The organism is Clostridium thermobutyricum DSM 4928 (assembly GCF_002050515.1).
Classification (GTDB): Bacteria; Bacillota; Clostridia; order Clostridiales; family Clostridiaceae; genus Clostridium; species Clostridium thermobutyricum.
Genome location: NZ_LTAY01000048.1, coordinates 57672 through 173014, shown reverse-complemented (window position 1 = coordinate 173014; position 115343 = coordinate 57672). Strand labels below are relative to the sequence as shown.

Below are 115343 nucleotides of genomic sequence, written 5' to 3'. Positions count from 1 at the left end.
GCTCTTTAAAAGTACGTGAATCATTTTTCATATAAAGCTTTATTTTATATTTATTATCTTTTTTCAATTCATCATATATAAACTTTAAATTTCCTTGTAATTCTTCACCTTTATTACTAGCAAGTATTACTAAATTTTCATTCATTGATAACATTTTTCCAAAATTAAATGATATCTTAGCACTTCTTCTAAAAATATTTTTTACTTTTCCAAGAACTCTTCCTACTTTTCTTCTTACTAAATATTTAAATATACTTAAAGAGCTTCTGCTTTTACTTACGTTCTCTAAACACTTATATAATTGAATATTTTCTCTTTCCAAAATCTCTCTACTATTAGAATTAAATTTGTTATAAAAATCAGCCAAAATTTCTACATATACTTTTTTAGTATTTTTAGTTAAAAATAAATATTTATTTATTATCCCTTGTCCCATTATCCATCTTAATTTTCTAGAATTATTTATTATTACAGGATCTATTTCATTTAAAATTTCATTCATATTTTTTAATGCATTTATTTTTACATTCTCTTCTCCTCTAATAACTGCATTTTTTAAAGGTGGCCAAATGTCATAATCTAATAATCTTTCAAAATACTGTTCTTTTAATTTATCTCGAATTATTTTATTCTCAAATCTATTTTCTAATTCTAAATTTATCTTTTTCCAAGCTTTATTTACTTGAAATAAAACTTTATCTGAATTAGTATCTATTTGACTTGTTAAAGATAAATTATTAGATCTTATTCTTTGTTTATAAACTACTTTATTACTTGCATATATACTATTTGCTCTCATATATGAAGTCATTATAAATACTTGATCTTCAGCATATTTTATATCTTCTGGAAACCTTAAATCCTTTATTATTGATGATTTAAAAATTTTATTCCATGGTCCTAACGTTAAAATTAAATCATAATCACTATCCAACTCTTTATATCCTTCACTTAAGAAATGTGTTTTCATTGGCCATTCTTTTTCCTCATCAAATCTATGACTTGCAAAAATACCAATATCTAAATCTAATTTCTTTGCCAAATTATATCTGTAACTTAAAGAATCAAATGGTAGTATATCATCAGAATCCATAAAAATTATATATTCTCCTTTTGCTAGAGATAGTCCCTTATTTCTTGCTTTACTAGGACCACTATTATTTTGTTTATAAACTTTTATATATTCATACTTATTACTATATTCTTTTAGAATATCAAAGCTTCTATCAGTTGATCCGTCATCTATTAATATAACCTCAAAATCTTTCATATCTTGATTAATTAAAGATTCAAATGTTTCTTTTAAATATTCCTCTACATTATAAACTGGTATTATAATACTTATCTTGCACATATATCTCTCCCATTTTCCTAAAAAATTTCTCATCCCTTGTAAAAGTTTTTATTAAAAAAGTTTAATACTGTATAAAATTATATCATATTTTGAACTATTATTCATTATTTATTAATTAAATTGTAATAATATTAAATTTTAAGAAAAACCTTTTAACTATATTTATATGATTACTAAAGAATTAAATTTATATAAAACAAAACTTCTTATAATTATTAAAATCATAAGAAGTTTTTTTATTTTAAATATTTATATTATTTTTATGTGTTCTCTTATATGTTTTATAGTTCTCAAAAATTTTTTTATTAAAGTATAAATTACAGGATATATAAATTTATTTTTCTCTATTCCTTTTATCTAAATTTTTAATCCTTTAATATTAGTATTTTCATAAGTAATCTTTAATATTTCTAAATATCTTTTTTTACTTTCTCTCGTTAATTTCTTATAGTTTCTTATAAATCCTTCAGTTAAAATCCATAAAAGATTATCACAAGAATTTATAGTAGATAAACTTAAAGTACTTATTAATTTCTCTAACTTATCTAACCCTTCTAATTGTATGCTTTCATCTTCACTTATTATAATATGCCTCAATGGTGGCCAAATATCAATTTTTATAAGTCTAGAAAAATAGTTAGTCTTTAGAATATTTTTCTTTTTTTCATCTATACAATATTTATTTATATTTTCTAATGTGCTTGTCCAAGATTTATAAACTTGATCTAACACATTAAGAGATTTATCTTTTATTTGAGAAGTAAGAGATCCTTCTTTATCTGCTGGCCTTATTCTATAATAATAACCAACTTTTTGAGTTGCAACAATTTTTTTTGCCCTTAAATATGATTCTAATACTAAAACCTGATCTTCTGCATATTTTATATCCTCTGGGAATTTACTTTCCTTTATAAAATCACTTTTAAATAATTTATTACAAGGTCCTAATGTCCATAATAAATCTTCATCTTTAATAACATCTTTTTCTCCCTCTTTTAAAAAGTGTTTTATCATTGGCCATTTTCTCTCTTCATCAAATTTATAAGTACCACATATTATTACTTCTGCTTCATTTTCTTTAGCTAAATTATATCTTAACTCTAATGAATCCTTTGGAAGCTTATCATCAGAATCCATAAAAGCAATATATTCTCCTTCAGCTAATTCAATCCCTCTATTTCTTGCAACACTTGGTCCCATATTCTCTTGACAAATAAGTCTCATATTTTCATTTTTATCTATATATTTTTTTATTATATTAATACTATTATCTGTTGAACCATCATCAATAAATATAACCTCATAATCTTTCATTGTCTGATCTATAATTGAATCTATAGTTTCTCTCAAATAATCCTCAACATTGTAAACTGGTATAATAACACTTACCTTGTACATTTCACCCTCACTTTTTAAAACCTAAAATAAAATTTAGTAATTATAATAAATTCATTGTAACATAATATACATATTTTATTAACCTTTTATTAATATTGTATTTTTATCTTTCTTTACTTATAAAATCTATAATGATAGACTAAACTTAATATATGAAAATAACAAAAGGTAAAAATTAATCTAACCAATGGAGGTAATAATAATGACTATTAAACTAATTTGCACAGACATGGATGGAACTCTTTTAAATACAGATCACACAGTAAGTACCGAAAATAAAATTGCTTTAAAAAAAGCTATAGATAAAGGTATACATGTTGCAATATCAACTGGAAGACTCTTTACCTCTGCAAATTTTTATAGAGAATTAGTTGGCATAAATGCTCCAATAATATCATCCAATGGTGCATATATAAAAGATAGAAATACTGGAGAAGTAATATATGAAAGTGTTCTTTCTTTAGAAGATACAATTGAAATATATAATATTTTAAAAAAATATAACTTAAAATTATTTTTCAATACATGGGATACTGCAATATCAAATGAAGAATTTATAGATAATCACGCTTATCTTATAAGTAATAAAGGTGTTACAAATGAAGAAGATAAAACTAAATTTATAGTAGAAAAAGATTTAACTAATACCTTAAAAGATTGTGAAGGATCTATTCTTAAAGCTATTTGTATAGATTATTCAAAAGAAAATATAAAAGAAGTTGAAAAAGCTAGAAAAGAAATTGAAAACCTAAATAAATATGAAGTTGTTTGCTCTAGCCCATATAATTTTGAAATTATGAATTCTGGAACAACTAAAGGAAATGCAGTAAAACAACTAGCTAAAATATTTGATATAAAAAGAGAAGAAATACTTTGTATAGGCGATAGCGAAAATGACCTTTCCATGATAGAGTATGCAGGAATTGGAGTCGCTATGGGAAATGCATTAGATATAGTAAAAGAAAAAGCTCAATTTATAACAGATACTAATGATAATGCTGGAGTTGCAAAAGCAATAGAAAAATTTATATAATATTTTGTTTACTCTAAATTTTTAATATTATCTGCCAAGTATTAAGCACCTTAAGTATTATAAACTTAAGGTGCTATTATTTATTAATTAAATATAAATAAAACGATTATTTTACATATTGAGCTGACACATATCCATATCCATTACCATATCTTATTTTATGCCAACCATTTTTTGTTTCTACTATTGTTATCTTAGAATTCTTTTTTAATGAACCTATTACTTTATTATTAGTTCCAGCTCCATTTCTTACATTTAATACACTTGCTGTTACTGTCCCAGTCTTATTTGTACTATTTGATGGTGTTTGATTTGGTTTTGTAGTTGTATTATTTCCTTCTACTTTTACATAATCTGCACTTACATATCCATAACTATTTCCATACTTAACTTTATGCCAGCCATTTTTTGTTTCTACTATTGTTACTTTTGATCCTTTTTTAAATGATCCTATCACTTTATTATTAGTTCCTGCTCTATTTCTTACATTTAATACACTTGCTGTTACTGCCCCAGTCTTATTTGTACTATTTGATGGTGTTTGATTTGGTTTTGTAGTTGTATTATTTCCTTCTACTTTTACATAATCTGCACTTACATATCCATAGCCATTTCCATACTTAACTTTATGCCAGCCATTTTTTGTTTCTACTATTGTTACTTTTGATCCTTTTTTAAATGATCCTATCACTTTATTATTAGTTCCTGCTCCATTTCTTACATTTAATACACTTGCTGTTACTGTCCCAGTCTTATTTGTACTATTTGATGGTGTTTGATTTGGTTTTGTAGTTGTATTATTTCCTTCTACTTTTACATAATCTGCACTTACATATCCATAGCCATTTCCATACTTAACTTTATGCCAGCCATTTTTTGTTTCTACTATTGTTACTTTTGATCCTTTTTTAAATGATCCTATCACTTTATTATTAGTTCCTGCTCCATTTCTTACATTTAATACACTTGCTGTTACTACACCAGTTTTTTCTTTTAATGGTTCATTAGGTTTTGACTCTTCTACTGGTGGTGTTGGCTTTGATTCTTCTACTGGTGGTATTGGCTTTGATTCTTCTACTGGTGGTTCTGGCTTTGATTCTTCTGCTGGTGGTTCTGGCTTTGATTCTTCTGCTGGTGGTTCTGGTTTTGATTCTTCTGGCTTTAGTTGTATATTTTCTTTTAAGTAAGTTTCTATACCATCAGCTATAGCTTTAGCTAATTTCTCTTGATATTCAGGGGTTTGTAATTTGCTTGCTTCATTTGAATTACTTATAAATCCAGATTCAAATAAACTAGATATCATTTTGCTTTCTCTAAGTACTGCAAAATTTTCAGTCTTTACACCTCTATTAACAGCATTTGTTTCTTTTATTGCATTTGTTTGTATTTTATCACTTAAAGGTTTATCTTGTGCTTTACTGTTATGATAATATGTTTCTATTCCATTAGCGCTCGTACTATCAGCTGAATTTGCATGTGTTGAAATAAATAAATCTGATTCATATGCATTAGCCATATCTGTTCTTTCTTTAAGGTCTAGGTATATATCAGCTTCCCTACTCATCTTAACTTCAATTCCCCTATTTTCAAGATGCTTTTTTAATCTAAATGATAAACTTAAATTAAATTCATCTTCCTTAATGCCATTACCTGATGCTCCATTATCATGCCCACCATGTCCTGGATCAATAAAAACTTTATAGTAGTTTCTATCTACTTGCTTATTTCTAGCTATATTATAAACAGTTGTATTTTCAGGTACATAAACTTCTATTATGTGAACTGTATCACCTATCTTATTACTTAAAAATACAATTCCTGATTTTTTAGGTTTTGCTATCCCATTTTCTATCTCTATTACATTATTATTAGATAATTTCCACCCTTCATATTGTGCTAAATTCAAAGTTTCTCCATATCTTAAAGAAATTCCATTTTCAACAGTAACTTTTTCATCTTTATATTCTTCCATAACTGAAATAAATTCGTTTTCAGTATTTGTTTTAGCTTCTACTGACATCTCACTTCCAAAAACTGAAATTGCCATTATTAATATTGTTGATTTAATTATATTTTTTAATTTTCTTCTATTCATAAATTCTATCCCCTTATATAAATTTTGATATACACCCTTATAAAAATATATCTCTGTATTATATTCGAATAAATATTTCAAAACTTTATATATAATATCAATTAAATAAAAAAAACGATAGAAACTACTATCGTTTATATATATATAATTAAGTTTAATATTATCTATTTTTATTATATATTTTATTATTATTAAAAAATTCAAATTTTTTTATATTTTTTAATATATTTATTACGATCATTTTAAAATAAATAAATTCATCAGTTTTATTTAACGTAATAATATTAACTATCATAGGAATAAAAAAAGATATTACCATATTAAATATAAAACTTAAAATTTCATTATCAAAATTAATATTTATAGTTATTATACTAATTGCTAAAACACTAATTAATACTAATAATAAATATTTTATATATACTTTATAATACTCCAATATATTTTTTTTAAATACATCTCTATATACATAATAAGGTAAGCTAAAAAATACCACTATAATTGAACTTAAAAAAGTACCTATAAAAATACCAACTAATCCTATTTTTTTTACCAATATAATAGATGCTACTATATTTATAGTAGATTCAATTATAGGTATATATCTATCTTCCCAGAATATACCTGAAGCATCTTTATATATTCCTATTGAGGCTCTCATTCCTAACATATAGAAATTTATACATAACATAACTAACACTATATCAGGTAAAACAAACTGTTCTCCAATCCATAATTTTATAAATGGCTTAATTAAAGTATATATCATACTTGTTGCAATACTGTATATCCAAAAGTTTAACAGCATAATTTTTTTATATATTTTATAAGAATATTCTCTAGTTTCAGATACTATTAAATTACCAACACTTGCCGTAAAAGCTGAAAAAATTTGTGAAATCAAAATATACACAGCATTTATTATCATATAGTAATTAGAATATAATCCTACATATGCTACCCCTAAATATTTAGATATTATTATATTATCAGTTCCAGATACCATAAATCCTCCGATTTTATGGTATATTAATCCTTTAACTTTTTTCTTTATATCTAGTAAAATATCTTCACTTATATTTTTTATATTTTTATCTTTTAAATACGGATATAATATATCAGAAATCTTTGATAATACTAGATTTTCTAAAATCCTAAATATTATTTTAACAATAATATAAATTATATAATTATGAGTATATATTAGAATTAATATTTGAATTAAATTTAATGTTATTACATATCCTATATGCACCAAGCTTATTATATAATTATTTTGATCTGCTTGTATTATTGACCTTTTATAAGAATAAATATATGAAGCTGATGCATCAAATATAAATAACATAAATATAAAGTAAATATTATTATCTATATCAGCATTGACAATTATTTTAATAAATGGAAGCATAATAAAGCCTATTACTAAAACTATAATAGCTATTTTATTATAACATTTTTTATAAAATAGCATTAAAGCTTTAATCGATTCTATATCTTTTTCAGCTAATGGCTTATATAATTTATATACTATAGCTGGTCCTATTCCTAATTCTACTATAGCCAACATAGATATTATATTATTGAATAATCCATTTATCCCTAAATATTCAATTCCTAATGTTTTTATAAATATAGCTTGAGATATTAATCCAACCATCAATGTAATTATATTTAATATTAATGATACACTTGCTCCTCTTATAGATTTTTTAACTCTCATAGCTTAATCCTCAAAAATTTATTTGTTTTTTTTGCAATTATAGCTAAATATAATGATAAATATGTTATTTCTAAATCTTCAATTATTTTTGATTTCGTATAGATTGATTTAACAGTTTCATAATACGAATATATATATGCTAATTTTTTTATTCCTTTTATATCTAATAACTCTATATCTGACTTTATATTTAATAAATATCCTTTCGGATTTTTTAATTTTAAATTATTTAGGGTTTTACTTAACCCATTATCTCTATAATCACATATATATATAGGTTCATTAAACCATCGAATTTTATATCCATCTGCTGCTATTTTATTCCATACTATACATTCTGTTAAAAAATTTTCTCCTTCAAATTCTGGGAATTTATACTTTTTTAATATCTCTGTAAAATATACTTCTGCTTTATCACCTATCAAATTATATTTCGCTCTCTCTATATTTGTACAATCTATATATTCCTTACTTAAAATATTTCCTATAATTTGTCCATCTTTATTTTTTCTTAAACCGGATACTCCAGCAAAATCCTTAACATTAGGTAAAGAATTTACATATTTTTTTATTTTTGATATTGCATTTGATTCTAAGGTGTCATCAGAATCAACTATAAAAAACAATTTACCATTTGAATAATTTATTCCATTGTTTATAGCTCTATGTTTTCCACCATTCTTTTGCCATATATACTTTATTTCAAATGAGTTTTCTTTAATACTTAAATTCTCAATAATTTTTCTAGTATTATCTTCTGATCCATCATCTACTACTATCCATTCAAAATCCTTTAAGTCCTGGGCTTTTAAAGAATTATATAAACTTATCAAATCCTCTCCTCTATTGTAAGTAGGTGTAAATACTGTACAAAATTTAGTCATCGCATACTCCTTTTATCAAACTCTCAATTTCTCTTATACTCTTATCTAATTTAAAAATCTCTTTTCTTTCAATAGATTTTTCTTTTAATTTATATAATAATTCTTTATCAATAAATATCTTTTTAATTCCTTCAGATAAGTCATTACATGAATTGCCAACAATCAACCCAAACTCTCCTCCATCTAATAGTTCCTTTGACCCTGCCGTATTAGTGCTTAAAACTGGAACTCCCAAAATCATAGCTTCTGCTATTACTAAACTAAAACCTTCCGATAAAGAAGAGCTTATAAATAAATCCGAATTTACAATATATTTATACGGATTAGAATCAAATCCAATTAATTTTACATTATTTTCTAAAGAATTTTCTTTTACTAAATTTAATAGATATTTTTTTTGACTTCCTTCTCCAACTATCAATAAGTTAATATTAATATTTTCTTTTTTTAAGTTATAAATTGCTTTAATTAATCTATCAAAACCTTTTATTTTTTCTAATCTTCCTATTGATATAACTTTAAAATTGCTTTTTATATTATCTAATTTTTCTTTTGACATATTTATTATATTTTTCTCATCTATAGGATTATATATAACTTCTACATTTTCTATTATTCCTGTTTCTTTAAAAAATGCTTTTTTAGAAGTATTTGAAACACATATAATTTTATTAAATTTACAATATGCTTTTACAAATCTTTTATGGCTATAATACCATTTTTGATTATCTTTTGTAGTATGAATATCAGCATGAATCCAAGCTATTTTTTTTGAATTAAATCCCCCAGATATTATCTTAGTTACTCCTGTTTCTAAGAAAGCTACTTCTACATCATAGTTATCATATATTATTATTGGATGTAAAATTATTGCTGGTAAATACATTATTATTCTATACAAAATCCTTTTTTTCCATATATTAGGATTAGAAACTATATATTTGTATTCTATACCTTTTATTTCATTTATATAAATCCCTTCATTAAATAAAGTCTTTACTGTTACATTAAATTTACTCCTATCTATATTTTTTATTATGTCAGTTAAAACCTTTTCTGCTCCTCCACCATCTAAGTTGTCTATAAGAAATAGAATTTTTTTTCTATTATCTTCTTTTTTTACTAAGCTAATTATATATCCATATATAATCCAAAATATGGTCGCATTTATAAATGAAAAGAAAAATAAAATATTAGAATCAAATACGTTCATTATCAATAACCCTATTATTATCATATCTAATGTCAATATTAATCTAAATTTTAATTTATCTTTAGTGTAATTTTCTTTTTTAAATAAATATTTTAATATATATACTTGACTACATATATTAAATAACATAAATAAAATCATCACTAAAACACCATATGACAATAATATTTGTAAAAATATATTATGTGTATTTGAAGCTATATCTGGATTTTCAATCACATAATTAGGATTTAGAAATTTGTTTACATTTTCTTTTATATTTTCAGGACCTACACCAAAGATAATATCTTCTTTCACAGCATTAAGCGAAGCACACCATATATCTAATCTTCCATTAGTAATATTACCTTCTTTATATTCTCTTTTTAATATAAAATTAGAATTTAATACAAATAAACCTATGATACTTACTAAACCAACTGATATAAATATTACTGACATTATTTTAATTATATTATCAGTAAACTTAACTTCTTTTTTAACTACGATAATTACAAATATGTATATCAATATAACTAAAAAAGTAGCTAATATAGAAGCTCTTGAGTTTGACATAAAAATGCATAGCAATTGAATAAAACAATTAAATATTAAAAACTTCTTATATTTATAATATCTATATATTGCAATACTTAAAAATAATGATATAAATGCTAAATTAGCTAAAGTATTTGGATTTCCATATATACCCCAAATTCTTCCTTCATAAATTCCTTGTATTCTAATTACAGTATTCCATTTTTCAATTATAAGTTCAAATTTTATAATTACTAATATTAATGATATTATTGATGCAATAAATGTTAAATTTATAAGAATACTAGAGAATTTTTTTATAGTCTCTAACAATTTTTCTTTTCCCAAATCTTTATTGGTTGAATATAAAATAATGACTTGTACAAATAAGTATAAAAATATAATTAAATTTTGAATAAATCTATTTTCATAATTAACTATTGTACTTAATCCAGCTAATATTATCATTATATATAAATAATAATTAATTTTATTTCTATTTATATTTTTAATATTATATATAAATACTATTATTGAAAATAACATAAATATTTTCATATAAGGAGTTATTATTCCTGATGTTAATGGAATAGTGTAAAAAAAACTTACTATCAAAAATAAATATTTTAAAAATTCAATAGTAAATATATTATTTACTTTAATTTTCATTTCTTTTTCTCCTTAATCTAAATTTAATTGCTTTAATCTTTTGGTTAAAATAAGGCTTATAAAATAATTTTCTATATTTTATTTTTAACTCTTTATCAATATTATAATCCAAACATATTTCATTAGGCCTCAATAAAAATTTTATTCTATTTTCAATCTTACTTTCTGGTATACTTATACTTCTTTTTTGAAAATGAACATATCCAAATTCTTCTTTTTCTCCATCTTTTATCTCTGACCAGACTTTTCCTTCCTCCCATATAAATACTCTATTTGTTCTTCTTTCTAACTTGTAAGAAAATTTTTCATTATATTTATATAATCTAAAATCATAATATAAACATGATATGTCAGCAAATATTGGCTTCTTATACATCTCAAATCCATAATGCTCATATATAGTATTCATACTTAATTCTGTAAAAGATTCATCAAAAACTAATATTTCATCTGTTGTGAATACATCTTTAAAATTTTTCCCTTTTAGAGGCAATTTGAACCTCTCATTTATATCCTGTCTGTTTTTATATAAAGTTAAATGTCCCAAATAACCAATCTTATCTACTCCTAATTTCATTGGTTCTTCTATAAATTTAAATAAATCTCCAAAAAAACAATCAATATCACAGTGCCCCCAATATTCATATTCTTTTATATAATTTCGCATAACATATCCATAAATAGGTTTATAATCACATAATTTGTATGGTGTCTTTAAACTTATCATAAATTCAAAGTTCTTTTGTATTAAATTTCTAAATTCATAGAATTCCATATAAATAACTCTTACATTTTTAGGATAATTAAACTTTCGTTTATCATCAGTTATTAATATCCAATTTATTTTTTTATTATATTCACAACTTTTTAATACATATTCAAAGTAATTTGGTAATTTTCCAAAATAAGGACATATTAAAACTGTACTCATATTCATCCCCTCTCCATAGCATCAATTAATATACTTTCTAATTTATTATTCATATTTATTAATTTTGAATTCTCAATAGTATATTTTCTCCCTATTTTACCTAATTCAACTCGTATATCTTCATTTTTATTCAATAAATTTATATAATATCTAAACTCTTCTAATGTATCACAACTAAATCCTCCTGGTAAATATTTTATATTTCCTACATTAGTAGATACAAACGGAACACCTTGTGCAAGTGCTTCAAGTAAAACTACTGGAATTTTTTCAATTTTACTTCCAAGTAAAAAAATTTTTGATTCACTTAAAATCTTTCTTATTTCAGTCCTATCCATTCCTACCAAAAAAATAATATCTAATTTACTATTCTTTTTCATTAAATTATTACTTATTTCTCTTAATCTTTTCAGATATTCATTTTCAGAACTTCCAATAAATATAACTTTTAATTTTTTATGTAATTCTATATTAGATATAGCTTCTAAAATAAATTTTTGATTTTTTAAATCTGAAAAATTTGAAATACAAATTAATTGTTCTTTCTTCTCGTCACTAAATTTAAAAAACTCATCTTCAACAAAATTATTTACTATTTGTATTTCTTCATTTATATTTTTTTTAAAATATTTAGTTGCCTCATCAAGTTCATGTATGTTTATTATTTTGTCATAATATTTGAAATTCTTAGAATTACTTACATAAAACTGTCTCCATCTTAAATTAAAAAACACTTTCTTAATAAATGTATTTATAGAAATAAAATCATATTTTTCATATTTAAAATTATATCTTCCATGCAAATACAAAATTTTTTTACATCTAATTCTTCTTAAACTGCTTAATACTAGATCTGTAGTTGCACTTTGTATACATGTATTTATCATTAAATCTACATTATCACTTATTTCTTTTAGTTTTTTTAGATATTCTTTTTTATTCCCAAAGTGAATTCCAAATTTAGTAAACAATTTAAATCTATATACTTTCACATTATTTATAACTTCAAATTCTTTTATATTTTCATTTTGAACAGTTATTACTGTAATTTCATGCCCTTTAAGTTGTAATTGCTCTATATGATTTTGTGTAATATTTTGCACTCCATCTTTTAATGGATAATACGTATCTACGGTAACTAATATTTTCAAAATTTAATCCCCTCTATACTTATTTTTTTGAATTTTTAAAATTAATTTATTTGGCATTAATCCCACTAATAATGGTTTTACTATGTAAGGTAATCCTTGTATTAAAATACCCATATTTTTAAAACCTTTGAATCTTACTACAACTTCATCTATTCTAAATTTATACTTTCTTTTTTTCATAGCTATAGGATTTACATAATATCTTAACAATGATTCTTCAAACGAATAACCTTTGCTACCATTAGCATACATTCTCATAAATAAATCGTAATCTTCTGCTCTTCGAGTTTCCTTTGCTATTCTGTACCCTCCAACTTTAATCAACTTATCTTTTCTAAACATTGTCGCTGGATGTACAAAACAACTTCCCCATAAAAAATCTTCCTTTTTCGGATATTTACATCTAATGGCTTGTTTATGTGTTATTCTTTCTCCATTAAAAATATCTATTGCTGATGATACTATATCTATATCAGAATTTTTCTCTAAAAAATTTATTTGCTTTTCAAATCGCTCTCTATAGCTATAATCATCATCATCCATTCTAGCTATAAATTCTCCACTTGCATTTTCCAAGCAATGATTCAACGTATACGCTAATCCCATATTTTTTTCATTTTTTATAACCAATATTCTTTTGTCTAATTTTGTTATTTCTTTAATTATGTTATATGTATCATCTTTAGATCCATCATCACAAATTATGAATTCAAAATCTTTAAAAGATTGATCTAATATAGATTGAATTGCTATTTTTGCTTTACTTCCATCCCCTATATTATAAACTCCCATTATTACACTTATTTTAGGCATATATCCTCCTTTTCTAATAACATTTACTTATTTCTTGTACAATTAAATTTACATCGTAAATTTTGGAGTATTCTAAAGATTTATTGCCTAAATAATCAATATTTTCAATATTATATAATTTAATTATTGCTTTTTTTGTGTGTTCAATATCTCCAACATTAACTATAAATCCATTTTTATTATTCATAACTAAATCCCTATTTCCTCTTATATCAGTTAATATAAGTGGTTTACTACACGCCATTGCTTCAATAACATTTTTAGGCAACCCTTCTCTATAAGACATAGATATCAATACATCACTTATATTTATCATTTCATTAACATCTTTTCTAAAACCTAATACCTTAACATTTTTTATATTATTATCTAATATATATCTTTTATTTTCTTCTAAAAGTTCACCATCTCCAATTAATATAGCTTTTATTTTAGAATTTATTTTTTCAATATCTTCTATAGCTTTAATAAGTTGAATTTGATTTTTATTTTTATTATGTTCCCCAACCATAATTAAAACAAAATCATCTATTTCTAATCCTACAGATTCCCTTAATTTTATTTTTGTTTCCTTGTCCATTGTTTTAAATTCTGAAAAATTTACCCCTACTCCATTAATTTTCCTAACATCATTACATTTAAATTTTTTTGCTACTCTATAATCCTCATCATTTATAGTTATAATTACATCAGTAAATTTAGAAAAAATTTTTTCTATATTTCCAAATATTAACCATGATAATTTGGAACTACCTTTATAAAAATGAAATCCATGTACAGTATAAATCATTCTTACATCATTAAAAAATATTTTTAAAAGTCTTGTATAAAAAGATGCAATAGGTGTATGAACATGTATAATATCATATTTTTCTTTTTTCTGTATTTTATACAATTTAAAAAAAGCTATTATGTTTTTATAATCTAATGGATTTCTAGTGAATGGTATATCATAAAATTTTATTCTATTATCTATTTTTTCTTTTTTTAATTTGTGTTCTCCTGTTAATTTACATGCACAATCAACTTGATGCCCTACATCAACCAGATGATTCATATGTGGAATAAAAAAAGTATTCACAGTCCTACTTATATTAGTAACATATAGTATCTTTTTCATCTTTTATACCCTCAATATCAAAATTTAATTTATTTACTTTATTAATCTTTTCACAACAATATATATTATTAGATATAAGTTTTATCGTATTCTCATAAATAAACTGATTTTTAATAGTTTTTTTATTTATAATACTAATAAACCTTATTAATAATTTAGGTATTATAATTTTATTTCTTTTTTTCTCATTTAAATTTATAAGATCATTAAAATTATATATTTTTTCATCTGCTATATTATATATTTCAAATTTCTCTTTTTCATAATTATTAATTATATAGACAATGGCTAAAAATATATTTTTTATATTACAGATGCTTAATTTAACCTTTCCATCACCAACTCTATATTGTATCCCTTTAACTTCTGTTCTCCTTTGAATATTCAGCATAAAATCTTTTGAATAAACTGGAGCAAGCCTAAAAATGGTAAAATTCCCTTTATAATTTTTTTGAATATATTCTTCTGATTTTTTCTTTGCTACTGCATAAGGGCTTTTGGGAAAACATTGATCTGTTTCTAAATATATATCTTTATCCATTCTTTCTCCATATACAGAGATTGTGCTGATAAATATAAAGTTTTTTAAATTTAAAATTTCATTACTCAAATCTGTTATATATTTTGTTGCTTCATAATTTACTTTCATAAACCTATCCTTTGATAAATCATTCCCTTTATTATGAGCAAGTGCAGCACAATGAATTATAAAATCTATATCTTTATTTTCTTCAAAAACTTTTTTCACTTCTTCTTTATCTGTAATATCACATTTATAATATTTATGACAGTTTTCATAAATATCTCTACGTCCTATCCCTATTATTTCATGTTCATTCTTTAAACTTTCGCATAAAAAGCTTCCAACAACTCCATAAACTCCTGTTATTAATATCTTCATGTTATTGCCTCACCTTTGTTTTATCTAATTTAATATCTTTCTTCCCCTCTTGTACTCCATCACTTTTTGCTACACTAATAATTGTTTTAAATATTATTTCTATATCAAACCCAAAGCTTCTATTATCTAAATAATATTTATCTAATTCAACTTTTTCATTTAATGGAATTTCATCTCTTCCATTTATTTGTGCCCATCCTGTAAGCCCTGGAACCAACTTATGAATTCCTTTTTTAGTTCTCATTTCTTTTAAATCTAATTGATTATAAAGAGCTGGTCTTGGTCCAACTACACTCATCTCACCTCTTATAATATTTATAAGTTGTGGTAATTCATCAAGGCTTGTCTTTCTTAAAACTTTTCCTATTTTAGTTATATATTTATCTGGATTTTCTAAAAGATGTGTAGCAACATTTGGTGTATCAATTCTCATTGTTCTAAATTTTAATATATAAAACTCTTCATTATCTTTTCCTATCCTTCTTTGTTTAAAAAAGATTGGTCCTGGAGATGATAATTTTATTATTAAAGAAATTATTAAAAATAGTGGTAAAAAAAATATAAATCCTATTAAACTGCTAATTAAATCAAATACCCTCTTCATATTTTCACCCCTTCACAAGTTGCTGCAACTTCATCTTCAAAACTCTCTTTTCCTTCTTCCCCAGGCTCTATATAAGTAGTAACTATCTCTTTCATTTTCATTTTTAAAGCCTCTTTATCTTTATTTAATGCAACATCTCTTAAAATAAATATTTCTCTTTTTAAATCTTCAAAATCTATATCAGAAGGTTCTCCTATAAATATTTTTTTATTTTTAGTAGATTTTAATCCTTCTTCATCCATAAGAAGCTCTTCATAAAGCTTTTCTCCTGGTCTTAAACCTGTTATTTCTATTTTTATATCTTCTTCTGGTTCATATCCTGAAAGCCTTATTAGCTTTTTAGCTAAATCATATATTTTTACTGATTTACCCATATCAAGTATAAATATTTCTCCACCTTCTGCATAAGCTCCAGCTTGAAGTACAAGTTGTGCTGCTTCTGGTATTAGCATAAAATATCTTGTTATTTCTTTATGTGTAAGAGTAACTGGTCCACCTTCAGCTATTTGCTTTTTAAATAATGGAATTACAGAACCATTGCTTCCAAGTACATTTCCAAATCTTACTGCAACAAACTCTGTTTTACTCTTTTTATCTATTCCTTGTATTATCATTTCACAAAGCCTTTTTGTTGCTCCCATTATATTGGTAGGATTAACAGCTTTGTCAGTTGAAATAAGAACAAATCTTTCTACATTGTACTCATTTGCACATTCTGCAACATTAAGTGTTCCCATAACATTATTTTTTATTGCTTCTTCCGAATTATTTTCCATCAAAGGAACATGCTTATGAGCTGCTGCATGGAAAACTACATTTATATTTTCTTCTGCAAATATTTTATTTAATCTATCTTTATCTCTTACAGAAGCTATTATTGTTCTTAAATCTAAATCACTATATTTTCTTTTAAGTTCATTTTGAATATCATAGGCATTATTTTCATATATATCTAAAATTATTAATCTTTTTGGACTATGTTTTGCTATCTGTCTGCAAAGCTCTGATCCTATAGATCCTCCGCCTCCAGTTACTAAAACTGTTTTATTTTTTATATATCCTTTAATACCTTCTTTATCTAACTTTACTTCTTCTCTTCCTAAAAGGTCTTTTATATCAACTTCCCTCATTTGAGTTGCTTGTACTTTACCTTCAATTATTTCACTTATACCTGGAACAATTTTAAGTTTAGCTTTTGTTTTTTGGCATATTTCAAGAATTTTTCTCTTCTCTTCCGAATTTATTGTAGATATAGCAATTATTATTGTTGTTATTCCTTCTTCTCTAACTACATTTTGTATTTCATTTCTAGTTCCAACTACTTTTATTCCATGTAGAACTTTTCCCACTTTACTTTTATTATCATCAATTATACAAATTGGAATCATATTTAATTTTCTATTGTTAAGCATTTCATTTATAATTGAGCTTCCACTAGAACCTGCTCCTATTATCATCACTCTTTCATTTCTATCAATAATCTTTAATTGACCATAAATAGCAATTCTTCTTATTACTCTAAACGAAAATCTAATTCCTATCACTAATAAAAATGTTATAATTCCTGATAAAATAACATTTTCAACAAGAATATTTTTTCCTAATATTGCAAATAAAAGTATTATTGATGTTCCAATAGTGATTGCACCTATTCCTTTTATTCCTTCATCAATTCCTGCGATTCTCCATACGCTTTTATACATATTAAATAAACTTAAACTTATTATATAGATTATTATTCCTAAAGAAATAAATGACATATCATTTCTAAATTCATTTATTCCTTCTCCTAAACCATATTTAAAAATATAACTTAATATAAATGCTATATTAATGCATAAGGTATCTATTAGCATTAATATTAAAACCCTTCCTTTTAAATTCTCTCTCATTTTATTCCCTCATCTCATAATACTGTAATCTAGACTTAATTTTTCTTAATCCCCACATTTTATGTACTATTCGTTAATTATTGTAACATAAAATTAATTTTTTTAAAATATTTAATGAATTTATATTGTTATTTTTTGACTTTTTTATTACTTTTACAAAATATTATACTTTTTTTTAAATTATTTTGTTAATTTTTATTAATTTATCCAAAGTATTTCATAACTTTTTAAATTTAAATTAAAAATTATTTTATTCATAGTAATTCATTTATAAAAAATTTCCTATTTTATCTACTTATCCTTACTAATATAATTCTTTATATGTATTTCTCTAATAAATTTATAAAAAAGACATTAACATAATTATTATGTTAATGTCTTTAATTATTTTAGTTGAATTTAAACTACAAAAATTTTCTCTAATACAACTATATATACATATTTACCTTACATATTGAGCTGACACATACCCATACCCATTACCATATTTTATTTTATGCCAACCATTCTTTGTTTCTACTATTGTTACCGTTGATCCGCCTCTTACAGCACCAATTTTAGAATAATTAGTTCCTCTTCCTGACCTAACATTTAAAACATCAGCTGTTACTTTTCCCGTTTTTTGTATATTTTCTGAATTATTTGCTGACCCATTTGAACTAGTAGAGTTTATTTTTATATAGCTTGAACTTACATATCCATAGCTACTTCCATATTTTATTTTATGCCATCCATTTTTTGTTTCTACTATTGTTACTGTTGATCCATTTCTTAATGAACCTATAACTTTATGGCTTGTACCTGCTCCACTTCTTACATTTAAAATACTTGCTGTTACTTTTCCTGTTTTTTGTGTACTTCCTGAATTACTTGGTGGTCTTACTGTATTTCCTGAATTATTTGCTGAGCCATTTGAGCTAGTAGAATTTATTTTTATATAACTTGAACTTACATATCCATAACTACTTCCATATTTTATTTTGTACCATCCATTTTTTGTTTCTACTACTGTTACTGTTGAACCATTTTTTAATGAACCTATAACTTTATAGCTTGTCCCTGCTCCACTTCTTACATTTAAAGCACTTGCTGTTACTTTTCCTGTTTTTTGTGTACTTCCTGAATTACTTGGTGGTTTTGCAGTATTTCCTGAATTATTTGTTGAGCCATTTGAGATAGTAGAATTTATTTTTATATAACTTGAACTTACATATCCATAGCTACTTCCATATTTTATTTTATGCCAACCATTTTTTGTTTCTACTACTGTTACTGTTGAACCATTTTTTAATGAACCTATAACTTTATAGCTTGTCCCTGCTCCACTTCTTACATTTAAAGCACTTGCTGTTACTTTTCCTGTTTTTTCTGTAATGCCTGAATTACTTGGTGGTTTTGCAGTATTTCCTGAATTACTTGGTGGGTTTCCAGTATTTCCTGAATTATTTGGTGGTATAACAGGTTTTTCTGGCTGTGTTGTTGGAGGCTTAGGTTCTACTGGTGTTGTTGGATTTTCTCCCTTTTCTATATTTTCAATTTCTTTAGTCATTTTTAACACTTTTTCTCCATACTGTTTATCACTTGCCCATGCCCCTGAAAGTCCTAATACAGATTTTGCTCTTCCAAAAATAAAAGAAAAATGTCTTGGATCTTTTGTTTCTACTCTTGGATATCCATTTGCTCCAGCATAAAGAGCTAAATGATCTAAATGAGCACTAATTCCATCTTCCCATGAATCAAATTTTTGATGTGCATTAGGATCACTATCAGTATTGCCTCCAGCTTCTTTAGTCTTCATTCCACATGGATTATTATAACTTTCATCTATAACTCCTCCGAAATTACCATATCCTGTTTCAAGTGCTGATTGAGCATATGCAACTATAGGATTAATTCCACCATGTGATGAATATAATTTCATATATTTAGGCGCTAAACTTATAAAAGTTTCAGTTGCTCCTTTAGATCTTGCCCATTTTTGCATTTGCTCTACACTTGCTGTTGGAGAAGATATAATACTTTTATCTTCATTTTTTATTTCTAATTGACTACTTGTACTAACTAAATTATTAGCATATGCAATACTATTAGACATAACTACATTACTTGCTAATGCTATTAACATAATTAGACTTAAAATCTTTTTCTTTTTCATAAATTCTCCCCTTATAACTTTCATAAAATAGTTTATTTTACATTTTATTCAATTAATTTTAACATATTTTTCTTATTTTGTCTTTTATAAGAGTAAAAAAAGCATTATAAAATCTTATTTCACATATAAAATTAAGATCTTTTCTTGATATCATAAAAATAAAAAAGAAATTCCTAAAATTTTCTAGGAATTTCTCTATATTTTTAATTTCTATTCTGCTTTACCTACATCTGAAAGTACAATTCCTTCATTATGCTCTAATGCCCATGTAATTCCCCATGTATTTTGGAATATTAATAGGTTTCTATCTTTAAAGTCTGTAACTTTCTTTGTATCTGATGTTAAATTTAATTTATCTACATCTATATTACTATCATTTTCTATCCATCTTACAAATCTATATGGAAGTCTTTCCATTTTTATATCAACATTGTATTCATTCTTTAATCTGTATTCTAATACTTCAAATTGTAGTACCCCAACAACTCCAACTATTATTTCTTCCATACCTATGTGTAATTCTTTAAATACTTGGATAGCTCCTTCTTGTGCAATTTGTGTAACACCTTTTACGAATTGTTTTCTCTTCATTGAATCTATTGGTCTTACTCTTGCATAATGTTCTGGTGCGAATGCTGGTATTCCTTCAAATTTAAATTTCTTTGAAGGTGTACAAATTGTATCTCCTATTGAGAATACTCCTGGGTCAAATACCCCAATTATATCTCCTGCATAAGCTTCTTCAACTATTTCTCTATCTTGTGCCATAAATTGTTGTGGTTGTGCAAGTTTTATTTTTTTATTTTCTTGCATGTGGAAATAATCTTTTCCTTTTTCAAATTTTCCTGAACAAATTCTCATAAATGCTATTCTATCTCTATGAGCTTTATTCATATTTGCTTGAATTTTGAATACGAAAGCTGAAAATTCTTCGTCAAATGGATCTATTTCTCCTATGCTTGAATTTCTTCCAAGTGGTGAAGTTGTCATTTCTAAGAAATGCTCTAAGAATGGTTCTATACCAAAGTTTGTAAGAGCTGATCCAAAGAATACTGGTGTAAGTTCTCCAACTCTAACTTTTTCTATATCAAATTCATCACCTGCTATATCAAGTAATTCGATATCTTCCATTAATTTATCATGAAGAGCTTCTCCTAATAATTCTCTAAATTTAGGATCACTTGGATCTCCTGTAATAGTTTCAACTTCATTTTGACCGTGATTACCACCATTAAATACTATTATTCTATTATTATCTCTTTCATATATTCCCTTGAAATCTTTACCTGAACCTATTGGCCAGTTCATTGGATATGTTTTTATTCCAAGTTCATTTTCTATATCTTCTAATAATTGGAATGGATCTTGTGATTCTCTATCCATTTTGTTTATTAATGTGAATATTGGCATTTCTCTTAATGAACAAACGTGGAATAACTTTCTTGTTTGATCTTCCACCCCTTTAGCTGCGTCAACTACCATTACTGCTGAGTCAGCTGCTATAAGAGTTCTATATGTATCCTCTGAGAAGTCTTGGTGACCTGGTGTATCAAGGATATTTATACAATGTCCACCATAGTTAAATTGCATTACTGATGAAGTAACAGAAATACCTCTTTGCTTTTCTATTTCCATCCAGTCTGAAACTGCATGTGCTGAAGCTTTTCTTGCCTTAACTGAACCTGCAAGTCTTATAGCTCCTCCATATAATAAGAATTTTTCTGTTAATGTTGTTTTACCAGCATCAGGGTGAGATATGATGGCAAAGGTTCTTCTTTTTTCTATTTCGTTTCTTAAATCAGACAAAACTATTCCTCCTAAAGCTCTAAATTTATAATAAAGTTTAATTTTCTTCTTATATTTTCACTATCCCTCATTATATCATAGTATTTCTCTATGTAAAAGTACTTAACATTTAGCTATTTAATTGAATTTTTGAAATCTTATCCTATTAAAATTTTTATTTTCAAATTTTATTATTGTTTATAAATTTTCTTAAGTTAATTTATATCTGTTATAAATATAATTTTCATATTCTAAAAATCTATTTAATCAAAATAAATACATACTTTTATTCTAAAGAAAACATTTTAATATTCTAAAATCAAATTTAGTTAAAATATTTTCCATATAATATTTTTATCATTTAACCAAATAAAAAACCTCTTAAGTTAAATTATTTTATTAATTCTAACTTCAAGAGGTTTTTAAACTTATTTTATTACAAAATTTATATTCTATACTATTCTAGTACCATGTATTTCTTTAGCACCAGTTTTTTCTATTATATAATCTCTATTGCTCTTATTTATCCCTTTACCAGGCATTATTATTATTCTATCACCTGCATAATCAACAAGCTTCCTTAAAGTATTCCAGTTATAAAGAGCATCTTTTTTTCCACCCTTAGTTAATATTCTATCTACTCCAAGTTCACTTAACTTATCAATAGCCTCTTTCATTTCTTCTAATGTATCTAATTCATCAAATGCCATATGGAAAGTAGTTTCCATATCTCCTTTTACTGATAACAGTTCTTTTACACAATCATAATCTATTCCAGTTTCATTTAAAGCTCCTATTACTATTCCATGAGCTCCTGCTTCTTTTACCATTTCTATATCCATTTTCATTATTTCAATTTCTTCTTTTGAATATATAAATTTTCCACCTCTTGGTCTTATTATTACCATTACTGGAATATCAACATCTTCAATTATCTTTTTTATATTTCCATAACTAGGAGTTGTTCCATCTTCCATTAAGTTATCACAAAATTCTATTCTATCTGCTCCTTTTTTAAAGCCTTCTATTCCATCTTTATAACTTCCTACGCAAATCTCATAAATCATATCTTTTCCTCACCTTAACTCTCGTATTTTCTAAAAGTATTTTTACAATTCTAGTTATATCACGAATTAATTGCCTTTTAAAGAATTTTTTTATTACTTTTATATAAATAAAAAATAACAATTTAGCTTTTATACTAAATTGTTATTTTTTAATTTGTATTCTAATATTAGTTTATACAAAGCAAACTTAAATATTCTTTTATTATAACTTAATTTGCTTTTGTTTCCTTTATTGCTAACTTAATCTCTTTTTTATCTAATCCAACTTGCTTAAGGATTTTTTCTGATCTTTCTTTTGTTGAACCTGAAATAGTTGTAAAGTTAACATTTTCAGCTTCTAAGAATGATAATATAGCTTTATCTATAGCAATTGCTATATCTTCATCTTGCCATCTTACTCCATCTTTTTCATATCCAAATTCTCTTGGAACAAAGAATATATGGTCATATTTTTGTAAATCCCTTAATGCTAATACATATAAATCTTTTAATATTTCAATTTCCTTTTTAGTTCTCTTTTTATTTCCAAGCATAAATCTACCATATATGTATGGTAAAAATGTTGCATAATCTGTTAATGCATAATCAAAACAATTTAATGAATCTTCTATTTGAGCTTGCCCTAAATATATACCATATTGTTCTGATATATTTTCTATCATACCTTTATCTCTTAAATAATCTGTACTATATTCTGTTACTGCTCCAACATTTAAATCTCTTATTTTTAAATCTACATATAATTGTTGTATTAATGTTGTTTTTCCACATCTTGGGCCACCTAATATAGCTATTCTAATTGGCATAGTTACTCTCTCCTCCGTATCTTTAGCGAACCGTTATATTTAAATATTTAATTTAAATATTATTTATCTTTCTGAATACTTTTAAATTATATCAACATATTATTCGTATGTCCACATAACAAATAATAGAAAACTACTATAATTATCCCCTTATTCTTCAACCACTCAAATTAATTAAAATTCCCTATCACAATAACTAATTTAAACCGAATTTCTTTATTATTCTTAATTAATAAATTTTAATTTAAATCTTGATTCTATATTTTTCATGTTTAAATTTAATTTCTCTTATCTAATTAATTAAATTATTATTTATCCAATTGCTTAATTATATATCTAATTACTTAAATTATTTGCTTAATCAAATCACTATAAAATTTACTTATAACTCTACAGAATAATTTTAACTTATATGTACAAACTATATATAAAGGAGTTGATTTTTATGAAAAGTAAAAAAAATAATGTTTATACACCAGAAATTAGAACTGCTTATGATCCAACAGATAAAGAATTAACTAATGCCTATGAATCTGAATACAAAACAAAGGGAACTAATCCAAAAAAGGATCCAGTTGCTGCTAACAATATTTCATGTCCTGAATTTGATTATACTGAAGAACCATATTAAAAAATTTAATTATAAAAAATAAGAGCTATATAAAACTATTTTTTAATATAAATATTTTGTATAGCTCTTTTTATTATATAAATTGCTTTTATATGAATTATCTTTATATTCTATAAAATACTTTTTCTTAATTAAATATTTATTTCCTTTTATTTTTACCTTTTAAACATAAAAAGAGCAGATTACTAGATTATCAAACCGCTAGTACTGCTCTTTTTTAATATAAATAACAATTTTATAGTACTTTCATTTTATGTTTTTAATGTTAGCTTTATTACTTTTTATTTCATTTATAAAATAAATAGTTTATTCTTTAAACTCAACTTCTATAAAACTCTCTCCTAGTCCTTTTTCTATTGTATCTCCATTTATCTCTTTACCATTAATAATAATCTTGTTTTCATTTGATCTCTTGACATGTATTTTATATTTCTCTTCTTTTATTTCTATAGAGAATTCATCTATATAATTTGGTAAATTAGGTTTTATAGAATATCCTTTTCCTTCTATTATATTGAATCCTAATATATTTTGTAATCCAACTTTATACATCCAACCTGCTGCTCCTGTATAATAGCTCCAGCCTCCTCTTCCTTCATAAGGCTTTTTAATATAAACATCTGCACTCATAACATAAGGTTCAACTTTATATTTATCTGCATCTTCTTTTGTTTTTGTGTGGCTTATTGGATTTATCATACTATAAAAACCATAAGCTTTATTATTTTCTCTAAGTTTTGAAAAGGCTAAAATAACCCAAATAGCAGCATGAGTATATTGTCCTCCATTTTCTCTAACACCTGGAACATATCCTTTTATATATCCTGGTTCTAGTTTTGATTTTGCAAATGGTGGATGAAGAAGTTTTATTAGCCCATTTTCTTTATCTACTAAATACTTCTCAACTGACTCCATAGCTTTTTTTCCTCTTTCTTTACTTCCAAGTCCAGATATAATTGAAAAACTTTGTGAAAGAGAATCTATAAAGCATTCATCATTTTCTTTTGAACCAAGAGGAGTTCCATCATCAAAAAATGCTCTTCTATACCATTCTCCATCCCAAGCATTTAGCTCTATGTTTTGAACTAAAGTATCTAGAGTATTTTTATATTCTCTTCCTCTTTCCTCTTCATTCATATATTCACATATAGGAATAAATTCTTTTAATATTTCAGCTAAGAACCATCCAAGCCAAACACTTTCCCCTTTTCCTTTATTTCCTACAGTACTCATTCCATCATTCCAATCTCCACTACCCATTAGCGGAATTCCATTAGAACCAAATTTTAATGATTTATCAATTGCTTTTATACAATGATTATAAATAGAGTCTTCTGGAAGAAGATTATTTACAACAGTATACCTTTCATCCTCTCCTTCTCTTAAAGGACTATCATCTAAATAAGGTGCTTTTTCTGTTAAAATACTTTTATCTCCTGTTAGCCTTATATATTCTATAACTCCATAAGGCATCCAAAGTAAATCATCTGAAAATCTTGTTCTAATTCCACTATTAACAATAGGATGCCACCAATGCTGAACATCTCCTTCAATATATTGTCTACTTGCATTTTTTATTATTTGTTCTCTAAGTATTTCTGGTCTACTTATAGCAAGAGCTAAAGAATCTTGCATTTGGTCTCTAAATCCGTAAGCTCCTCCTGATTGATAAAATGCAGTTCTGCTTAAATATCTACAATTATAATTTTGATATAAAAGCCATCCATTCATCATATAATCAAAAGACTTATCTCCTGTATTTACTTTTATATTTCCTAGGAAATTATCTAATTCTACTTTTAATTCATTTAATTCTTCAAAAACTTTATCGATATTTTTATATTTTTGTATTTTTTCATCTATAGCTTCAAAGCTTTCTTCTTCACCTAATATACCTATTAAAGTAATTTCTTCTCCAATATCAAGAACTATATTTTTTTGTGTAAGTAAGCAAGGTCTATATGAACCTCCACACCTTTCACTTAAATTTTCTTCCCATGTTTCAATTAAAGTTTTTTGAGCTTCTTCTATATCACAAGTGTAGGAATTTTTACCATCTCCTATAATAGTTGAATATGCTATTTTCTTTCCAAAACTTTTTGAATACGGATTTTTTCCATAAGCATATTCTTCATTTATTCCTGTATAAATTTTTTCACTATCTTTTCTCTTATTTTCGCTCATTGCTAATTCGTTATAATAAAATACTGAAATGCTCTTTTCTTCTTCACTTACATTTTTAAGCTTTATTATTTGAAGTTTTAAATCTTCATCTCTTGGAACAAATACTGTTATACTTCCTTCTATACATCTATGTCTATGCTTAAAAGTTGAAAATCCAAAGTTATGATTTACTATATATTCTTCTCCATCATCAAAAGGTTTTTTAAATATAGAAAATAAATCTTGGTCTGTGTTATCTTTCATCCAGATTCCTTCATACATAGGATCTTTTATGTAGTCATTACTCCAAGGTGTAATTTTATTTTCTCTACTATTTCCACACCAAGTATAGCTAGCACCTGACTCTGAAATATGTGTTCCAAAATTCTTATTACTTAAAACATTAATCCAAGGTCTTGGAGTGTTTTCTTTATTTTTTAGCTTTATAACATAACTACCATCTTCTTTATTAAATCCACCATACCCATTAAAGAAATCTAAATTATCAGATGTACTATCTTCTATTTCCCCTTTTATTTCATCAAGCTCTTCTTCTTCAACCTTAATATCATTTAAATGCAATAGATATTTGCAATCTTTTTCTATTTCTCTATTTAAATCTGAATATCTTTGAAGTAATTTTATCTTGCTTTCTAAATCTTTATCCTCTTCTTCATCAACATAAATAGAACAAATTCCAATTAAGAAATTAAAGAATTCTTCATCTAACTGTTCTTTATTAAAAACAAAAATATTCTTTATCTCATCTCCTCTAATTGCTCTTATCCATCTATCTATTTCTCTTCTATTTGTATTATAATAATCAGTTTCTTCATTATTATAAATAATTAAGTCTAATTCAACTCCCTTTATCTCTAAATAATAATGAAGTGATACCATATCTTTTAATAAATATTTATTTTTATTATATTTTAGTAAAAGAATCTTTTTATCTCCAGATATTCCATATCTCCAAAGATCTTCTTGATGCATATTTATATTTTTTATAAAACTTTCTCTATATTTTCTGTTTCCACCTATATACAATATTTCTTTTAATATTTTTTCATATAAATTTGCTTTTTCAGAATTTATATAAATTTTATTTAAAAGAATACTAGCCATTTTATTATATTTTCTTTTTAAACTCACTAAATCTTTTGAAGATTTATGTTCTTTTATTTTTTTAACTATTTCTCCTTTATCCATTGTATATCCTATTATTAAACAAAGAGTTTTTTCTTCACCTTTTTCTAGTTTTAATTTTCTTCTCATTGCTATAATAGGATCTAAAGGTGCTGAAGCTTCATTATCTAGCTCTTTTTCTAATCCAATTGGATCTTTAAGATTTCCATTCCTTCTAATGAAATTCTCTCTTCTTGTTTCATATTGTATTCTTTCTTTATCATCATCTTCATCTAATACAAATAATGTTGTAAAAATATATTTTTCATCATCTTCTTTTCTTCTAACACGCCTTTTCCCAATAATGACATTTTCACCATTTAAGAATTCTGTTTCTATAAAAAGATTGGAAAAAGTAGTATGAGCTAAATCTCCTTCTAAAGTAGTTAAAATTGGCTCTAAATAAGATGTAACTTCTAATTCTAAATTTTCATCTCTAAGATTTTTTATTTTTAATTTTCTAATTTCAATATTATTTTCCCCAGAAATTAAAATCCTCAAAGTTGTATCTATAGAATTTTCTATCTTATGTATTTCACTTTTTTCTAATGAAAACCTAACCTTATATTTTTCTCCTATATTATTAAATGGATAATATGTTGGACTTTGGACATTACCATCTTTCATATCCTTTATGTAAAATAAAACTCCACCTTCTTCTGAAAGAAAGTCTCCTCCCCATCTATATAAAAGGTCATTTTCACATTTAGAATATCCTCCTCCTAATGTGTTTAACATAACAGAATATCTTCCATTAGAAAGAATATTTACATCTTTATCTAATATATCAGAATCTGTTATTATTCTTTCAGAGAAAATGTTAGTCTTAACTTTAAATTCTTCATTAATTAAAGCTCCTCTTTCTCCTTCATATAGATTATCTTTCTTTTCTTTTAAAAGTAATTCTGTAGCTTTAACTTCTGGAATATTATGAAATCTATTTATCATAATATTATTTTTTAAAACATTATCTAAAGCTAAAAGAGACATTCCTAAGTGATGTACCATATATGTTTTTATTAATAAACCATTTTTTCTCTTTTTATTTTCAGGTATACTCTCTATTTCTTCACTTATAACTTCTTCTTTTAAAAGCTTATTTATTCTATTAGGTGTATAATCTATAGATTCAATAAATCCATATTTTCCATAGGCACCTTCATCTTGCATAATTCTTAAATTTTTTATACACTTTTCTCTTTCAAATTGTAATCCCATTAAAGAAGAATATGGAGATACAACAATCTCTTCTTCAACTTCTCTTTTCATTCTTAAGCTTGGAACTCCAAAAGCTTTATATTGATAATTTTTTTCTAAATCAAATTTATAAAAAGCTGATTCTGATATCCCAAATGGAACTTTTTTTCTTCTTCCATAATTTATTTGAGCTGATAAAACTCCTTCATAAGTGCTATCTAATACACTTCCTTTAAAATTTTTCATTATTAATGAAGGCATTAAATATTCAAACATAGTTCCACTCCATGAAAGTAGAGTCTTTTTCATGAATATACTTCTACAACCTCTTCTTAATTTAAACCAATGACTTTCATCAACTTCGCCTCTAGCAATAGCTAAAAATGAAGCAACTCTAGCTTCTGAAGCAAGTAAATCATAATGCGCTTTTCCAAAACTATCTTCTTCTAAGTTATATCCTATATAAAATAAATCTTTCTTTTCATCATATAACTCTTTAAAATTCATTTCATCTATAAATTTATTTAAAAGCTCAATAGTTTCACTTTCTTCTTTTGCATTTTCTAAAATAAACTCTTTTACTATCATTAAATAAGAAAGCAAATTTCCACTATCAACTGTTGAAATATATCTTGGCATTAATGGATTTTTATTTTGAATATCATACCAATTTAGAAAATGTCCATGCCATCTTTCTAATTCATCCATTGATTTTAAAGTTTTATTTATTCTATAAACAGCATCTTTTATTCCTATAAAATTTAAATCATAAGCCACTACATTAGCCATAAGAGCTAATCCTATATTAGTTGGTGATGTTCTTTTTGCATCACCTCTAAAAGGCTCTTCTTGATAATTGTCTGGTGGAAGCCAGTTATTTTCTTCATTTACAAGGTCGTCATAATACTTCCATGTATCCTTTGCAATATTAAAAAGATAATCCATTTCTTCTGTTTTTAAAATTTCTTCTTCATCTTCTTTACTTATTGCATAAGCTAAATATGGTGATAGAATCCATAATATTCCTATCCAAAAAGTAAAAGCTGCTATCTCTTCCATAGCCACAAAACTTAAAATCATAGTTATTATTCCACTAACAACTGAAAACCACATTTTACTATAATAAAAACTTATAGTAGTCTTTTCATCTCTGTCCGCTATATCAGAAGCTCGCCACTCTAAAAGATGTTTTTTAGTTATAAAAACTCTACCCAAAGTTTTAAAAATTGCACTTAACATAATATAAGTTTGATATGGTATAAAACTTAATATAAACAATACTTGAACTAAAGTTTTTCCACTACCATTTAATTTATGTTTAGGTGTTACAACAAAATCTGTAACTCTAAATAAAATTGGTGCTATTACTGCTAAAAATAATATAGTTACTACACCTTTTCCTCTATTTAAGAATGTTAATGAAATCCATAAACCAAATAAAAGCCAAGGAGATAGAAGACTTCTTCTCAAATTATCAAATATCTTCCATTTAGATATAGCTTTTAAATCTCTAGAAAAAAGCCATTTTATAAGTTGCCAATCTCCCCTAACCCATCTATGTAATCTAATTACACTTGAAAAATATGTTTTTGGATATTCTTCAATGAATTCGCAATCTGTTATAAGTCCACACCTATTTAATTCCCCTTCTAATAAGTCATGGCTTAATATACTATCCTCCTCAATTTTTCCGGTTATAGTTTTCATAAATGAATTTATATGTAATATTCCTTTTCCAGTAAAAGAACCTTTTTTAAATCTATCTTGATATGTATCTGAATATGCTGTAGAATACCCATCTACTCCACTATCTCCAGCAAATATTTTAGAAAAATAAGTTTTATTTTTACTCTCTAAAGAAATAGAAACTTTAGGTTGTAACATTCCATACCCTCTAACTACTTTTCCATTAGAAACCTTTGGATTATTTAGAGGATGAGCCATTGCACCTACAAGTCTTTTTAATGTATTTCTTTTCATAAATGTATCTGTATCTAAAGTAATCAAATATTTTGCTGATTTTATATCCTCAATATTTCCTGAGAAAAAGCTAAAGGTTGTTTTTGTCCCACCTCTTAATAGATTCATAAATTCTACTAATTTTCCTCTTTTTCTTTCCCATCCTATGTATTTTCCTTCACTTTTATCATAAATTCTAGTTCTTGTAGCCATAAAAAATATATATTTTCCATCTCTATTTTCTATGTCTTTTATGTATTTTTTATTTAAATAATCTATTTTTTCTTTTCCATAGTTATTTAATTCTTGTTCTATCTCACAAGATTCATTTTTATTATCTTCAAAATCTCCTAAGATAACAAAAAATGCTTCTTTATCTTTATTTCCTAAATAAGTTACCTCTATATTTTTAATTAACTTATCTATCTTTTTCTTAGATTCAAACATTGTAGGAATTACTACTACAGTTCTATTTTCTTCTCCTATTCCATTTTCAAAATTAATTTTGGGAATATGATTTAATTTATGTGATTTAGGAGTTCTATAATTTATCCATGCAACTATCATTTCGCTACAAGGTAAAAGTATAATAAAAAAGCTCAATATATAATCTCTTAATGTATTATATGGCCATTCAAATAAGGCACTAAAAATAATTACTCCTAACGCTAAAAGGATAGTTCCAAAAATATTCCAAAGAATAAATCTCCCCTCAGAATCTGGATTTTCAATAGTCGTTATTTTTAACTCATTTAAAAGCTCTTTATATCCTTCATCGCATAAATAGTATCCTATATGAGTAGTATAAATTTCTCCTCCTGATACTTTTGCTTTTTTAGCTAAATTTAAAGCTGCCTCAACAACTATATTTTGGTTTAATTCATTTTTCTTAGCTATATCTTCAACTTTGTGTCTATAATAATCCTTTGAATCTTCATCCATAATAAGATATGTTCCACTAGGATCTTTTTCTAAAGTTTTTTCAAGTTTTGATATATTTCTAAAAACATATGCCCAATCTACATTATCTAGCTCTCTAAGAGAAGATATACTTCTTTCAATTTCCTCTTCTAATTTTTCATTTATAAAAATATCTTTATGTTCTTCTTTACTTTTATAAAATTCTTCAACCTTTTTAACTTCATTACAAATTTTTATAAGAAGGCAAATTTTAAGCATAATAGGTATTGAAATAACTTCCCCATAAATTAAACTATCATTTTTTTCTAAAATAAACTCTGATAAATTTTCTGCTTTTATAGGCACTCTATTATCAATAATCTTTTTAACTAAAGTATATACTCTAGGAAGTACAGACTTATCATCGCAACGAGATTTCTTCTTTTTTTTATTCTCTTCTTTACTTTCTAATTTATAGCTTCTTTCTAAATCTATTGGTAAATCTAAAAGATATTCTTCTGGTAAATTCTTTTTTACAAACTTAAATTCCCTTTCTAAAAGATATGTATTATCTAAAATCCATTCACTTGCTCCAGTTTTTAATCCACCATTTTTAATCTCTTTTTGTATTACTTTATAAGATTCCTTTAGAGAACTATAGGCATTATTTAAATCTTTTAATAAATTTTTTTTAGCTTTTTTTAATTTTTTATCATTCATTTTGAAGACCTCTCTCTTTCTCTAAAAATCATACATTTTCTAAGAGATAGTTTTACCAATAACCTTAAAATTTATTACTTACGCAATTTACTAATGCCCATACAGCTTGTATTTTTATCTAAATTATGTTAAATTTGAATAGAGATTTTTATGGAATCTCTCCTTTAGAAATATTTTAACAAAAGAAACCACTCGCTATTAACTCTATAGCGAGTGGTTTCTTTTATTTCAATATTTTATAAATTATAGAATTCTGTAAATGCTTTTACTGTATAATAATTATCTTTAACTGATGCAAGTTCTCTTACTGAGTGCATTCCTATAAGTGGTGCTCCCATATCTACTACTGGAATACAAAGGTCAGCAGCTGACATAGGTCCTATAGTTGTTCCACCTCTTACATCTGATCTGTTAACAAATTTTTGCATTGGAACTCCAGCTTTTTCACATACTGATTTAAAAATTGCTCCTGAATATGAATCAGTTGAATAACTTCCTGAAGCAGCAATTTTTAATACTGGTCCCATTCCTAATACTGGTCTATTTGTTGGATCATGTTTTTCTCCTAAATTAGGGTGAACTGCATGTGCAAGATCAGCAGAAATCATTACTGAATTAGCTAATGCTCTAAAGAACTCTTCTGTTCCTTTTCCTTGAGATATTACTATTCTTTCTAATAATCTTCTGATTAAACTTGAATTAGCTCCTTGAGAAGTTAAGCTTCCTATTTCTTCATTATCAACACAAATCATAACTTTTGTACTATCAATTTCTTTACTATCTAATAAAGCTCTAACTCCTGCAAATACCATCCATTGATCATCAAGTCTTCCTATAGATATTAGTTCTTCATCAATTCCCATTAAACATCCTTTTGTATATTCATATAAGAAAAGATCAAAGTCTAAGATTTCTTCTTTTTTAACTCCTAAACTTTCACAAAGTAAACTAATTAAATATCCGTCTTTTTCAAATTTTTCATTTATAAATCCTAAAAGAGGTAAAGTATCTTTTTGCTTATTAATAGCATATCCTTCATTAATACTTCTGTTCATGTGTATAGCTAAATTAGGAATTATAAGAACTGGTTTATTTACATCAACTAATCTTACAACTGGTTTTAAAGGATTTTCTCCTTTTAAAGTAACTCTTCCGGCAATGCTAAGAGGTCTATCAAACCAAGTACTTAATATAGCTCCACCATATCCTTCTGTATTTAACTTAACATATCTATTTTCACTTTTCATATCTGCATTAGGTTTTATTTTAAATCCTGGTGCATCAGTATGTGCTCCTATAAGTCTAAATCCATCTTTTTCAATCTCTCCATTACCTATAACAAAAGCTATAACAGCTGAATCATTTTTCTTAACAAAATATTTTCCGCCTTTTTCAAGATTCCAGCTATCTCTTTCTGAAAGTTCTTTAAACCCGTCTTTTACTAACATATTTTGAACTTCATTTGCAGCATGGAAAGCTGTTTTACTATTATCTATAAAATTTATTAACTCTTGAGCTAATTTTTTTTCCATTGTGAATCACTCCTAATTTCTAAGTCTAGTTAAACTTATTCTACCACATTTCTAATTCTTTTTTAAATTGATTATTATATTCTTATACGTTAGAATAATATTAATATATTAATATAGGAGAGTAATTTATGTTATCAAAATTTTTAGTTAACACTTTTATTAAAGATAATACTAACACCAAAGAAAAAAAAGTTAGAAATAAATTTGGTGTTCTTGGTGGTGCTGTTGGTATAGTTGTTAACTTAATTCTTGTAGTAATAAAAGTTTCTGTTGGTTTAATTACAGGAAGTATTGCCATAACTGCAGATGGTTTTAATAACCTTTCTGACGCTGCATCATCTATAATAACAATTGCAGGATTTAAACTATCTAATATGCCTGCTGATAAAGAGCATCCTTTTGGTCATGGAAGAATTGAATATATATCTTCATTAATAGTTTCTTTCTTAGTAATCCTTGTAGGACTTGAATTTGTAAAATCCTCAGCAATAAGGATTTTTAATCCTAGTAAGGTTGACTTTGAAATAATACCTTTCATTCTATTAATAGTTTCTGTTCTTCTTAAACTATGGCTTGCTGGATTTAATAGATACATAGGAAATAAAATAGATTCTAAAGCATTAAAAGCTGCAGCTGTTGATTCACTTGGAGATGTTTTTGCTTCTACTTGTGTATCTATATCATTTTTAGCTTCAAAATTTACTAATTTTCCTATTGATGGTTATGTTGGAGTAGTAGTTGCATTAATAATTGTGTATTCAGGGGTGTCATTAGTTAAAGAAACTCTAAATCCACTACTTGGAGAAGCTCCAGATCCCGAATTAGTTAAAGAATTAGAAAGTTTAATACTTTCATATCCACATATTAGTGGAATACATGATCTTATAATTCATAACTATGGACCTGGTAGATGTATGGCCTCAGTTCATGCTGAAATTCCAAGTGATATGGATATAATGGAAATTCATAATATAATAGATAAAGCTGAAAGAGAAATTTCACAAAAGCTTGAACTATATCTTGTAATCCATATGGATCCAATTTGTCTTTCTGATGATGAAATAAAAGTTGCTTATACAGAAGTATCAAAAATTATAAAATATAATCCTCTAATAAAATCAATGCATGATTTTAGAATAGTTGGAGAGGGCAATGAAAAAAATCTTATATTTGATGTTGTGGTTGATTCAGAAAATCTAAAAAAAATAATGGATGAACAAGCCTTAAAAAATGACATAATAGAGGCAATAAAAGAACTTCACCCAGAATATAATTGTATAATTACAATAGACCATGATTATACTTAAAATATAAAAAGAAGTTTCTACTAATAATTTACCTATTAGTAGAAACTCCTTTTTTTATTTTCATTAAACTTATTAATTATTTTTATACCTATTAATTTAATACTTATCTATAAAATTTATAAAAATAAGTTATTAAATAATTTTTTGAATGTAATTATTCCATAGAGTGTTTTTTCTATTTTAATTTTCCTACAAACATTCCTTTATCATTTAAAGTCAAAATTATTGTTTCATTTGCTGTTTTACCATCTTTATATTCAGCAGTTATATTTATTTCTACTTCTCCAAATTGGTTTTTATCCATTTTTTCCATTTCAGGACTTAAAGCCCAAGCAATTCCTAATACTTTGTTGTTTACATTATTTACTTCAATACTTTTTCCATCTTTTGAAACATTATAATCATATATTTTTTCTTTTTTATCGCTGTCTACATATTTTTCACTAATCGATTTTTCATTAAAATTATTTATATTAGTTTCATTAAATTGGAATTCATTCATGAACTCCCCTTTATTTGTACTTAATTTTAAGCTTTTTATATCATCAGATAAAATACTTAATTGCGCACCTTTTTTAACACTAAATATCTTTCCTGTTTTATCATCAGTAACAACTGAAACTGAATTAATTGCTATTTCTTTTCCTTTTTCAAATAATTGTTTATTAGCTCCATTGTTTTCTGAAGCATAAACAATTAAGCTACCTCCATTATTTTCTATTCCTTTAAAATTAGTTCCTATATTTGTTAAAAATATTGCCCCACAAATAGTTGCTGCTAATATTCCACTTGCTATAGCTTTTTTATTCATTTTTTCCTTTCTCCTAACCTCAAAATTTTTCTCTTTCCTTTTTAATTCTGGTAATCTTACAGAATTACTTATTCTTTTATACTCATTAATTCTTTTTCTATTTTTAAACATACTAAATCCTATCCTTTTCATTTAATCTAAGCTTTTTTATTCCTCTAGAATATTTTGCTCTAGCATTTACAATTGAAATATCTAAAATTTTTGCTATCTGTATATATGAAAAACCTACATTTAATCTAAGTATTATTATTTGTTTTTCTATTTCACTTAAAGGTTCTATCATTCTTAAAAATTCAATTTCACTTTCAATTTCTTGTAATTCATTATTAGCTACTACTTCAATATTCTCTTTAAAATTTATATGTTTATTTTTATTTAAATAATTTAAAGATAGGTTTCTAGCTATTGTCATAATCCATGCCTTTGCATTTGTATTTCTTTTATATTTTTCACTATTTATAATTATCTTTATAAAAACATCATGTAAAATATCTTCTGCCACTCCATAATCTTTTACTATAGATAAAATAAATAAGAAAATTCCTCTTCTTTCTTCTATATATAACCTTTTTAATTCAGATAAATCACCTTTCTTTACACTGCTTATAGAATTCTCAAACAATTTAATGCTTTCTATTTTGGTACCCATTATAATCTCCCATTCTGTAATTTGATGTACATCTACTCATATAACAAATCTACTTTTTATTTCGTGACAAAATAAAATATATTTAATTTAAAATTTTAAAATAAAAATTAAACTATTAGTTTTTAAATAAATTGATTTAATTTAAAGCAATTTATAAATTCAACTTTATCTTTAATATGTTTTTTATAATAAATTTTATAAATAAATAAGCACTAACAAAAATTAATTTGTTAGTGCTTTTAATCATTTTATTTTAAAACTAAAAAATTATCATAAAACTTTTGATAAAAATGCTTTCATTCTTTCATTTTTAGGATTTTCAAAAATTTCTTCTGGTGTTCCCTCTTCCATTATTACTCCATCATCTATAAATAAGATTCTATCTCCAACTTCTTTTGCAAATCCCATTTCATGAGTTACTATAACCATTGTCATTCCTTCATTTGCAAGAGATTTCATTACAGATAAAACTTCTCCTACCATTTCTGGGTCTAAAGCTGATGTAGGCTCATCAAATAACATAACATCTGGTTCCATAGCTAAAGCTCTAGCTATTGCTATCCTTTGTTTTTGCCCTCCTGATAAAGAATTAGGATAAGCATCCGCTTTATCCACTAATCCTACTTTCTCTAATAACTCTAAAGCTTTTTTCTTACTATCTTCTACACTTTTTTTCTTTACATTAATTTGAGCAATAGTTAAATTATCTAACACAGTTTTATGTGGAAAAAGATTAAATTGTTGAAATACCATTCCCATTTTTTCTCTTATTTTATTTATATCAGTTTTTTTATCTGTTATATTATTTCCTTCAAATATTATTTCTCCACTTGTAGGCACTTCTAAAAGATTTAGACAACGTAAAAAAGTGCTTTTTCCTGAACCTGATGGTCCTATTACAACTACAACTTCACCTTTTTTTATATTCGCTGATATTCCTTTTAAAACTTCATGATTTCCAAATGATTTTTTTAATTCTTTAACGCATATCACTTGCTTTCATCCTCCTTTCAATGTACTTCATTAATCTTCCTAAACTAAATGTCATAATAAAATAAAATGCTGCTACAACCATTAAAGGTTCAAATGGCTTAAATGTAGCACCTTTTACTATAGTTGCACTAAACATTAATTCATTTACACCAATAACTGAAGCCATTGAAGATTCTTTTATTACAACTACAAATTCATTTCCTATAGCAGGTAATATATTTTTCACTGCTTGAGGCACTATTATCATTCTCATAGCTTGTCCTCTTGTCATTCCTAAGCTTCTAGCAGCTTCCATTTGTCCTTTATCCACTGCCTCTATTCCAGCTCTTATTATTTCAGCTACATATGCAGCAGAATTTAAAGAAACTGCTATTATAGCAGCTGTTAAAGCTTTCATATCTATTCCTAAAAATAAGGCTGACCCTGTATAAACCATCATTATTTGTAATATCATTGGAGTTCCACGTACAACTTCTATATATGTTGATGCTATTATATTTAAAGGTTTTATTCCCCAAATTTTTATGTTCACTGACTTTAAAAAATATAATACTGAACCAGCTACAGCTCCAAATAAAACTGAAATTGCTGATATTATTAATGTTAATTTAGCCCCTTCTAAAAATACAGGAAAGTATTCTTGCAAAAAGCTAAAATCAAAACTATATCCCATTAGTCTCACACCCTTTTAAAATTAATTAATATAGGATGCACTTAAAGTGCATCCATCATATCATTTTTACTTTCTTTATATAACTAATTTTTATTATTCTCTGCAGCAAGTTCATTTGCCTCTATAATATATTTTTCTAATTCTCCACTATCAACTAGTCTTTTTATAGTTTTATTAACTTGTTCTATTAATTCAGTTTCACCTTTTTTAACTGCAACTGCGTTTCCACCTCCATCTGCTTCAAACTTAATTGCAGCTAATGCCATCTCTGGATTTTTCTTTATTGCCATTTTAGCTACTGGTTCTTCAGTAATTAGTGCATCCATTTTTCCTGTTTTAAGTTCTAAAATTAAGTTATTTACATCTGCCATAAGAGTTGGATCCTTTGCTTTAATAACTTCCTTAGTTATCTTTTCTTGAGTAGAACCAATTTGAGCTCCCACTTTTACGTTTTCTAAATCTTCTATTGTTTCATATTTAGCTAAATCTTTTTTATTTACTAAAACTCCATGTTGAGCTTCATAATAAATATCTGAGAATGTTACAACTTTTTCTCTCTCAGCATCTGGATTCATTCCTGAAATTATCATATCAATTTGATTTGATTGAATTGCTGCTAATAAAGCTTCAAAATTCATCTCTTTTATTTCTAATTCTACTCCTAAATCTTTAGCCACTTCTTTAGCAAACTCTACATCAAATCCTACTACAGTATCTTTTCCATCAATCATTGCATGAAATTCATATGGAGCATAATCAGCACTCATTCCAACAACTAATTTCTTATTATTTTTAACTTCTTCTAATTTAGTTTTTGCCCCTTCTTTAGCTCCATCATCATTTTTTGCACCACATCCTGCAAAGCTAAACATCATTATTCCTGTGATACCTAATAGCATCATCTTTTTTAAAAACCCTTTTTTCATAATTTATTCCCCCTAAATTCTCTATTGCTATATTTAAATTTCCTTTTTTTACCTTGGTATAATTATACACTTAGTTTTAATTTTTATGCAATATTTTTTTAAAAATTTTTTCTATTTTTTATTTTTGTTCTCCCTAGCAAAACACCACTTCTATTCTGTACGTATATTATATAATTAATTACTCACTTCAATATACTTAAATAAAAATATGCATATATAGTAATTTTTTATGCATATTTATGAATTTTATATTTAAACTTCATTTTATACTTTATAAAAATCATTTTATTTAATACTTTTTAAATTTCTAATATATTTATTATAAAGTTTGATAATTTTTCATTTAAGTTTTATACAATATCACATTTCATCTTTTTGTAGTATATACTGTATTGTTGCTAAATAAGTAAAGGAGCTGATTGTTATGGAAAAAAATACTGATCGTCATATGTTTTTAGGCGGAAATACCTCCGAAGGATTTCATTCTTTTTTTGATTATATAATTTCTCAAAATGATGCTACTAAAATTTATTGCTTAAAAGGTGGTCCTGGTACTGGTAAGTCTTCTCTAATGAAGAAAGTTGCTTTCTATTTTGGTTCTAAGGGATTTAATATAGAACAATTCCATTGCTCATCAGATGACCAATCTTTAGATGGAATATTAATTAAAGAACTAAAAGTTGCACTTCTAGATGGAACTTCACCACACAGCATAGATCCTAAAACTCCTGGCGCTGTAGATAAAATAATTGATTTAGCAGTTGCATTAAATGAAAAAGAAATTTCTCAATATAAAGATGAAATAATTTCTGTAAACAATGTTGTTTCTAATCTTTTTAAAAGAGCTTATAAATATTTTAAAGCTGCTAGTATAATTTATGAAGATTGGGCATCTCTTAATAAAATAGCTCTTGATAAAAATCTTTTATTTAAGTTTAAAGTATCTTTAAAAGATATGATATTCCCTGATTGCAGAATTGCACCTTTAGGAAAAGAAAGACATCTCTTCTCAACTGCTTTTAGTCCTAATGGAGTTGTTTCATTCACAGAAACTTTAACTAAGAATCTTGATTCTATATATATTCTCAAAGGAGAAACTGGTTTATGTAAGAGTGAAATACTTGAAGATTTAGCTAATACAGCAATTGGTTATGGTTATAATGTAGAATATTATCATAATCCTATATTACCTAAAAAAATATCTCATATTATAATTCCAGACCTTAATATTGGGGTATTTTCTGAAAATGAAATATATAAATTAAATTTAACTGGTACTGCATTTAATTTAAATAATATGTGTGATACTAATAAACTTTCTATTCTAAAAGACGAAATTGATTTTAATAAATATGAATTTGACACACTTTTAAATAAGGGATTGTCTCTTATAGCGGAAGCAAAATTAACTCATGATACTTTAGAAAAATATTATGTTAAAAATATGAATTTTGATATAGTAAATTCTATATATGATGATTTAATTAAAGAAATAGAATCTTTAGGTTAAAATTTAAAACCTTAGTAAAATTATAATTAGAGAAATAAAAAATATAATCAAAAAAATAAAAGCTTTCCTTTATTTTGGAAAGCTTTTATTTTTATTTATTTTTTCTTTATCACAGAAAGTCTATGCAATGCTCTAGTACACATAATATACTTAACTAAGTCTGGAGAAGGTTTCTCTTCCTCTAGAATTATAACACCATCAAACTCTAATCCTTTTGCATAGTAAGCTGGCATTATAACCTTTCCACCAGTATAGATTATATCACTTCTATCAAAAGTAAGAATTTTAGTTTTTTCTTTTAATTTATGTGATATTTCTTTTAGTGTCTCTTTATTTTTAGTTATTACTGCAATACTTTCAAGTCCTTCTTCTTCATAATCTTCCATTATTGAAAGTATAGTTTCCACTTGGTCTTCTATAGTTGTTACTTCTTCTTCAAGTACTTTTTCTCCATTTCTTACTAATGGTACTATTCTTTCTTCATGTAAAAATTTACTTGCATATTCCATTATCTCTTGAGTTGAACGATAACTTTTATTTAAAGAATAATTTATAACCTTATCTCCAAATATACTTTGAAGATTTACCATAGCAACTTCTTCATCTGTTTCTATAAGTCTTTGATTGCTATCACCAACTATAGTCATGCTTGAGCAACCTGTCATTTCTTTTATTATTCTATATTGCATAAAGCTATAGTCTTGAGCTTCATCTATTACAACATGCTTATATTCTTTAGATGATTTTTTACCTTCTAGCTTTATCATAAGATAAAGAATTCCTGCAAGATCCATATAAGTTAAGTTATTTGTATTAACCGCTCTCTTATAAATATCTATTGTATCTTCTCTAGTTATCCAACTATTTAGAGCAGTTCTAGCATTTATTACTTCTCTTATGATTTCTCTTATTCTTAATCTTCTTTGGAAATCAATATTATTCTTTTCAAATATTAAATCTTCTTCTTTAACTTCTTTAAGTTTTTCTTCCATTTCTTTATTTAAAAGATAAACTTTTTCATCTCTCTTATCTTTTATTTTAGAAATTATTATTCTTTTTATCTTTTCACTTCTTCTAAATAAAGGCATATTAGAATAATAATTTTGGAATAAATCTTTTATTTCTTCCTTAGTCATTATAGTTTCATTAAAGAATACTATATCTTCTATATTGAAATAATTTGCATTCATTTCCTTTACAACTTCATCAAGTTTATTTACAAACTCCTCTGAACTTTTTTCTTTATAATCTCTTAAGTTCATTTCATTTCCGCTCATAGCTTCTTCCATATAATATGAAAAGCCTTGAACTTCTTCTGTAAGTCCTATTTCATTTATTGCAAATACTTCAAAAGTCATATTATCAATTCCATCTTCACCTAGTGAAGGAAGAACTCCACTTATATAGTCCATAAAAATATCATTTGGACCTAAAATTAAAACTTTATCTCCAAACTGCTTTCTATAATTATATAAAAGATATGAAACTCTATGAAGTGCTATTGTAGTCTTCCCTGAACCTGCAACACCATTTACAACTACTACTTTATCTTTTGGTGCTCTAATTATTTCATCTTGCTCTTCTTGGATAGTCATAACAATATCTTTAAGTTTATCACTAGAGTTATTAGTTAATACCATTTGAAGTATTTCATCCTTAACATCTAATGCTGAATCAAAAACACCTTTTAATTCACCTTTTTTTATTATTATTTGTCTTCTTCCAACTATATTTGTTTCTACCTCTCCCCCTGGAGATTGATAGCTTGCAGAACCTAATGTACCTTTGTAGAAAAGGGAAGCTACAGGAGCTCTCCAGTCAACTATTACAGGTTCATAAGTTTCTTCAGGTGTTAATCCAAATCTTCCTATATACATTTCTTCTGGAACACTACCATCTTCGATAAAGCTTATCTTTCCAAAATAAGGACTTTCTTTAAGCTTTGTAAATTCTTTTAGTTTTCTATCAATAGTTCTAAAAGCTTCTTCTTTTACATAGGCTTCGTGGTCAAAATATTCTTGTACTTTATCTTCATCATCTCTATATTCTTCAATTACTTTTTTTCTGTAATCTATAATATAATCTGTTATATATTTTCTTTTATCAATATAATTTATTATCTCACGATTAAGAACATTTAGGGTTTCCCCTAAATGTTCTCTCTCAAATAAGAAATCTATGTTTTGTTCCACCTAGATTATCTCCTTATTATTTTATTTTTTCCTCTTAATTTTGAGGATCATCATTTACATCATCTTTTTTAACTTCAACTTCATTTCCTTCTGAAGTTTGTTCTTTTTCCATGTTTAATGATGGTTTTATTTCTGATTCATTTTTTTCTGAATCTTCTCCTTTTAGCTCTTTTTCCATTTTCATTTTTTCTAAAGCTTCATCTAAAGGAGCAAATTTTGCTTTTCTAGCTTCTTCTTCTGCCTTAGCAGCAGCTAAAGCTTTCTCTTCATTTCTTCTCGCTATTTCTTCAAGTTTAGCTTTTCTTAACTCTTCAGCTTTTTTCTTAGCTTCTTCAACTTGTCTCTTAGCTTCTTCTCTTCTCTTATCTCTTTCTTGTTTTTTGATCTTCATTTCTGGATATTTTTCATAAACTATTTCCATGAATTCATCTCCAAAAATAGTTTCTTTTTCAAGAAGAACACCTGTTATCTTATCAAGTAAATCTCTATTTTCTCTTAAGATATCTCTTGCTTTTTGGTGACATTGCTTAACTATTGCTAATACTTCTTCATCTATAATAGTTGAAGTTTGTTCACTACAGTTTCTAACTGCTCTACCATCTAGATATCTATTTTGAACTGACTCTAAAGCCATCATATCAAATCTTTCTGACATACCATAAACAGTTACCATACTTCTAGCTGTTTGCGTAGCTCTTTCAATATCATTTGAAGCTCCTGTTGATACAAGATTAAATACTTCTTCTTCAGCAGCTCTACCACCAAACATAACTGTTATTTGATTTAATAAATCTTCTTTTGATACAAGATATTTTTCATCTTCTGGAAGCTGCATAGTATATCCTAATGCTCCCATAGTTCTTGGAACTATTGTTATTTTGTGTACTGGATCTGAATCCTCTAATAAACCTGCAACTAAAGCATGACCAACCTCATGGAATGCAACAGCATCTCTTTCCTTTTTAGAAAGAATTCTATCTTTCTTTTCTTTACCTGCAATTATATCTTCAACTGCTTCTCTTAAGTCATCTTGGCTTACAAGTTTTCTTCCTTCTCTAACTGCTCTTAAAGCACCTTCATTCATTATATTTGCAAGGTCTGCCCCAACAGCACCTGGAGTACTCTTTGCTATATCTTTTAAATCTACATCTGGTGCTAATTTAACATCTTTAGCATGAACTTTAAGTATAGCTTCTCTTCCTGGAAGATCTGGTCTATCAACTATAATTCTTCTATCAAATCTACCTGGTCTTAATAAAGCTTTATCAAGAATTTCAGGTCTATTTGTAGCAGCAAGAATTACTATTGCTTTACTTGAATCAAATCCATCCATTTCAGCTAGTAATTGGTTAAGAGTTTGTTCTCTTTCATCATTACTTTGTAATTGACTATCTCTGCTTTTACCAACAGCATCAATTTCATCTATAAATATTATACATGGTGCTTTTTCAGCAGCATCTTTAAATAATTCTCTAACTCTCTTAGCTCCAGCCCCAACAAACATTTCAACGAAGCTTGAACCTGATATTGAGAAAAATGGAACTTTTGCTTCTCCTGCAACTGCTTTTGCAAGAAGAGTTTTACCTGTACCTGGAGGTCCTACTAAAAGAGCTCCTTTAGGTAACTTAGCTCCTATTTCAGTATATTTTTTAGGGTCATTTAAGTAATCTATAACCTCTACTAGAGATTCTTTAGCTTCCTCTTGACCAGCAACATCATTAAAAGTTACTCCAATTTCATCTTCCATATAGACTTTAGCATTGTTCTTACCAAATGGCATCATACCTCCGCCCATTTTTCCAGACATTTTTGAGAATACGAATTTCCACATAAATATTAAGAATAGGAACATTAATCCATACATTACAATTGTATTAATGAATGGTGAATATGTTGGGTTTTTACCAACAAAAGTTACACCTGCATCTTTTAATTCTTGTATTAATTGTGGATTATTGATATTCGGTGTATAAAGTGATTTACCTTTGTACTCACTAGTATCTTTTGGAGTAATTACTAAGTCATCTTGTGTTATTGTAACTTCAGAAATTTGCTTCTGATTAAGTAATTGTTGGAACTTTGTATATGTTATTTCTTCATTTAATGAAGTATTTCTAATATATCCTGCTGATAAAACAAGCGCTAAAGCAATTACTATATATATAATTATGGTCTTTCCTGGCCCTTTCATCATATTATTAGGATTAGAATTTTTATTCCCCTTATTTGGATTGTTTTTTTGGTCCATCTTTCCACCTCACCTTTCTCTATCTTTTCAGAAACTCAATATCATCAAAAGGGTAAATTTTCAGCACTGCTTTCCCCATTATATCCTTTGCTGGAATATAAGGATTTTTCCAAAATCTCGAGTCATAAGAATTAGCTCTATTATCTCCTAAGAAGAAATATTCTCCTTGTGGAACTTTAAATTCCTGATACGTTGACATTGGATATTTGACATAGCTTTGATCTATCTCCTTACCATTGACAAATACGTTTCCTCCTACTATCTTTACTGTGTCCCCTGGCAGTCCTATTAACCTTTTAATTAAAACTTTACCAAGTTCTTGAGAATAGAATACCACAATATCGCCCTCTTTTAAATTCTGAGGTTCATAAACTCTTGTTACAAATAATCTATCTCCTACATTTAAAGTAGGTTCCATAGATCCACTTGGAATTTTAACCTTAAATATAAGAAATTTATTAATTAAAAATGCAATAGCAACAGCTATTAATATTGGTAGTATCCAATCAAAAAATATATTATTTTTTTTTAAATTTTTATCATTTTTATTTCTAATACTTCTTTTAATATGTGTATTAGAAGTTTCTATCTCTTGTCTATTTGTTAAATTCTCTTCACTCATTCGTCCACCCACATTCCTTCCACGGAGTTTTCTATAATTTTTCTCCTATTTTCAGTTTCAGCTTTATCTAAATAATATCTACCATTTATCTTAGCTAAAACATCCCCTTCTTTTATGTTATCAAAAACGAATTTGCTATTAACTTCTATAAATTTACCATATTTATTCTCTAAAATAAAAGTATCTTTTTCTTTTCTATCCATTATATATAACTCTCTGTTCTTCTCTATCATCATCACCTAACTTTTCTTGAACATATATTCTTTATTAGTATATCATAAAAATCATATAAAATTCTTGCAAAGTTATGTAAATTAATTATATCTTAATAGAAAAATCAATCTATATTACTATGTAATATTATTATTTATGACTTTTAATTAATTTTATATAAAATTTTCTATATTTTTTTATTGAATATATTTTTCATTGTCCATATTAATTATAATACCCATATTTTTATTTATAAAAACATATAATTTAAATCAATATAAAAAAATAGCATTTAGATCATTCTAAATGCTCATAATATTATATATTAATTTACTTTTCCAAAAGAATCAAATGGATAAAATCTAAAAATAGCCTTTCCTTTTATTTCTTCTTCTTCTATATATGGATTATTCCAATATCTGCTATCTTTTGAATCATTTCTATTGTCTCCTAAAAAGAAATAATTATTTTCTGGGACAATATATTCTGCATAAGTATCTTCTGGATATTTAACATATTCCTCTTCTAATTTTTCTCCATTTACATATACAGCTTGTCCATCTATTTTTATTTTATCTCCTGGAAGCCCTATAACTCTTTTTATGTAAAGAGAATCTTCTTCTCTAAAATTAAAAACTAATATATCTCCATGCTTTATATTATCATAATTATGAATTCTAGTTGCCACTAATCTATCGCCAATATTTATAGTAGGCATCATTGATCCACTCGGTATAAAAACTGTAAAAATTAAAAATTTATTTATTAATAGTGAAATTACATAAGCTATAGCAATTAAAAATACCCATTCTCTCAAAACCTTTTTCCACATAAAAAATCACCTAATCCTTTCTACAATTATTTTACCAATTTTATCCATTTTTGTCTACAAAAGGATTAGGTTTAATATTATTTTTAATATCTACAATATTTCATTTCTTAATATATCAGCATATGTCTCTCTTTTACAAATAACTCTTTCTTGACCATCTTTAACCATAACAACAGCTGGTTTTGGTATTTTATTATAATTATTAGACATTGAATATCCATATGCTCCTGTTGACATTATTGCTAATAAATCTCCACTTAAAACTGATGGTATTTTTATTCCTTGAAGAAGTATATCTCCTGATTCACAACATTTTCCTGATATTGTTACTGTTTCTCTTGAATCATGAATAACTCTATTTACAACTACACATTCATAATTTGCATGATATAGTGCAGGTCTTATATTATCTGTCATCCCACCATCTACTGAAACATATTTTCTTATATCAGGAATATCTTTTATTGATCCAACTGTATATAAAGTTATTCCTGCATTACCAACAATTGATCTACCAGGTTCTATTACTAATTTAGGCATTTCTAATTCTATTTCTTTACATACATTATCAGCTTTATTTAATATAGCTTGACAATATTCTTTTGTTTCTCTAGGACTATCACCTTTGCTATAATATATTCCAAAACCTCCACCTAAATCTAATTCTTTTATTAAATATCCAGTTTCATCTTTAACTCTTTTTATTAGTTTTAGCATTATTTCTGTTGCATCTTCATATGGCTCAATTTCAAAAATCTGAGAACCTATATGACAATGAAGTCCTAAAAGATTTACATTTTCTAAATTTATAGCTTTCTTTATTGCATTTATTATATTGTCCCCTATAGGTGCAAAACCAAATTTAGAATCTATTTGTCCTGTTTTTATATATTCATGAGTATGAGCTTCTATTCCTGGTGTAATTCTTAAATAAATATTTTGTATTTTTCCTTTTTGTTTTGCTATATGATTTAAATGTTCAATTTCAAAAAAGTTATCTACTACAAAAGTTCCAACTCCTAATTCAACTCCAAGTTCAATTTCATCTAAAGTTTTATTATTTCCATGAAATAATACTCTTTCTAATGGAAAATTTGCTTTATAAGCTGTATATAATTCTCCTCCTGAAACTACATCAAGATATAAACCTTCTTTTTCTACTATTTTACACATAGCTAAAGTTAAAAATGCTTTTCCAGCATAAGCAACTTTATTACCTTTATCTTCACATTTAAAATTTCTATAATATTCCCTACAATTTTCTTCTAATAATTGCTCATCCATTACATATAAAGGTGTTCCATATTTATCTGCTAGTTTACTTAATTTTATTCCCCCAACACTTAATACATTTTCTTCTACAATCATGCTGCCAAATAATTTCATCTTTCTATTCCTCCACTATTTTAAGTAAAACAAAACGCCACAGAATTTCTGTGACGGGTAATAGCGTGTAATTGATTTATATCTTCGTATAGCTTAAAAGGATAGACTTATCCCTAAAAAAACTAAACTCAGTTGTAGCACTCCACGTTATGTGACAGTTATATGCATATTATACATATACCCAGAAAGCCTTCTTGCGGTCAGCTAACTTCGGCCATTGCACCTTTCTTTATTAATCATAGCTTGCAGCTCCTAATAAATACTCTTTACACTGGCGCCTCTACCCTGTATTTTGTCTTTTTCCATTTTATTCTAACTTTTTTTATAAATATAATATCATATTTTAAAAAAAATACAATATTTTTTATTACTTTTTTCTGAAATAATTTTTTACAATTTATTACTTATATCAAATTCTTAACTATCTCACTTATTTTCTTATCCTTTTGATTATATTTATATAATAATCTCATCTATTTTATAATATTTCAACAGGAATTTTTTGTTACTAATTTGATAAAAAAAAATAAAACCTTTAAATAAAGGTTTTATTTTAACAGTTTTATTTTTGTCCTTTTCTTTCCCTATATATGTCCATTAATTCACTCATTCTATCTGCTCCTGATGGAGGTGTATATGTTATAGCATTCGCTCCTGCTTGTATTGTCTCTTTTATACTCTCTTCAGTAGGGCCTCCAGTTGCTATTATAGGAAATGTAGGATGTAATTCTCTTATTTTTTTTACAATTTTAATTGTATCTTTCCCCCCAGACACATTTAAAATTGTTGCACCACTTTCTATTCTTTCTTCTATATTTTCTTCTTCTGAACACACTGTTACTATTACTGGTATATCTATAGTTTCCTTTATACTTTTAACAATTTCATTAGATGTAGGTGCATTTACTACAACTCCTATAGCGCCTTTAAATTCAGCATCTAATGCAAGATTAATAACTCTTATCCCTTGAGTTATTCCTCCCCCAACTCCGCAAAAAACTGGAACATCAGCAGCAGTTACTATTGCTTCTGTTATTTTTGGCTGAGGAGTGAAAGGATATACTGCCATAATAGCATCCGCATTTGTATTTTTTATCATTGCAACATCTGTAGAAAATAGTATACTTTTTATCCTCTTTCCAAATATTCTTATCCCAGAACAATTTCTTATTACATCTGGAACCTTTACTATATGACTTCTTAATACTCCCATTACTTCTGGAACATATTTAACACCATTACTCATATTTAATCCTCCCCAAAAACTTCTTACTATTCTTAATTATATATTTTTTTAAAATTTTTGAAAATATTTTATAGCATTTTTTCTATTTTTTAGTAGAAAAATTTATATTCATTATAATATAATAAAAATGAGTTTTAAGTTTATTAATTTAGATATAAATTATAAATTTAATTTTGAGAGGTGAAAATTTTGCTAAAGAAAAAGAACTTTTTTAGACCTTATAAAATTCTTTTGGTTATGTATCTATTTTTTTTAATAGCTGCTTTATTAATTAGTTCTCCTTCTGAAATTTTAAATGGTTTAAAGAAAATTTTACTTACTCCTGATATTTTAATAACAGATTATATTGCTGTTGGTGGAATATCAAGTGCTCTTTTTAATGCGGGTATTACTAGTATAATAAGTATTTTAATGCTTATACGTTTAGAAATTAAACCAAATGGTTCAACTATAATGGCATTATTTTTAATGACCGGTTTTGCTTTTTTTGGGAAAAATCTTTTGAATATTTGGCCAATCATGTTTGGCGTTTATCTTTTTTCTAAATATCAAAAACAACCACTTCTAAACTATAGTCTTGTTATGTTGTTATCTACTGCTTTAGCACCTACTGTTAGTCAACTTAGTTTTACTTATGACAATATTCCAGTTGGAATGATTTTAGGTGCCATAATTGGTGTAATAACAGGTTTTATTTTAACTCCAATAGCTAGCCACTGTATTTTAGCTCATTCTGGATACAATCTATATAATATTGGTTTTGCAGGTGGATTAATTGCAACATTACTAATGTCTATCTTACGTTCTTTTGGAATTGACTTTGAATCTAGACTTCTTTGGCATACTGGAAGTAATAAATTCTTACTCTTTTTTATGATGTTTATTTCAATTTATTTAATAAGTGTTGGAATTTATTTTGGTAAAGATAATATAAAAAAACTTAATAATTTGTCCAAGCAGTCTGGTAAACTTGTTTCTGATTTTTATTTATTATATGGAGATACTATATATATAAATATGGGAATACTAGGTTTGTTCTCAACATTATTTTTATTACTTATAGGTGGAGATTTAAATGGACCAACTCTTGGAGGAATCTTTACTATTATTGGATTTGGATGTTTTGGTAAACATTTGAAAAATATAACTCCTATATTAATAGGAGCTACATTAGCAGCACTTATAAATATAAATCCTTTAACAAGTCCAAGTATCATCCTTGCTATTTTGTTTAGCACATGTTTAGCTCCTATAGCTGGTAAATTTGGATTTTTGATAGGAATACTTGCAGGATTCTTACATGTTTGTTTAGGAGTTAATGTTGGATATTTACATGGTGGACTAAACCTTTATAATAATGGTTTTGCAGGTGGACTCGTAGCAATGATATTAGTACCATTAATAACAACATTCAAAAGAGAGGTTAGACAAGATGAATTTTAAAACAGAAAAAAATCTAAAAATCGTAAATGAAATAATGGCATATTGCTATCATTTTAATACTAATAATATTAGTGTTAATATTAAAACTTTAGAAGATATATCCTATATAGAAATAAAAGCTATAATTGAAAATTTCCCCAAAGGAGCTTTTGAAAGTTTAAACAAAGCTTTAAATACTCCTAGACAAAGAGAAGTTGAACAATATTATTGGCAACTTGGTGGTGAATGCGAATTTGATAGCGAATTAACTCTTGTAGGAATGATGATAGATGAGGCATTTATTGATTACAATAATGACACTCTTTTTATAAAGCTACAACGTAAATCTATTGTTTAATATATTTAATCAGTATACATATCATTGTATTAATTGTAGTTATAAACATAATATTTTAGCCCTAAGAAAATTCTTAGGGCTATTATTTATAAAATTATATTATATTAAATCTATAATATATTTATTTTTAACTTGTATAATATTTATAAAATTATGATTCTATTAATTTATATCATTTTTTAAAATTTCTATTATCTTAGCTACTGCTTTTGTTCCTACTAAATCTTCTTTCATTTGAGATAATGCACAATCTATTTTGCACCACTCTACATGTTCAACTTCATCTGATTTAATAATTTCACCTTCTTTATAAATAGCAATAAAAGTTAACATTAATAAATCTTTATCTTTAACGTAATCAGAACCAATATACGATATATTTTTTACTTTTATCCCTGTTTCTTCCAGAACTTCTCTATATACAGTTTCTTCAGCACTTTCATTTTGTCCTACATAACCTGATATAAGTACTTTAGAATCCTTAAATATATAACTTTGTTTCAATAAAAGTATTTCATCATTTTTTATTACACCAACTACAATACAAGGTCTTGGAGTATCAAAAAACATTTTATCATCTTTTTTACAATAAGGAACTCCACCTTCATCATAACTATATTTTTGTTCCAATTCTTCTCCACATAATGGACAATATTTAAATTTCATTTATTAACATCACTCCTTTCTTTTTTATTTTTAAATATCTATATTAAATTGATAATTTTACCTCTTTATTTAATGTTATTTCCTTTTCGCTAACAATGCAAGAATAAACAAAAATATCAACTCCATTTTCTTTAGCATATCTTAATGCTTCTCCAAAAGCAGGATCATTTTCATCATTAGATGTAAATTCTTTCATCCCTTCCATTTGTATAAGAAATAAAACTCCAGCACCTTTTCCTTCTTCTTTTACTTTAACTAATTCTAAAAGATGTTTTCTTCCTCTATCTGTTGGAGCATCTGGAAAGCTTGCATATCCATTATTCTCTAAAGTAACTCCTTTTACCTCTAAATAATATTCTTCTCCTGTTTCTTTTTCTAATTTAAAATCAAATCTACTTTTCCCAAAAGTTTTTTCTTTTAATATATTATTATATTCTATTAATTTTCCTATCTTTTTATTTATTAAAGCCTCCATAACTACTTTATTTGGAATTTGAGAATCAATATTTATTAATTTATCTCCTTTATAAGCACAAATTAAATCATATTTAGTTTTTCTTGTTGGATTATCTTCTTTTCTAAGTAATACTTTTGTTCCTGTAATTAATATTTCTTTGCATCTTCCTGTATTAGGTACATGAACAATTTCTTCTTTATCATTTATTTTAACTAAAGCATTAAATCTATTTGGCCTGTTTATAAATTCAGCTTCTATTATTTCCTTAATATATTCCATATTATATCCTCCATTACCACTTATTGTATGTTATCAACATTATCCACATATTTTGTCCACAACTTTGTGCATAATGTTAGTATTTTTCGACACCATATTTAAATTAATTTTATCTTATATTATATTTTTCTACAATATGCACTATATTGTTTGTCGAACAAGCTATCCCCTATTATATTGTGTATACAATTAATTTTTACAATTTTATCCACTTTGTAAAGTTATCCACAATTTCACGCTTTTTATCCACATTTCTCAACAACCCGTTGAAATCACTAGCTTTAGCTTGTTGATAACTTATACAAGCCATTTTGTTCCAATAGTATTGCTATATACATAATAATAAGAGTAAAATCATAAGTATATGGGCAAAATTCACTCTATATAGGAGGCATAAAATATTGAGAAAAAAATTTATAATTTTATCTTTTGACGCAGTTGGTAATAAAGATTTTATTAATCTCATAAAATTACCAAACTTTAAAGAATTAAAAGAAAATAGCAGTTATTCAAATAATGTTGAATCTGTTTATCCATCATTAACCTATCCTGCACATACTTCAATAGCTACAGGAAAATTACCAATTAATCATGGAATAATTAATAATATTCTTATACAACCTGAAAGAAAGAATCCAGATTGGTTTTGGTATAAAAATCAAATAAATGGATCTACAATTTATGATATAGCAAAAGAAAAAGGACTTAAAACCTGTACTTTACTTTGGCCAGTTACAGGAAAATCTAAAAGCATTGATTTAAATCTCCCAGAAATTTTTCCAAATAGAAAATGGCAAAATCAAATAATGGTTTCTGCTCTAAATGGAAGTCCATTATTTCAAGCTAAAATAGAAAAGCTCTATGGTCATTTAAGAAAAGGCTACGAACAACCTTATTTAGATAATTTTACTTTTAATACCTTAATGTATGTTTTAAAAAATGATTTAGCTGATTTTATTATGGTTCATTTCACAGATACAGATACTCATAAACATATTTTTGGTACTAAAAGCAATCATATATCTCAATCTTTAAAAAGACATGATAAAAGACTAGGAGAAATAATCTCATTTCTAAAGGAAAACAATATATACGACTCATCTACTTTAATTGCATTAGGAGATCATAGTTTTAAGGATGCAGAATATGTTATTAAACTTAATAATCTATTTTTAAAAAATAATCTAATTAAATTGAACTCTAAAAATATTATTACAGAGTATGATGCTTATCTTAACTTCTGTGATGGTTCTGCTTATGTTTATGTAAAAAATAAACATAAGGTTAAAATGGTTTATGATTTAATTTATAATTTTTCAAAAGAAAATAATAACTGTATTAAAAATATTCTTTCTAGTGAAGAAGCTAAAAAACTTGGTGCAAGTGATAAATGTACATTTATGCTTGAAGCTAATGATAATTATTACTTTATAAATGATTATTTAGGAAATACAATAGAAAAAACAAAAGGTAATCATGATATTGCAAATCATGGATATAACCCAAAAGATTATAATTATAAAACAGTATTCTTTTGCAAAGCACCTAATGTAAAAAAGAATTTTGATATAGGACCTATTAGGCTTATAGATGAAGGAGCAACAATATTTAATATGCTTGGAAAAGTTCCAAGTAACATAGATGGAAATATATTAAATAGTATATTTATTTAGAATAAGCCTCCATTAAATTGATAAACTATCATAATGGAGGTGTTTTTATGGAAGACTTAACAATAACTAAAATTCTAACTAATAACGGTGTTACTTTTGCATATGAGCTTTCTAATGGAAAACAATTAACAATTGAGGATGCAATCGAATTAGCTAGAGAACAAAAAATTTCTAATGCTAAGGCTGTAATTGATCAAAAAGGATTTACTACTCTTGTAGGAGATTCAAATTCTAATTGTGATTTTAGTAAACTTCCTCACGAAAATATAAATAGACCATCAGATTAATACCATAAATTACTAAGTATATATGTGCATGTTCTCCACATACTATTAGTGTAGAAAGTGGAGGTGTTTTTTATGAAAAATTCAAAAACTCAAAAAAGTTCAAACTTAGAAAGCATAACTAAAGTTATGACTAAAGACGGAAGATATGCTTCTGGCTACGAGTTATCTAACGGTGAAGTAGTTAGCGTTGATGAAGCTGTAAGAATGGCTAAAAACGGTGAAATCAAAGACGTAGTTGTTTCTGTTACTAGAAATGGAGAAGAATATTTAAGAGCTACTCCAGATGGTGATGAAGCAAACAACTTAAGTAACCTACCTCACGAAAAAGAATACTAATATCCACTTATTTTAGATAACTACATATCTAAAGTAAAAAGAGAGTCAGGAAAATAAACAATTTATTTTTCTTGACTCTTCTTTTCTATAAATTTATATTTGTTTGTATTAATTTTTCTATATTATTGGCAGCTTCAGTGTCTTTAATTTCTTTTATATATTTATTTTCAAAATTATTGACCTTTATATCTCCCTCTTTACTTATAATTACGTCTCCAACTATTTTTTCATTATTACTTTTTAATTCAATATAATATTTATTTCTTCCCGGAACATTACATCCAGAATGAGCTTCTTCTTTTTTGTTTTCTTTTGGAACTTCTATACTATTTAGTTCATCAAAAAACCTACTTATAGCATCTGCGTCTGTTATATTAGTAACTTTTCCTGTTACATCATTTGTCGCTATAATTTCATTTATTTGAATTTTATCTAACCCACTCTTAGTAAATAATCCATTTTTATTCACGTATTTTACTAATACTACTCCTATGATAATTGCAATAACAATCACAGCTATACTAACCATTGTTTTTTTCATAATTAATTTTCTTCCCCCTTTTATACAATTATACAATTTTCGCCAAAAAATTTCTATAAATTAGTTAACTTATAACTGCATTTGAGGTTAACCCACCTAATAAAGCTGTAATTACTTGATCATCATTTGTAATTTTCCAAGCTCCAAGATTTCTCTTCATTTTAATTTCAACCTTTGTTTGAACAACATTATTTATATTATCATCAATTGCATTAGTAAATGCATTATTATATTGTGCTCCTAAAAAATCTCCATTTAAATTATTATCTTGAATTGTTTGACTATCTATATTTAAATTATCCATACTTTGTTGGAATTCGTTATAAATTTCTTTCCCATTTGGAGAATATATTTCTGCTACTAAAACTGCTTCTCCATCTTCTTTTTTAGAAGATAATATATTTACTTTTATAGCTTTAAGCCAATTTTTCATTGCAGCTTGCTTCATTGAATTATAATTCTGTATTTGAGATATTCCTTTACTCAAATCTCCATTAGGATTAACATAATCCTTTGCAGAATCTAATTGAAATTTATTGCAATCAGAAATAAAGCTTTTAAAACTTTCCTCAGCTGAACTTGTTCTATTAGAATAAATATATACTCCACATATAATTACAATTATAGCTACTATTATTGCTAACACTATTTTTTTTATCACTTTTTTTCTCTCTCCTCATTTGTAATAATACCTATTATACCATTCAAATTTAACTTTTTCTCCTCTATAATCAAATTTGTAAATTTATGATTTTTTTTATATAATTACCTTATCAACTTTTGAGGGGGTTATAATTTGCACGCTTTTATAGGTGCTTATCTTTTATTAATAAACATTATTGGCTTTTTATCTATGTTTATTGATAAAAGGAAAGCTATAAATCACAAATGGAGAATTAGTGAAGCTCATCTTCTTTCCATTCCAATCTTAGGTGGTGGATTTGGATCTTGGGTTGGAATGTATACTTTTAGACATAAAACCTCTAGAATAAAATTTAATTTAGGAATACCACTAATAATAGCAATTCAATTAATTTTAATCTTTTTAATATTCGGAAGATTATATTAATATACAAATTGGCTATCGCATTATGATTAATTAAAATCAGCTAGCGATAGCCTTTTCCCTTATGTAAAATAATAAATTTTAATTTCCTCTTTCTTCTAATTGAGTTTCTTAATTATTTCTTTTAATATACTCTTTTTATTAGATTTCTTTTTTGAAATTTCGTAAAACAACTAATCTTTTTATATAAAATAAAAAAGCATTATCTACTAACTGATAATGCCTATCTTTAATTTTATTTTCTATATATCTTAGCTTCTTTTCGTTAAAGCTCCTTTTTCTATATTAATTATCTTCCATTCATTATTATTTTTTTCTAAATAATATATTCTTTTTTCTTGATAAACTTCTTTCAAATTCATTTGATTTTTTTCTAAATATTCTTTATTTGCTTCTTTAATTTTAAACTCTGATTCAACAGTTACTTTACATGTCGTCATATCCTCATTAAAATAATTGCGATACCATATTAAATTTTCATGCTTTAAAGCTAATTTATTACTTTCATACATAGCTTCTACTGATTTTTTATAATCTCCCTTATCTAACACTTTACTAAATTTATCATTATATAAATTATATTCATTTTCTACTTTTAGCTGTTTAAAATCCCTATTATCTACTAATGTACAATGTTCATTTATAATCTTCATTATCTTTTTTACATCATCACTATTTTTCTCACTTACCATTTCTTTTTCATTTCCATCAGTATCTAATACTGTCCATAAAGTTTGTTTATTTCTTTCCTCTTGTTTCTTGGTTTCTTCATCATAATTTACGCTATCATTTTTTTCTGATGAATTACTCAATTCATTAGTATTTGCTTTACTAACACCACATCCTGAAAGTATCGAAACTATCAAAAAAATTATAGATATTTTTAAAATCCTCATAAATATAGTCCTTTCATTTTTACAAAAGAATCTAGATAAATCTAGATTCTTTTGCTTATTTAAATCTATTTAGTCGGTATTAGCTCCCAGTGGCTACTCCAATAACCTTTAGGCACATTTCCATATTGTACTGCACCATTTTGATCTTCTGTATGAATATAAGAATTATTTTTCCATCTATTATTGAACCTTAAATAATTCCCTTCATTTTCAACTTTCCATTGAGCACTATAATAAGTCTGTGGAACATTTCCATGCTCTAACATTCCTGTTTGATTTTCTAAATGAAGATATTCATCTGTCTTTTCATTCTTTAATCTAATATAATCTCCTGCTTGTTCTTTTTTCCAAACTCCATTCATATCAAAGTCATCAAGATCCCCATATAATACTTTCTCATTATTTTCATCTAAATATAAATACTTACCTGTTTGTCTGTTTTTTATATGATATGAAGGCACTTTATATCCTTCATTCTTTTTCCAAACACGAAAATAATCTATTGCCCATTCCTTAGGCCAAACATCATTATGTTGTCCTGACCCTGCATCAGTATATATATTTAATATTGTACCCATTGGATAATCTGGAGCTTGATTTATTTCTTTATATAATTCATTATCATAATAGAATTTAAGACTTCCCGGTGACCAATCAAGTCCATAAATATGATACTCAGATGTTGGATTCCCTGATGGAACAGGTTCTTCTGAAATCATCCAACTTGTTTGGAAGTTTGGATCATTCCATCCATAAGCTGCTATTCTCCACGTATCTGGCTTACTAAAGAAAGATTCTATAATATCTATCTCTCCAGTTTCTTTTGAATTAAACCAATCATTTGTATCATTTTGCATACCTACCATCCACCATGCTTGGTGACCTCCACCACCACAATCCGCAAATTTTGCACGTATTTCAAAATATCCATAAGTAGCTGCATACCCTATCCAAGGTTCTCTATTTTCATTGTTAGTAGTACCACTAAAATTATGAATCCAGTTTTTATCAAATGACATTATAGCAGATGAACGAACTGTTCCATCATGTTCTGGACTCCAAGGTTTTTGATCTTTAGTTATATATTCTATTAAAGATCCATTTTCAAATCTATATTGAGCTTTTGCATTTTCCGGATTTTTAGTCCAATGAGGTAAATAATAATCTGTCCATTTTGATTTATCTAATTCTGGACCATCAAACTCATCTGAAAAATCTAAAGTATAACCTTCTTTCATTAATGGATTAGGTGGTTTATCCTCTGCATAAACTGTTGGAGTAAATATCGTTGATGCTGAAACTAATAAAGTCATGAAAGTTAACAAAAAACCCTTTAAAACTTTATACATAATATACCCTCTCTTTTATACTTTTTACTTTTACTCGTTACACTTTTTAAACTTCTATCCTTGCCCTCTATTTTAAAACTGGCCAATACTCCTTGTTAGCTTCCATTAAATCATCTAACACAGCTTTACCTACTCTGTAAGAAGGTATTGTTTTATTTAATAATATAGCTTCCATAGCAGTGTCATAAGAACCTGTTAAAGCAGTTTCCACTGTTAGTTTTTCATACGCTTTTTGCATTTCCATCATTCCTTTATGGAATATTGGTATATCACCAATTGCAACTGGTTCTGCACCAGTAACTCCAATATAACAAGGAACTTCTACTACTGCTTCTTTATTAAAATTATTTATTACTCCATTATTTTTTATATTTACTATAAATCTTTCCTTAGTATCATGAATTATTGCATTAGTTATATCTACAATATAATTTCCATGAACTCCACCTAATAATTTAGAATCTTTAGCTGTTCCAAGCTCTATAACTCTTTTACATTCCTCAAATACTGTTATTTCTCTAGTACTTAATACATATGATCCTCTTGTAAATTCAATATTATCTGATTCAACCATTTCATCTGCAAAATAGTAATATTGTAAATAACAATTAGGGAAATATTGTGGATACATCTTAAATGCTTTAATTACATTTTGAAAAGTCTTAGTCCAATAGTCATCTCCAACTATCTCTTCATTAGTCTGAATTAAGCCTTTTAGTTCTCCTGATTCTACTTTTTCTCTTATTCCAGGTAATAAATCTTTCCCTTCCTTATTGTATATATTTGTCCACCACCCAAAATGATTTAATCCAAAATATTTAAATGTTAAATCTTTATATGGTATATTTAAATATTCTGCTAAAGTTTCTTCTATGCTTATTGGCATATCACATATACATAAGCACTTTGCATTAGGAAACTTTTTATTTATAGCTTCTGATATTATAGCTTCTGGATTAGTATAATTTAAAATCCAAGCATTTGGACAAACTTCTTGTGCTACTTCTACAATCTTTAATATTTCCGGTATAACTCTTAATGCAAAAGAAAATCCTCCTAAACCGCAAGTTTCTTGACCTACAACTCCATGCTTCAAGCATATTTTTTCATCTATTTCTCTTTGATTATTAAGCCCTGGTCTTATTTGAACATATAAGAAGTTAGCATTTTCAAAAGCTTCTCTTATATCTGTAGTATATGAAACTTTAACAGATGAATTATTATCTCTATAATATATTTTTGTGAATTCACCAATTAAATAATTTCTCTCCTCATCAGTATCATATAAAACTATTTCTTCTAAATCTAAATCCTCTACACGATTTCTAAGAACTTCTACAATCCCTGGAGTATGGGTTGACCCTCCTCCTACAATTACTATTTTATTTCCCATATTATCTTACCTCATTCATATTTTCATTTAATAATGCATTAAATTCTTTCATAACATTTCCTACATCTGTTCCTATTATGATTTGTATATTATTTTGATTTATTTTTACTATTCCTCTTGCACCAGTTTTCTTTATATTATCTTCATTTATTAAGTCTATATTTTTTATCTCTAATCTCATTCTTGTAACACAATTTTCTGCATTTACTATATTTTCTGCTCCACCAAGATTTTGTAATAATTTCTTAGCCATGTAAGCATAATTTGAGTGAGATAATTTAATAGATGTTTCATCTACCACTTCTAAAGCTTCACTTCTTCCTGGAGTTTTTAAATCTTGCTTAATAATAATTGTTTTAAATGTAAAGTAATATAAGAAGAAGAATGCTATTCCTACAGGTATTATAAATATTACGTTATTACCCATTTTCCAGTTTAATCCTAAGTCTATAATATTAAATCCAAAGTTGAATCCAAGTCTTGAATCAAATAGATATAATATTGCTCCTGCTAATCCTGTAAATACTGAATGTATAAAATATAAAAGTGGTGAAATAAACATAAATGAAAACTCAATTGGCTCAGTTACACCTGCAAATATTGATGTTAAAGCTCCACTACTAGCTAATCCTTTTACATCAGTTTTATTTTCAGGGCGTGCTGTTTTGTATAATGCCGCAGCTATACCAGGTACTCCAAATACCATTATTACGTAAAACATTACTAAAAATGCACCTGCACTCGGATCTCCTGCTAAGAATCTTGTCATTTCTCCTGTTACTACTGTTCCAGTTTCAGTTGTATAACTTCCTAATTCGTAAAATATATAAGCATTAAAAACATGATGCAATCCAGTTGGTATTAAAATACGGTTTAAGAAACCAAATAAGAATACACCGAAGATTCCCATTGAACCAAGACCAGTTGCGAAAACGTTTAACCCAGCTTCAATAGGAGGCCAAATAATACTAAATATCCCAGCTAAAATAATTGAAAATATTGGACCTAAAGTTAATGCCAACTTTTCACCAGCAAAAAAATCAAACATACTTGGAACTTTCCAGTTTTTACTGTGATTATATATAACAGCTGTACTTATACCCGATACTATACCACCAAATACACCCATACTCATATTTTCATCTAAGTAAGTTATAGCTTGTCTAAATACCATAACAGAAAGAACTCCTGCTAAAACTGCTGAGGATTTATCTTTTCCCTTTGTATATGCAAGTATACATCCTACTGCAAATAACATGTCTAAGTTTCCAAAAATAACATCAGAAGCGATTTTTAATATATCTAAGTTCAATAAATCAGGTTGTCCAAATCTTGCTAAAAGTCCTGCTACCGGCATTGCAACAACTGGTATCAACATAGCTTTTCCTAGTTTTGATAATTGATTGCTTATTAATCTAAATGAATTATTCAAAATTATGTCCTCCTTAATTTAAATTTATAGTTTTATAATTACAAAGTTTTATATTATATTTTTTTATAAGTTCTTTCATATGTGAATCACATAATATATCTACTTCTCTCATTCTAGCAATATTAAAAGATGAACCTTCAAACAAAGGTGTATCTATAAAAGCTGGATGACACATTGCTTCACTTTTTTCAAAATTAATATTTTTAAGTATATTAGTTTCAATAATTTGAAAACATTCCTCTCTTACTGATTCGTACTTAAGACTCATATCTCGAATAGTTCCATAATTACATAAATCTAAAAAGTTTATTTCATTATTATTTTTTATTGGATTACAATTTCTAACTGGCAAATTATATTTTTTTGAAAGTGTATCAACTACCTCTTTATACTCTTTAAAGTTATGAATATGATGATGAGAATCTATATGACTTAAATCAATTTTAGCTAACTGTAACTTATTTATTTGAGCTTCCCATTCGTTGTATAACTCATCTAAATCTATTTTTGGAATCCCCTTTTCAAAATCATTCAATTTATAAAAGTTTCCATTTCCCTTTACTAATGAGCCCACTCCTTTCTTTAATAATGGTTTACCACAAGTTAATGTTAAATGTATTCCAACTGCCAAATCTGGTAAACTTTTAGATAATTCAATTGCATGATTTGTTCCTGGCATATTAGCCATTAATGTTGTTGATGTTAATATCCCATTTATATGACTTTTAGCTATTCCCAAATTTACAGCTTGAGAATACCCGAAGTCATCTGCATTAATTATTAACTTCTTAATCTTAATCGCCTCCTCCCTTGATATAGTTTAATTATATATATTTTTTTGTATTTGTAATACATTTTAAAACTTTTATGTAACAAATATACAATAATGTAACTGGTTTCATATAGCAATATTTTTATGTTATAATTTAACCATATAGGGAAATTAAGTATTTTAGGAGGTTAAAATGAATAATGCATTTCACGTTGGTAGAATTTTTAAAAATCAAAATCTTTCTGAATCAGAAATACAAATTTTAGAACATATATTTGATAATCCTGAAAAAATAAAAAAAGAAGGGATACGACAACTTGCCAAAACACACTTTACTTCAACTACATCTATAATACGATTAGCTAAAAAACTAGGATATAGTGGATACAATGAATTAATTTTTGATATAAAAAAAATGACTTCTAACCTTGAAATCAATACTAAAAAAAATGAAAATGATTTTTCTTGGGCTTCAAAATGTCCATTATCTAATTTAAATGAATTATCCAAAAAATATTTAACTAAAGATAAATATATCTATTTATATGGAGAAGGTTTCTGTGAATTTGTAACAGGATACATTCATAGAAAATTACTTGTAAAAAAATATAAAGTTCTTTTACTACATGGCTTAGAGATACCAATAGTCCATGAAAAAGAACATAATCCAACTTTAATTATAATCTCAAAATCTGGCGAAAATTTTTCTTGTATAAAAAAAATAGAACAATTATCCGCATTAGGAGGAGACATTATATCTATAACCTCAAATCTCAATAGTGGAATAGGCCGTATTTCAGATGTTTCACTCTCTATTCCTGTAAATCATATTGCTGATAATAAAAATGAATGTTTTACTACCTTTTATGGTGATAGTATAAATTTACTTGAACATTTATTTGCTATTTAGTTATGATATAAATTAAGTTTTCAATATCTGCTTGTTTATTTTTTATCTATTTCTTATAAAAATAATCTTCGGTAAGTTATATCAATACCTAAGGCTATAAAAAAGAGTGTATTAAAAGAAACAATTGCAAAGTTCCATTATAAGAAAGGGTAAAATCATTTACTCTTTCTTATAAATTTAGAGAACAAAGAAAATAATTAAAAAAATATACCAACTGAAAAATGTATTTTATTTATTCTAAATAGAAGCATTCAAGCTGAAGAATCATTTACTCAAATAAAAAAAGATATTGGTTTTATAATATTTTTATCTAAAAGAAAAAGGCTATCACTAGCCAATTTTAATTAATAGCCATGCGAAAGCCTCTTTTTATTATCTATCTATTTTAGTTTCAAATTCTTCTCTTATATTTTTCAAATTTCCATAAACAGTTACCTTATCAAAAATATCAAACACATAATCAGGTAATGGAAATTTTATAAATTTATCTCCTTTATCAATGTTTAATACTTCTATCTCTTTTGATTTAAGTTCACTTTCTTTTATAGATTTTCCAACAAGTCTATTTGTTTTTGATATGTACACTTCATATATTCCATAACCTCTAGAACTAGTTATTAATATAGAAGTCTTAGAATTTATTTTATTCCATAATTCTGATTTTAAAATTTTATCTTCTATTTTATTTTCTATCTTTTCTAAAAGAGATGATTTATGAAAAATTAAAATAACAAATAAAAATATCACTATTACAGCAAAAAATCCTATACTAGTAACAGTATCTGATAGCATAGAAACAAAAAAAGAAATAAAAGTTGCTGTGCTAACATAACTAAATATCATTAACCAGCTTGCAAGTTTTCTTCTAGTTGGATGTTGAACTATCATTTCACTTTCCTTGGTTGTAAAGCCTGTACTAGAAAGAAGAGAAATAACTTGAAATCTTGCTTTTGATATTGGCATTCCTGTCATTCTAAATAATATCGAAAAGAAATCTATAACTAATAAAAATACAGTCATAAATAATATAAATGTTAATATTAAAACCATAACTCATCACCTTCTTGATATTTACAAATTTAAGCTTTCACAAAACTAAATTTTATGAAAGCTCAAATCAATTTACATTAATGGTGCAAATACTCTAAATACTGCTGTTACTATTTTTTTAAGCCAACTCACATCTTTGGACATTTCAAGTGTTATTGGTGTACAAATTTTTAAAGTTTCTAAATAATCTTCTTTTATTTGAAGTACTGACTTTGTTTTATATAACCAAACTCCGCATTCAAAATGTAGGTAAAGACTTCTATAATCAAAGTTTATACTTCCAACTGTTGCAACTTCATCATCTGAAACTACAGTTTTTGAATGTATAAATCCAGGAGTATACTCATATATTTTAACTCCACTTTCTATAAGTTGAGGATAATATGATCTTGTAAGCATATGTACATACCATTTATCTTCAATATGTGGAGTTACTATCCTTACATCTACTCCACTTTTTGCAGCAAGAGTTAAAGCAGTTACTAATTCATTATCAATTATTAAATAAGGAGTATTTATATAAACATAATCTTTTGCTTTAGTTATTATACCTAAATATATATTCTCCCCAACTATCTCTTCATCTAAAGGACTATCTCCATAAGGTTGAACATATCCATCATCTATAAAACATTCATTATTCTTTGTTTGTGGTTTAAATTTTTCATAATCAACTTTAGTTTTACTTTCATAGCTCCACATTTGAAGGAACATAACAGTAAGATTCCATACTGCTTCCCCTTTTAACATTATTGATGAATCTTTCCAATGACCAAATCTAACTATTTCATTTATATATTCATCAGCTAAATTTATTCCACCTGTAAATCCTGTATGACCATCAATAACTGTTATTTTTCTATGGTCTCTATTATTAAGTATTACAGATAGAAAAGGTACAAATCTATTAAACACATGACATTTTATACCTTTCTTCCTCAGAACTTCATCATATCTATAAGGAAGTATTCTTAAACATCCTACATCATCATAAAGCATTCTGACGTCTACGCCTTCTTTTACTTTTCTCTCTAAAACTTCTAATATAGCATCCCACATTTTACCTTCATGAATTATAAAATATTCCATAAATATGTATTTTTCTGCTTTTTCTAATTCTTCAAGTAACCTTTCAAAGAATTTTTCTCCCGGAGATAAATATTCAGTAGTAGTATTTTTATAAACAGGAGATAATGCATATTTACTTGTGTATTTTGCTTGATTTGCTGCATGCTTATTTTCTTTTTCTAATTCTTTTATTATTTCTGGATCTTGAACTGACACCTTTATTGCTTCATTATAAGCTCTCGCTATTTTTTTTCTGAATTTTAAATTTATTTTTTTTCCTCCAAAAATTAAATAAATCAATCCTCCAAAAATAGGGAAAATTAAAACTGGTATTGTCCAGGCTAGTTTATAAGATGGATTATCTCTTCTACTTATTATATAAATTACAACTAGCCCACTTATTATAAGTAAGGGTATATAAATATATATAAATGCTTCTGCTAATTGCCAGACTATGAATAATAATATAATTACTTGAAAGAACAATAAGAATCCAAATATTACTAATCTGCTCAATAAAAATTCAAATATTTTTCTCATTTATACCTCCTTTTTATAATTTTCAATATAATATATTCTAATACAATATTATATACTTATACAGTATTTATTTCACATTTTATATACTTTTGGACAAAAAATCCCCATTGGTTATACGCAAGTGGCTCAAACTTGTGTATAGCAAATAGGGATTTTTTTGATTAACTCAAATTAATATTAAATTATTGGTTAGCTTTTTGTACCTTTATTCTATCATACAAAGTCATAATTATGTTATAAAACAAGTGATATTTTACATTTAATTCAAAAAAAATATATAATATATACATAATATATTGTTTTTTTCAGTTTACATTGCTAACTTAAATAAAAATATATACCTATAAATTTTACTTTAGTTAATTGTTTTTATTTTTTTAATTTTATTTCTTATTTATGAAATATTTTAGACAATTAATTATATCTATTTTCTAAAAAATTCTTCTTAATTTCTTAAGAAATTTTAAGATTTCTTATTCTTTCCTTAATAAAATTATCTTATTATTGTTTAAACATATATAACTCTGTATACTTGTCTTAAAAGTAATTATTTTAAATTATGGGGGACAAAATTTTGAATAAAAAAGATTTTTTGATAGCTTTAGCTAACGGTTTAAAAGATTTACCGCCTGATAAGGTTTCAGATATATTATTCGATTATCAAGATTATTTCAACTCACAAAAAGGTTTAATGTCTGAAGAAGAAATGATACTTTCATTAGGAAAAGTAGATGATCTTATAGAAAAATATAAAGAAGAATATTCTGATTATCCTATTGAACGTAAAAAATTTGAAAATACTTCAAAGTTCGAAGATTTTAAATTCTCAAATACTGAAACAACTGATTCTAATTTAGATGAACATCAAAAGGAAACTTATATTAAAGAAGAAACAAATAAATCTAAAGAATATTCTATTAATGAAGAAAATTCTAATGATTATAATATCAATACAAATGCCACTGATAGTTTTAATAATAGTTCTGAAAATAACATAAATTTATCTAAAGAAAGTGTAAGAAAGTATAAAATAAAAAATCCATTTAAAAGATTTAAAACATCAACATTTTTAGGGATTTTATTTTCATTACCTCTTGCTATTATATCAATTCCAATTGGAATTGGATTAGCAATTGCTACATCTTCTGTTTATATATGTTTTGTACTACTATTATTAGCTATAGGAGCATTACTTTTCTTTATATCACTTGTTCCACTACTAGCTTCATTTGGTGGGTTTATGATATCTATTGTAAAAACATTATCTCCTTTATTTTTTATTGATATTCCTAAATTTATATTAGAGTTTCCTAATTTCTTTATCATTTTATTATCATTTTCTGCATTATGTTTATTTGTATGCATATTTACTTTAGGCTTATCTTATTTTAGATTTGCTAAAAATAAAATTGCTTATATTTCAAAATGTATATTAAAAGTAATTTTCATTGATAAAGGAGATGTTTATGAAACTAAATAATTTTTTCAATAAAAATAAACTAATAAAAATATCACTTATTTCCTTTATTTTATCTATATTATTATTTTTTACTGCTATGATTTATATAGGAAATTCAAATTATAAACTTTCAAAATTCTCTAAAGAAATAGAAGAAACATTTGGAGTAGATTTTAATGAAATTTTTAGCTTTAATTATTTTTTTGCCTCAACTAATGAGGGAGTTCATCGAAATATTTCATTGAATAATTTAGATAAACTCATAATAAAGGCACCTAATTCTTATATTGTTGTAAATGAGAATTCTGATAAAAATTCATATCTAGCTGAAAATAATACATTTTCAACTAATGTAGATGTAAGAAAACTAAATAAAGTTGATACAAGTAAATATTTCAATTATCAATACTTAGAAAAAACTAAAACAGGTATTATAACTTTAAATGATAAAATGGAAGGAATATTTTATTCTAGTATTTATTTAGATATTCCTAGCAAATTTAAAGGCTCTGTAGTTTTAGAAACTTTCGAAGAGAACGTAAATAACATTACTTCATCTTTAAATGTCTCTATAAATCAACCTAAATAAAAAAACATCCTAAATTAGAATATTACTAATTTAGGATGTTTTATTTTATCTTTGTGTTACTTCAACACTACCATCAAGGTACACTTTACCAATTATTTCTTTACCGCTTTGAGTTTTATTCATCATTCCAAATGTGCTTATTGTAAAGTTATAGAATGGTTTTCCTGCATTTTTATCTTGATCTTTGTTGTCTTTATTATCTTTATTATTTTTATTGTCTTTGTTGTCTTTATTGTTATTATTATTCTTGTTGTCTTTGTTATTATTATCTTTATTATTATTATCTTTGTTTTGATCTGGAGTAACTACTCCTTTTGTTAATGTTATAAACATTGTATCTTTATCACCATCAACACTATCATTTTTATTACTACACATAAATAATTCACTATTATCTACTTTCTTATAAGCAAATTTTCCATCTTTTAATATTTGTTGAACTGGGAAAATGTACTTATACTCTGTTCCTGTAGCAAATTTTAATGCATCATTTGCATATCTTTCTAATTCAGCATTTTTCTTAGCTAATATTTTAGCTGCTGGTTCTAGCTTGAAGAAAACCCCTTGACTATATATTAATAATGAATCATTATCATTTTTAATTATCTCTTGTTCATAATCATTTTTTTCTCCTACATTTATGAAATATGCACTATTACTTGGAACTCCTATTTTTTGAAGAGTTGTTTTATATATTGACTCAAACATTGTATCATTTGTTTGATTTACTTCATAATAAGGCTTATCTATATTTACATTACTAAAGTTTATTCCATTAACTGATTTAGTATCGTTATATTTAATTGAAAAATTATTTTCATTTATTACAACTTGAGATCCTATAAAGTCGTTTTCTAAAGTTTTTAATTGGTCCTGTGGTAATTCTATTGAAGGTGATGTACCACTTACTTCTGTTACTATATAATTTCCATAAAATCCTTTAAGAATTTCTAAATCTTTTTCTCTTTTCATTTTATATTGATATGAATTTTTATAGCTATTATCTTTATTTGTTGCTTCTTTTTTCCCTATGCTTCCTATAAGAGTAGCTATTAATGCAATTATAATAATGATTACAACTATAACAATTCCTATAATTATTCCTTTTTTCTTTTTTGTATTATTCATAGAAAATCCTGCCTTCTCTTTATAATATCCGATATTTATATTCTAATTGATAATACTACTTTTATCCAACTTATTTATTACATTTTAACTACATTTATGATTTTACTTGAATAAATCAGTATTTTTTCCTCTTGAAAATATTAAAGTAACCTCTGTTCCTATATCCTCTGAATCTATTTCTAACCCTATATTTAATTTATCACAAAGCTTTTTACAAATATATAATCCCATCCCAGTTGACTTACCAAATTTTCTTCCATTTTCTCCTGTATATCCTTTAAGAAAAATCTTATCTAAATCTTCTTTTGGAATACCAACTCCATTATCTATTACTTTTAATAATACACTATTTTCCTTTTGTATCCCTTCAAGTTTTATAGTCCCATTTTCACTTGTATATTTTAAAGCATTTGAAATAATTTGATTTAATATAAATTCTAACCATTTCTTATCTGAAAATATTTTAAAATCTACATTTTCTATATCTACTCTTATTCTTTTTAATATAAAATCCATGGCATTATTTTTCACTACATTTTGAACTATATCATGTATTACTAATTCTCTTATTCTATAATCTTCATTTGCCTCATCTATTTTAGAATAATATAATACTTGCTCTACCATTTTATCTATTTTTTCAACTTCTCTGTCTATTTGTCTTGTTACTATATTCTTATCATTTTCTATAATTAATCTTGAAGCTGCTATAGGCGTCTTTATTTCATGAACCCACATATCTATATAATCTTTATATTCATTTCTTTTTTCTCTATAAAACTTAACTTTTTCATGCATATCTCTATTACATTCTTTAAGTATATCAAATGTTATTTTTCCTTCTATAAAATTAGGAATATCCATTACTTCTGTAATTAAATATTTTTCTTCTAATTCACTAGTTAGAGATTCAATCTCTTTATAAAATTTATTTATTTTTATATATTCTAATATTATATATAGAATTAATGGTAAGAACCAAATCATAAAAATTACAAATATAATATCTCCATCTAAATTTATAATCTGTGAAACAAATATAAAAACTATAAAAACCATTATATTAAAAATTATGTATAATCCTTTATCTTTAAAATATGCTAAGAAACTCATGGCATTATATACCCCATTCCTCTTTTAGTTTCAATTACATTTTCTAACCCAAAATCTAAAAGCTTCTTTCTTATTCTTGTAATGTTAACTGAAAGAGTATTATCATCAACAAAATAATCAGAATCCCATAAATACTTCATTAAATCTTCTCTTGAAACTATAGTTCCTTTATTTTTCATTAAATAAGTTATTATTTTTATTTCATTTTTTGTTAAATCTATTTCACTTCCATTATATGTTATGACACCTTTAGAAAGATTAAGTTCCATACCTTTATACTCTATTTTTTCATTTTGCTCATTATTTTTAAGACCACTTCTTATAAGTAATCTTTCTATTCTTGCTAAAAGAACTTGAAGATTATATGGTTTAGTAACAAAATCATCTGCTCCTATATTTATACTCATAAGTTCGTCCATATCACTATTTCTACTAGTTACTATTATTATAGGAACATTACTAAACTTTCTTATTTCTCTGCATATAGTGTATCCATCAAAATATGGAAGATTAATATCTAACAATATTAAATCTTTTTCTACTGATTTAATTTCTTCTATTATATTTTCAAAATCATTTAAAACTACGCCTTCATATCCATAACGTCCTATTGCTTTTATTATTTCATCTCTTATTATTAAATCATCTTCTATAACTGCTATTTTGGCCATTCCCACACTTTCCCTCCTTTAAATTTCTTTTAAGAATTTTATATTATAATTATATCCATTTTTATATCTAATAATTAGTATATCAGATATAACCATTACATAAAACTTATGATATAATGTAGCCATAATTTTAAATACGGAGGTGTACTGTTGCTTTATTTCTTCGCAACTTAACTTATGAAAATTTTAGTTAAAGATAGTCTTAAAAATAAGAGCTTTGATGAAATAGTTTACCAGAACATAAATGACCAAATGTCCAAAGCTAGAATACATACAATTTTATATTTAATCATAATAGTCATTTGCTCAGCTTTACTTTTATTAAATATAATTCCTAACACTACAGTTAATGTTATATTTATGATAATTGCTTTTGTAAGCCTTATGCTTTTATATGATTCATTTAAAGAAATATTAAATTTATCCAATGGTTTAAAAGGAATTTCGCCTTTAAGTAAAGCTACGGGAGTTTTAACTTGTCCTAATTTAAATGAAAAAGGAAAAAAGCTAGAGTTTTTTATTGGTGAAAAAAAATTACATTCTATAAAAGCTTTAGACTCAATAGAACTAAAAAAATATCTAAACCAATCAGTTACAGGATATTTTATAGGAAATAATATTTTTTTATTAGAGATTGATAAAATACTATAAAATAAAGCTATTCAAAATATTAAGTAATATTATCTAATATTTTAAATAGCTTTTTATTTGTTTATTTTTAATATTATGTTTTTATATAACAAAAAAATAATATCTTTAATTTCTATAATTTACATTATAAAAATTAAAGATATCTATAAACTACTCTTGAACTTCTTCTACAATTTCTTTTTTACGTTTATATATAGCTAGTTTTTCTTTAGCTAACATTCTATCTTCATCAGTAAATTGATCTTTGTATTTATCATTTAATACTAAAGCTTCTACTGATAAATCTTCTCTTCCACTTTCTATTAACTCTTGTAAAGCTTCAACATCTTCTTCAAGTCTTATTATTTCTTTTACTGCTAAAAGTGCACCTTTATTATTAACCATTTGAAGAACTTTATTAAACTTATAATTTTTTATTAATCCGGCTTCTCTACAACTTTCTATAATGTCATTATATAATTCGAACAATTTCTACCACTCCTTAAAAATATATAATTTATATTATCGTACTTTTATTTTTATAATTATAATAACTTATTTTATCATATTAGCTCCTTAAAAACTTTTAACATATTTATAATACAATTTTTTTCTTTTTTATTTAATTTAATAACATTAATACTGTAATTATAATTTAAATTATATATTATTTATACTATTAAAAACTACTGATTATTACAAAATATAATTTAAGGAAAATTTTTAGTTAAAATAAAAAATTCTTTATTCTTAAACATTTAAAAAATTTCAATTATAAAATGAATTTTTATACGCATTAAAAATTCATTTTATAATTGAAATTTAATTTTTAAATACGATAAAATTTAGTATTTTTTATATTTATTTTTTTATATTCATTAATATAAAGTAGTATTTTCTCAATTTAATATATAAAGATATCTTTATATATTAAATAATAATTATTTATACATATTTTTATTAATTTAATTCATTTTTACAAATTATGCATTATTCGTTTTATTTTTATTCATATTAATAAAGTATTATATTTATAAAGACAAATGTATTTAATAGAAAGACATGATTTTTACAAATTTAGCATGATTTAGAATTTTTATAGATACAATTGATATATTTTAGGAGGTAAGTTTATGTCAAAAGTAAAAGATAACAAGTATAGTATATCTTTTTTTGGTTTTTTAGTTATGATTTTCTTAACTGTTTATGGTTTACCAAATGGTGAACAAGTTTACTACCAAATGGGATATGCTGCTATAACATATTTAATAATAGCCGTAATTATTTTCTTTGTTCCTTATTCATTTATAGTCGCAGAAATGAGTTCTGCTTTTAAGGATAAAAAAGGCGGTATTTTCTCTTGGATGTCCGAATCAGTTAATGAAGGTTTTGGACTTGTAGGAACTTTCATCTGGTACGGATCTTTTGTTGTTATGTGGTTTTCTGCATCTTCAATTTGTATTGCAATTTCAGTTGCATTATTTGGTATAGATACAACTTCAAAATGGCACTTCTTAATGTTTAATGCTCCAGAAACATTAGCTATTTGCGGAGCAATTTATATGATAGTAGCTGCTCTTATAACAACTAGAGGACTAAAGAGATTATCATTCCTTTCTAATATATCAATTGTAACGGTAATACTTACTCATATTTTGATTTTAGGTGGAGGATTAGTAATTTTCGCATTATCTGGATTTAAACCAGCTCAAGGTTTTGACTTTTCAAATATACATTCATATTTTTATGGTCCAAACCCTTCTTATGCTTCATTTTTACCTGCATTAGGATTCTTAGTATTCGCAGTTTCAATATTTGCTGGTATGGAAAATAGTAGTGGATTAGTAGATAAAGTTAAAAACGGAAAGAAAAATGTTCCTAGAGCAATATTTGTTGCTACTATAATGATAACTTTCCTTTATATATTCACAGTTTTAATACTTGGTTTTGTATGTAATTGGAAAAAAACATTTGGTACTCCAGATGTTAACTTAGCAAACTTCTCTATATACATTGTTCAAGAAGAATTCTTTAGACTTGGTACTCTTATGGGATTATCAGCTCATAATTCTTTACTTGTTGGAGAATGGATAAATAGAGTTATTACTATAATTGGTTTAATTGGTTTAACTTCAATTCCATTAAGATTATATACACCAATTAAGCACATGTTTGAAGGTCTTCCAAAAGGAATGTTCCCTGAAAAGCTACAAAAAATAAATAAACATGGTATGCCTATTTATGCAATATTACTACAAACTATAATAATAGTATTCTTTGTATTATTACTTGGATTTGGTGGTGGAAACGTATCTGCTCTATTTAACAAAATGACTCTTATGACATTTGTTGCTAGTTCAGTTCCAATATCATTTATAGTTTTTGCATATATTAAATTTAAACTTAATGATAATATACCAAAAGAATATGTTTTCTTTGGTAAAAAATCTGGTGTAATTTATGCTGCTATATGTTTTGTAGTTGTTACATTTACAAATATCTATTCAATGATAGAACCTGCATTAGCTGGTAATGTTTCTAACTCACTTTGGGTAGCTGGAGGTCCTGTATTATTCGGTTTAGTTGCATACATTTTATATAGAAGGTATAAAGTAAAACTTAATAAAGGATTAATTGATTAAATAAAAACAACAGAATTTTAATTCTGTTGTTTTTTTATTTAATAATATTTTTAATTTAATAACTATTTATTTTATACAATAAATTCTTCTTCCGGTAACATTGATTTATCTATATATAATCTATACCATATTATATAAACTATAATGGACCATATCTTTCTACTATAATCTACTTTTGTACTTCTATGTTTTTCTAACATTTTTATTGCTACTTCTGTATTTATTTCTTTAACTGGATTACTAAGTATAATTTCTTTTGCCCAATCATAAAGTTCATCTTTTAACCAAACTCTAATTGGAACTGGATATCCTAATTTCTTCTTTTCATATACATAATCTGGAAGTATCCCTTTAAATGCTTCTCTTAACATATGCTTAGTAGTAAATCCATTTATTTTATCTTCTAATTTAAGCTTAGATGCAACTCTAAATACTTCTTTATCAAGAAAAGGAACTCTAAGTTCTAAAGAGTTTGCCATAGACATTCTATCTGCTTTCGAAAGTATATCTCCGACTAGCCATGTATTAATATCTACATATTGCCTTTTGCAAACATTATCTAAGTTTTCTACTTTTCTAAAAAATTCTTTTGTTATATCTGTTGATTTCATATTTTCTTTATAGTTATTTATTATTTTGTGCTTCTCTTCCTCTTTAAATATTCTAGCGTTTCCAACATATCTATCCTCTAAATCTGTACATCCTCTTTCTATAAAACTTTTTCCTTTCACATGATTTGGTATTAGTTTTGAAGATGCAAGCATTAATTTTTTAAATCCCTTAGGCATTTTTTCAAAAACTTTTAATGAGTTATCTTCTGTATATATATTATATCCACCAAAAAATTCATCAGACCCTTCTCCAGATAATACAACTTTAAATTTATTACTTACTTCTTTACATATATAATAAAGTGGTATTATTGATGGATCTGCAATAGGAGTATCCATATGATATATTATTTTAGGTAAACTCCTTACATAATCTTTATAATCTAATTTTAAACATTTAAATTTTATTCCAAAATCATCTGCAAATTTTTTAGCATATGGAGTTTCATCATATCCTTCAACATTGAAGCCTATACTGTAGGCAGTTATTTCTGGATTAAGTTTCCATGCTAAATAAGTTGTAATTGAAGAATCTATTCCACTTGAAAGAAATGTTGCTACTGGAACATCTGAAACCATATGTTTCTTAACAGAATCTTCTAACGAATTATAAATTTCTTTTTTTAATTTTTCTTTATCTGATTCCTCCATAGGATTAAGTTCTAATTCAAAATATTTATTTATTTCTAAATCTGAATCAATACTTTTTTCTATAAAATATCCTGGTCTTAATGTTTTTATCTCATTGAATAAAGTTTTCTCTCCTGGTATATATTGAACAGTTAAATAATTATTTATCTCATCTTTATTATAAGTAAGATTTTCATTTATTGACCATAAAGATTTTAGTTCAGAAGAGAAGTATAAGCCTTTTTCATTTTCAAAATAGTATAAAGGTTTTATTCCAAAATGGTCTCTAGTAATTATTAATTTTCTTTCTTCTTTATCATATATAACAATTGCAAACATTCCTCTTAAATATGATATAAAATCTTTTTTATATTCATCATATAAAGTTGCTATAACTTCTATTTCTGAATTAGTCTTAAACTCATATCCTTTTTCACTAAGTTCTTCACGCAATTCAGAAAAATTATATATTTCTCCATTAAAAACAACTATGTATTTATTATAAAAATTAAATGGCTGAGCCCCATTTTCTAAATCAATTATACTAAGTCTTCTAAATGTTAAAATAATATTTTCATCTATAAAGCTTTTTGAATCATCTGGACCTCTATGAATTATTACTTCAGATCCTTTTGTTATTTGATTAACATCCTCCTCATTAATATCATTTTTTAATACCCCTATAAAGCCACACATATCTTTTCCTCCTTGAAAATTTAAACCCTCTAGTATATTGCTATATTTTATCTGGATTTTTATGTCATATATTGTAATTATCGTATATTATTTGTTGATTTTTAGAAATATTCCACTATATTATTTTATTTCCCAAATTTATATAATTATTCTTATATTTCTATTTATTAAACAAAATAAAGCACTATTTTATAACAAAAAAAGAAAGCTTTTAGCTTTCTTTTAATACATATCTATTCTATTTTCTCCTCTATACCTAGCAAATCCGCCTTCAATATTTATTAAATCGTATCCTAAAGGATTTAATTCTGCACAAACCCTTCCACTTCTATTTCCTGAGTGACAAAGTATATAATATGTTTTATCCTTTGAAATAAACATTTCAGGACATTCTAATATTTTATTCATTGGAACATGTTTTACTGTATCTATAGTTCCAAATAAAGCAATTTCATCTTCATCTCTTATATCTATAATATTTATACTTCCTATTAATTTATCTATTTCGTTTATATTTATTTTCTTTAATTCATTTTTATTTTCACTCATTTTTATTCCTCCTAAATATTATTCTTTATAAATTATATCATTTTCCCTTTAAATATTTTTAAATCAATATTTATTTTTCATTTTTAATATAAAATTTAACCAAATAAAACTTAATTTTTATATTCTAAGCCTTTTTCTTAGTCTTTTTTTCTACAATTATATTATATATTTCAATTATTATTGCTAGTGCTATTCCTACAACAAGCCCATTACTTAGGAAAGAAGTTAATGATGATGGAAGAGCTGAAAAAGCAGTATTTGGAACAAACATTATCCCAACTCCAGTAAATATTGGAATACCAATACTAAAGTACATTTTACTTCTATCTTCTAATTTTTCTAACTCTTTTATTGCAACTCCAAACATATTACTAAATACAGTAAATATTGCAGCATACGCAACTGGAGTTGGTAAAGTTGTAAAGAAAGCCATTATTGGAGTAATACAACTAACTATAATAACTAATATGTTTCCTATTAAAAATGGTTGTTTATGAGTTGATTCAGTTTGTTCCATAAATCCTGATATAGATATTCCTGGAACTGCTGCAACTGATAAAAATATACCTGAAAGAATTTGGTTTATTCCTAATGCTATTCCACCTCTTTTAGCAGATGTTTCATATCTTCTATTATTAGCTTTTTCCATTACACTTTTTATAACACTCATTGCTCCTAACATTGTACTTATTAATATAAGTACTGCTATTATTATAGATGGTATCATACTTAAATTTACTATTGGTAATCCAAAAGGAAATGCTTTTGGAAAACTTATAAAGCCTTTAATATGTGACATATTATTATCTTTTAATAATCCAAAAACATAAAAAGCTAACCATCCTGCAGCAATTACTATAATAAATGAAACTGATGCAAGTTTTCTAAATCTTCTTATGATAAGAGATAATATAACCATTCCTATTGAAATAAGCATTATTGGAATTGAAACTTTATTACTTCCATAACCTATTCCTAACATACCCATTATAAAATCTTTTGATAATTCAGCTACAAGTAAAAACATAAATGTTGCTAATACTCTTGGACTAAATAAAACTAATAATTTATCTAAAAGTCCAAAAGCACTTAATAATACAATAATTATTCCTGTTACTATTATAGAAAAAGACATTACTCTTAAAGTTTGAATATCTCCTCCAAATAAAGTTTGACCTATACCTGAATAAATTATAAATACACCTACCCAAAGCCCTGATGGAACTTCACTTATGTATAATCTATGCCCTATAAATAGCTGAATTAATGCTCCTACTCCTAACATAAATATAGTTCTTTGTAAAAACATCATTGTTTGAACTTCACTTAAATGGAACATAGGCCCAATAACAAGTGCATAGACAACATTAGCTAATACAATAAATGCCATCCACTGTATTGATGATAATATTTTTTTCATTTGTTCTACCTTCTTATTTGTTTAATTTAATACTATATGTCTTTTATAGCATTTATATATTATCATATTTATATATTCTTATTATTAATTAAGAATTCATATTTATATTCAAAATTTTTTATTGCTCAAATTATTCTCATAAAAAACTTATTTTAAAATAAAATTTTTTAAAATATTTCAATAAAAATAAATAGAACTTTCACTTTTTTAAATTCGTGAAAGCTCTTATATCAATAATTAAAACTCTTTTCTATTAGTTACTTAACAAATATTTTAAATTTAAATAAATAAGTTTGAATTTGAGTCCTCAGCTTCTCCTAAATAATATCCAACTCCTCCATATTCAATGCCATCTATAAGCTCTTGTTCTTTTATTCCCATAACATCCATAGACATAGTACAAGCTACTATTTTAACACCATTATCAATTGCATTTTTAATTAATTCTTCTAATGATTGGACATTTTTCTTATTCATTATATCTCTAATCATTTTAGCACCAATTCCACCCATATTCATTTTTGAAAGACTTAATTTTTTACTTCCTCTAGGCATCATTTTTCCAAACATTTTTTCAATAAAATTTTTATTTACTTTTACTTTCTCATTTTTTCTTAAAATATTTAATCCCCAGAAAGTAAAGAACATTGTAACATTTTTTCCCATAGCTGCTGCTCCATTTGCAATAATAAATGCTGCTATAGCTTTATCTAAGTCTCCACTAAATACTACCATTGTTTGACCATTTTTCTCTGATTTAATTTCTGTTGCAGCTACTTCTCTTTTATCACTATTATAAATCTTTGTATTTTCTAAATTTTTCAAATTATTTATGTTTCCTTTTATTAATTTAGCTTTTATTATTCCTTTATCCTTACTTACATCAACTAATGTATTCCCTGTTCTCTTAGCCCAAGCTTCAATATCTTTAAGGAATCCTGAATCTGATGCAGTTGCTATTAATTTATCTCCTTCATTTAGTTCATCCATATACATTTTAATTTGCATTAGAGGCCCAGGACAACATAAACCTTGTAAGTTAACTTCTTTTGTTTTTCCAGTATTGTTATTTAAATTCATACCTACTCTTTCCTCACTATTAACTGAATCTTCCCCTTCAAAATCAAAGCTTTTTGCTTTATATCCAAATGTTTTAAAGGCTTTATATCCTCCAGATAAATTTTTTACATTAAATCCTGAATTTTTAAGAATTCTTTCTCCAATCCATCCTCTAACTCCAACTGCACAATAAACCCATATCTCTTTTCCTTTATCTAATTCATTTAATCTATCTCTTAAGCTATTTAATGGAATATGAATTGCCCCTTCTATCATTCCATTTTCAACTTCTATATCTTCTCTTAAATCTAATAATATTGTATTTTCTTTATCTCTATTTTTTAAATCTTCAACAAATACTAAATCACTTAAATTTTTAGATTCATTTTCAGCTATAAATCCTGCCATATTTGCTGGAGATTTTGCTGAAAGATATGGAGGTGCATAAGCTAACTCTAATTCTCTCAAGTCATCCATAGTTCCTTTTAATTTAATAACTGTAGCTAATACATCAATAAATTTATCTACACCTTCATTTCCAACACATTGAGCTCCTAATACTCTTTTACTTTCTCTTTCATAAAGTACTTTTATTGAAAGTCCAGTTGCTCCAGGATAATAACCAGCATGACTCATAGGATATAAATAAACCTTTTTATAATCTATCCCTTTATTTTTTAAAATTCTTTCATTATTTCCAGTTGAAGCTGCTGTTATATCAAAAACTTTTATTATTGAAGTACCTAATGTTCCATTATAAACACTCTCAAGACCTGATATATTATCAGCTATTATTCTTCCCTGTCTATTAGCTGGTCCTGCAAGAGGAATATAAGTTGTACTTCCATTTACAAAATCTTTGACTGCTACTGCATCTCCTCCTGCATAAACATCTTTTATATTTGTTCTCATATATTTATCAACTAATATATGCCCTCTTTCTCCTAATTCAATTCCAGTTTCTTTTAAAAATTCAGTATCAGGCATAACACCAATAGCTGATATAATAATATCTGATTTTATTTCTTTTCCGCTTTCTAATTTTATATTTATAATATCTTTTCTTTCATCAATTTCTATTATCTTATCATTCAAATTTATAGAAACATCATTATCATTCATTTCCATTTCTAAAAGCTCTGAAATCTCAGAATCAAATGGTGCTAAGATATGTGGTGCAGCTTCTACTAAATTTACATTTATTCCTCTATGCTTTAAATTCTCACAAACTTCAACTCCAATATATCCTCCACCTACAACTACTGCATTTTTTACATTACCACTATCAATTTCTTTTTTTATTTTATCCATATCCTTTATATTTCTTAGAGTATAAATTTTATTTTTATTTATTCCTCTAATATTAGGAATTACTGGTTTTGAACCTGGTGATATAACTAAATAATCATAATTTTCTATATAAGTGCTATTATCTTCTTTTCTTACTTCTACATTTTTAGAATTTGTATCTATTCTTAAGACTTCACTTTTTACTCTTACATCAATTCTAAATCTATCATACATTTTCTCTGGTGTTTGTAATAAAAGCTTATCTCTTTCTTTTATAACTTCTCCAATATGATATGGTAATCCACAATTAGCAAAAGATATATAATCACTTTTTTCAAATATTACTATATCCATATCCTCTCTTAATCTTCTAAGACGTGCAGCCGTTGATGCTCCAGTTGCAACACCTCCTATTATTAAAACTTTTTTTCTATTCATTTTGTCTCCTCCTAATTTTTTAAATAACTATATCTTCTTAATTGAACACAATTTAAATTATTTAATTAATATATTCAAATATTACGATTAATATATTAAAAGTAGCTTCTATATAGCTCTTATGAGCTTAAGCCACTTTCTAATTAGATTTCTAAAGCTTTAATAATTTTCTCTACTTTATCATTCACAACTCTATAATTTATTTCTAATCCATTTCTTTCGCCTTCAATAATTCCAACTGATCTTAATTTTTGTAAATGTTGAGATATTGTAGATTGAGGCATATCAAGACAGTTTTGCATAAATGTAACATTACAACTACCATTAGATAATAATCCTCTAACTATGCAAAGTCTTACTGGATGAGCAAGAACTTTTAAAAGCTCTGCACTATTTGTCAATGCTTTATAATCATTTTCCATATTTATCGTCTCCTAATCTTTATATTCAAATATTACGATATATATATTTTTTTGTCAATAATTTATAAAAAGCTATCTTAAAGTTATTTAAATAACTTTAAGATAGCTTAAATTAATCTCCACTTAAGCTGGAGTTATTTTTCTTCAATTTATAAAGGTTAACTGCATTTATTATAACTATTATACCATTAGAAATTGCAACTGGATATGCCCCAATTATTATTCCATATGTTACAAATAATAAGCATCCTATTGTATTTAGTATCCTAAGCCATACCATTGATGTACATAATAATGATACTACTACCATTGCTGATGCGCCATAACCTACCCATTCAATTAATGAATTACTCAAATTTTAACACCTCTTTAGCTCATAATAATCTGTAGTTTTTTAATTTTACTTTCCCCTCGTAATTTACATCCTATCATATGTAAAAAAAATATTAAATAAACCTTTACAATTGCTTTTATATTTAATTTATATATTTTTTATTAATTAGAAATTTTTAACTAATTATATTTATTAATACGATTACATAATAATATTTTATTTTTTATTTTTATAAAAACTCCATACTACTTTATATTTAATACGAAGCCATTTTTTACTTATTTTAAGAATTTTTTCATATTCTATTAAACACTGTAATCTTTCTAAACAAAAAAATATTTTATCATCTATAGATTTTGCCCAACTTCCAACTGAAAATCTTTCTGTTCTAAGATAATATGTCAAAACTGTTCCTATTTTCTTTTGTAATTATTTTTTATAAAAGAAGGATTTAATGTAATATAATAGAATTATATAAAAAGGATACATAAAAATTCGGGGTAAAATATTTTCAACTACTACTCATATTTTAACTCTAGTTATGTATCCTTTTTATTATATTAAATCTATATATTAATTTTCTTTAACTCTGAATTTTTCTTTATTTTATAGAGTATTATTGATGCCACTATAATTATAAGTGTACCTATTAATACATTTATTGTTATCATTTTTCCCATTATAATAAACATTAATATTGGTACTATTATAGGCTTTATATAAAAAACACTTGTTGCTGTTATAGCAGATGTCTCTTTTATAGCCATTAAGAAGAAAAAATATCCTATTCCTTTTACTACAATTCCTAAGTAAACAAGTAATCCTATTGTATGCAAATCTAAATTAGCCAAAATTGGTATTCTGAATATTATCATAAATATAAAAAGTGCTGCAACTCCAAAGAAAAATGAAAAACTATTTGTTATATTTGGTCCAACTTTCTTTGTTGCTTTACTTGCAAATACATTATAAAATGCCATTGCTATTGCACCTAATACACATAAGCCAACACCAATCATGTGGCTTTCTGCTCCTCTTCCATCAGCTCCTGCAAATGGATTAAGAATAACTATAATACCAATAGCTGCAAGTATTATTGCTATAAAACTGAATTTTGGCATTTTTTCTTTTAATATTACTCTTGCAACTGGAATTGTTATAATTGCATTTGAACATAAAATTACTGCGGCTATAGCAGGAGTTGTAAATACTAATGCCTCTTGAAAAAGAGTCATAGCAATGGACACTTGTACAATTCCTAAAAAAGCTATTAACCCAATTGTCCTTTTAGTAACTTTGAATTTTAATTTTCTCATATCATTTAATGCAAAAGGTAAAAATATAATTGCTGCCACTAAAAAGGATATTAAATTTATTTGTAATGAATTTAGCTTATCTGTAGCTAAATATTTTCCAACAATCTCTTGTGTACTAAAACATAAAGCTGTCAGAAATATAAATATTACACCTTTATATGATTTCATATTTATTACTTCCTCTCTGTCAATAAATTATCTCTCAGTAAAATTTTGTTATATCTATAATTAAGTGTACTCCTAATTTTTTATATAGATATTTATTTTGTTACTATGTTTTTAATTTTATTTGAAATAAAATCATAGTATTTAATTTTTTAAATAAAAAAATGGTAACTAAATAAGTTACCATTTTTAATACTCTATTTATTAACTTCTATATAACCCTTCTAATGTAGCGACTTCTAGTATATGACCTCTCATTTCATTATATAATTCATTTACTAAAAATCCATTTTCTAAATTTACTTCACAATCTAAAGCATAAACTCTTAATTCGTATGTATGTGCACAATTAGGTGGTGCCATTCCTCCATAATTTGATGCTTCTTCTCTTGAAAGAGCTTCCTCTCCTAATATAGGTGCTCCCCAACTATTTACTCCCTGAATAAAATCTGAAGCATTTTCTGATTCACCTTCATTTACTTTTGTCTTCTTTAAATTGGCTCCTGCCCAATGTACCCAAGTAAATCCACATACAGCCATTGCATCATGGTCATCTAATATAAAAGCAAAGCTTTTAGTTCCTTCTGGTGCATCAATAATTTCAAAATCTATTGAATGACTTGGCATTCCCTTTAAAAATTTTTCTCCGTATTTTCCATACTTATCATAAAAATATCCATTTTCATTTATTGAATTACTTTTTATTTTCATAATTTTATAATCTCTCCTTAATCTTAATATTTTTATTTTATCTATATGAATCTTAATTTATTATCTATAAAAATAATCATTATGAAATTTCTCAATATAATTTTATATTTTCAGTATAAAAATCTTTTATATTTTCAAATCAATATTTCTTTTTATTTATCAAATACTTGAATTTACATATACTATATTTAATATATTATCTTTTCCTATTTCTATTATAGATAATTTTCCATCATAATTTTTTGCTGAAGTAAATACTCCAGTATCTAAGCAAATAACTTTTTTACCATATTTATTTTCTCTTATTCCTATATTTATATTCTTTTCAAATGTATTTTGCATTGGAGTGTGTCCTATTATTATATTTAAATATTTTGACCCAAAATTATTTTCTTTTGTTTTATAGATAGGATCAAAAATATTTATCCAAAATTCCCTATTTAATAAAACTTGTTCTTCTATTGCCTTATCTTCTAATTTTTTAATTATTTCCTCTTTAGTATCTTCAATATTTATATCTATTCCACCATGAATAAGAAGAAAATCTCCTTCTATAATATAATATGGCAACCCTTTAATATATCTATAAAGCGATTCTTTATATCCATTATCTATTATATTTCTTTCTTCTACTTCTTTTAAAATTTGCTTTTTATTAGGTATTCGTATATCTCCTTCTATTGAACGCTCTATTGCATATTCATGGTTTCCTTTAATATGAATTATATTCTTCTTGTTTCTTATATAATCAATTGTTTCTAAACTTTTAGGACCTTTATCATTTGCATCCCCTAACACATATAAAATGTCATTAGATTTAAAATTAATTAATTCTAATCCTTTTATTAATTCATCTAAACATCCATGCACATCACTTGTAATAAATATTCGCCCTTTTTTATTTTCCATTCTTTTATTTTCCTATTATTTAATTCTTTTATATATTATAGGCTCTTCAAGACCAAAAGTTATTTTTCCATCTTTTCTTAAAATTTCACTTACCATTAGAGCATCTTTTTCAACTCTTTGTTTTATTTCTAAAGTTACATCATCAGGAAGATTACTAATTGATATTCCCTCAAATGCATTATCTTTAAAAATATATTCTATTGGAGTAAATTTATGTGATTCTTTTAAATCTTCAAATTTAATATTTATATTATTATAATTCTTTAATTCATTATCATCTAAATTAGAAATTTCATATGATTCTAATATTAAATTTCCATTTTCATTTTTTGAAAGCTTAAAGATATGATGTATATCTTGTTTCATCTCTCCCATTTCATAATATCCTTCTTCTATTATAAAATAGTCTTTAAAGTCATTAGGTAAATTTTCTATTTTATCATTAAAAACATAAGCTGAATGCTTTGATTTAGGATGCACTATATTTCCGTTTTTCTCTTCGCTTTCTATTTGTTCATGATTATCAAATTTTCCTGTTAAATAACTTATAAACTTGTCCATATCTTTCATTTAATTTCCTCTCTTTCTAACTTTCATCTATTTATTCGAATATAATCCTTTAATTTTTATTTTTCAATAATTTATCTCAAAATAATATCTAATATTTATTAAATATATAAATTGTACATTATTTATCTATTATTTCTATATCAACTTTTTAAGTTATATAAATAAATTTTTAATTTAGCAAAATAAAAAAGCTACCCAAATTTTATTGGATAGCTTTTTTATAATTTATAAATCACATTCACAAAGTTCTTCTAATCTTTCTCTTAGTTGAATTTCTTTATTTTCACTAGCTAAGGTGCTTATCGTGTCACCTGCCATTATTACAGTCTCTCCATTAGGTATTAATATTTCTCCTTCTCTTTCAATAGAAATTATTAATACATTTTTTCCTAAGTTAATTTCTTTTAACTTCTTACCAGCTATATCTGAACCCATACCTACTATATAAGAAACAACAACTTCACCTTTATTTTCTTTAGCATATTCTTCGCTCTTTTCTTTCGGTTCCATTGAATGAAGTCTCATTTTAAATAATGATTCGTATACTGGTTCACTTCTTAATAATTCAGCTACTAAATAAGATACTCCACATACAAGAATTATTGGTCCAAATTGAGTAAATGATCCACTCATTTCACAAACAAGCATTAATCCAGTTAATGGTGCTCTTACTATAGAAGAGAACATTCCTGCCATCGCAAAAAGAATAATATTCATTAAATACATTCTGTCTAATCCAAAGAATTGTATTGATATTTCACCAAAAATTACTCCAACTAATGAACCTAAAGTTAATAGTGGGAAAAGAATTCCCCCTGGTGTACCAGAACAGAAACTTATCATTGAGAATATAAATTTAGCTATTAATAATATAATTGCAAATGTTAGTACAACTCTTCCGTTTAATACGTTATCAATTAAGTCTTCTCCTCCACCTAAAACTTGTGGTATAAAAATACCAAAAAACATTGCACATACAAATGGAATAATCATTCTAAATTGAATTGGTAATTTTATCTTTTTATAAAGTCCCATAGTTTTTACTAATGAAAAATTATAAAAAGCTCCTGCGCATCCTACAATTATTCCTAAGATTACTAAGTATCCATAATATCTAAAAGGTACTGTTGATAGTACATGTGCTTCTAATATTTGACCTTTGCCAAAGAAAATCCAAGTAATGGCATCTGATGAAACAGCAGCTGCTATTGCAGATACAAATAGCATTGGAGTAAATTTCTTATGTACTTCTTCAAGTACGAATAAAGCTCCCGCAAATGGCGCATTAAACGCCGCTGCAAGCCCAGCTCCGGCTCCACTTGAAATCAAAAATCTTTTTTCTAGCTTAAGTCTTTTTGTTATATTACCAAATATGTGACCTATACTTGCCCCTAATTGAATAGATGGTCCTTCTATTCCTAATGATAATCCACTTCCAATTGCTAAAACTCCACCTACGAATTTATACAAAACTACTTTTACAGGTGATGGTGCTTTAAAATATCCTGTTAAAATACCTTCGATTTGCGGAATACCACTTCCACTAATCATAGACTCATCTTTAACCATCAGTCCCACAATAATACCAACTATAGCAAGTACTATTAGACCTATAATTATGTAAAGAATATGTCTTCCAATGAAATTATATGTCAAGTAGGTATACTTTAATACGTATTTTAAAACAAGTCTATATAGTGAAACTAATAGTCCAACTCCAATTCCTACGATAACACTTTCTAGAACAACTTTTAGTTTAGAAGCACTTATCATCTTAGCTATCTTACTGTCCATTTTTATCCTCCTATCATTATTTTTTTGTGTTTTAGCTTTTTAGATTAAATTTAAAATATCTCTTAATTATTAATTCGTTAAAGCTTACATTTTATTTTACCTACACCTTATTATATATCTCAACAAACTTTTAACTCAAAGAATATAATGTTAATTAAAAATAAATTTTTATAAACTTTTTTACTACCTTTTTCTACTTTTTACTTTTTAAGTATATGTATATGTTTACTTTTATTTTTTATTTTATTTGAAACAATTTTTATTATTTTTTCTCTAAAAATAATAATTTATGTAAAAAAAATTTTTTTACTTATAACCAATTTAATTCTATTTTTTTTAATCAAAAAAAAAGATTCTTATAATATATTTAAATATTATAAGAATCTTTAAACATTATTTCATTAATTTACAAATATCATTTGCAAATTCAGTTGGATCTTCTATGCTTAATCCTTCCATAAGAAGTGCTTGATTATATAATAAGTTAACATAAAGATTGAATTTATCTTTATCTCCAGTATAAGCATTCTTTAATGAAGTAAATACTTCGTGATTTGTATTTATTTCTAATACTTTTTCTGATTTAACTCCTTCATTATTAGGCATTGAGTTTAATATTTTTTCCATTTCGATTGAAAGTTCGCCTTCAGCTGAAAGACATACAGGATATTTCTTTAATTTTGAAGATGCTCTAACTTCCTTAACTTTTCCACCTAAAGCTTCCTTGATTCCAGTAAATAAATCTTTATTTTCTTCATTTGCTTTAGTTTCTTCTTCTTTATTTTCTATTCCTAAATCACCTGCTGAAACTGATTTAAATTCTTTTTCTTTATAGCTTTGAAGTATTTTTATAGCAAATTCATCTATATCTTCTGTAAAATAAAGAATTTCATAGCCTTTATCTAGAACCATTTCAGTTTGTGGCATTTTTTCAATTCTATCATTTGATTCACCTGAAGCATAGTAAATATATTTTTGATCTTCTGGCATTCTTTCAATATATTCATTTAAAGTTACCATTTTCTTTTCTTTAGATGAATAGAACATTATTAAATCCTTTAAATCATCTTTATTTGCACCAAAGTCATCATAAACACCATATTTAAGCTGTCTACCAAATGATTTATAGAATTTTTCATAAGCTTCTCTATCATTTTTAATCATAGATTCAAGCTCATTTTTTATTTTATTTTTTATATTTTTAGCAATTCTCTTTAATTGTCTATCATGTTGTAATAATTCTCTTGATATATTTAATGAAAGATCCTGAGAATCAACAATTCCTTTTACAAATCCGAAATAATCAGGAAGTAATTCTTCACATTTTTCCATTATTAATACACCGTTTGAATATAGTTCTAATCCTTTTTTATATTCTTTTGTGTAATAATCATAAGGAGTGTTTTCAGGAATAAACATAATTGAATTATAACTTATCATTCCATCAACACTTATGTGTATATGTTTTAATGGTTTATCAAAACCAAATCTTTTTTCAAAATAGAAATTATTATAATCTTCATCAGTAAGCTCTTTCTTATTTTTTCTCCAAAGAGGTACCATACTGTTTATTGTTTCTTCTTCTATATACTCTTCATATTCATCTTCTGAACCTTCTTTAAGTCTTGATTTCTTAGCATCAAGCTTAATAGGATATCTTATGAAATCTGAATATTTCTTAATTAAACTTCTTAATTTATACTCATTTAGATATTCATCAAAGTTTTCATCTTCTGTATTTTCTTTTAAGTGAAGAACTATATCTGTTCCAAATGAATCTTTTTCACCTTCTGAAATTGTATACCCATCTACTCCATCAGATTCCCAAACAAATGCTTTATCTCCTCCAAAAGCTTTTGTAATAACTTTAACATGGTCTGCAACTAAAAATGCAGAATAGAATCCAACTCCGAATTGTCCGATAATATCATATCCATCTTTTAATTCATTTTCATTCTTAAATTGTAAAGAACCACTTTTTGCAATAACTCCAAGATTTTCTTCAAGTTCAGCTTCTGTCATACCTATTCCAGTATCTCTTATAGTAAGAGTTCTTTCTTCCATGTTTGGTATAAGCTTAATAAAATAGTCTCCTTTGTTAAATGTTAAAGAACTATCACTTAAAGTTTTGTAGTAAATTTTATCAATTGCATCACTAGCATTTGAAATTAACTCTCTTAAAAATATTTCTCTATTTGTATAGATAGAGTTAATAACAATATCTAATAATCTTTTTGATTCTGCTTTAAATTGTTTCTTTTCCAATTTAAACATCTCCTTTCAAAATAAACCCTTTTGTTAGCACTCTCATCAGTTGAGTGCTAATTGCATAATTAATTTATATCACACCTTGAATTTTTTGTCAATGAATACCTATTTTTGAATATGATATAACAAACCTCAATTATATATATTACTTGCTTTAAAATTATATTTTTAAACTAAAATAAAAAAAGATTGCAATATTAAAAGCAATCTTTTTTATTTTAATTTTTCTCCACATTCAGGGCAATAAGTAAATTTTTCATCTACAAGTGCTCCACACTTAGGGCATTTGCTTTTTAAATTAAATTCACTATTAAACCCATTGTTTCTCTCATAATTATTACTATTATAATTATTTTCTTTTCCTAAATACTCTAAATCATAAGCCTTTAACTCAGTTATCTCGCCTCTTTCTAAAGCTAACCCTTTTTCCTTAGATATTCTATAAATTGAATTACATCTATTGCATACTACATAATATTCTATTCCATATTTAAAAATAGGAATAAAAAAGAAATGAAAATAACTATATTTTTTTATTAGTTTTCCACTTGTATTCCAATTGCAACTTTTACAAGGTATTGAATTTAAAATTTTTATTATTTTCTCTTTAAATGATGTTCCAAATATACCAATAAAAAACATAATATCATCTCCTTTTTATTCTATTTTACTCTCAAAAAAATATATATCAATATAAATTTTTTCTTATTAATTACAAAATCTATTTTCTATTAAATTATTACCTCTATATTTAAAAGTTATAATTTATATTTTGATATTAAACATCCTATCTTATTTTAAATTTCACTAAGTCCTCCATCAACTCTTATTTCACTTGCTGTCATATATGATGAATCATCTGATGCTAAAAATAAAACTGCTTTAGCAACTTCTTCTGCTTCTCCCCATCTTTTCATTGGAACAGTATTTTCTATATATTCATCAATTAATTTTTGCATTTCTTTATTATCTTGTTCAGTTAATGGTGTTTTAATAGGACCAGGACTTATTGCATTAACCCTAATTTTTTTGTTAAGAACTGATTCATCAGCAGCAAATGTTCTTACTAAACTTCTTAAAGCAGCTTTTGAAGCTGAATATAATGGATCTCCTGGTACTCCCATATCATGTGAAACAGAAGAAGTGAATATTACTGATGAATTATCATTTAATAATTCAAATAAATTTGTGAAAATAAAAAAATTACTTTTTAAATTTGTATTTATAATTTCATCAAAAAATTTCTCATCTGTTTCAAAAATAGAAGGACATTCAGACATTCCTGCATTTCCAAATAAAATATCAAGTTTTATATTTTCTTCTAATAAAAATTTTTTTAATTTATATATATCTTCAACTTTTGCTACATCCATTTTAAAAGTAATAACATTTTCTCCAATTAAATTTTTAGCTTTTTCAAGCTTCTCTTCATTTCTTCCAGTTATAATTACTTTTGCACCTTCTTTATTAAAAAGTCTAGCAGTTTCTAATCCAATTCCACTAGATCCTCCTGTAATAATAGCTGTTTTATCTATTAATTTCATTTTCTTTTCCTCCTTAGTTACTATTAAAATAAATTGTAACTCACTATAAAAATAAAGTCAATTTACTTTTTAAAATAAAAAAAGAGGTAACTTTTATTATCTCTCATAATTTTTCACTTTATAAAAATAATAATTTTACTTTTAAAAATAAATTTAAATCTCATCTATCTACTTATTTAAAATAAAAATAACTCCTTTATAAAATTATAAAGGAGTTATTAAAACAAAATATTTGAGATTGAATGTATTAAATTTTATATTTATTAAATAGTCCATTAGACTATAAGGGTGTCATTATCTTTCTTTTACTATATTTTTATATCCTAAATAAGTTACTATAAAATATCCTAAGTATATTATTACTATACAAACCATTGTCCATAAAGATGCTGTAAGTATACTTGATTTTCCTAACATCTCTATAAGTCCATTTGATACGTATATTCCCACTCCTGCATGTACAAGTGCTAATACAAGTGGTAATCCAAAGTATGCTAATGTTTGAGTAAATATACTTTTATTTATTTGCTTGTCACTCGCTCCAATTTTTCTTAAAGCTTTATATCTATCATAACTATCACTAGCTTCTGAAAGTTGTTGAAGTGCTAAAACAGCTGCACTTGATACTAAGAATATAGCTCCAATATATAGTGCAATATATAGTATCATTGTTGTTATACTACTTTGTTGATCTAGTACTCCAATTTTTGTTGATAAAAACGCTAAAACATTATCTTTATCATTTTTTCCATGTGGATTTTTTATATCAATATCTCCAAATTTTCCAAATAAATTTGTTAAATATTTTTCTGATTCTTTAATATTGTTTTTATTGTAATTTATATTTATATATTGATAATCTATTTCTGCATTAGCTAGAACATTATCATTTACTACAACAGTAAGAAAATTAGTTGGTCCTTGATTAGTTACTAAGTTTTCTTCAATTGTCTTATCTTCTTTAGGGGAATACTCTTTGTTATTTATTTTTAGTTTTCCATTATCCTTAAAGAAATTTGATAATGTTTTTGACATAAAACTTGAATTAGAAGTTATTAATACTTGATTATTATTTAAAGTAATAGGATCTTTTCCTAGTAACTTTAGATTATTATTATAATCTGTTAAACTTATAAAATCTATTGAAGCTGAACTACCATTATATGATTTCCATAAATATGATGATTTTAAAGTTGAATCTGCATATTTTGAAAATTCACTTTGATATGTAACGCCTTTAATAGTTTTTGTTGAAAAATAATTCATTTGACTACCTTCTGGTAATTTAAATCCAACAGATTTTAATCCTTGCTCTAAATTAAAACCTTTTACACTATCACTAGTAGCTATTGTTGCACTAAAAGGTGTATATTGACTTATATTCTGATTTTTAAATCCAACTGATACAGTGATTAAACTTACTGTTATAAAAATCATTAAACATATAACTGACATTGAAATGAAATTTGTATTTATTTTGCTATTCATTTGTCTTATAGTAAATATGTTTAATCTCTTATAATACACATTTTTAGTTCTTTGAAGTAATAAAACTATAAAGCCTGTCAATCCATAGAAGAAAAGTAATGTTCCAACAATTCCAAGTACAATAGACATAATAAATCTAGAATCATGAGGATTGAATCCTGCTTTTATTACAAAATAATATGCAACACCAATTACAATTAGTGATATTATAAATATAATACCTGCTAAAACTGGGCTTTTTACTTTTATTTTTTCATTCTTTTTATGTGCTGTAAGTAAATCAATAAGTTTATATCTTGAAACTACTATTACATTAAATAACATTACTAAAACAAATATTATCCCAAAATAAACAATTGATTTTACCATTGCATTTGCTGAAAATACTAATTTAAAGTTTTTTATTGATACTCCAAAAAGTTTTGTAGTAAGTACTCCTAAAAGTTGTGATAATACTATTCCACCAATTAATCCACAAATAAGAGAAAAAACTCCTATTATTAACTCTTCTAAAACAAGAATTGTTGATATCTTTCTTTTTCCCATTCCAAGACTCATATAAAGTCCAAGTTCTCTTTTTCTTCTTTTTATCAAGAAGTTATTTGCATATATAATAAGACATCCTAGTACTACTGAAACAAAAACTGATATGTATCCTATTACCTCTCCTATGGCTTTAACTGTCTCACCATTATTACCTGAATTTAATATTTTACTTTGTGCTCCTATTGAGTTAAATGCATAAAATATACACACAGCAAAGCTTAAAGTTAAGAAGTATATAGCATAATCCTTTAAGCTTTTTCGTACATTTTTTAAGGCTAGCTTAAAGTTCATTTGCTGTGTCACCTCCTAATAATGTTACTACTTCAATTATTCTTTCAAAGAATTCTTTTCTTGTTGAAGTTCCTCTATTTACTTCTGTGAAAAGTTTTCCGTCTTTTATAAATATTATTCTATTTGCATAACTTGCTGTAAATGGATCATGTGTTACCATAAGAATTGTTGATTTTAATTCTTTATTTACCTCTTCAAAGCTTTCAAGTAATGCTCTTGCTGATTTAGAATCTAATGCACCTGTTGGCTCATCAGCTAAAATAAGTGAAGGCTTCTTTACTATTGCTCTTGCACAAGCAACTCTTTGCTTTTGTCCTCCAGAAACTTCATAAGGATATTTATTAAGTATTTCATAAATTCCAAGTCTTTTTGCAGTTTCTTCTATTTTTTCATCTATACTTGAAGCTTTTTCTCCTTTTATAGTAAGTGCTAATGCTATATTTTCTCTCATAGTTAAAGTATCTAAAAGATTATAGTCTTGAAATATAAATCCAAGTTTTTCTCCTCTAAATTTTTCTAACTCTTTTCCTTTTAATCTTGTTATATCTCTTCCTTCTAAAACAATTTTTCCAGTAGTTATAGTATCAATTGTAGATATACAATTTAAAAGAGTTGTTTTACCTGAACCAGAAGCTCCCATTATTCCAACGAAATCTCCCTCTTCTAATTGAAAGCTAACCCCCTTTAAAGCTTTAGTTACATTTTTTTTATTTCCATAAAATTTTTCAACATCTCTAACATCTAAAATAGTAGTCATTTTTTATTTCCTCCGTTTTCTTTATCTTATGTGTTTATTTTAATCTCTTTTTTATATTTCTAGTATCGATTTAACTTTCAGTTATCTTACAATTTTGAAAGATAAAAAAACTATAGCTCTAAGAAAAAATATGCTAAATCACATAGCTTTTCTTAGAGCTTAATATTTAATCTTGTATTTTCTTTATTATTTTGCTTGAAAATAATAAAGCTATTATTAATATTGCAACTGGTATTATAAATTGTGGTGAAAATGGCTTATCAAAATTTTCTCCTAGTATAGAATAACATATTGTTTCTGGAGACACTCCTATTAAAGTTGCTGATATAAATTTCTTATATGAAACTTTAGAAAGCCCACATGCATAACTTATAGGGTCTAATGGAATTACAGGTATCATTCTTAAAGACATCATTATTAAAAATTGTTTTTTCTCTATATTAGATTCAAAATTTCTGAATTTTTTTCCTAATATTCCTTGAACAAAATCTTTTCCTAATATTCTTGCTAAAAAGAAACCTATTGTTGATGATATAAAATTTCCTATCATTGTTACTAAAAAACCTTCAAATGGTCCAAATATAAGCCCATTTGCAATTGCAATTATACTACTAGGTATTATTATAAAAATTGGTTTAATAGTAAATATAATAAGTGTTATTAATATTGCATAGAATTTTGTATTTTTAGATTCTGCAAAGCTTATTATTTCGCTTACTTTTAAATGCATTAAGAACTCTCTATTCTTTATCAAAATAAAAATTCCTATTCCTATTATTATTAAAAATATAACAAATTTTAATATATTTATTAATTTAGAATTTTTCATTTATATTTCTCCTTTTCATTCCCCCAGTTCTATATATTTGTTATTGCCTTTTTAAATAATATTATAACATGAATTTTTAAAGTACCATTTTAAAAAAAATATATTAACATTTATTTGTTAACTTAAAATAAATAAGAAGACCACTCTGGAAAACAAGCTATGTTTAGCATAACTAGCTCACCAAAGTGGTCTTATATGTATTCTTATATAATTTATTATATGCAAAGGAAAAATTTTTTATACCAATATACAGTTATTTTATTATGTATATATTATATTAAATTCTGTTTTATTAAATTGTTTTTTATAATCAAACAATCTCTAAAAACAGAATTTTATTTTGAATAAAAACTTTCTATATAATTACACTTTCTGAATAATTTTTATATCTAGCTCTACTGCTTCACCAGCATTTTTAACTATAATAGTTCTAAATATTTTTTCTAGTTCTTCTCTACTAAATTCTTTTAAATATCTACTTATATAAAAAAGATTATTAGTTCTATAATCTCCTAAGCTCTTATCTTTAAAGGTTTCTTCAAAATATTCTTCATAATCTTTATATTTTTTATTATATTGCTCAAAAGTTCCTATATTCTCTAATCCTTTTATTAAATTATATCTACATTTTGCACTATTAGGTTTTACCTTAATAAACATTATTTCTTTATTCTTATCTATAGTTTTATATCTGTTTTGACTTAAAACTAATATGTTTATATCATGATTTAAATTCACATTTATCTTATGAATTATTTTTTCTTTATCAATTCCATATTCATCTCTTGCACCAAATAATTGAAGAATTTTTTCAGTACAGCTTGGACTTGTTCCACCATAACCACAATTAGTATCAAACCAAACTTCATTTCCTTCTTCATCTTTTATTATAAAATTATAATATGCTTTATCTATTCCAAAGTCTTGATAATAAGGAGTTTTTTCTGAATAAAATGCTGTAAATTCTTTTAATTCTCCTACTTTTCCTAATATATTTTTTGCAAACTCATATGAATCATAACATCCTGTTTTTCCTGATAAATACTTCATCATGTTCACCTCCTAGTAAATAATATTTATGACTAAATAAATTTATGCATAAATTTTATTTTGTAATGTAGACTTTTCATAAATTTTATAATAAAAAAGTCTTGCAAATTTAATTGCAAGACTCCCTTAATATTAAGAATGCATTCCTATATACATTCCTATGAAGTAAGGTATTAACCAAATTACCCAAACTACTATACTAAATTTATGGAAAACTCTTTTTGCTCTTTCGCTTCCTTTATTATAAACCCAAGTTGCCCATATAGCATGTATAAGCATTAATATTATTGCAAGCATTCCTGTTGTTTGATGAATTAAAAGCTCTGTTGGAGTTGTAACTTTATCAGTCCCTGAAGAAGCTATCATACTCATTGTAGTTGTACCTAATGTATCACATATAAGACCTAACCAAAATATAATTACATGCTTTTTCTTTAATGTTTTTGATAAAAATTCTCCCCATACACCTATTGTATAAAATACTAATGCTAATGTAATAAAAATTATTGCTGGTAATAATAGTTTCATATTATTCACTCTCCTTAATCTTTTGTATAAAACTTAATAAATTTTCTTTTGTTTCTTCTAATTGCTCTATATCTATATCTTTAAATATTTTATTAAATCCTCTATTAAAATTCACCATTACCTTTTTCGCTAACTCTATTCCTTCTTCTGTAAAATTTATATAAGTATTTCTCTTATCATTTTCATATTTAATCTTTCTTATATAATTTTGCTTTTCCATCCTATTTAAAATTCCTGAAACAGTACCTTTACTTAAACTCATACTTGTACATATTTCTGATACAGTCATTTCACCTTTATGTCCTAAATGTTTTAGTATAATTATTTGTTGTGGTGTTAACTTTTCATCTTTTAATTCATTTAAAATAGCACTATAAATTTTTGAATCTATTTCTTTTATAATCATTGCTATTTCAAATCCTATATTATTCTTTTCATTATGCTCATACATAATTTTCACTTCCACTCTTTTAACTTAAATTTTATATAACATATTTTTTAAATATAATTATGTAAATACAAAATAGTTTGTATGCAAACTATATTTTTATAATATCATAATATTTTCTATTGTCAATTTATATAAAACTACTTAAAACCTAGTTATATTGCTATTTATAAATATATCTATATACAATTTAACTAATTATTAAAATTTTATTTACTTTAAGTTTTAATTTTTTCATATTTTATTATTTGTTCCATTTTATTCTAAATTAACATAATTTTAATAACTAGCTTCTAGGTTCGAAATATTTATATATTATAATTTATTTTAATTATTAAATTAACATTATTAAAAAGGAGATTTATAATGAATAAAAGAAAAATAACAAAACTTATTTTCCTAGCTGGTGTGGCTGTTTCAACTATAAGTGCTGCTCCAACTATTATTTCACATGCAAACACTCTTAATAATATAAATATATATAATCAAGAACAATCAAACGTTCATTTACAAAAAGCTGTTATAACTAGAAGAGTAGCTATTATGAATAATGGAAAAATTGTAGGTTATGCTAATGCTTATGATATGGCTGTAATCCAAAGTCATAATGGGAACACTTATAATGTAGTTACTGAATTCGGATTAATTGGAACTGTAAATAAAAATGATTTATTAATTGTACAAAATGATGAACAAGATAAATTAATTACTCTTAATGAACAAGAACATGTAATTCATGTTACTACTGATTTACATCTAAGAAGTGAAGCTTCCGCAAATTCTTCAATTATAACTAATTTAAAAGAAGGAACTAATTTAAATGTTATTGGAAGACAAGGTCAATGGCTAAAAGTTAGTGTAAATGGCTACACTGGTTTCGTTTTTGGAGATTTTGTTCAAAATGGATTTGTAAACACATCAACTCAAAATTTCCAACAATCAAATCAAAAAATAGATTCAACAATAAATAGCTCAAAAGGACAAATAGTAAATCCTGAAGTAAAAATAACTCCTTCATATAATTCTAATCAATCTCAACCTGGAGTTATTCAACAATCTCCAAATGTTAAAACTGAAATAAATTCTAATACTAATAATCCTACTCCAATTATAAAACCTGAAGTTAAACCTGAGTCTCATAAAACTTCTCCTGAAGTAAAACCTGAGGTTAAACCTGATACTCATAAAACTTCTCCAGAGGTTAAACCTGAAGTTAAACCTGATACTCATAAATCTACTCCAGAAGTTAAACCTGAAGTTAAACCTGAGTCTCACAAAACTTCTCCAGAGGTAAAGCCTGAAGTTAAACCTGATACTCATAAAACTTCTCCAGAGGTTAAACCTGAAGTTAAGCCTGATACTCATAAAACTTCTCCAGAGGTTAAACCTGAAGTTAAACCTGATACTCATAAAACTTCTCCTGAAGTTAAACCTGAGGTTAAACCTGATACTCATAAATCTACTCCAGAAGTTAAACCTGAAGTTAAACCTGATACTCATAAAACTTCTCCTGAAGTTAAACCTGAGTCTCACAAAACTTCTCCAGAGGTAAAGCCTGAAGTTAAACCTGATACTCATAAAACTTCTCCAGAGGTTAAACCTGAAGTTAAACCTGAGTCTCACAAAACTTCTCCAGAGGTAAAGCCTGAAGTTAAACCTGATACTCATAAATCTACTCCAGAAGTAAAACCTGAAGTTAAACCTGAGTCTCACAAAACTTCTCCAGAGGTAAAGCCTGAAGTTAAACCTGATACTCATAAAACTTCTCCAGAGGTTAAACCTGAAGTTAAGCCTGATACTCATAAAACTTCTCCAGAGGTTAAACCTGAAGTTAAGCCTGATACTCATAAAACTTCTCCAGTTGTTAAACCAGTTAATAATACTCCAAAAATAATGCCTGGACAAATAATACCAACTTATTCTGCTGTTGTTATTCCAAACACAGCTACAGTAAGAAGTGCACCTTCTACTAATCCTTCTTATGAATCTATTTTAGGGCTTGTAAAAAAAGGTAATATTGTTCAAGTAATTAGTAGAATTAATGGATGGTATGAAATAGAATTTGGAGGAAGTGTAGGATATATCAGACCTGACTTCGTAAATACTAATGGAGCTAATATTCCAACTGCAAAATCAGTAGCAAATAAAGCAAATACTATTACAGTAAATGCTAATTATCCAAATACAATGAAAAAATATGTAGCTGGTGAATTAAAAGAATTTGATGCGATTCATGGAAATAAATTAACAAAATCACAACTTGAATCTTATTCTAAACAATTAAGTACAGCCATAAATCCTAAAGCAGCTGATACAATGTTTGAATTTTTAGAAATTAATAAATTTAGAAATGTTAATGTTGATGAACTTAATGCAGCTTTAGAAAATATGGGAGTATTTAAAGGACAAGGACAAGCATTCGTAAATGCCGCAAAAAAATATGGAATGGATCCTATATACCTTTTATCACAATCAATATTAGAAACTAATCATGGACACAGTAATTTTGCTAATGGTATAACTATTGATTCAATACAACATATTACAAAAAATAAAGAAGGTAAAATCATAAAAATTACTAATGAAAAACTTTCAAAACCTGTAACAGTTTATAATTTCTTTGGAATAGGAGCTTATAATTCTGATCCTAATTATGCATTAACTTATGCTTACAATCATGGATGGTTTACTCCTGCAGATGCAATTGAAGGTGGAGCTAAAATGCTACATGATGATTATTTATATAATGAAGTTAAACAGGTTACTCCATATGAAATAAGATATATAAATGGAACTAATGACCAAATGTGGCATCAATATTCTAGTGATATACAATATGCTCAAACACTTGGAGAATTAATAAAACAATATAGCTATCTTTATAATTCAAATGATACATTTACATTTGGAATTCCTAAATTTCAAGAAAGCTAATAATAAAATATATTTTTATTATTCATAGATTAAATTTTTCAAATAAAATAGTTCTTAAATATAAAAAGACATCATATTTATTAAAACTAATATGATGTCTTTTTATTTTATTCTACGCTATATAAAGTATTTTTATATGTATTAAAATCTCCTTTTGGATTACTTATTAATTCTTGTAATTCTTTAATATTTTTATATTTAATTACAGTAGAGTTATACTCAACTTCATTTTTCACATTCATTGAATCTAATTGGTTTTTTATAGCTAACAGTTTTTCTCTTATATTTGGCAATATTCCTGAGTTATTATAATATGCAACTACAACTTTTGCCGCCTCTAATCCATCACTATAGACTTTTTTACTATACTCTTTAGTATTTTCTAAAAAAGTATCATATTTTATATTAGAAATAATAGCCATATCACTTTTAGTCATAGATTTTTTATCTATAGTATTTTGCCAAATAGTTATAATATTATTTCCCATATTAATAAGTTCATTATCAATTTTTACAAGCTCTGAATTTATATAATCTAAACTAATATTTATTTCACTGCTTTTCAGGCTCTTTCGTCCAGTACAATAACCTATACCTAAAAATAAAATTATAACTATAATTATAATTCCTAGTATTTTTTTAATCATCTTAATTCCTCCTTATTTAAAATAATAAATAAGGATTCATTATTCACTTTTATTAAAGGTTACATTTATAACTCTTATTTCATTTGAATTATCACTAGCACTTCTCCTACCTGAGCAATATCCCATTGCTATCAAAATAATAATTATTAATAATATTACTCCTAGTATCTTTTTAATCATAATGAAGCCTCCTTTAATTTATATTTATAAATTTAGTATGCTTCACTATAATACTTTTACTCTAAATTCTTATGAACTATTATATAAAGTCCAATAATTTTCTTATCTTCTTTTTTCTCTTCAAATTCAAAATATACATCTGTTTTATTCTTTATTTCATTTTGTGTATATAAAATCACTTTCCTCTTAAAATCAGCATATAATTTATATGCACTATCAATCTTTAAAAGATATTTCAGATATTCTATTGAGATATAATACTTTTTCCCATCTTCTAGATTTTTTAAAATCTCATATACTTGCCATGAATATTTTCCTTTTAATTTTGAAACTTTAAACTTTAATCTCTCTTGATACATTTTCTTAAGTTCAAAATATAAACCATCAATAGAATTATTAAACTTAAAAGTTACTGTCTTATGATCTAAATCATAAGAAATAAAGGAAAATATATTTATTACATATTCTTTTCTTTCATTATGTAAAGAAACTTCTAATAACTGACTATTTATTAATTTAAATATTTTTATTATCTCTTCATCAGTTAACCCTAAACATTCAGTTAATGTTTTAAAAAATATTGTAACTTCTTTATCTAAATTTTTTTCATCTGCTGCAGCTATAAATAATCCTATCATCTTTTTTTGCTCATCATTAAAGAAATTAACTGGCTTTATACTTATATCAGGCATATTAATTACTTCATATTTCTCAAAATTACTCATAGTCTTCTCCTTTAAGTTTTATAACTTAATTATACAATAGTAATTTAAACTTTAAACTCCAACTTTTTTCCCATTAGACATGATAAGTGTAGTACAAGTAAACACAATTCCTATAACTAAAATAATAATTAAGGCTATTATTAAATTATTTGAAAATAATAATCCTGAAATAGTAGCTCCTAAAAAACTTCCTAAATAAGAGCATCCATTTGCTATTCCATTAACTAATCCTCTAAATTTATCATCTACAAAATCATTTATCACTGTAGGTATTAAAGCTGTTACAACTGTATAAGCTCCAAAAACTAATATGCTTTCTATTAATAATAAAAGTAAATTTCTACTTTCGGTTAATAACAATAGTCCTGCTATAATTGTTCCAATTCCAGCTAAAAATGCGACTCTTTTTACATAACCTTTTTTAATGAATTTTGTTGAAATTCTCATTATAACTATTGCTATTAATATTGCAGGTGTTAAAACCTTCCACATAGAATCTATTCCAATTGATAACTTCAAATATTCAGGTATCAAAAAGAAAGAAGCAATTCCTATATAATTTGCTGAAAAAGCTATTATTAAATAAGAAATAAATTTTTTATCTTTAAAAATCTTTTTCAAATAAATTCCTTTTCCTTCTATTTTTTCTTTTTTTGTATTCTCAACTACATCTGATTTCACAAAAAATAAAACAAATAAAAATACTAAAGAAACTATTATTGTTGAAGCTAAATATAAAGTCTTTACCGAAATAAATTTTATTAATACTGGTCCTCCACCTAATGCAATTGCTGATGCTAGTCCCACAACTACTCCAACTAAACTTATTGAATCTGCTCTTTCTTCTGGTGAAACACTTTTAGATAACCAAGAATAAGCAGCTGATGTTATAGCACCTGAACCTTGAAGTGCTCTAGATAAAACATAAACATATGCGTTATTTGATATAAATGATAAAAATAATCCACAAATAAGCGCCCCAAGTCCGATTAAAACAACTTTTTTTCCACCTATCTTATCATACAAATTTCCAAAAGGAACTTGACAAAATCCTTGTGTTAAATTAAAAATTCCTAAAGCTATTCCTCCAAGCACTAAAGAACCAAAAAGTAAAGTCTGAGCATAATAAGCTACAAAAGGTGTAACTATATTCATTGCAAGTTGTCTACTTCCTAATGCTAATGCTATTACAATTACTAAAATCAAATTTTCTTTTTTTATTTTTGATTTACTCATATTAACCACTCCAAATATGACTTATTTTTATATTAGTCATATTACTCTTTAAATATGACCTTTTCAATAAAAAGTCATATTTATTATTTAAAAATTCATATATAAAATTTTTTATCTTAATTATTTAAATATTTTAAGTAATTTCGTTAAAATAAATTTATTTAACTTAATTCATTATATTTATTGCTATAATATATTTAAAAAGTAAATTTTATTCAGATAGGAGGTTTATTATGAAAAGAATAATTTACTATAACGGAACTATTTTGACTATAGATAATAAATCATCTATTTTTGAAGCATTATTAATAGAAGATGGTGTTATAAAAGAGCTTGGATCTTCTAATGAAATTTTAAAATTAAAAGATTCTTCTACTGATCTTGTTGATTTAAAAGGAAAAACTTTAATGCCTTCATTTATAGATTCTCACAGTCATATAACTAGCTATGCTCAAACATTAAGACTTGTTAATTTAGGTAATTGTACAAGCTTTGAAGATATCTTTAATACTTTAAAAAACTTTATTGATAAAAATAATTTAAAAGAAGATGAATGGATAACTGGATTTAATTATGACCACGAAAGATTAAAAGAAAAAGAGCACCCAACTAAACTTTTGCTTGATAAATTATCTAAAACTAACCCAATAATATTAAGTCATATTTCTGGACATATGGGTGTTATTAATTCTATTGGATTAAATTTATTTAACATAACAAAAGATTCTATAAATCCTGATGGTGGAGAAATTATTAAATTTAAAGATTCAAATGAACCTACTGGACTTTTAAAAGAAAATGCTTTTATTCAAAACACTTTTAAAATTCCTGTTCCTTCTGTTTCAGATTTATCAGATTTACTTGTTAAAGCTCAAGAAGATTATTTAAAATTTGGAATAACAACTTGCCAAGATGGATTTACAAAAAAAGAAGAATTTGCAATATTAGATTATTCATCTAAGAATAAAAAACTTAAAATGGATATCGTAGGTTTTATTGATATAAAAAATAATAAAAATATTTATGAGGAAAATAAAGAAACTTATGTTAAAGGTTATATAAATAATTTTAGAATTGGTGGATATAAGATGTTCTTAGATGGTTCTCCTCAAGGAAGAACAGCTTGGATGTTAACACCTTATAAGGACATTAATAATCCTGATAAAAATAGCAAAGAATTTGGTATTGGAACTCTTACAGATGATGAAGTATTAAAGTTTATAGGACAAGCTTTAAATGATAATGCACAAATTTTATCTCACTGTAATGGAGATGCTGCTGCAAAACAATTAATTGATTCATTTAAAAAAGTATTAAATGAAAGAAATGAATCTTTTACTTCAACATTACCTGTTATGGTACATGCTCAATTAGTTAGAGATTCTCAACTTAAAGATATGAAAGAAATTGGAATGATTCCATCTTTCTTTACAGCACATTCTTATTTCTGGGGTGACATACACATTAAAAACTTTGGATTAGAAAGAGCTTCTAAAATAAGCCCTGCTAAATCTGCTTTAAATAGAAACTTAGTTTTCACTTTTCATCAAGACACTCCTGTACTTATGCCTGATATGTTTAGAACTATTTGGTGTTCAGTAAATAGAATAACTTTAAATGGAGTAACTATTGGAGAAGATGAAAAAATTTCTGTTCTAGATGCTATAAAAGCAGTTACAATTAATGCTGCAAAACAATATTTTGAAGATGATAAAAAAGGTTCATTAGAAAAAGGTAAACTTGCAGATATAATTATCATTGATAAAAATCCACTTGAAATAAATCCTTTAGATTTATATAAAATTAAAGTTCTTGAAACTATAAAATCTGGTGAAGTTTTATATAAAGCAGACTAAACTTTAATTGCTGAAATTTTTCTATTTTTATATACTTATAATAACTTATTTTAAATTAATAGAACCCTGAATTTTGCTTTAAGATAACTATCTGTATTCTTTAGATATATCTTAGTAAATTCAGGGTTCTTACTACACGAACTTTTTCTTTGAGTTCTTAAATATTCCTTGTATGAAATTTTCTATTGACATTGATATTCTTTCAACTGCATTATGCTTAACTGCTTTTTCATCTATTTCAAAAACTTTTTCTACAACTCTTGAATCTCCAATTGTATTATATTCATTACAAAGATTTTTTAATCTTTCATATTTTTTTCTTGAAAAATTCTTCATTAAACTAACTGAATATCTTTCAATATATTCACCTAATCCTTCATTTCTTCTTACAACTTCTTTACCATTATCAATTGCAAATGAATAGCTCATCTCTAATTCTTTTTCTAAATTTCTAATCATAGTTTTGTCACCATTTAAAACTAATAATTCCATTAAATTTTGTTGAATTTCCTTTGCATTATCTCTCATTTTACTATCCCTCCAGAAACATTTTTTCTCTCTTGTTAATTTAATTATATTCTCTATTTTTTTAATAAAATTTATAAATTGAATACAAACTTCTTACAAATTAATGACAATATTTTTTTATATATAATTTTATATTTTTTGTAAATGTTAACATAAAAAAATCTTGATATATTAGTGAACTTCTCTTAAAAATTCATTAATAATATCAAGATCTATTGTTTTTCTATTTATATTTTATTTTAATAAGTTTTCTTCTCTTCATTATTATTTGAATCATCTTTTTCTTTTTTATTATTTGGTATTTCATAATCAAAAGAAATTACTCTTTTTTTAACTCCATTAGTGCTCATAAAAAATCACGCCCCTCTTAAAATTTAGCAACTATATATTATATTTATTTATCGTACTTTTTATTCCTAAATTTAATATTTTTTAAAAAAATTATTATATAAATTCCAACTTTTATAATAAAAATTAAATTTTTCTAATCAAAATATCGTTATACTAAATATTAATTTATATATATTTTAATCTTTTTTGATTATTTATAATTATTTTTGATTATTTATGATTGTAAATGATTACTTTTTAAGTTATACTTATATCATAATATCTCACTAAAGGAGTTATAAATTATGTTAACAGAAGAAAGATATAATTTAATTTTAGATTTATTAAAAGAAAAAGAACTTATAAAGTTTGAAGAATTATCTTCTAAATTAGAAGCTTCTGACTCTACTATAAGAAGAGATTTATCAATATTAGAAGAAAGAGGATTATTAGAAAGATTTCATGGTGGTGCTAAAGCACTTTCTTCAAAACGTAAAGAATTAAGTTACAAAGAAAAGCTTTCTAAACACACTGATGAAAAAAATATATTAGCAAAATATGCTTCAGAATTAATAAATGATGGTGATTGTATATTTATTGATGCAGGAACGACAACATATGAAATAATAAAATATTTAGCAAATAAAAATGTCTTTGTAGTTACTAATGGTTTAAATCATATCAATGCTCTAGTTGAAAATAACATTGATTGCTATATGATAGGTGGAAATGTAAAACTTACCACAAAAGCTATTATAGGAAGTCACGCATTAAATTGTTTAAATAAATTTAAATTTGATAAATCCTTCATTGGAACTAATGGAGTAGATTTAGAATCTGGCTTTACAACTCCTGATTGTGAAGAAGCAAGCATAAAAGAATGTGCAATAAATAATTCAAAAAAAGCTTTTATTCTAGCTGATTCATCAAAATTTGGTTATGTAAGCTTTGTAAAATTTGCTAAGCTAAGTGATTGCTCTATAATTACTAATAAAAATTCTGATTTAGATAAATATAAAGAAATTACAGATGTAAGGATGGTGAATAAAAAATGATATATACACTAACTTTAAATCCATCTATTGATTATATAATTTCTCTTAATTCTGTTGAATTAGGAAAAGTTAATAGATGTACTAAAACTTTTAAATTTCCTGGTGGAAAAGGAATCAATGTTTCGAGAGTTTTAAAAAATTCAGGTACTGATAGTATAGCTTTAGGATTTGTAGGAGGATTTACTGGTGAATTTATAAATTTAACATTAAACAATTTAGGAATTCATACAGATTTTATAAAAGTAAAAGAAGATTCTAGGATAAATGTAAAAATAAAATCTGTTGATGAAACTGATATAAATGCAGATGGCCCTTATATAGAAAAAGAATCACTAAATTTACTTTTAGATAAATTAAATGAGCTTAAAGATGATGATATCTTAGTTTTAGCTGGAAAGATTCAAAGCTCCCTTCCAGACAATCTCTATTCTGAAATTCAAGATATAGCAAATAAAAACAATGTAAAAGTTGTAGTAGATACATCTGGAAAAGCATTATTAGAATCTGTTAAAAAGAAACCTTTTCTAATAAAACCAAATAATTTTGAAATTGAAGAAGCTTTTGATATAAAAATTAAAGATAGAAATGAACTTATAGATTATGGTAAAAAGCTAAATACAATGGGTGCTGAAAATGTAATAATTTCACTGGCTGAAGATGGAGCTTTATTAATAAATAATTCTGGTGTATTCTTTGGCAATGCTCCTAAAGGCGAAGTAAAAAATTCAGTAGGTGCTGGTGATTCTTTAGTTGCTGGTTTTTTACATGAATACTCAAAATCTAAAAATATTTTAGATGCTTTTAAAAGAGGAATTGCAACTGGAAGCGCTAGTGCATTTTCCTTAGACCTTTGTGATAATAATTTTGTTTTAGAACTATTACCCCAAATTAAATTGAAAAAATTATAATTATTCTTCATATTAATTTAAATTTAGGAGGAAAAACAAATGAAAATTTCTGAGTTATTAAGAACTAATACAATATCAGTAGATTTAAAAGCTAAAGATAAATTAGATGTAATAAATCAATTAGTTGATTCACTTTATAATGCTAATTTATTAAATGATAAAGAACTTTATAAAAAGGAAGTTTTAAGACGTGAAGAACTATCTTCTACAGGAATTGGTGGAGGAATAGGAATTCCTCATGGTAAAACATCAGCAGTTAAAGAATCTGCTCTAGCTTTAGGTATTTTTAGAGATGGAGTTGAATTTGATTCTTTAGATGGCGAACCTGTAAATATAGTATTTATGATTGCAGCTCCTGAATCAGCAAATAATGAGCATTTAGAGACACTTTCAAAACTTTCTATTCTTCTTATGAATGATGATTTTAAAAATTCATTATTAAATTCTAAAAGTGCTGAAGAAGTGTTTTCTCTCCTAGATAAATATGAAGAGAAAGATTCCACTGAAGAAGAAAACGTTTTAACTAATGATTCTTCAGGAGAAAAATATATAATTGGAGTTACAGCTTGCCCTACTGGTATAGCTCACACATATATGGCTGCTGAATCTTTAACTAAAACTGCACAAGAATTAGGTTATAAAGTAAAAATAGAAACTGATGGTTCAACTGGTGTAAAAAATGGTTTAACTAAAGATGATATAGATAAAGCTGATGGAATAATAGTTGCAGCAGATAAGAAAGTTGAAATGGATAGATTTCTTGGAAAACCTGTTGTGATAGTTCCTGTTACTCATGCTTTAAAAAGACCTAAAGAACTTATTGAAGAATCATTAAATAATGCTCCTATTTATACAGATAAAAAAGAAGAAACTTCAATTGCTGGAATGCTTGGAACTAAAAATAGAACAGGTGTATATAAACATCTTATGAATGGTATTTCAAATATGCTTCCTTTTGTAATAGGAGGTGGAATCCTTATAGCATTATCTTTTGTATTTGGAATTCATTCTGCAGATCCTAATAGTTCTCAATACAATATAGTTGCTTATGTTTTAAAAACTGTTGGTTCTAAATATTCATTTTCTCTAATGGTTCCTGTACTTGCAGGTTTCATAGGTTCAAGTATAGCTGATAGACCTGGTTTTGCTCCTGCAATGGTTGGTGGTTTTATTGCCGCTAATACAGATGCTGGATTTCTTGGTGGACTTTTAGCTGGTTTCCTTGGTGGATATGTTGTTTTATTATTAAAGAAAATATTTAATAAATTCCCTGAAAGTCTTGATGGACTTAAACCAATGCTTATTTATCCTGTTCTTGGAATATTAATTACTGGTGGATTAATGTTATTATTTGTTGCTCCTCCTGTTGCAATGTTAATGCATGGAGCTGAACATTTATTAAAAACAATGGGAACTGGATATCTTGTATTATTAGGTGCCATAGTTGGTGGAATGATGGCTGTAGATATGGGTGGTCCAATTAATAAAACTGCTTATACTTTTGCTATTGCTATGTTGGCTTCAGGAGATTCTGCTCCAATGGCAGCTGTAATGATTGGTGGAATGGTTCCTCCATTAGTAGTTGCATTATCTTCAACTTTCGCAAAACATAAATACTCTAAAGGTGAAAGAGATGCTGGTAAAACTGCTTATGTTCTTGGATTATCTTTTATAACAGAAGGAACAATTCCATTTGCAGCAGCAGATCCAATAAGAGTAATTCCAGCGTGTGTTGTTGGTTCAGCTATAGCTGGTGGATTATCAATGTTATTTAAAATAACTATGCCTGCTCCTTTTGGAGGAATATTTGTATTCCCATTAGTAGGTGGAAGTGCATTATTATATTTATTATCATTAGTAATTGGTTCAGTGGTTGGTGCAGTTATATTAACTATAATAAAGAAACCATTAAAAGATGTAGAATAATATAATTTGAAATATAATCTATTATAAATATATTATATTTATCAATAATGAGTAAAAAACTCTTATGACTTTATAATCATAAGAGTTTTTATTTATATATCATAATATAAAATTCTATTCAATTTCTTCATTTATAGTAATCTCTAAAATTAAATATATCATTATCAAAAAGCTTAAAATCATAAATATTCCTAGAAAAATATAGTTAACTATTGCTATTATTGAATAATCTAAAGAAAAATTTACATAAAGTATTTTATCTATAAATCTTTCATTTAATAAACTTTCGCTTAGCCTTGGATTTTTAGGTATAGCTAATAAAGTCCATATGATAGCAAAGGCACTCCACTTCTTTAATAATCCTTTAATTATACTTTTTATTAAATCCAACTTTATATCTCCTCTCATTAACCATACAATAACTTAAACTTTTCTTTATGAATCAGTTATTTTTAATATCAAATTCTCACTTAAAAGTAACCCTTCTACTTCTAAATCAATATCTAACTCAGAAAAATATTCATATTTATTGTTCTGTTTATATTTTATAAATTTAATATATTCTAATAATTCTTTTATTCCTTGAATTATATTATTTGTATCTTTTGTATATTTTACTTCTCCTATCACTACTTTATTTAGTTTTTTATCATTTATATTTCTTATCTCAATTAATATATCGGGTCTTCCATTAAAAACTTTTGAATATCTTTCTCTTATATTAGGGAAAATTTTTTTTGCAATATTATTTGTTTCATTTATTATTTCTCTTCTTTTATTTATAACTATATTTTCAATATCACATATTTCTTCTAAATCTACTTTAAAGCTTATTTCATTACTTCCTGTTGAGTTATGATATATTGTATAAATATTCTCATTATCTCCCCATTCTGCTACTTTAGTATTTTTATCATCTAATATATATAATTTTGCATTTTTTGTATTTTCTTTTATTATTCTCACTATCCAATATAATTCAAATAAAGTCCAATCATTTAAAATATCTATAAAAGTTCTTTTAAATAAATTTTCTACCTCGTCCTCATCTAAATTTATTATCTTTTTATATCTCTTAAGTAATTTAGCTGATTGACTATAAAATTTATTTCTACTATTTATTACTGAATTTATCATTTTATCTGTAATATATTTTTCTTCTATTTTAGATAAATATATATTTTTCTTATATACATTTATATTCTTTAATAAGTCCTCTTTATCTAAATCATAATTATCATATATTAAGTCACTCGTTTCATTAACTATCTCATACAATATTTTTAATAGCTCATTTAAAACTAAGTTTTCTTTTGAAATATGATTTTTAAAGTTCTCTTTACATATAAAAATGCTATAGTCTTTTTGGTTTATACTATATCTTTTTATTATACTTTTATGCCATAATATATTTCCTCTAATATTTCCTTTAGTTAATATCTCTTCTTTATTTATAGATGTATTTAGTCTTCTAATATTTATTTTTAAACTCTTTATATAACTTAAAACTTCTTCATCTAATAAAAAATGTATTTTTAAAAGTTTTTCCAAGTTATCAATATTAAGATTTAAATCTTTTAAATAAGGATTTATTGATAATTTTCCACCTTTAAGATAAATTATGAGTTCTTTTTCAATAAATTTTATAATTTCTTCTTTTGTCATCTTTAATTATCCTAATATAAATCTAAAGAAAAGAAATCTTCTATATATTTTTTCAATTTATCTATATTTATTTTTATTCCTAATTTATTTATCTCTTGTAGTTTATCTATAAATCCATTTATAATATCTTCATTTACTCCTTCAAATTGTGGTAATACATATAAAATAATTGCTGAAGTCCAATCCTCTTCTTCTTCAACGTAACTTACAATATCTTTAATTATTGCTGGGCCAATTTCTCTATAATCATTTATTCCTAACCACAGATTATAAATTGCATCTACATTATTTATGTTTCCTATTACATCTTCTTTTATATTCCATATTGAAAAATACTCTCTAATTAACTCTTTTGTAATATTAGATGGAACTTCTATAGGAATTATTGCAAATCTTCTCATAAAAGCATAACTCATCTCATATAGCGTATTTTTATCTAATGTATTTATAGTTCCTATCATTCTCCAATCCTTTGGAATAAGATATTGATTGCTTTTTATATCTCTTGGATCTGTTATATTTTCTTCGCTTATTATCTCTATATTTTCTCTATATTCATTTTTAAAGCTTAAATCTATATCATCACCTGAAAGAACAGAAAAGAATACTCCAAAAGCTTTATCTATATCAGCTCTATTCATTTCATCTACTATAAGCCATTCATTTTTAACTTCATTTCTTTCATCTTTAAAACAAGATAAAAATATTCCTTCATCAAAATATAAATTTGATTTTGAATCAACTTTATAACTTCCCATAGTTTCATATGTAGTCCAGTCTGATATTGCTGTAGTCATTTTATATTCAACTTCAAAAGATTCACATATATCTTTAGCTAATTTAGATTTTCCACTTCCAGGCACACCTGCTAAAATAATATTTTTTCCACCCTTTAAAGCTTTATTTACTCTTCTCTTTATCTCTTCTTTATTTTCAAATATTAAATTATCTATCTTTATTTCTCTATCCATATTAACTTCTATATCTTTATAATTTTTCTTTCGAATGTTAATAGGAAACATTTTTTGAAAATTATCAATTGAATATCTTTTGAAAAATTCATTCTTATTTTTATGTCTTTTAGGTATTTCAAAATATTTTTTTATATAATCTACAGTTTTTCTAACTAATTCTTTTTCCTCTTTTTTTATAAAAATAGTTCTTTTATCATTTTTTAATTCTATAAAAATACCATATTCTAATATAGCTTTTAGTAATGTTTTTGAGTTAGCAAAATTATCTGGTCTTGAAACTTTAATTTTTTTATTTATGTTATCATGAAAATACTTATAATAATCTATTTCTAACTTTTCTGATTTAAGTATATTTTCACATATATCTATCCAAATAATTTTAGGATTACCTTCGCTAATTACATAAGGATTTGGTACATAATATGTTAAAATCCAAAATCTTATATAATTTAAAAGTTGTCTATCACTTAAAAGAAAAAGAAATTCATTTACTTCAAAATATTTGTTACCTCTATTTTCTATTCCAAGCTGACACGCAAACTTATATATGCTCTCTTTATAACCTTCAAAGTTAGTATTAATAGAATTAAAATCAAAAGTTGAGAAGGTTTTTTCCCATTTTAAATTATTTATTAAATAAGGATACATCTTTAATAAATCTCTTAAATTTTTAAGGTTTATACTTTTATGTATTATAGGTGTAATCTCCATATAAATCTTTCATCTCCTTCTCAAATAATATTTATTTTTCTCTATTTTTATTTTATTTAACCAACTTTTTATTGATTTTATTTTTTATATACTATAAATTTTTATTTAAATAAAAAAAGAGTGCTTAAATAAAATTTAAACACTCTTTATATATTTAACTATCATTTAAAGCTTATTAAAAAAGAATCCAAAACAAAAGGCTATTATAACCCATCCGCTCCCAATTATAAATGTTCTAATTTTTTCATACATAATATCACTCCTTATATTAATGTAAGCATTATTAGAATTTATCAATAGTACCCCTACCATTTGTATTTATTATATTATCATCATTTAAACAAATGATTTCTAATTATTATCTTCTTCATGAATTCTTTATGATTTTATTCTTAAGAAATTTCTATATAAAAACTTCTATTTAATTTTCATTATACTTTTTAGTATTTATAAAATGATATAATTATAATATCTTATAAGAAAAGAGAGGATTAAAATGAAATATCAATTAACTACTATCAATATAAAAAATCTAGATGAATCTATTAATTTTTATTCTAATATCTTAGATATGAAAGTTATAAATAGATTTTCTCCTAACAAAGGTGTTGAAATAGCTTTTATGAAAGGTGAGGAGCCAATAGTAATTGAGCTTATCGAAGGACACGATAACTGTTATAATTCAGGAAATATTACATTAGGATTTGGAGTAGATAGTTTAGAAGCTACTATAAAAAAATTAAAAACTTCTAATGTTGAAATACTTGGAGAACCCATATCTGTTGCTAATGGAGTAAAAATTCTATTTGCTAAAGATATAAACGGAGTAAAATTATCTTTCCTTGAAAATTTAAAATTTTAATTATTGCTAATGAGAATATTATTCGCTCTAACTTTTTAGCATAAATATTATTTTTAGCTTTTGATTTAGAAGGTAAAATAATATTTGCTAAGCAGAGAACTATTCAATATAATTACCAATTTGTTTTGATTTTAAATTTAAAATAATATAGGTTAAATATAATTAATTATATTTAACCTATATTATTGATCATAATTTTAAAAATATTTATTTAATATATCAATTTTAAAAGGATAATTTATCTTAAACTATATCCTTAAGTATTTTTCTTTTTGTTTCTTCAAACTCTTCCTGAGTTAAAACACCTGCATCTCTTAACTTTCCTAATTTGGCTAATTGATTTATTCTATCTTCATTCGTTTCTTCTACTATTCTAGGCCTTAGCATTTTGTCCTTATAAAGTTCCAATTCTTCTGTTATATATCTAACCATTATGTTTGCATATTTATTTAAAACTTTATCAATTATAATATATTCTGCTCCATTCCATACTTTTATCTTTGAAAATATAATTCCAGTTTCATATTCTACTGAATTAACTTTATCTAAAGTTATATCTTTTTGCTTTAATCCATAAATTAATCCTTTATCTAAAAAAAGAATTCTCTTATCTGTTAATGCAATAAGCCATGTATTATCTTCATATAAACCTGATGTTATATATATAAGTTCTTCATTATCACCTAATACATTTGGAAGTTCATTTATTTCTTTATTAGTTCCCCAAGTTTTAACCTCTTCCATGCTTTCTATTTTTTCTTCAACATATTCATAAGATCTCATTTTAAATTTCTCCTTATAATCTTTTGTATACCTATTTATATAAAGATTATCATAACATAAAAATTTTTCAATTGTATTATATAATAAAAAGCCAATAATATTTACTAGAATTTTTTTCCTTATTATTTTATCTATTAATTCGCATTAAAACAATTTAAATTTATATTTTTATAATTCAAATAAATTCTATATACCTAATTATAAATAAAAGAGTAAATCAAACTTTAAATTTGACTTACTCTTCTAATATTTAAATTACCTTTACAAATCTTATTACTAATTAAATCTTCATATCAGGATTAGCAGATTGTAATTTACCACTTTCAATTATTATACAAGCTATTACTAAAGCTGCAATTGAAATTGGGAATATAAGTGAACCATGTCCATTTGTTATTAAATATCCCCCTATTAAGTTACTTATTATTTGAGGTATACATAAGAATATATTATTTATTCCCATATATTCTCCAAGTTTTTCTTTTGGTGCAACTACAGGTATTAATGCATAGAATACAACTTGTAGCATTGCATATCCAAGTCCATAAACTATTGTAAATGCCCATAATCCAGTTAATGATTTTACATTCCATCCAATAAAGAAAGATGCTCCAAATATTATACATGC

General features: G+C 25.3%; 98 protein-coding genes and 1 riboswitch (2 of these 99 cut by a window edge). Of the genes, 21 read left to right on the top strand and 77 right to left on the bottom strand.

Annotated elements, in window-relative coordinates; all coding sequences use genetic code 11:
- Together CLTHE_RS09905 and CLTHE_RS09900 are read right to left on the bottom strand one after the other, a co-directional pair.
- On the bottom strand, positions 1-1354 hold the 5' portion of the coding sequence (locus CLTHE_RS09905) for a bifunctional glycosyltransferase/CDP-glycerol:glycerophosphate glycerophosphotransferase (RefSeq protein ID WP_158082709.1). The gene continues 911 nt to the left of window position 1, outside the view; the window shows 1354 of its 2265 coding nt (coding positions 1-1354); the start codon lies at positions 1352-1354; its stop codon lies off the left edge, out of view.
- Between the two features lie 357 nt (positions 1355-1711).
- Positions 1712-2752 carry a glycosyltransferase family 2 protein gene (locus CLTHE_RS09900; protein WP_080023188.1) on the bottom strand — a complete coding sequence of 347 codons (1041 nt, stop codon included), beginning with the start codon at positions 2750-2752 and terminating at the stop codon, positions 1712-1714.
- Positions 2753-2954: 202 nt separating this feature from the next.
- On the opposite strand from CLTHE_RS09900, the gene CLTHE_RS09895 reads away from it, so the two are divergent.
- Entirely contained in the window at positions 2955-3785 is an 831-nt protein-coding gene (locus CLTHE_RS09895) for a Cof-type HAD-IIB family hydrolase (protein WP_080023187.1), read from the top strand.
- Between the two features lie 106 nt (positions 3786-3891).
- Here CLTHE_RS09895 and CLTHE_RS09890 read toward each other — a convergent pair whose 3' ends face one another.
- From CLTHE_RS09890 to CLTHE_RS09820, 15 genes are all read right to left on the bottom strand, one after another.
- Positions 3892-5880 carry an N-acetylmuramoyl-L-alanine amidase gene (locus CLTHE_RS09890; protein WP_143324064.1) on the bottom strand — a complete coding sequence of 663 codons (1989 nt, stop codon included), beginning with the start codon at positions 5878-5880 and terminating at the stop codon, positions 3892-3894.
- Between the two features lie 160 nt (positions 5881-6040).
- On the bottom strand, positions 6041-7603 hold the full coding sequence (locus CLTHE_RS09885) for a lipopolysaccharide biosynthesis protein (RefSeq protein ID WP_080023185.1): 1563 nt from the start codon (positions 7601-7603) through the stop codon (positions 6041-6043).
- Positions 7600-8487 (bottom strand): glycosyltransferase family 2 protein, encoded by an 888-nt coding sequence (locus CLTHE_RS09880; protein WP_080023184.1) that lies wholly within the window; start codon positions 8485-8487, stop codon positions 7600-7602. Before CLTHE_RS09880 ends, CLTHE_RS09885 begins: the two co-directional genes overlap by 4 nt.
- Positions 8480-10885, bottom strand: coding sequence for a glycosyltransferase (locus tag CLTHE_RS09875; protein WP_080023183.1), 2406 nt, complete (start codon positions 10883-10885; stop codon positions 8480-8482). The genes CLTHE_RS09880 and CLTHE_RS09875 overlap by 8 nt, the downstream gene beginning before the upstream one ends.
- Positions 10875-11816: a DUF6625 family protein gene (locus tag CLTHE_RS09870; protein WP_080023182.1), complete on the bottom strand. Its 942-nt coding sequence runs from the start codon at positions 11814-11816 to the stop codon at positions 10875-10877. Before CLTHE_RS09870 ends, CLTHE_RS09875 begins: the two co-directional genes overlap by 11 nt.
- 2 nt (positions 11817-11818) lie before the next feature.
- Positions 11819-12967 (bottom strand): glycosyltransferase family 4 protein, encoded by a 1149-nt coding sequence (locus CLTHE_RS09865; protein WP_080023181.1) that lies wholly within the window; start codon positions 12965-12967, stop codon positions 11819-11821.
- A gap of 3 nt (positions 12968-12970) precedes the next feature.
- Positions 12971-13780, bottom strand: coding sequence for a glycosyltransferase (locus tag CLTHE_RS09860; RefSeq protein ID WP_080023180.1), 810 nt, complete (start codon positions 13778-13780; stop codon positions 12971-12973).
- A gap of 13 nt (positions 13781-13793) precedes the next feature.
- Positions 13794-14900 carry a glycosyltransferase family 4 protein gene (locus CLTHE_RS09855; RefSeq protein ID WP_080023179.1) on the bottom strand — a complete coding sequence of 369 codons (1107 nt, stop codon included), beginning with the start codon at positions 14898-14900 and terminating at the stop codon, positions 13794-13796.
- Positions 14875-15801, bottom strand: a complete 927-nt coding sequence (locus CLTHE_RS09850) for an NAD-dependent epimerase/dehydratase family protein (RefSeq protein ID WP_080023178.1) — start codon at positions 15799-15801, stop codon at positions 14875-14877. The genes CLTHE_RS09855 and CLTHE_RS09850 overlap by 26 nt, the downstream gene beginning before the upstream one ends.
- Position 15802: 1 nt before the next feature.
- Positions 15803-16405: a sugar transferase gene (locus CLTHE_RS09845; protein ID WP_080023177.1), complete on the bottom strand. Its 603-nt coding sequence runs from the start codon at positions 16403-16405 to the stop codon at positions 15803-15805.
- Positions 16402-18297 (bottom strand): polysaccharide biosynthesis protein, encoded by a 1896-nt coding sequence (locus tag CLTHE_RS09840; protein WP_080023176.1) that lies wholly within the window; start codon positions 18295-18297, stop codon positions 16402-16404. Before CLTHE_RS09840 ends, CLTHE_RS09845 begins: the two co-directional genes overlap by 4 nt.
- A gap of 442 nt (positions 18298-18739) precedes the next feature.
- Positions 18740-20452 (bottom strand): SH3 domain-containing protein, encoded by a 1713-nt coding sequence (locus tag CLTHE_RS09835; RefSeq protein WP_080023175.1) that lies wholly within the window; start codon positions 20450-20452, stop codon positions 18740-18742.
- 210 nt (positions 20453-20662) lie between these two features.
- The gene (locus tag CLTHE_RS09830) at positions 20663-22258 is read right to left on the bottom strand and encodes a peptide chain release factor 3 (protein WP_002596823.1); all 1596 of its coding nucleotides are present in this window, start codon (positions 22256-22258) and stop codon (positions 20663-20665) included.
- Positions 22259-22689: 431 nt separating this feature from the next.
- Positions 22690-23304 (bottom strand): copper homeostasis protein CutC, encoded by a 615-nt coding sequence (locus tag CLTHE_RS09825; protein WP_080023174.1) that lies wholly within the window; start codon positions 23302-23304, stop codon positions 22690-22692.
- A gap of 209 nt (positions 23305-23513) precedes the next feature.
- Positions 23514-24110 (bottom strand): AAA family ATPase, encoded by a 597-nt coding sequence (locus tag CLTHE_RS09820; protein ID WP_002596821.1) that lies wholly within the window; start codon positions 24108-24110, stop codon positions 23514-23516.
- A 445-nt stretch (positions 24111-24555) separates the two neighbouring features.
- Here CLTHE_RS09820 and CLTHE_RS09815 point away from each other — a divergent pair, with 445 nt between their 5' ends.
- Positions 24556-24741 (top strand): hypothetical protein, encoded by a 186-nt coding sequence (locus CLTHE_RS09815; RefSeq protein WP_080023173.1) that lies wholly within the window; start codon positions 24556-24558, stop codon positions 24739-24741.
- A 306-nt stretch (positions 24742-25047) separates the two neighbouring features.
- Here the strand turns inward: CLTHE_RS09815 and CLTHE_RS09810 are convergent, their stop codons facing one another.
- Both CLTHE_RS09810 and CLTHE_RS09805 read right to left on the bottom strand, forming a co-directional pair.
- The gene (locus CLTHE_RS09810) at positions 25048-32865 is read right to left on the bottom strand and encodes a GH36-type glycosyl hydrolase domain-containing protein (RefSeq protein ID WP_080023172.1); all 7818 of its coding nucleotides are present in this window, start codon (positions 32863-32865) and stop codon (positions 25048-25050) included.
- A gap of 236 nt (positions 32866-33101) precedes the next feature.
- Positions 33102-34397 (bottom strand): M18 family aminopeptidase, encoded by a 1296-nt coding sequence (locus CLTHE_RS09805; protein ID WP_080023171.1) that lies wholly within the window; start codon positions 34395-34397, stop codon positions 33102-33104.
- A 128-nt stretch (positions 34398-34525) separates the two neighbouring features.
- Between CLTHE_RS09805 and CLTHE_RS09800 the strand changes: the two genes are divergently transcribed.
- Complete coding sequence (locus tag CLTHE_RS09800) at positions 34526-35704, top strand: cation diffusion facilitator family transporter (RefSeq protein WP_080023170.1); 1179 nt, start codon at positions 34526-34528, stop codon at positions 35702-35704.
- A gap of 175 nt (positions 35705-35879) precedes the next feature.
- Here the strand turns inward: CLTHE_RS09800 and CLTHE_RS09795 are convergent, their stop codons facing one another.
- The 5 genes from CLTHE_RS09795 to CLTHE_RS09775 all read right to left on the bottom strand — a co-directional run bounded on the left by CLTHE_RS09795 (position 35880) and on the right by CLTHE_RS09775 (position 39756).
- The gene (locus tag CLTHE_RS09795; protein WP_158082708.1) at positions 35880-36647 is read right to left on the bottom strand and encodes a hypothetical protein; all 768 of its coding nucleotides are present in this window, start codon (positions 36645-36647) and stop codon (positions 35880-35882) included.
- Positions 36628-37164: an RNA polymerase sigma factor gene (locus tag CLTHE_RS09790; protein WP_080023168.1), complete on the bottom strand. Its 537-nt coding sequence runs from the start codon at positions 37162-37164 to the stop codon at positions 36628-36630. Before CLTHE_RS09790 ends, CLTHE_RS09795 begins: the two co-directional genes overlap by 20 nt.
- 270 nt (positions 37165-37434) lie before the next feature.
- Positions 37435-38157: an amino acid ABC transporter ATP-binding protein gene (locus tag CLTHE_RS09785; RefSeq protein ID WP_080023167.1), complete on the bottom strand. Its 723-nt coding sequence runs from the start codon at positions 38155-38157 to the stop codon at positions 37435-37437.
- The gene (locus CLTHE_RS09780; protein ID WP_080023166.1) at positions 38144-38830 is read right to left on the bottom strand and encodes an amino acid ABC transporter permease; all 687 of its coding nucleotides are present in this window, start codon (positions 38828-38830) and stop codon (positions 38144-38146) included. The genes CLTHE_RS09785 and CLTHE_RS09780 overlap by 14 nt, the downstream gene beginning before the upstream one ends.
- An 83-nt stretch (positions 38831-38913) precedes the next feature.
- Positions 38914-39756: a transporter substrate-binding domain-containing protein gene (locus CLTHE_RS09775; protein ID WP_080023165.1), complete on the bottom strand. Its 843-nt coding sequence runs from the start codon at positions 39754-39756 to the stop codon at positions 38914-38916.
- A 424-nt stretch (positions 39757-40180) separates the two neighbouring features.
- Between CLTHE_RS09775 and CLTHE_RS09770 the strand changes: the two genes are divergently transcribed.
- On the top strand, positions 40181-41266 hold the full coding sequence (locus CLTHE_RS09770; protein WP_080023164.1) for a hypothetical protein: 1086 nt from the start codon (positions 40181-40183) through the stop codon (positions 41264-41266).
- 95 nt (positions 41267-41361) lie between these two features.
- On the opposite strand, the gene CLTHE_RS09765 is transcribed toward CLTHE_RS09770, so the two are convergent.
- The 7 genes from CLTHE_RS09765 to CLTHE_RS09735 all read right to left on the bottom strand — a co-directional run bounded on the left by CLTHE_RS09765 (position 41362) and on the right by CLTHE_RS09735 (position 50005).
- Positions 41362-43458: a HelD family protein gene (locus CLTHE_RS09765; protein WP_080023163.1), complete on the bottom strand. Its 2097-nt coding sequence runs from the start codon at positions 43456-43458 to the stop codon at positions 41362-41364.
- A gap of 34 nt (positions 43459-43492) precedes the next feature.
- Positions 43493-45706 (bottom strand): ATP-dependent zinc metalloprotease FtsH, encoded by a 2214-nt coding sequence (ftsH, locus tag CLTHE_RS09760; RefSeq protein WP_143324061.1) that lies wholly within the window; start codon positions 45704-45706, stop codon positions 43493-43495.
- 19 nt (positions 45707-45725) lie between these two features.
- Entirely contained in the window at positions 45726-46328 is a 603-nt protein-coding gene (gene lepB / locus CLTHE_RS09755; protein WP_080023162.1) for a signal peptidase I, read from the bottom strand.
- A complete protein-coding gene (locus tag CLTHE_RS09750; protein ID WP_158082707.1) occupies positions 46325-46531 on the bottom strand; it encodes a DUF3006 domain-containing protein in 207 nt (68 codons plus the stop codon). The genes lepB (CLTHE_RS09755) and CLTHE_RS09750 overlap by 4 nt, the downstream gene beginning before the upstream one ends.
- Positions 46532-46866: 335 nt before the next feature.
- Complete coding sequence (gene lepB / locus CLTHE_RS09745) at positions 46867-47373, bottom strand: signal peptidase I (RefSeq protein ID WP_080023160.1); 507 nt, start codon at positions 47371-47373, stop codon at positions 46867-46869.
- 90 nt (positions 47374-47463) lie between these two features.
- Positions 47464-48759 carry a diaminopimelate decarboxylase gene (gene lysA / locus CLTHE_RS09740; RefSeq protein WP_080023159.1) on the bottom strand — a complete coding sequence of 432 codons (1296 nt, stop codon included), beginning with the start codon at positions 48757-48759 and terminating at the stop codon, positions 47464-47466.
- 127 nt (positions 48760-48886) lie between these two features.
- Positions 48887-49050, bottom strand: a riboswitch (Lysine riboswitch).
- 271 nt (positions 49051-49321) lie between these two features.
- Positions 49322-50005: a beta/alpha barrel domain-containing protein gene (locus CLTHE_RS09735; protein WP_080023158.1), complete on the bottom strand. Its 684-nt coding sequence runs from the start codon at positions 50003-50005 to the stop codon at positions 49322-49324.
- A gap of 180 nt (positions 50006-50185) precedes the next feature.
- On the opposite strand from CLTHE_RS09735, the gene CLTHE_RS09730 reads away from it, so the two are divergent.
- Both CLTHE_RS09730 and CLTHE_RS09725 read left to right on the top strand, forming a co-directional pair.
- Positions 50186-51448 (top strand): DUF1576 domain-containing protein, encoded by a 1263-nt coding sequence (locus CLTHE_RS09730; protein WP_242945634.1) that lies wholly within the window; start codon positions 50186-50188, stop codon positions 51446-51448.
- Positions 51438-51785, top strand: a complete 348-nt coding sequence (locus tag CLTHE_RS09725; protein ID WP_080023156.1) for a hypothetical protein — start codon at positions 51438-51440, stop codon at positions 51783-51785. Before CLTHE_RS09730 ends, CLTHE_RS09725 begins: the two co-directional genes overlap by 11 nt.
- A gap of 162 nt (positions 51786-51947) precedes the next feature.
- Here the strand turns inward: CLTHE_RS09725 and CLTHE_RS09720 are convergent, their stop codons facing one another.
- Together CLTHE_RS09720 and sfsA are read right to left on the bottom strand one after the other, a co-directional pair.
- The gene (locus tag CLTHE_RS09720) at positions 51948-52451 is read right to left on the bottom strand and encodes an NAD(+) diphosphatase (RefSeq protein ID WP_080023155.1); all 504 of its coding nucleotides are present in this window, start codon (positions 52449-52451) and stop codon (positions 51948-51950) included.
- Positions 52452-52494: 43 nt separating this feature from the next.
- On the bottom strand, positions 52495-53187 hold the full coding sequence (gene sfsA, locus CLTHE_RS09715; protein ID WP_080023154.1) for a DNA/RNA nuclease SfsA: 693 nt from the start codon (positions 53185-53187) through the stop codon (positions 52495-52497).
- A gap of 401 nt (positions 53188-53588) precedes the next feature.
- Between sfsA and CLTHE_RS09710 the strand changes: the two genes are divergently transcribed.
- The 3 genes from CLTHE_RS09710 to CLTHE_RS09700 all read left to right on the top strand — a co-directional run bounded on the left by CLTHE_RS09710 (position 53589) and on the right by CLTHE_RS09700 (position 55483).
- The gene (locus CLTHE_RS09710; RefSeq protein ID WP_242945633.1) at positions 53589-54860 is read left to right on the top strand and encodes an alkaline phosphatase family protein; all 1272 of its coding nucleotides are present in this window, start codon (positions 53589-53591) and stop codon (positions 54858-54860) included.
- 47 nt (positions 54861-54907) lie between these two features.
- Positions 54908-55147: a DUF3892 domain-containing protein gene (locus CLTHE_RS09705; RefSeq protein ID WP_080023152.1), complete on the top strand. Its 240-nt coding sequence runs from the start codon at positions 54908-54910 to the stop codon at positions 55145-55147.
- Between the two features lie 72 nt (positions 55148-55219).
- Positions 55220-55483, top strand: coding sequence for a DUF3892 domain-containing protein (locus CLTHE_RS09700; protein WP_080023151.1), 264 nt, complete (start codon positions 55220-55222; stop codon positions 55481-55483).
- A gap of 85 nt (positions 55484-55568) precedes the next feature.
- Here the strand turns inward: CLTHE_RS09700 and CLTHE_RS09695 are convergent, their stop codons facing one another.
- Entirely contained in the window at positions 55569-56024 is a 456-nt protein-coding gene (locus CLTHE_RS09695; RefSeq protein ID WP_080023150.1) for a hypothetical protein, read from the bottom strand.
- Positions 56025-56088: 64 nt separating this feature from the next.
- Positions 56089-56685: a hypothetical protein gene (locus CLTHE_RS09690; protein WP_080023149.1), complete on the bottom strand. Its 597-nt coding sequence runs from the start codon at positions 56683-56685 to the stop codon at positions 56089-56091.
- A gap of 135 nt (positions 56686-56820) precedes the next feature.
- Between CLTHE_RS09690 and CLTHE_RS09685 the strand changes: the two genes are divergently transcribed.
- Complete coding sequence (locus CLTHE_RS09685) at positions 56821-57093, top strand: DUF1294 domain-containing protein (RefSeq protein WP_002596794.1); 273 nt, start codon at positions 56821-56823, stop codon at positions 57091-57093.
- Positions 57094-57341: 248 nt separating this feature from the next.
- On the opposite strand, the gene CLTHE_RS09680 is transcribed toward CLTHE_RS09685, so the two are convergent.
- From CLTHE_RS09680 to CLTHE_RS09660, 5 genes are all read right to left on the bottom strand, one after another.
- Positions 57342-57986 carry a hypothetical protein gene (locus CLTHE_RS09680; RefSeq protein WP_080023148.1) on the bottom strand — a complete coding sequence of 215 codons (645 nt, stop codon included), beginning with the start codon at positions 57984-57986 and terminating at the stop codon, positions 57342-57344.
- Positions 57987-58051: 65 nt separating this feature from the next.
- The gene (locus tag CLTHE_RS09675; protein WP_080023147.1) at positions 58052-59335 is read right to left on the bottom strand and encodes a glycoside hydrolase family 16 protein; all 1284 of its coding nucleotides are present in this window, start codon (positions 59333-59335) and stop codon (positions 58052-58054) included.
- A gap of 67 nt (positions 59336-59402) precedes the next feature.
- On the bottom strand, positions 59403-60728 hold the full coding sequence (locus CLTHE_RS09670; RefSeq protein ID WP_080023146.1) for a family 4 glycosyl hydrolase: 1326 nt from the start codon (positions 60726-60728) through the stop codon (positions 59403-59405).
- Between the two features lies 1 nt (position 60729).
- Complete coding sequence (locus CLTHE_RS09665; protein ID WP_080023145.1) at positions 60730-62160, bottom strand: PTS transporter subunit EIIC; 1431 nt, start codon at positions 62158-62160, stop codon at positions 60730-60732.
- A gap of 13 nt (positions 62161-62173) precedes the next feature.
- Positions 62174-62938, bottom strand: coding sequence for a carbohydrate deacetylase (locus tag CLTHE_RS09660; RefSeq protein ID WP_278320297.1), 765 nt, complete (start codon positions 62936-62938; stop codon positions 62174-62176).
- A gap of 187 nt (positions 62939-63125) precedes the next feature.
- Between CLTHE_RS09660 and CLTHE_RS09655 the strand changes: the two genes are divergently transcribed.
- Positions 63126-63842 (top strand): MurR/RpiR family transcriptional regulator, encoded by a 717-nt coding sequence (locus CLTHE_RS09655; RefSeq protein ID WP_080023143.1) that lies wholly within the window; start codon positions 63126-63128, stop codon positions 63840-63842.
- Between the two features lie 372 nt (positions 63843-64214).
- On the opposite strand, the gene CLTHE_RS09650 is transcribed toward CLTHE_RS09655, so the two are convergent.
- Together CLTHE_RS09650 and cls are read right to left on the bottom strand one after the other, a co-directional pair.
- Entirely contained in the window at positions 64215-64892 is a 678-nt protein-coding gene (locus CLTHE_RS09650; protein WP_080023142.1) for a TrkA C-terminal domain-containing protein, read from the bottom strand.
- Between the two features lie 72 nt (positions 64893-64964).
- The gene (gene cls, locus CLTHE_RS09645) at positions 64965-66500 is read right to left on the bottom strand and encodes a cardiolipin synthase (RefSeq protein ID WP_080023141.1); all 1536 of its coding nucleotides are present in this window, start codon (positions 66498-66500) and stop codon (positions 64965-64967) included.
- 574 nt (positions 66501-67074) lie between these two features.
- Here cls and CLTHE_RS09640 point away from each other — a divergent pair.
- Both CLTHE_RS09640 and CLTHE_RS09635 read left to right on the top strand, forming a co-directional pair.
- Positions 67075-67980: a DUF1700 domain-containing protein gene (locus CLTHE_RS09640; protein WP_080023140.1), complete on the top strand. Its 906-nt coding sequence runs from the start codon at positions 67075-67077 to the stop codon at positions 67978-67980.
- Positions 67967-68548 (top strand): hypothetical protein, encoded by a 582-nt coding sequence (locus CLTHE_RS09635; protein WP_080023139.1) that lies wholly within the window; start codon positions 67967-67969, stop codon positions 68546-68548. The genes CLTHE_RS09640 and CLTHE_RS09635 overlap by 14 nt, the downstream gene beginning before the upstream one ends.
- Before the next feature lie 45 nt (positions 68549-68593).
- Here the strand turns inward: CLTHE_RS09635 and CLTHE_RS09630 are convergent, their stop codons facing one another.
- The 3 genes from CLTHE_RS09630 to CLTHE_RS09620 all read right to left on the bottom strand — a co-directional run bounded on the left by CLTHE_RS09630 (position 68594) and on the right by CLTHE_RS09620 (position 71460).
- Positions 68594-69676, bottom strand: a complete 1083-nt coding sequence (locus CLTHE_RS09630; protein WP_080023138.1) for a hypothetical protein — start codon at positions 69674-69676, stop codon at positions 68594-68596.
- A 102-nt stretch (positions 69677-69778) separates the two neighbouring features.
- Positions 69779-70789, bottom strand: coding sequence for a sensor histidine kinase (locus tag CLTHE_RS09625; RefSeq protein WP_080023137.1), 1011 nt, complete (start codon positions 70787-70789; stop codon positions 69779-69781).
- The gene (locus tag CLTHE_RS09620; RefSeq protein ID WP_080023230.1) at positions 70786-71460 is read right to left on the bottom strand and encodes a response regulator transcription factor; all 675 of its coding nucleotides are present in this window, start codon (positions 71458-71460) and stop codon (positions 70786-70788) included. The genes CLTHE_RS09625 and CLTHE_RS09620 overlap by 4 nt, the downstream gene beginning before the upstream one ends.
- Positions 71461-71637: 177 nt before the next feature.
- On the opposite strand from CLTHE_RS09620, the gene CLTHE_RS09615 reads away from it, so the two are divergent.
- Positions 71638-72111, top strand: coding sequence for a hypothetical protein (locus CLTHE_RS09615; protein ID WP_080023136.1), 474 nt, complete (start codon positions 71638-71640; stop codon positions 72109-72111).
- Positions 72112-72261: 150 nt separating this feature from the next.
- On the opposite strand, the gene CLTHE_RS09610 is transcribed toward CLTHE_RS09615, so the two are convergent.
- Positions 72262-72579, bottom strand: coding sequence for a hypothetical protein (locus tag CLTHE_RS09610; protein WP_080023135.1), 318 nt, complete (start codon positions 72577-72579; stop codon positions 72262-72264).
- Positions 72580-73223: 644 nt separating this feature from the next.
- Between CLTHE_RS09610 and yjeM the strand changes: the two genes are divergently transcribed.
- On the top strand, positions 73224-74732 hold the full coding sequence (gene yjeM, locus CLTHE_RS09605; RefSeq protein WP_080023134.1) for a glutamate/gamma-aminobutyrate family transporter YjeM: 1509 nt from the start codon (positions 73224-73226) through the stop codon (positions 74730-74732).
- A 71-nt stretch (positions 74733-74803) separates the two neighbouring features.
- Here yjeM and asnB read toward each other — a convergent pair whose 3' ends face one another.
- From asnB to CLTHE_RS09500, 21 genes are all read right to left on the bottom strand, one after another.
- Positions 74804-76669: an asparagine synthase (glutamine-hydrolyzing) gene (asnB, locus tag CLTHE_RS09600; RefSeq protein WP_080023133.1), complete on the bottom strand. Its 1866-nt coding sequence runs from the start codon at positions 76667-76669 to the stop codon at positions 74804-74806.
- Positions 76670-76891: 222 nt separating this feature from the next.
- Positions 76892-77218: a rhodanese-like domain-containing protein gene (locus CLTHE_RS09595; RefSeq protein WP_080023132.1), complete on the bottom strand. Its 327-nt coding sequence runs from the start codon at positions 77216-77218 to the stop codon at positions 76892-76894.
- A 124-nt stretch (positions 77219-77342) separates the two neighbouring features.
- Complete coding sequence (locus CLTHE_RS09590) at positions 77343-78638, bottom strand: purine/pyrimidine permease (RefSeq protein WP_080023131.1); 1296 nt, start codon at positions 78636-78638, stop codon at positions 77343-77345.
- A 279-nt stretch (positions 78639-78917) separates the two neighbouring features.
- Positions 78918-81425: a DsrE/DsrF/DrsH-like family protein gene (locus CLTHE_RS09585; protein ID WP_080023130.1), complete on the bottom strand. Its 2508-nt coding sequence runs from the start codon at positions 81423-81425 to the stop codon at positions 78918-78920.
- A gap of 143 nt (positions 81426-81568) precedes the next feature.
- Positions 81569-81847, bottom strand: a complete 279-nt coding sequence (locus tag CLTHE_RS09580) for an ArsR/SmtB family transcription factor (RefSeq protein ID WP_080023129.1) — start codon at positions 81845-81847, stop codon at positions 81569-81571.
- 112 nt (positions 81848-81959) lie between these two features.
- A complete protein-coding gene (locus tag CLTHE_RS09575) occupies positions 81960-82202 on the bottom strand; it encodes a YgjV family protein (protein ID WP_080023128.1) in 243 nt (80 codons plus the stop codon).
- A 195-nt stretch (positions 82203-82397) separates the two neighbouring features.
- Positions 82398-82586 carry a hypothetical protein gene (locus CLTHE_RS09570; RefSeq protein WP_080023127.1) on the bottom strand — a complete coding sequence of 63 codons (189 nt, stop codon included), beginning with the start codon at positions 82584-82586 and terminating at the stop codon, positions 82398-82400.
- A gap of 161 nt (positions 82587-82747) precedes the next feature.
- Positions 82748-83665: a DMT family transporter gene (locus tag CLTHE_RS09565; protein WP_080023126.1), complete on the bottom strand. Its 918-nt coding sequence runs from the start codon at positions 83663-83665 to the stop codon at positions 82748-82750.
- Between the two features lie 201 nt (positions 83666-83866).
- Positions 83867-84373, bottom strand: a complete 507-nt coding sequence (locus tag CLTHE_RS09560) for a YbhB/YbcL family Raf kinase inhibitor-like protein (protein WP_080023125.1) — start codon at positions 84371-84373, stop codon at positions 83867-83869.
- A gap of 159 nt (positions 84374-84532) precedes the next feature.
- Positions 84533-85282, bottom strand: coding sequence for a metallophosphoesterase family protein (locus tag CLTHE_RS09555; protein WP_080023124.1), 750 nt, complete (start codon positions 85280-85282; stop codon positions 84533-84535).
- A 15-nt stretch (positions 85283-85297) separates the two neighbouring features.
- Positions 85298-85852: a hypothetical protein gene (locus CLTHE_RS09550; protein ID WP_080023123.1), complete on the bottom strand. Its 555-nt coding sequence runs from the start codon at positions 85850-85852 to the stop codon at positions 85298-85300.
- 225 nt (positions 85853-86077) lie between these two features.
- On the bottom strand, positions 86078-87646 hold the full coding sequence (locus tag CLTHE_RS09545) for a ClC family H(+)/Cl(-) exchange transporter (protein ID WP_080023122.1): 1569 nt from the start codon (positions 87644-87646) through the stop codon (positions 86078-86080).
- A gap of 393 nt (positions 87647-88039) precedes the next feature.
- A complete protein-coding gene (gene htpG, locus CLTHE_RS09540) occupies positions 88040-89911 on the bottom strand; it encodes a molecular chaperone HtpG (RefSeq protein WP_080023121.1) in 1872 nt (623 codons plus the stop codon).
- Between the two features lie 216 nt (positions 89912-90127).
- Positions 90128-90556: a zinc ribbon domain-containing protein gene (locus CLTHE_RS09535; RefSeq protein WP_080023120.1), complete on the bottom strand. Its 429-nt coding sequence runs from the start codon at positions 90554-90556 to the stop codon at positions 90128-90130.
- A gap of 155 nt (positions 90557-90711) precedes the next feature.
- Positions 90712-91458 carry an SDR family oxidoreductase gene (locus tag CLTHE_RS09530; protein WP_080023119.1) on the bottom strand — a complete coding sequence of 249 codons (747 nt, stop codon included), beginning with the start codon at positions 91456-91458 and terminating at the stop codon, positions 90712-90714.
- Positions 91459-91752: 294 nt separating this feature from the next.
- The gene (locus CLTHE_RS09525; RefSeq protein ID WP_080023118.1) at positions 91753-93783 is read right to left on the bottom strand and encodes an ABC transporter permease; all 2031 of its coding nucleotides are present in this window, start codon (positions 93781-93783) and stop codon (positions 91753-91755) included.
- Complete coding sequence (locus tag CLTHE_RS09520) at positions 93773-94540, bottom strand: ABC transporter ATP-binding protein (protein WP_080023117.1); 768 nt, start codon at positions 94538-94540, stop codon at positions 93773-93775. The genes CLTHE_RS09525 and CLTHE_RS09520 overlap by 11 nt, the downstream gene beginning before the upstream one ends.
- A 166-nt stretch (positions 94541-94706) precedes the next feature.
- On the bottom strand, positions 94707-95369 hold the full coding sequence (locus CLTHE_RS09515) for a TVP38/TMEM64 family protein (protein WP_080023116.1): 663 nt from the start codon (positions 95367-95369) through the stop codon (positions 94707-94709).
- A gap of 363 nt (positions 95370-95732) precedes the next feature.
- Positions 95733-96422: a hypothetical protein gene (locus tag CLTHE_RS09510; protein ID WP_143324059.1), complete on the bottom strand. Its 690-nt coding sequence runs from the start codon at positions 96420-96422 to the stop codon at positions 95733-95735.
- A gap of 129 nt (positions 96423-96551) precedes the next feature.
- A complete protein-coding gene (locus CLTHE_RS09505) occupies positions 96552-96947 on the bottom strand; it encodes an HsmA family protein (protein ID WP_080023114.1) in 396 nt (131 codons plus the stop codon).
- A gap of 1 nt (position 96948) precedes the next feature.
- Positions 96949-97398: a MarR family winged helix-turn-helix transcriptional regulator gene (locus CLTHE_RS09500; RefSeq protein ID WP_080023113.1), complete on the bottom strand. Its 450-nt coding sequence runs from the start codon at positions 97396-97398 to the stop codon at positions 96949-96951.
- Between the two features lie 363 nt (positions 97399-97761).
- On the opposite strand from CLTHE_RS09500, the gene CLTHE_RS09495 reads away from it, so the two are divergent.
- A complete protein-coding gene (locus CLTHE_RS09495; RefSeq protein ID WP_080023112.1) occupies positions 97762-100329 on the top strand; it encodes an SH3 domain-containing protein in 2568 nt (855 codons plus the stop codon).
- A 107-nt stretch (positions 100330-100436) separates the two neighbouring features.
- Here the strand turns inward: CLTHE_RS09495 and CLTHE_RS09490 are convergent, their stop codons facing one another.
- Genes CLTHE_RS09490 through CLTHE_RS09480 form a run of 4 tightly spaced genes read right to left on the bottom strand, consistent with a single transcriptional unit; the run spans position 100437 to position 103117 of the window.
- Entirely contained in the window at positions 100437-100976 is a 540-nt protein-coding gene (locus CLTHE_RS09490; protein WP_080023111.1) for a hypothetical protein, read from the bottom strand.
- 39 nt (positions 100977-101015) lie between these two features.
- Positions 101016-101156: a hypothetical protein gene (locus CLTHE_RS16735; protein WP_158082706.1), complete on the bottom strand. Its 141-nt coding sequence runs from the start codon at positions 101154-101156 to the stop codon at positions 101016-101018.
- A 56-nt stretch (positions 101157-101212) separates the two neighbouring features.
- Complete coding sequence (locus CLTHE_RS09485; protein WP_080023110.1) at positions 101213-101881, bottom strand: replication initiation protein; 669 nt, start codon at positions 101879-101881, stop codon at positions 101213-101215.
- A 51-nt stretch (positions 101882-101932) separates the two neighbouring features.
- Positions 101933-103117: an MFS transporter gene (locus CLTHE_RS09480; RefSeq protein WP_080023109.1), complete on the bottom strand. Its 1185-nt coding sequence runs from the start codon at positions 103115-103117 to the stop codon at positions 101933-101935.
- A gap of 233 nt (positions 103118-103350) precedes the next feature.
- Between CLTHE_RS09480 and CLTHE_RS09475 the strand changes: the two genes are divergently transcribed.
- Positions 103351-104973: an amidohydrolase gene (locus CLTHE_RS09475; RefSeq protein ID WP_080023108.1), complete on the top strand. Its 1623-nt coding sequence runs from the start codon at positions 103351-103353 to the stop codon at positions 104971-104973.
- A 132-nt stretch (positions 104974-105105) separates the two neighbouring features.
- Here CLTHE_RS09475 and CLTHE_RS09470 read toward each other — a convergent pair whose 3' ends face one another.
- On the bottom strand, positions 105106-105501 hold the full coding sequence (locus tag CLTHE_RS09470; protein ID WP_080023107.1) for a hypothetical protein: 396 nt from the start codon (positions 105499-105501) through the stop codon (positions 105106-105108).
- A 635-nt stretch (positions 105502-106136) separates the two neighbouring features.
- On the opposite strand from CLTHE_RS09470, the gene CLTHE_RS09465 reads away from it, so the two are divergent.
- From CLTHE_RS09465 to CLTHE_RS09455, 3 genes are read left to right on the top strand one after another with little or no spacing between them, the layout of a single operon-like run.
- Positions 106137-106886 carry a DeoR/GlpR family DNA-binding transcription regulator gene (locus tag CLTHE_RS09465; protein WP_080023106.1) on the top strand — a complete coding sequence of 250 codons (750 nt, stop codon included), beginning with the start codon at positions 106137-106139 and terminating at the stop codon, positions 106884-106886.
- Positions 106883-107794 (top strand): 1-phosphofructokinase, encoded by a 912-nt coding sequence (gene pfkB, locus CLTHE_RS09460; protein ID WP_080023105.1) that lies wholly within the window; start codon positions 106883-106885, stop codon positions 107792-107794. The genes CLTHE_RS09465 and pfkB overlap by 4 nt, the downstream gene beginning before the upstream one ends.
- Before the next feature lie 39 nt (positions 107795-107833).
- Entirely contained in the window at positions 107834-109720 is a 1887-nt protein-coding gene (locus tag CLTHE_RS09455; protein ID WP_080023104.1) for a PTS fructose transporter subunit IIABC, read from the top strand.
- 114 nt (positions 109721-109834) lie between these two features.
- Here the strand turns inward: CLTHE_RS09455 and CLTHE_RS09450 are convergent, their stop codons facing one another.
- The 3 genes from CLTHE_RS09450 to CLTHE_RS09440 are packed head-to-tail and all read right to left on the bottom strand — an operon-like array spanning position 109835 to position 113070.
- Positions 109835-110110: a hypothetical protein gene (locus tag CLTHE_RS09450; RefSeq protein WP_080023103.1), complete on the bottom strand. Its 276-nt coding sequence runs from the start codon at positions 110108-110110 to the stop codon at positions 109835-109837.
- A gap of 45 nt (positions 110111-110155) precedes the next feature.
- A complete protein-coding gene (locus CLTHE_RS09445; protein WP_080023102.1) occupies positions 110156-111385 on the bottom strand; it encodes a hypothetical protein in 1230 nt (409 codons plus the stop codon).
- A gap of 11 nt (positions 111386-111396) precedes the next feature.
- Positions 111397-113070 carry an AAA family ATPase gene (locus CLTHE_RS09440; RefSeq protein WP_080023101.1) on the bottom strand — a complete coding sequence of 558 codons (1674 nt, stop codon included), beginning with the start codon at positions 113068-113070 and terminating at the stop codon, positions 111397-111399.
- A gap of 496 nt (positions 113071-113566) precedes the next feature.
- Between CLTHE_RS09440 and CLTHE_RS09435 the strand changes: the two genes are divergently transcribed.
- Positions 113567-113932: a VOC family protein gene (locus CLTHE_RS09435; RefSeq protein ID WP_080023100.1), complete on the top strand. Its 366-nt coding sequence runs from the start codon at positions 113567-113569 to the stop codon at positions 113930-113932.
- A 243-nt stretch (positions 113933-114175) separates the two neighbouring features.
- On the opposite strand, the gene CLTHE_RS09430 is transcribed toward CLTHE_RS09435, so the two are convergent.
- Together CLTHE_RS09430 and CLTHE_RS09425 are read right to left on the bottom strand one after the other, a co-directional pair.
- Positions 114176-114715, bottom strand: coding sequence for a PH domain-containing protein (locus tag CLTHE_RS09430; protein WP_080023099.1), 540 nt, complete (start codon positions 114713-114715; stop codon positions 114176-114178).
- 280 nt (positions 114716-114995) lie between these two features.
- A protein-coding gene (locus tag CLTHE_RS09425; protein ID WP_080023098.1) for an MFS transporter crosses the window boundary here: on the bottom strand, positions 114996-115343 show its end. 834 nt of this gene lie beyond the right edge of the window; only the last 348 of its 1182 coding nucleotides appear in the window; its start codon lies beyond the right edge, outside the window; its stop codon occupies positions 114996-114998.

Excerpts from the sequence above, each read along its gene's own strand:
- CLTHE_RS09535 (WP_080023120.1), bottom strand. The coding sequence starts at position 90,556 with ATGTTTTTTATTGGTATATTTGGAACATCATTTAAAGAGAAAATAATA.
- CLTHE_RS09810 (WP_080023172.1), bottom strand. The coding sequence starts at position 32,865 with ATGAATGATAAAAAATTAAAAAAAGCTAAAAAAAATTTATTAAAAGAT.
- CLTHE_RS09505 (WP_080023114.1), bottom strand. The coding sequence starts at position 96,947 with ATGAAACTATTATTACCAGCAATAATTTTTATTACATTAGCATTAGTA.
- CLTHE_RS09635 (WP_080023139.1), top strand. The coding sequence starts at position 67,967 with ATGAAACTAAATAATTTTTTCAATAAAAATAAACTAATAAAAATATCA.
- CLTHE_RS09675 (WP_080023147.1), bottom strand. The coding sequence starts at position 59,335 with ATGTATAAAGTTTTAAAGGGTTTTTTGTTAACTTTCATGACTTTATTA.
- CLTHE_RS09750 (WP_158082707.1), bottom strand. The coding sequence starts at position 46,531 with ATGGATAGAAAAGAAAAAGATACTTTTATTTTAGAGAATAAATATGGT.
- CLTHE_RS09430 (WP_080023099.1), bottom strand. The coding sequence starts at position 114,715 with ATGAGATCTTATGAATATGTTGAAGAAAAAATAGAAAGCATGGAAGAG.
- CLTHE_RS09875 (WP_080023183.1), bottom strand. The coding sequence starts at position 10,885 with ATGAAAATTAAAGTAAATAATATATTTACTATTGAATTTTTAAAATAT.
- CLTHE_RS09845 (WP_080023177.1), bottom strand. The coding sequence starts at position 16,405 with ATGAAGAGGGTATTTGATTTAATTAGCAGTTTAATAGGATTTATATTT.
- CLTHE_RS09515 (WP_080023116.1), bottom strand. The coding sequence starts at position 95,369 with ATGAAAAATTCTAAATTAATAAATATATTAAAATTTGTTATATTTTTA.
- asnB (WP_080023133.1), bottom strand. The coding sequence starts at position 76,669 with ATGTGTGGCTTTATAGGGGTATTAAAAAATGATATTAATGAGGAGGAT.
- CLTHE_RS09495 (WP_080023112.1), top strand. The coding sequence starts at position 97,762 with ATGAATAAAAGAAAAATAACAAAACTTATTTTCCTAGCTGGTGTGGCT.
- CLTHE_RS09555 (WP_080023124.1), bottom strand. The coding sequence starts at position 85,282 with ATGGAAAATAAAAAAGGGCGAATATTTATTACAAGTGATGTGCATGGA.
- CLTHE_RS09440 (WP_080023101.1), bottom strand. The coding sequence starts at position 113,070 with ATGGAGATTACACCTATAATACATAAAAGTATAAACCTTAAAAATTTA.
- CLTHE_RS09465 (WP_080023106.1), top strand. The coding sequence starts at position 106,137 with ATGTTAACAGAAGAAAGATATAATTTAATTTTAGATTTATTAAAAGAA.
- CLTHE_RS09720 (WP_080023155.1), bottom strand. The coding sequence starts at position 52,451 with ATGAAATTTAAATATTGTCCATTATGTGGAGAAGAATTGGAACAAAAA.
- CLTHE_RS09840 (WP_080023176.1), bottom strand. The coding sequence starts at position 18,297 with ATGAGAGAGAATTTAAAAGGAAGGGTTTTAATATTAATGCTAATAGAT.
- CLTHE_RS09825 (WP_080023174.1), bottom strand. The coding sequence starts at position 23,304 with ATGATTTATGAGATTTGCGTAGGAAGTTATAAAGATGGAATAGAAGGC.
- CLTHE_RS09795 (WP_158082708.1), bottom strand. The coding sequence starts at position 36,647 with ATGAAAAGGATAGGATTTAGTATGTTTAAAAATAGAAAAAGAATTAAT.
- CLTHE_RS09770 (WP_080023164.1), top strand. The coding sequence starts at position 40,181 with ATGGAAAAAAATACTGATCGTCATATGTTTTTAGGCGGAAATACCTCC.
- CLTHE_RS09700 (WP_080023151.1), top strand. The coding sequence starts at position 55,220 with ATGAAAAATTCAAAAACTCAAAAAAGTTCAAACTTAGAAAGCATAACT.
- CLTHE_RS09790 (WP_080023168.1), bottom strand. The coding sequence starts at position 37,164 with ATGGGTACCAAAATAGAAAGCATTAAATTGTTTGAGAATTCTATAAGC.
- CLTHE_RS09550 (WP_080023123.1), bottom strand. The coding sequence starts at position 85,852 with ATGAAAGATATGGACAAGTTTATAAGTTATTTAACAGGAAAATTTGAT.
- yjeM (WP_080023134.1), top strand. The coding sequence starts at position 73,224 with ATGTCAAAAGTAAAAGATAACAAGTATAGTATATCTTTTTTTGGTTTT.
- CLTHE_RS09435 (WP_080023100.1), top strand. The coding sequence starts at position 113,567 with ATGAAATATCAATTAACTACTATCAATATAAAAAATCTAGATGAATCT.
- CLTHE_RS09680 (WP_080023148.1), bottom strand. The coding sequence starts at position 57,986 with ATGAGGATTTTAAAAATATCTATAATTTTTTTGATAGTTTCGATACTT.
- CLTHE_RS09580 (WP_080023129.1), bottom strand. The coding sequence starts at position 81,847 with ATGGAAAATGATTATAAAGCATTGACAAATAGTGCAGAGCTTTTAAAA.
- CLTHE_RS09530 (WP_080023119.1), bottom strand. The coding sequence starts at position 91,458 with ATGAAATTAATAGATAAAACAGCTATTATTACAGGAGGATCTAGTGGA.
- CLTHE_RS09485 (WP_080023110.1), bottom strand. The coding sequence starts at position 101,881 with ATGAGTAATTTTGAGAAATATGAAGTAATTAATATGCCTGATATAAGT.
- CLTHE_RS09670 (WP_080023146.1), bottom strand. The coding sequence starts at position 60,728 with ATGGGAAATAAAATAGTAATTGTAGGAGGAGGGTCAACCCATACTCCA.
- CLTHE_RS16735 (WP_158082706.1), bottom strand. The coding sequence starts at position 101,156 with ATGATTAAAAAGATACTAGGAGTAATATTATTAATAATTATTATTTTG.
- lepB (WP_080023162.1), bottom strand. The coding sequence starts at position 46,328 with ATGAGTGAAGAGAATTTAACAAATAGACAAGAGATAGAAACTTCTAAT.
- CLTHE_RS09525 (WP_080023118.1), bottom strand. The coding sequence starts at position 93,783 with ATGAACTTTAAGCTAGCCTTAAAAAATGTACGAAAAAGCTTAAAGGAT.
- CLTHE_RS09800 (WP_080023170.1), top strand. The coding sequence starts at position 34,526 with ATGTTATCAAAATTTTTAGTTAACACTTTTATTAAAGATAATACTAAC.
- CLTHE_RS09480 (WP_080023109.1), bottom strand. The coding sequence starts at position 103,117 with ATGAGTAAATCAAAAATAAAAAAAGAAAATTTGATTTTAGTAATTGTA.
- CLTHE_RS09900 (WP_080023188.1), bottom strand. The coding sequence starts at position 2,752 with ATGTACAAGGTAAGTGTTATTATACCAGTTTACAATGTTGAGGATTAT.
- CLTHE_RS09880 (WP_080023184.1), bottom strand. The coding sequence starts at position 8,487 with ATGACTAAATTTTGTACAGTATTTACACCTACTTACAATAGAGGAGAG.
- CLTHE_RS09655 (WP_080023143.1), top strand. The coding sequence starts at position 63,126 with ATGAATAATGCATTTCACGTTGGTAGAATTTTTAAAAATCAAAATCTT.
- CLTHE_RS09615 (WP_080023136.1), top strand. The coding sequence starts at position 71,638 with ATGAAAATTTTAGTTAAAGATAGTCTTAAAAATAAGAGCTTTGATGAA.
- CLTHE_RS09885 (WP_080023185.1), bottom strand. The coding sequence starts at position 7,603 with ATGAGAGTTAAAAAATCTATAAGAGGAGCAAGTGTATCATTAATATTA.
- CLTHE_RS09520 (WP_080023117.1), bottom strand. The coding sequence starts at position 94,540 with ATGACTACTATTTTAGATGTTAGAGATGTTGAAAAATTTTATGGAAAT.
- CLTHE_RS09490 (WP_080023111.1), bottom strand. The coding sequence starts at position 100,976 with ATGATTAAAAAAATACTAGGAATTATAATTATAGTTATAATTTTATTT.
- CLTHE_RS09545 (WP_080023122.1), bottom strand. The coding sequence starts at position 87,646 with ATGGACAGTAAGATAGCTAAGATGATAAGTGCTTCTAAACTAAAAGTT.
- CLTHE_RS09510 (WP_143324059.1), bottom strand. The coding sequence starts at position 96,422 with ATGATGAAGTATTTATCAGGAAAAACAGGATGTTATGATTCATATGAG.
- CLTHE_RS09445 (WP_080023102.1), bottom strand. The coding sequence starts at position 111,385 with ATGACAAAAGAAGAAATTATAAAATTTATTGAAAAAGAACTCATAATT.
- CLTHE_RS09585 (WP_080023130.1), bottom strand. The coding sequence starts at position 81,425 with ATGAATAGAAAAAAAGTTTTAATAATAGGAGGTGTTGCAACTGGAGCA.
- CLTHE_RS09455 (WP_080023104.1), top strand. The coding sequence starts at position 107,834 with ATGAAAATTTCTGAGTTATTAAGAACTAATACAATATCAGTAGATTTA.
- CLTHE_RS09725 (WP_080023156.1), top strand. The coding sequence starts at position 51,438 with ATGAATTTTAAAACAGAAAAAAATCTAAAAATCGTAAATGAAATAATG.
- CLTHE_RS09470 (WP_080023107.1), bottom strand. The coding sequence starts at position 105,501 with ATGAGAGATAATGCAAAGGAAATTCAACAAAATTTAATGGAATTATTA.
- CLTHE_RS09860 (WP_080023180.1), bottom strand. The coding sequence starts at position 13,780 with ATGCCTAAAATAAGTGTAATAATGGGAGTTTATAATATAGGGGATGGA.
- CLTHE_RS09650 (WP_080023142.1), bottom strand. The coding sequence starts at position 64,892 with ATGGTTTTAATATTAACATTTATATTATTTATGACTGTATTTTTATTA.
- CLTHE_RS09890 (WP_143324064.1), bottom strand. The coding sequence starts at position 5,880 with ATGAATAGAAGAAAATTAAAAAATATAATTAAATCAACAATATTAATA.
- CLTHE_RS09500 (WP_080023113.1), bottom strand. The coding sequence starts at position 97,398 with ATGTATGAGCATAATGAAAAGAATAATATAGGATTTGAAATAGCAATG.
- CLTHE_RS09870 (WP_080023182.1), bottom strand. The coding sequence starts at position 11,816 with ATGAGTACAGTTTTAATATGTCCTTATTTTGGAAAATTACCAAATTAC.
- ftsH (WP_143324061.1), bottom strand. The coding sequence starts at position 45,706 with ATGGACCAAAAAAACAATCCAAATAAGGGGAATAAAAATTCTAATCCT.
- CLTHE_RS09835 (WP_080023175.1), bottom strand. The coding sequence starts at position 20,452 with ATGAAAAAGAAAAAGATTTTAAGTCTAATTATGTTAATAGCATTAGCA.
- CLTHE_RS09805 (WP_080023171.1), bottom strand. The coding sequence starts at position 34,397 with ATGGAAAAAAAATTAGCTCAAGAGTTAATAAATTTTATAGATAATAGT.
- CLTHE_RS09695 (WP_080023150.1), bottom strand. The coding sequence starts at position 56,024 with ATGAAAAAAACAATGGTTAGTATAGCTGTGATTGTTATTGCAATTATC.
- CLTHE_RS09820 (WP_002596821.1), bottom strand. The coding sequence starts at position 24,110 with ATGCCAATTAGAATAGCTATATTAGGTGGCCCAAGATGTGGAAAAACA.
- CLTHE_RS09855 (WP_080023179.1), bottom strand. The coding sequence starts at position 14,900 with ATGAAAAAGATACTATATGTTACTAATATAAGTAGGACTGTGAATACT.
- CLTHE_RS09775 (WP_080023165.1), bottom strand. The coding sequence starts at position 39,756 with ATGAAAAAAGGGTTTTTAAAAAAGATGATGCTATTAGGTATCACAGGA.
- CLTHE_RS09620 (WP_080023230.1), bottom strand. The coding sequence starts at position 71,460 with ATGGCCAAAATAGCAGTTATAGAAGATGATTTAATAATAAGAGATGAA.
- CLTHE_RS09560 (WP_080023125.1), bottom strand. The coding sequence starts at position 84,373 with ATGAAAATAAAAAGTAATTCAATAAATGAAAATGGATATTTTTATGAT.
- CLTHE_RS09590 (WP_080023131.1), bottom strand. The coding sequence starts at position 78,638 with ATGAAAAAAATATTATCATCAATACAGTGGATGGCATTTATTGTATTA.
- pfkB (WP_080023105.1), top strand. The coding sequence starts at position 106,883 with ATGATATATACACTAACTTTAAATCCATCTATTGATTATATAATTTCT.
- lysA (WP_080023159.1), bottom strand. The coding sequence starts at position 48,759 with ATGAAATTATTTGGCAGCATGATTGTAGAAGAAAATGTATTAAGTGTT.
- sfsA (WP_080023154.1), bottom strand. The coding sequence starts at position 53,187 with ATGGAATATATTAAGGAAATAATAGAAGCTGAATTTATAAACAGGCCA.
- CLTHE_RS09735 (WP_080023158.1), bottom strand. The coding sequence starts at position 50,005 with ATGAGTAATGGTGTTAAATATGTTCCAGAAGTAATGGGAGTATTAAGA.
- CLTHE_RS09565 (WP_080023126.1), bottom strand. The coding sequence starts at position 83,665 with ATGAAATCATATAAAGGTGTAATATTTATATTTCTGACAGCTTTATGT.
- CLTHE_RS09595 (WP_080023132.1), bottom strand. The coding sequence starts at position 77,218 with ATGAGTGAAAATAAAAATGAATTAAAGAAAATAAATATAAACGAAATA.
- CLTHE_RS09815 (WP_080023173.1), top strand. The coding sequence starts at position 24,556 with ATGAAAAGTAAAAAAAATAATGTTTATACACCAGAAATTAGAACTGCT.
- CLTHE_RS09630 (WP_080023138.1), bottom strand. The coding sequence starts at position 69,676 with ATGAATAATACAAAAAAGAAAAAAGGAATAATTATAGGAATTGTTATA.
- CLTHE_RS09625 (WP_080023137.1), bottom strand. The coding sequence starts at position 70,789 with ATGAGTTTCTTAGCATATTTTAAAGATAAAGGATTATACATAATTTTT.
- CLTHE_RS09475 (WP_080023108.1), top strand. The coding sequence starts at position 103,351 with ATGAAAAGAATAATTTACTATAACGGAACTATTTTGACTATAGATAAT.
- cls (WP_080023141.1), bottom strand. The coding sequence starts at position 66,500 with ATGAGAAAAATATTTGAATTTTTATTGAGCAGATTAGTAATATTTGGA.
- CLTHE_RS09850 (WP_080023178.1), bottom strand. The coding sequence starts at position 15,801 with ATGAAGATATTAATAACAGGAGTTTATGGAGTTGTTGGAAGCTTTTTA.
- CLTHE_RS09780 (WP_080023166.1), bottom strand. The coding sequence starts at position 38,830 with ATGGGATATAGTTTTGATTTTAGCTTTTTGCAAGAATACTTTCCTGTA.
- CLTHE_RS09895 (WP_080023187.1), top strand. The coding sequence starts at position 2,955 with ATGACTATTAAACTAATTTGCACAGACATGGATGGAACTCTTTTAAAT.
- lepB (WP_080023160.1), bottom strand. The coding sequence starts at position 47,373 with ATGTGGAAAAAGGTTTTGAGAGAATGGGTATTTTTAATTGCTATAGCT.
- CLTHE_RS09705 (WP_080023152.1), top strand. The coding sequence starts at position 54,908 with ATGGAAGACTTAACAATAACTAAAATTCTAACTAATAACGGTGTTACT.